The following is a 115,343-nucleotide window of genomic DNA, read 5'->3' on the forward strand; positions in this document are numbered from 1 at the left end:
GTACGACCGCTCGTCCGGCCGCCCGTACGGTCGTCGGTGTCGGTCTTGACCGGCAGGATCGCATGGACGCGGAAGCCGCCGCCGTAGCGGGGGCCGGTGGTGAGGGTGCCGCGCAGCGCGGTGACGCGCTCGCGCATGCCGAGCAGGCCGTGGCCGCCGCCGGCCTCGGGTGCGGTGTCCTCGCCGGAGCCGTTGTCGAGGACGGTGACCTCGATGTGCGGTCCGACGCGTACGACGCTCACCTCGGCCTTGGCGTCGGGTCCGGCGTGCTTCTGCACGTTGGTCAGGGCCTCCTGGATGATCCGGTAGGCGGCCAGGTCGACGGCGGCGGGCGGGGTGGTGCCCTGGTCCGCGCGGGCGACCTCGACCTGGAGGCCGGCGTTGCGGAAGGTGTCGGCGAGCTCTTCCAGGAGGTGCAGGCCGGGGGCGGGCTCGGTCGGCGCCTCGGGGTCGCCGGACTGGCGGAGCAGGCCGACGGTGGCGCGCAGTTCGTTCAGCGCGGAGCGGCTGGCCTCGCGGACGTGGGCGAGGGCCTCCTTGGCCTGGTCGGGCCGCTTGTCCATGACGTGCGCGGCGACCCCGGCCTGCACATTGACCAGGGCGATGTGGTGGGCGACGACGTCGTGCAGGTCGCGGGCGATGCGCAGCCGCTCCTCGGCGACCCGGCGGCGGGCCTCCTCCTCCCGGGTCCGCTCGGCGCGCTCGGCACGCTCGCGGATGGCCTGGACGACGGCCTTCCTGCTGCGGACGGCGTCCCCGGCGGTGGCGCCGATGCCGGTCCAGGCGAAGATCGCGAGGTTCTCCTGGGCGTACCAGGGCAGGGGTCCCGCGACCATCGCGGCGGTGGTCAGCACGGTCATGGTGAGCAGGCCGGCCCGCAGGGTGGTGCGGCGGTCGGTGGTGGCGGCGACGGTGAACAGGGCGATCACGGCCGCCATCGCGACGGGGGCGCGGGGGTCGCCGGTGACGCACTCCACGACGGAGGCGGCGCCGGTGAGGGCCAGGACGGTCTTCGGGGCCCGCCGGCGGAAGACCAGGGCCGCGGCGGCGAGCGTCATCAGGAGCAGGCTGAGGGGTTCCGGGGTGCGGATGCCCCAGGCGACGCCGTGCGTGCCGTGCGGGGCGGCGAAAGAGCTCACGACCATGCAGACGAGGGCGCCTGCGGCGATGACCGCGTCCACGGCGAGTGGATGGGCGCCGGCTCTGCAGCGGGCTCTCTCGAATGGGCTCACAAACTGAACAGTACGGCTGGTTCGTGCGGGCCGGAACTGGCGGTTCGGCCTGCTGCGGGCCTCGCCCGGCTTCCCACCCACCCACCCGACTCGGTCAGTCGAAGGGCGCAGGTCCGGGCGCCAGGCGAGTCGGCGGGACCACGTCAGCCCGGAATGAGACCGTCGTCCCTCAGCAGTGCCCTGACCTCCTCCAGGGTCGCGTCCGGGGACGGGAGGATCAGGTCGGAGGGTTCCAGGGCGTCGTCCGGGAGCGGGGCGCCCAGTTCCCGGACCTTGTCCAGGAGGGCGCCCAGGGTGTGGCGGAAGGCTGCCTCGTCGCCGGACTCCGTCTCCGCGAGGAGCTCGTCGTCCAGCTTGTTCAGTTCGGTGAGGTGGCTGTCCGCCAGCCTCACCTGGCCCTCCCCCATGATCCTCACGACCATGTCGGCCATGTCGCCCTCCAGGCGTCGGCTACTGCTTGTCGAAGCGCGGGGTGTCCTGCGGCTGCTGCGTCTGCTGGCCCTGGCCGGTGCCGCCCTCGATCGCCTGCTGGGGCGAACCTCCCCCAGAGCCAATGGCCTGGGAGGTGCCCCCAGCGAGCTCGGCCTTCATGCGCTGCAGCTCCAGCTCCACATCCGTACCACCGGAGAGGCGGTCCAGCTCGGCGGCGATGTCGTCCTTGGCCGTGCCGGTCGGGTCGTCGAGGGCGCCGGAGGCGAGCAGTTCGTCGATGGCGCCGGCGCGGGCCTGGAGCTGCTGTGTCTTGTCCTCGGCGCGCTGGATGGCGAGGCCGACGTCGCCCATCTCCTCGGAGATGCCGGTGAAGGCCTCGCCGATGCGGGTCTGGGCCTGGGCGGCGGTGTAGGTGGCCTTGATGGTCTCCTTCTTGGTGCGGAAGGCGTCCACCTTGGCCTGCAGGCGCTGGGCCGCGAGGGTGAGCTTCTCCTCCTCGCCCTGGAGGGTGGCGTGCTGTGTCTCCAGGTCGGTGACCTGCTGCTGGAGGGCGGCGCGGCGGGAGAGCGCCTCGCGGGCGAGGTCCTCGCGGCCGAGGGCGAGCGCCTTGCGGCCCTGGTCCTCCAGCTTGGTGGACTGCTGCTGGAGCTGGTTCAGCTGGAGTTCGAGGCGCTTGCGGGAGGTGGCGACGTCGGCCACCCCGCGGCGCACCTTCTGAAGCAGTTCGAGCTGCTTCTGGTACGAGTAGTCGAGGGTCTCGCGCGGGTCCTCGGCCCTGTCCAGGGCCTTGTTCGCCTTCGCGCGGAAGATCATCCCCATACGCTTCATGACACCGCTCATGGGCTTCGCGCGCCCCCTTCTGACGGACTCCAGCTCACAGATCCTGCGACAGAACCCACAGTACGGGCCCTGCCTCCATTACCGCACTGTTCGGGGACCGATGCGCTCATCCCCAAGGACGACTACGGACTGCTCCGCTCCGGCACAGGTAGGAGAGGGTCCCCCTGAGCGAACCGTCTGCAACGTCCCCTCTGTCCCCCATGGAGACGTCTGGCGTTGCGGGATCGTTCCCCGCCGGACTAGGGCCCACACCCCACCACCCCGTACCCTTGGGTTTTGTGTTCCGTAGCCGTGCCAAGGATGAGAAGGCCACCGCCGACAAGGCGGTCGTGACCGACTCCAAGCAGACCCGTGACCCGCAGGCCCCCAAGGGCAGGCCCACGCCCAAGCGCAGTGAGGCCCAGACCCAGCGCCGCAGCGTGGCCAACACGCCGACGAACCGCAAGGACGCCGCCAAGCGTCAGCGGGACGACCGGCGTGCCGCCATGGAGCGGCAGCGCCAGGCGCTGGCCACCGGCGACGAGCGATACCTGCCGGCCCGTGACAAGGGCCCGGTCCGCAGGTTCGCCCGCGACTGGATCGACTCGCGCATCAACGTGGCGGAGTACTTCCTGCCGCTGGCCGTGGTCATCCTGGTCATGAGTGTGGTCAACAACGCGGCGATCAAGAACATCGCGCTGCTGCTGTGGCTGGTCGTGATCGTGCTCATCGTGCTCGACGCGGCCGTCAGCGGCTTCCGGCTGCGCAAGCGCCTCGCCGAGCGCTTCCCGGACCAGAACCGCAAGGGCGCCGTCACCTACGGTCTGTTCCGCTCCCTCCAGATGCGCCGGCTCCGGCTGCCCAAGCCGCAGGTCAAGCGCGGAGAGCGGCCCTGAGCACAGAGCCTTTCTCCGGGGGTGCGGCGAAGGCCTGGCTGACCAAGCTGGGCGGGCTGCGTGATGTCGTACGACAGGAGCTGGTGGCCCGCCAGCTCGATGAGCAGATAGCCGGGCGGTTCCCGGTCGGGCAGCGGCTGCGCGTGCTCGACGTGGGCATGGGCCAGGGCACGCAGGCGCTGCGGCTGGCCCGGGCCGGCCATCAGGTGACCGGTGTCGAGCGGGAACCGACGATGATCGCGGCCGCGCGGGAGGCCCTGGCCGGTGAGCCGGAGGGCATCCGCGAACGGGTGCGGATCGTCGAGGGGGACGGGCGGGACACGGGTGTCCACTTCCTGCCGGGCAGTTTCGACGTGGTCCTCTGCCACGGGGTGCTGATGTACGTCCAGGAGCCGGACGCGCTGCTCGCCGGGCTGGCCCGGATGCTGGCCCCGGGCGGGCTGCTGTCGCTGCTGGTGCGCAACGCCGACGCGCTGGCCATGCGGCCGGGGCTGAGCGGCGACTGGGCGGGCGCCCTGGGTGCCTTCGACACCGTCTCCTATCGCAACCGGCTGGGCCTGGACGTCCGGGCCGACCGGCTGGCCGCCCTCACCGCCGCCCTCGCCGGGATCGGCGCCCCGCTGCAGTCCTGGTACGGCGTACGGGTGTTCACGGACACGGCCGCGGACGACGCCGGGGCACCGGCCGACCTGAGGACGCTGCTGACGGTGGAGGAGCGGGCCGGGCGGACGGATCCGTACCGGGCGGTCGCGGCGCTGCTGCACCTGTGCGGGGTGCGCGGCTGACCTTCGGCCGGTGCTGCTCCTCGTTCGGGCCAGCAGCGCGAGCCGGAGCGTCACCACCACGGCGAGACTCGGTGCATGGACGCTTCCCCTGCTCGCCGGACCCGTCGTACGGCCGCCGTGCTCGGCTGCTGCTGCCTCGCCCTCGTCTCCGGATGTTCCGCCTTCGGGAGCGACGCGGCCGGGGACGCCTCGGCCGCCCGGGCCGCCCAGGTGACGGCCGTTCCCATGGCGGCGACCGATCTGCAGAACCGGTACCAGAAGGTGATCAAGGACGTCCTGCCGTCGGTCGTGCAGATCCAGGCCAGCAGCGACCTGGGCTCGGGTGTGGTCTACGACGGCAACGGACACATCGTCACCAACGCGCACGTCGTGGGGAACGAGAAGAGGTTCAAGGTGACGACCGCCAACACGGAGGAACCGCTCACCGCGACGCTCGTGTACTCCTATCCCCAGCAGGACCTGGCGGTCATCAGGCTCGACAAGGTCCCGGACGGGCTGCGGGCGGCCGCCTTCGGGGACACCGACAAGGTCCAGGTCGGGCAGATCACGCTGGCCATGGGATCACCGCTCGGGCTGTCGTCCAGCGTGACCGAGGGAATCGTGTCGGCGACCGGACGGACCGTCAGCGAGAACACCGCGGGCGGCGGTACGGGCGCCACCATCCCCAACATGGTGCAGACCTCGGCGGCCATCAACCCCGGCAACAGCGGCGGCGCGCTGGTCAACCTGGACGGCCAGGTCGTCGGCATTCCGACGCTCGCCGCGAGCGACCCCAACCTGGGCGGCAGCGCGGCACCGGGGATCGGGTTCGCCATCCCGGCGTCGATGGTGACCACGGTCGCCGACCAGATCATCAAGCAGGGCAAGGTCACCGACTCGGGGCGGGCCGCGCTCGGCATCACCGGGCGCACCGTCGTCGACGTGAACTACCAGCCGGCCGGGGTGGCCGTGGTCACCGTGAAACCGGGCGACGCGGCCGACAAGGCGGGCATCCGGCCCGGGGACATCATCACCAAGGTGGGGAACGACGACATCACCACCATCACCTCACTGGCCGAGTCGCTCGCCTCGGACCGGCCGGGGCAGAAGACGACGGTGACGTACAGCCGGGAGGACATCAGCAGGACGGTGGACGTGACGCTGGGCGAGCAGTGACGGCGGTCCGGGGCGACCGCGGAGCCGCCCCGGACCGGCGCGTCTCAGGATGCTTCGGCGTGCAGGCTCATCGGACCGTAGATCTCGGTGGCGTCCTCGTAGAGCCGCACCTGGTCGGCGCCGCCGGCCAGCAGGGCCTTCCACTGCTCGCCGATCCAGGACTCGGCGTCGCCCTGGGTGGTGAACTCCTCGGGTTCCACCGCGGGCTGGACCTCCGTCCCGTCGGCCTTCTCGAACCGCCACGTCCATGCCGTCATGTGGGCCTCCTTTGATCCAACTGGTGCATCGTATAAGGGCGCCGACAAAAACTCCGCTGGTTGTGGGCTTGTGTGCGGGCCCGGTGGGGGCTCGCGCCGACGCGGCGGAGCCGCATATTGATACAGCCCCGCGCCCCTTTGGGGCGCGCTGTGCAGGGCGTCGACTGAAGCGAGAACCGTCAGGACGGGTGAGAATCGGGCCGTGGAAGTGACTTTGCTCGGTACCGGTGCTCCCGCGGGGCTGCCCAGCCCCGGATGTCCCTGTGCGGCTTGTTCGTGTGCCGTCGGGGAGGATGCGCGGGCCGCCACCGCGCTGCTCGTCGACGGGACGCTGCTGCTCGATCTGACGCCGGGCGCGGCGTTCGCGGCGGCCCGGGCCGGGCGGTCCCTCGGGGGCGTACGGCAGGTGCTGCTGTCGCATCCTCATGACGGGCCCGCAGTCGAGGTGCCGGCCGCACTGCCGCAGCCGGCACGGGTGCCGGACGGGCGGGAGCTGGCGCTGCTGACGGGGCATCGGGTGCGGGCGGTGTCGATGGACGCGGGCGGCACCGGGTACGCGGTGACCGGCCCCGACGGGCAACGGCTGCTGTATCTCCCGCCGGGCGGGGCGCCGGCCGGGCTGGAGAACGGGAGCGCGGACTCGTACGACCTGGTGCTCCTCGACGTCGTCGGCCGGCCGGACGCGCTGGCGCGGCTGCGGGCGGTCGGCTCGGCCGGGCCGGCCACGGATGTCGTCGCCGTCCATCTCGGCCATGACGTGCCGCCGGGCGCGGAGTTGCGGCGGCGGCTGGCGGCGGCCGGGGCGCGGGCGGTGCCGGACGGTACGACGCTGACGGTCGGGGTGTACGAGGACGTACCCGACGTGCCGCGCCGGACGCTGGTGCTGGGCGGTGCGCGGTCCGGGAAGTCCGTGGAGGCCGAACGGCGGCTGGAGTCCTTCCCCGACGTGCTGTACGTCGCCACGGGCGGTGCGCGCGGCGGGGACACCGAGTGGGCGGTGCGGGTGGCCGTCCACCGCGAGCGGCGGCCGGGGTCGTGGCGTACGACGGAGACGTGCGACCTGGTGCCGCTGCTGGCGCAGGACGGGCCGCCGTTGCTGATCGACTGTCTGTCGCTGTGGCTGACGGACGCGATGGACTCCGTCGGGGCGTGGGACGACACGGAGTGGGCTGCGGGCGGGGAGAAGACGCTGCGGGAGCGGGTGCGGGAGCTGACGGAGGCGGTACGGGCGACGCGGCGGACGGTGGTGGCCGTGTCGAACGAGGTGGGGTCGGGGATCGTGCCGGCGACCGCGTCGGGGCGGCGGTACCGGGATGAACTGGGCCGCCTCAACGCGGCGTTCGCGGGCGAGTGCGAGCAGGTGGTGCTGGTGGTGGCGGGGCAGGTGGTGGTGCTGAGGTAGTGGGGGCCGGGGGGGTTTCGCTTACCGGCGCTGGCCGGGTGCCGCCCGCGCCCACCCGTGCCGCCTGGGGGCACCTCCCAGGCCCTTAAGGCACTGGGGGAGGCACGACTGCCCGCAGCTATGTAGCCCCGTAAGGGGCGCGGGGAACTGCGCGACCAGCCCCCACCGGCCCGCGGTCGCGCAACCGGCCGTCACCGCCCCTTTCTCGCGACGATGCGGTACGCGTTCGAGAACGGCGTTCGGCGCAGCAGCGGAGCCAGGGCGTGGTCGGCAACGCTCGCCACGGCGACCAGCGGCGCCGCCACGCGCCGCCACCGCCTCGGCAGGAGCCGGCCGAGCGCCAGGCCGAGCGCCGCCGAGATGTCGTACGGCGCGTGGGGCGATTTCCGGTCGGTTCCGAGGATCTCGCAGCCCTGGGACTCCAGCTCCGCCCGGAGGTTGTCCAGCGGCATGAGGTGCAGGTGGCGGGGCTGGCCGTAGGGGATCCACCACCTGCCGAGGAGCCTGGCGAAGGCACTGCGCGGGTTCGGGACGTCGATCAGGACGTGGCCGCCGGGGCGCAGCGCCGTGAGGGCGGCGCGGAGTTCGGCGCGTGGGTCGGGGGTGTGTTCCAGGTGGTGGAACATGCTGACGACGTCGTAGCGGCCGCGCAGGCGGGCCAGGACCTCCGGGGCGGCCAGGTAGCCGCAGTGGGCCTCTTCGACGCGGCCCTCGGCCTGGGCCCGCGCCACGCGGAGGGTCGGGTCCAGGCCGTCGAAGGACGTGTAGGCGAAGAGTTCCTTCGCCTGGCGCGGGAAGTGGGCGTGGCCGGTGCCGACGTCCAGCCAGCTCTCCGGCTCCGGCAGCGCCAGCATCACGCGGGCGGCGGCGCGGTGCCGGCGGCGGCCGGCGCGGGTGGTGTGGAGGCGGTCGGTGTAGTCCTCCAGGCGGCCCTCGTAGAAGTCCCGGTGGTAGAGGGCGAGGCCCTCCGGGGACAGCCGGGGGTTCTGGAAGACATGGGCGCAGTCCCGGCACTCGTCGACGGTGAACGTGCCGGGCCGGTGGTGCAGGAGGTCGGGCGTGCGCAGGCGGGTGCGCAGGCGCCTGGAGCCGCACCAGGGGCAGTCCTCGCGGCGCGGCTCGTGGAACCGGTCGGGGCCCGGGGCGAGTTCGGGCGTGGGCGGCGGCATGGGCGGCTCCCTGTACTCCCTGTGCTCCCTGAACGCAATCCACTGCAAACCGGAAGGTATGGGATACCGATCTTGCGTGCCAAGACGCCGTGCGGGTGTGGTGGCGATCTGGCACCGAACCGTTCGTTCCGTGCCGGTACTGTTCGGCGAATGAGCTCGCTTAATCTCGACGACTTCACCGATCTGATCGAGCGCCCCGACGGCGGCGTACGCCGTGACGCCGAGGCGCGCCGGGAGCGGCTGATCGTGCCGCCCGGGTCGCTGGGCCGCCTCGACGACCTGGGTGAGTGGCTGGCCGCCGCGCAGGGTTCGGTACCGGTACGACCGGTCGAACGGCCGCGGGTCCTGCTCTTCGCCGGTGACCACGGCATCGCCGAACTCGGCGTCTCCGCACGGCCCGCGGGCAGCGCGGAGCTGCTGGTGCGGGCGATCCTGGAGGGGGCCAGCCCGGTGGCGGTGCTTGCCCGGCGGCTCGGGGTGCCGGTGCGGATCGTGGACATGGCGCTGGACTGCGACCCGGAGACGTTGCCCGAGGAGGTGGTACGGCACCGGGTGCGGCGGGGCAGCGGCCGTATCGACATCGAGGACGCGCTGACCCTGGAGGAGGCCGAGGCGGCCTTCCGGGCGGGCGTCGCGCTGGCCGACGAGGAGGCCGACTCGGGGACCGACCTGGTGGTGCTCGGCGACGTCAGCGTCGGCGGCACCACGGCGGCCTCCGTCCTTGTCGCCGCGCTGTGCGGGACGGACGCGTCCGTGGTGACCGGGCGTGGCGGGCTCGCCATCGACGACCTCGCGTGGATGCGGAAGTGTGCGGCGATCCGGGATGCGCTGCGGCGGGCGCGGCCGGTGCTCGGGGACCAGTTGCAGTTGCTGGCGACGGTCGGCGGGGCCGATCTCGCGGCGATGACCGGGTTCCTGCTGCAGGCGGCGGTGCGGAAGCTGCCGGTGGTGCTGGACGGGGTGGTGGTGGGCGCGTGTGCGCTGGTCGCGCAGCGGATCGCGTTCCGGGCGCCGGACTGGTGGCTGGCCGGGCACAACAGCGGGGAGCCGGGGCAGGCGAAGGCGCTGGACCGGATGGCCCTGGAGCCGCTCCTTGAGCAGGGCGTGACGGTGGGCGAGGGGGCGGGGGCGCTGCTGGCGCTGCCGCTGGTCCAGGCCGCGGCGGCACTGGCGGCGGAGCTGCCGGAGAAGCCGGAAGCCGAGGAGAAGCCGGAGGAGTAGCGGGCCCGCGGGCCACGGCCGGGACGGCACCGCCGAGATGCACCGTCCCGGCTGATCGCCGTCGCGGCGGCCAGAAGAGACCGGCAGAAGCGCGAGGCCGACAGCGAAGAGGGGCCGGCACACAAGAGGACCGGCCGAGGGCAAGGACCGGCGGAGGAGAAGGGCCGGCGAGGGCAAGGACCGGCCGAGGAGAAGGACCGGCGAGGGCAAGGACCGGCCGAGGGCAAGGAACGGCCGAGGAGAAGGGCCGGCGAGAGGAAGGACCGGCCGAGGAGAAGGACCGGCGAGGGCAAGGACCGGCCGAGGAGAAGGACCGGCCAGAGGAAGGACCGGCCGAGGAGAAGGACCGGCCAGAGGAAGGACCGGCCGAGGAGAAGGACCGGCCAGAGGAAGGACCGGCCGAGGAGAAGGACCGGCCAGAGGAAGGACCGGCCGAGGAGAAGGACCGGCCAGAGGAAGGACCGGCCGAGGAGAGGAACCGGCCGGCAGCGGTACCGGCCGAGGAGAGGGGGGACCGGCCGAGGGCAAGGACCGGCCGAGGAGAGGTACCGGTGCGAAGACGGACCGGTGAGTACACGGAACGGTGAGAAGACGGACCGGTGCGAAGGGGAGCTGGGAGTTGGTGAGGGGGCGGTGGCTGGGGTGGCCCGTCAGGGGTGCGGGGAACTGCGCGATCGGCCGTAGTGGCGCGGCACTCGGCGGGTGACCGGTACCCGCGACGGCGAGACCCGCGGTCCGCGTATGCACCCGGCGGAAAAGGGTGCGTGTGGCGGGGTTTGATGCGAGCGCGCCCATATGATCGCTCTCCATGGGAGATGTCCGAATTGCCGTGGAGCGGTGTGAGGGACGCGGGTCGGGGCGGCCGGGCGCCGGGGGAGTTTCCGAGCGGGCCGCCGCCTTTGCCGTCTGGTACTTGCGGGCCGTCGCCTTCGTCAATTTCCTCAGCGCGGTGTGGCTTTCGCTGGGGCAGGACGTGCGGCGGCACAACCAGGAGAACTTCTTCACGCCGTACCTGCTGACGGCCGGCTTCGCCTCCGGTGTGTTCACCGCGTTCCTCGCGATCACGATGCGGCGGCGGAAGCGGGCCGCGTGGATTCTCAACCTGGTGCTGAGCGGGCTCTTCCTCGCGCTGTTCGCGTTCGCCATGGCCTTTCCGGAGATCCGGCGGTACGCGCAGAACTGGATCTCGATCGTGCTGACCGCCGCGTTCGTGGGGGCGCTGCTCGTCGGGCGGCGGGAGTTCTACGCCAAGGGCGACCGGTCCAACCCCCGCCTCGCCGCCACCGTCGCCGTGGGCGGCGGCCTCGTCGCCTCGCTGCTCGCCGCCCTCCTGGTCACCGTCACCAACCAGGCTCCGCACGCGGGGCGTTCGACGTTCCTGGAGCGCTGGCACTATGGCGCCCTCCGCCTGGTGTCGGTCGCCGCCGACCCCACCCGGTTCCCGTACATCGCGCCGCCCAACTGGGTGAACGTCGTCGTCAACGTGCTCAGCACGCTGCTCGTGCTGGCCGTCTTCTACGCCGCCTTCCGTTCCCGCCGCGCCGTCGACCCGATCACCGAGGACGACGAGAAGCAGCTGCGGGTGCTGCTGGAGCGGCACGGCGAGCGGGACTCGCTCGGGTACTTCGCGTTGCGGCGGGAGAAGAGCGTGGTGTGGTCGCCGACCGGGAAGGCGGCGGTGGCCTATCGGGTGGTGGGCGGGGTGAGTCTGGCCTCCGCGGATCCGATCGGGGACCCGGAGGCGTGGCCGGGGGCCATCGTGCCGTGGCTCGCCGAGGCGCGGGCGCACGGGTGGATCCCCGCGGTGATGGGGGCGAGCGAGGAAGCCGGGACCGTGTACGCGCGGCACGGGCTTGACGCGCTGGAGCTCGGTGACGAGGCGATCGTCGAGGTCGCCGAGTTCACGCTGGAGGGGCGGGCGATGCGGACCGTCCGGCAGGCGTACAACCGGGTCGGGCGGGCGGGGTACGCGGTGCGGATCCGCCGCCACGAGGACATCCCGGCGGACGAGATGTCGTATCTGATCCGGCGCGCCGACGACTGGCGGGACGGGGCCACCGAGCGCGGGTTCAGCATGGCGCTGGGGCGGCTCGGGGACTCCCGGGACGGGCGGTGCGTGATGCTGGAGTGCACGGACGGGGAGGGGGAGCTGCGGGCCCTGCTCTCCTTCGTGCCGTGGGGGCCGGGCGGGCTCTCCCTCGATCTCATGCGGCGGGACCGGGACTCCGACAACGGCCTGATGGAGTTCATGGTCATCGAACTGCTGCGGCGTGCCGGAGAGATCGGGATCACGCAGGTTTCGCTCAACTTCGCGATGTTCCGTTCGGTCTTCGAACGTGGTGCGCGTCTCGGCGCGGGGCCGGTGCTGCGGCTGTGGAGATCCTTTCTGAGCTTCTTCTCCCGGTGGTGGCAGATCGAGTCCCTGTACCGGGCCAACGCCAAGTACCGACCCATCTGGGAACCCCGCTTCCTGCTCTTCGAGAAGAGCGCGGACCTGCCGCGCATCGGCCTGGCGTCGGCGCGCGCGGAGGGGTTTCTGGGGGCCGCGGCGCCGGGGCTGCCGAAGTGGCTGCACCGGCGGCAGCTGGACACGGAACGGGACACGCACGGATGAGGACCGCCGCATGACGCCGCTCGCCCGCTGGGCCCGGACCGAATGGGGGCTGTTGTACGCCACCGTGCGCGGACCGCTGGCGAAGCGCCGGCTGCGGGCGGTGCCCATGACGGCCGGGGCGGTGTGCCTGACCGCGCTGCTGCAGTTCGCGCAGAACCAGTCGTGGGGCTACCGCTTCGTGCAGGAGGCCGGGGCGGTGCGCGCCGCGGACCCGCTGTGGGCGGCTCTGCTGCGCACCCCCCTGTCGCTGTTCGTGCCGGCGCTGGATCTTCCGGTGTGGGGCGCACTGGCCCAGATCCTGGTGGTGTTCGGCATCGCCGAGGTGTGCCTGGGCTGGTGGCGGACCCTGGCCGTCGCGTATGTGGCGACCCTCGCCGGCACGCTGTACGCCCGGCTCGGCATCGCGCTGGGGCCGCACGGTCCGCTGGGTCTGCCGGCCTCCGACGCCCGGGTCGTGGACACCGGGCCGTCGGCCGCCGTCGTCGGGCTCGCGGTCTACCTGGGCTGGCGGTACGGCGCCTCCGTCACCGCCGGCGGGGTGGCGGCCGCGATGGCGGTCGAGGTGGCGCTGAAGGACAACCTCGCCGGCAAGGAGCACCTGGCGGCCATCGCGGGCGTGGCGGCGCTGTGTGCGGCGGTGCCGGTGGGGACGCGGCTGTGGCACCGGCGGCGTCAACGGCGGCCGGGACCGGGGCCAGGACCGGGGCGAGGACCGGGGCCGGGGAGCCGTACCGGTTCGGGGCGGTCGGGTTTGCCGCCGATCCAGTCCTGAAGGGGCCGGGTGAGCCGGGACCAGCGGCGGTCGTGGTGATAGGCGCGCAGTCCGGCCCTGGCCCGGGCGCGCGGCCGGTTGCCGTAGAAGCGGCGGGCCCAGGCCGAGCCGGGGCGGGCCAGCCGGGCCGCGCCGACGAGTCCGACCAGCGGGACGATCACCCCGAAGATCGCGATGCGGGCCTTGCCCTTGCTCAGGGCGACGAGGGAGAAGGCGAAGTTGGCCACGACGTTCGCGATGACGGTCCCCCGGTCCTGGAGTTCGCCCGCCGAGAGGTCGTTGACGCCGAACGGCGAGAACCCCGCGAGCAACAGCCCCACCAGAGCGGCCGTGATGACGACGACCTCGACGCTCTTGCGGCCCTCCTCGGTCCAGTAGACGTCGCCGAGGTGCAGGATCAGCGCGAACTCGTCGAGGACGAGCCCGGCGCCGATCCCGAAGACGATCGCGGCGAGGGCCGCGCCGAGGCCGTTGCGGGAACTGGCGACCGCGCCGAAGCCGCCGACGACGACGAGGACGACCCCGGGGACCACGTGGTGGATGTGCAGCCCGCCCGCCTTCACGTTGCCGAACGGGCCTTTGCCGGCGCGGATCAGCCGGGTGACGGCCCGTGTGATCACAAAGGTCAGGACGAAGGCGGTCAGGGCCAGCAGCAGCGGGAGTTTGCCCGGCTCGACGATGTTCCGCTCCAGCCAATGTCCCATGTGCGCACTTTATCCCCGGCCGGACTCCCGCCCGGCGGCCCGGCGTGAGTCCGGCCGGGGACGCGGTCCTTCCTGACCACCGGGTAACCTGCGCCGGTGGCTGCGACCTCTGCGACTCCCTGGCCGGACGGCCTCCGCTTCGCCTTCGGCACGCTCACCGTGTTCCCCGTGAAGGTCACCCGCTGGGACCGCGAGGCGGCCCGCGGCGGCATGCTGTCCGCTCCGCTGGCCGGCCTCGCGGTCGGCGTCTGCGCGGGGGCGGTCGGTGCGCTGCTGGTGGCGGTCGGGGCGAGTGCGCTGGTGGCCGCGGTCGCCGCCGTCGCCGTACCGGCCGTGCTCACCCGGGGGCTGCACCTGGACGGCCTCGCCGACACCGCCGACGGCCTGGGCAGCGGCAAGCCCGCCGAGGACGCCCTGCGGATCATGAAGCAGTCGGACATCGGGCCGTTCGGGGTGATCACGCTCGTCTTCGTCCTGCTCGGGCAGGTGGCCGCACTGGCCCAGGCCTACGGCGACGGGTGGGCGCGGGGCGCTCTGGCGGCGGTCGTCGCGGCGACGGTGGCCCGGCTGGCGCTGACGCTGGCCGCGGTGGAGGGGGTGCCCGCCGCCCGGCCGGAGGGGCTGGGGGCGGCGGTGGCCGGGGTGGTGCCCAAGGTGGGGGCGACCGTGGTCACGTTCGCGGTGATGCTGCTGGCGGCGGGCGCCGGGGCGCTGGTCGGGCCGGGCGACAGCCTGCGGGCGCTGCTCGCGGTGGTGGTGGCCGAGGCCGCGACGGACGGGCTGCTGCGGCACTGCAGGCGGCGGTTCGGCGGGGTGACCGGGGACGTGTTCGGGGCACTCGCCGAGACGGCGGCGACGGCGGCGCTCGTGGTGTTCTCGCTGGGCCACTGAAGGGCCGCCTCAGCCTCAGCAGGCCTTTCGCCACACCCCCAGCTCGTACTTCTTCTCCAGTGAGCTCAGTCGCAGCCTGCGTGACTGTGCGCAGAACCTGCTCGTCGGCAGTTCGTACTCCACGTGGAAGACCGCCTTGTCCGCCTTGACGAACGGCTTCAGGTCGTCGCACTCGCCGTACTGGGCGCACTGCTCGTTCACCGCGAAGTCGAAGTCCCCCACCAACTGCGGGATCTGGTCCAGGTCGTTCTTCAGGCCCACCGACATGCCCCGGTCGTGGGCGAGCCGGGCGATGAGCCTGTTGTAGCGGAGCTGGTCGGCCGCATCGAGGGCGAAGCCCGTGCGGTTCTTGTAGCCGTCCATGTTGTCGGGCTCCACCGCGTCGAAGCCCTTGTCCCTGCACATGTCGAAGCGGGCCGCCATCAACGGCTCCAGCACGTCCGTACGGCGGATGTCGAGCCAGCGCTCGCCCTTCCAGCCGTTGCCGCGGCCGAGCACCGACGCCGGGAACCTCTTCGCGTCGGGGCGCCAGTCCTCGTAGGCGCCGGTGGAGACGTAGCAGATGACCCTGCGGCCCTTGTCGTGCAGCGTGGCGACCGTCGCCCTGGACTGGTCGAAGCCGTCGATGTCGTAGACGGACGCCTTGACGGAGGTGTCGACACGGCCGCTCAGCTGCCACTGCCAGCTGATGCCCGGCCGGGGTTGCCAGCGTCCGGCGTCGTCCGGGGCCCGGGTGCAGCCGGCGAGCAGGGCCAGAAGGGCGAGCAGCGGGACGGCGCGGAGGTTCACCGGGCGGGCTCCAGGGTGTGCGGTCGGGTACCCGATGGATGATCTCCCGTCCCGGGCACGGCGCAGTACACCGGGGCCACGTGGATACAGCCCCGCGCCCCTGAAGGGGCGCTCCGCCTCCCGGCGCGGTGGAAAGTGGCTGCGACGCCACCCCCAGGTGAACACCCGCAGGAATGAGCGAACGCATACACACGCGTAGGCTCGTCCCGGGTGTTCGCCGACGGGGGTGAAGGCCCCGGTGGCAAAGCGCTCCGAGGGAACTCCCCAGGGTCGCTTCCCGGGCCCGGTCGACCCACCCGCTCGGCCACTGCAACTCAACATCGGAAGCGAGATTCCACCACCGTGACTGCTCTCACTCTCAGCACCTCAGCGGCGCCCGGCCTCCGGGCCGACGCGATCGTGATCGGTGTCGCCAAGGGCGCCAAGGGCCCGGTCGTCGCCCCGGGCGCCGAAGCCGTGGACACGGCCTACGACGGCAGGCTGGCCGCCGTCCTGGAGACCCTCGGTGCCTCGGGTGCCGAGGGCGAACTGACGAAGCTGCCCGCTCCGGACGGCTTCAAGGCCCCGCTGGTCATCGCGGTGGGCCTGGGCGCCGAGCCCGGCCGGGACGCGGACTACGAGGCCGAGGCGCTGCGCCGGGCGGCCGGTGTCGCCGCCCGCACGCTGGCCGGGGCCAAGAAGGCGGCCTTCGCGCTGCCGGTCGAGGACGCGGCCGCCGTGGGCGCGATCGGCGAGGGTGTGCTGCTCGGCGCGTACTCCTTCAACACGTACAAGGACAACGGTGCCGGCACCGGCACCGGCAAGAACGCGAAGGCGAAGAACGGCCGGACGCCGCTCGCCGAGGGCGTGCTGCTCGGCGGCAAGCCGCGGGACGCGGCCCACAAGGCGGCCCTGGCCCGCGCCACGGCCGTCTCCGAGGAGCTGAACCGGGCCCGCGACCTGGTCAACACCCCGCCGAACGACCTCACGCCGGCCGCGTTCGCCGCGATCGCCCAGGGCGCGGCCAAGGAGCACGGCCTGAAGATCCAGGTGCTCGACGACAAGGCGCTCGCCAAGGACGGGTACGGCGGCATCCTCGGCGTCGGCGGCGGCTCGGCCGCGACCCCGCGGCTGGTGAAGCTGTCGTACACGCACGCCGACGCGGACAAGCACCTCGCCTTCGTCGGCAAGGGCATCACCTACGACTCGGGCGGTATCTCGCTCAAGCCGGCCGGCCACAACGAGACGATGAAGTGCGACATGAGCGGCGCGGCGGCGGTGTTCGCGGCCGTCGTCACGGCGGCGCGGCTCGGCCTGCCGGTCAATGTGACCGGGTGGCTGGCGCTGGCCGAGAACATGCCGTCCGGTAGCGCCGTGCGCCCGGGTGACGTGCTGCGCATGTACAGCGGCAAGACCGTCGAGGTGCTCAACACGGACGCGGAGGGCCGGCTGGTGCTCGCCGACGCGCTGTGGGCGGCGTCGGCGGAGCAGCCGGACGCGATCGTGGACGTGGCGACGCTGACCGGCGCGATGATGCTGGCGCTGGGCAGCCGGACGTTCGGGATCATGGCCAACGACGACGCGTTCCGCTCCGCGGTGCACGAGGCCGCGGAGGAGGTGGGCGAGCCGGCGTGGCCGATGCCGCTGCCCGAGCACCTGCGCAAGGGGATGGACTCCCCCACCGCGGACATCGCGAACATGGGTGAGCGGATGGGCGGCGGGCTGGTCGCCGGGCTCTTCCTGCGCGAGTTCGTGGGTGAGGGGATCACCTGGGCGCACCTGGACATCGCGGGGCCGGCCTTCAACGAGGGGGGCGCCTTCGGCTACACGCCTAAGGGGGGCACGGGTTCGGCGGTGCGGACGCTGGTGCGGCTGGCGGAGCTGACGGCCGAGGGCGACCTCGGCTGACGTCGGGTTTTGTGGACGGGACCTCGCGCGCGGGTAGGGCGGGGTCCCGTCGCCTATTGGTTCGGGGCTTTCGGTTGTGTGGCGACTGCGGGTGATTCGTGGCTTGTCGCGCCCCGCGGCGGAGCCGCCAATGTCACGGCCCCGCGCCCCTTGCGGGGCGCTGCGTGTGGTGTCTCACACCCCAGCCCCGCGTCTCGTTCACCTCCGACAAGTGCGAAGATGGGGCTCGGCAGGACAGGGCCCCACCCACAGGGCCGAAAGAAGAGCGGCCGGACAACAGCCGACCGACCGGTCAACCACCCGTATGGGAAAAAGGTGCCCGGCGTACGGCGCACATGCATGGAGGACGTGACGTGGCGAACGACGCCAGCACCGTTTTCGACCTAGTGATCCTCGGCGGTGGTAGTGGCGGTTACGCCGCGGCCCTGCGCGGGGCGCAGCTGGGCCTGGACGTCGCCCTGATCGAGAAGGACAAGGTCGGCGGTACCTGCCTGCACCGGGGTTGCATCCCCACCAAGGCCCTGCTGCACGCGGGCGAGATCGCCGACCAGGCCCGCGAGAGCGAGCAGTTCGGTGTCAAGGCCACCTTCGAGGGCATCGACGTGCCGGCCGTCCACAAGTACAAGGACGGCGTCATCGCCGGTCTGTACAAGGGCCTGCAGGGTCTGATCGCCTCGCGGAAGGTGACGTACATCGAGGGCACGGGGCGTCTCTCCTCCCCGACCTCCGTGGACGTGAACGGCCAGCGCATCCAGGGCCGCCACGTCCTCCTGGCGACCGGCTCCGTGCCGAAGTCGCTGCCGGGCCTGGAGATCGACGGCAACCGCATCATCTCCTCCGACCACGCCCTCGTCCTGGACCGCGTGCCGAAGTCCGCGATCATCCTCGGCGGCGGTGTCATCGGCGTCGAGTTCGCCTCCGCGTGGAAGTCCTTCGGTGCCGACGTCACCGTCATCGAGGGCCTCAAGCACCTCGTCCCGGTCGAGGACGAGAACTCCTCCAAGCTTCTTGAGCGCGCGTTCCGCAAGCGCGGCATCAAGTTCAACCTGGGCACCTTCTTCTCGAAGGCCGAGTACACCGCCGACGGCGTCAAGGTCACCCTCGCCGACGGCAAGGAGTTCGAGGCCGAGGTCCTGCTCGTCGCCGTCGGCCGCGGCCCGGTCTCGACCGGTCTCGGTTACGAGGAGCAGGGTGTCGCCATGGACCGCGGCTACGTCCTGGTCGACGAGTACATGCGGACCAACGTCCCGACCATCTCCGCCGTCGGCGACCTGGTGCCGACCCTCCAGCTCGCGCACGTCGGCTTCGCCGAGGGCATCCTGGTGGCGGAGCGCCTGGCGGGTCTGAAGACCGTCCCGATCGACTACGACGGTGTCCCCCGCGTGACCTACTGCCACCCGGAGGTCGCCTCCGTCGGCATCACCGAGGCCAAGGCCAAGGAGATCTACGGTGCGGACAAGGTCGTCGCGCTGAAGTACAACCTGGCGGGCAACGGCAAGAGCAAGATCCTGAACACCGCGGGCGAGATCAAGCTCGTCCAGGTGAAGGACGGTGCCGTGGTCGGCGTCCACATGGTCGGCGACCGCATGGGCGAGCAGGTCGGCGAGGCCCAGCTGATCTACAACTGGGAGGCGCTGCCCGCCGAGGTCGCCCAGCTCATCCACGCCCACCCGACGCAGAACGAGGCGATGGGCGAGGCCCACCTGGCCCTGGCCGGCAAGCCCCTGCACTCGCACGACTGACCCTCGGTCGACACAAGCGACGACTCAGACTTCCGCAATTCGTAAGGAGCAACCGAAACCATGGCGGTTTCCGTAACCCTTCCGGCGCTCGGCGAGAGCGTCACCGAGGGCACCGTCACCCGCTGGCTGAAGGCCGAGGGTGAACGCGTCGAGGCCGACGAGCCGCTGCTCGAAGTCTCGACCGACAAGGTCGACACCGAGATCCCGGCCCCCGCCTCGGGCGTCCTGGCCTCCATCAAGGTCGCCGAGGACGAGACGGTCGAGGTCGGCGCCGAGCTGGCCATCATCGACGACGGCACCGGCGCCCCGGCTGCCGCTCCGGCCCCGGCCGCCGAGCCCGTCGCCGCTCCGGCTCCGGCCGCCCCGGCCCCCGCGCCGGTAGCCGAGGCCCCCGCCGCCCCCGCCCCGGCCCCCGCTGCCGCCGCCCCCGCCGCTGCGCCTTCTGTCCCCGGAGGGGTCGGCGCGTCCGGCACGGACGTGGTCCTGCCCGCGCTCGGTGAGTCCGTCACCGAGGGCACCGTCACCCGCTGGCTGAAGTCGGTCGGCGACTCCGTCGAGGCCGACGAGCCGCTGCTGGAGGTGTCCACCGACAAGGTCGACACCGAGATCCCGGCGCCCACCTCGGGTGTGCTGCTGGAGATCACGGTCGGCGAGGACGAGACCGCCGAGGTCGGCGCCAAGCTCGCCGTCATCGGCGCCCCGGGTGCCGCCCCGGCCGCCCCGGCTCCGGCGCCCGTCGCCGCTGCCCCGGCTCCGGCTCCGGCCGCTCCGGCCCCCGCGCCCGCCCCGGTCGCTCCGGCGCCCGCCCCGGTCGCCGCCGCTCCGGCTCCGGCCGCTCCGGCCCCGGCCCCCGCGCCGGTGGCCGCCGCCCCCGTCACCCCGGCTCCGTCCCCGGCCGCTCCGGTCGACGAGGGTGCCTACGTCACCCCGCTGGTCCGCAAGCTCGCCGCCGAGAACGGCGTCGACCTGGGCTCCGTCAAGGGCACCGGCGTCGGCGGCCGGATCCGCAAGCAGGACGTGCTCGCCGCCGCCGAGGCCGCGAAGGCCGCCGCCGCTGCTCCGGCCCCCGTGGCCGCCGCCGCTCCGACCGCCGCCGCTGCTGCCAAGAAGGCCCCGGCGCTGGAGGTCTCCCCGCTGCGCGGCCAGACCGTCAAGATGCCCCGCATCCGCAAGGTCATCGGCGACAACATGGTCAAGGCGCTGCACGAGCAGGCGCAGCTCTCCTCGGTCGTCGAGGTCGACGTGACCCGCCTGATGCGGCTGCGCGCCCAGGCCAAGGACTCCTTCGCCGCGCGCGAGGGCGTCAAGCTCTCCCCGATGCCGTTCTTCGTCAAGGCGGCGGCCCAGGCGCTGAAGGCCCACCCGGCCATCAACGCCCGGATCAACGTGGAAGAGGGCACGATCACCTACTTCGACACCGAGAGCGTCGGTATCGCGGTGGACTCCGAGAAGGGCCTGATGACCCCGGTCATCAAGCACGCGGGCGACCTCAACATCGCCGGTATCGCCAAGGCCACCGCCGAGCTCGCGGGCAAGGTCCGGGCGAACAAGATCACCCCGGACGAGCTGTCCGGCGCGACCTTCACCATCTCCAACACCGGCTCGCGCGGCGCGCTGTTCGACACGATCATCGTGCCGCCGAACCAGGTCGCGATCCTCGGCATCGGTGCCACGGTCAAGCGTCCGGCCGTCATCGAGACGGAGGAAGGCACGGTCATCGGCGTCCGCGACATGACGTACCTGACCCTGTCCTACGACCACCGCCTGGTGGACGGCGCCGACGCGGCCCGCTACCTGACGGCCGTCAAGGCGATCCTGGAGGCCGGCGAGTTCGAGGTCGAGCTCGGTCTCTGACCAGGTCGAGGATCTCAACGAGGTCTAGCTCGGCCTCTGACCCCCAGCGGGTTCCAGAGGGTTCCACGGTGCCCCGTCCGGAGTTCTTCCGGGCGGGGCACCGTCGTCCCACCCGGGCGTCAACCGGGCGTCGGACCAGGTGAGCGGCGTCGCCACCCGCACCTCGGCTCGCCGGTCCCGGGGCCGGCGCCGACGCGGAAGCGGCGTCCTTCAGCGGTACGGGGCTTACAGAACCCGTCGGCCCGGCAAGCGTGTAAGTCTCGTCTCACCTGCGCGAAAGCGCCCCCGCACGCCTCTCCCGAAGGGCGGTCCGGCCTTATTGTCTAAACGTCAAACGCCCTTAAGGAGCTCCCATGACCGCGCCCGTCGTCCACTCGCTGCGCGAACAGATCCGCGAGCACATCGTGGAGGGAATCGTCAGCGGGCGCTGGAAGCCGGGCGAGCGGATCGTGGAGCGTCGGATCGCGACGGAGCTGGAGGTCAGCCAGACGCCGGTCAGGGAGGCGCTGCGCGAGCTGGAGTCCCTCCGTCTCATCGAGTCGGCGCCGAACAAGGGCGTGCGGGTGCGGAACCTGACGGCGGCCGACCTGGAGGAGAGCTACCCGGTGCGGGCCGGCCTGGAGGCGATCGCGGCGGAGCTGGCGGCGGAGAAGCTGGCCGAGGACTGCTCAGCCCTTGAGCCGCATGTGGCGGCCCTCTACGACGCCGACCGGAACGCCGACGGCACGGCCCAGGTCCGGCACACGGTCGGCTTCCACCGCGAGCTGGTCCGGGCGGCCGGGAACTCGGTGCTGCTGCACACCTGGGAGGGCCTGGGCATCGAGGTCTTCACGGCGCTGTCCATCCGCTGGCTGGGCACGGTCCAGCAGTCGTACGCGGAGGAGCACGAGGAGCTGGTGGCGGCGTTCCAGCGCCGGGACCCGCGCATCGCGGACATCGTGAAGTCCCACGTCCTGGGCTGCGCCCCGAGACCGTGAGCCTTCGGGGTCACGGCAAGCCCGGCACCGCCGAAAAGCGCCGTCGCGGCTGATCGCCGTCGCGGTGGAGAAGACCTGGCGGGAAGCCCCTCCCACACACGAGCGCGCCCTCGCTCAAACACCGCCTCACCTGCGTAAACGCCGGTTGGATCACGTCACCCGGTGCCACTGCCGAAGGCACGCCGTGCCGACTTTCTCGGAATCGAGAGGTTTTGCCCCTCAACCCTTTGATCGATCATCGATCAGGGAGTTAGAGTCACCGACGGGCTCGCACCCGGGCCCTCTGCCCTGTCCTGCCAAAGACCAAGGGCACCCCCGAACCCCTTGCCGATGAGGGAACCCCCTTCGACTGAGGAAGGCGGCGACATGACCGACCCCCAGGCCATCCAGCCGAGCGCGCTCGACCAGCTCCCGGACCGGGACCCGGAGGAGACCGCCGAATGGCGGGCCTCCCTGGACGCCGTGGCCAGGGAGGCCGGGCCGCACCGCGCCGCATACCTGATGCGCCGCACGCTGGAGCGCGCCGAGGCGGACGGCATCGCGCTGCCGAGGCTGCTGGAGACGGACTACCTCAACACCATCCCCACCGCCGCCGAGACGGCCGTCCCCGGCGACGAGGAGCTGGAGCGGAAGATCACCGCGTGGAACCGCTGGAACGCGGCCGCGATGGTCACCAGGGGCAGCAAGTACGGCGTCGGCGGCCACATCGCCACCTTCGCCTCCGCCGCCTGGCTCTACGAGACCGGCTTCAACCACTTCTTCAAGGGCAAGGAATCCCCGGATTCGCCCGGCAGCGGCGACCAGCTCTACATCCAGGGCCACGCCTCCCCCGGCATCTACGCCCGCGCCTTCCTCGACGGCCGCCTGACCGAGGCGCACCTCGACCACTTCCGCCAGGAGGCCGGCGGCAACGGCCTCCCGTCGTACCCGCACCCGCGCCGCCTCCCCTGGCTGTGGGAGTTCCCGACGGTGAGCATGGGCCTCGGCCCGCTCTCGGCCATCTACCAGGCCCGCTTCAACCGCTATCTCACCAACCGCGGCATCAAGGACGTCTCCGCGTCCCACGTCTGGGCCTTCCTCGGCGATGGCGAGATGGACGAGCCGGAGTCGACCGCGGCCCTCGCGCTGGCCGCCCGTGAGGAGCTGGACAACCTCACCTTCGTCGTCAACTGCAACCTGCAGCGCCTCGACGGCCCGGTCCGCGCCAACTTCAAGATCGTGCAGGAGCTGGAGGCCCAGTTCCGCGGCGCCGGCTGGAACGTCGTCAAGACGCTCTGGGGCACGGCGTGGGACGAGCTGTTCGCGCTCGACACGACCGGGGCGCTGGTACGCCGGCTGCGGCAGGTACCGGACGCGCAGGTGCAGACGTACCAGACGCGCGACGCCGCCTACATCCGCCAGGACTTCTTCGGCGCCGACCCGGCGCTCGTCGAGATGGCGAAGCTGCTGAGCGACGACAAGATCCTGGAGTGCTTCCACCTCTCGCGCGGCGGTCACGAGGCGCGCAAGGTGTACGCCGCGTACAAGGCCGCCGTCGAGCACAAGGGCGCGCCGACCGTCATCCTCGCCCAGACCGTCAAGGGCCACACCCTCGGCAACGGCTTCGCGTCGAAGAACGCCAACCACCAGATGAAGAAGCTGACGGTGGACGAGTTCAAGGCGATGCGCGACCTGCTGGAGCTGCCGATCGCGGACAGCGCCTTCGTCGACGGTGTGGTGCCCTACGGCCACCCCGGCGCCGACTCCCCCGAGGTCCGGTACCTCCAGGAGCGCCGGGCGGCTCTCGGCGGCCCGGCCCCGGCCCGCCGCACGCATGCCCTGGCCCCGCTGCCCGCCCCCGCCGACAAGGCCTTCGCCTCCTTCGACAAGGGTTCCGGTTCGCAGAACGTGGCGACGACGATGGCCTTCGTCCGTCTGATCAAGGACCTGGTCCGCGACAAGGAGACCGGGAAGCGCTGGGTGCCGATCGTGCCCGACGAGGCGCGCACCTTCGGTATGGAGAGCCTCTTCCCCTCCCTCGGCATCTACTCGCCGAAGGGGCAGACGTACGAGCCGGTCGACCGTGACCAGCTGATGTACTACAAGGAGGCCAAGAACGGCCAGATCCTCAACGAGGGGATCACCGAGGCCGGTTCGATGGCCGACTTCATCGCCGCGTCCACCGCCTACGCGACGCACGGCGAGGCGATGATCCCGTTCTACATCTTCTACTCGATGTTCGGCTGGCAGCGGACCGCCGACCAGATGTGGCAGCTCGGCGACCAGCTCGGCCGCGGCTTCCTCGTCGGTGCGACCGCCGGCCGTACCACCCTGACCGGCGAGGGCCTGCAGCACGCCGACGGCCACTCCCCGGTGATCGCCGCGACCAACCCGGCCGCGCTGACCTACGACCCCGCCTTCGCCTACGAGATCGCGGCCATCGTCAAGGACGGTCTGCGCCGTATGTACGGCGAGCCGGCGCCGGGCGAGGACCCGAACGTCTTCTACTACCTGACCGTCTACAACGAGCCGCTCCCGCAGCCCGCCAAGCCGGCCGGGCTCGGCATCGACGAGGGCATCGTCAAGGGCCTCTACCGCTTCAACACGGCGGAGTCGGCCGGACTGACCGTGGTGGCGAACGCCCCGCGCATCCAGCTGCTCGGCTCCGGTACGGCGATCCACTGGGCGCTCAAGGCGCAGCGGCTGCTGGCCGAGGAGTGGGGCGTGGCCGCCGACGTCTGGTCCGCGACCTCCTGGTCCGAGCTGCGCCGGGACGCCATGGAGGCGGACGCGGCCCTGCTGCGCGGCGAGGAGCGGGTGCCGTACGTCCGCCAGGTGCTGCACGGCGCGGAGGGCCCGGTCCTCGCGGTCTCCGACTACATGCGCCAGGTTCCCGACCAGATCGCGCAGTGGGTCGAGCAGGACTGGTCCTCGCTGGGCGCGGACGGCTTCGGTCTCTCCGACACCCGTGACGCGGCCCGCCGCCACTTCGGCGTCGACGCCGAGTCGGTCGTCGTGGCGGCCCTGGCCCAGCTGGCCAGGCGCGGCGAGGTCAAGGCGACCGCGGTGAAGGAGGCACGGGAGCGCTACGGGCTCTGAGTGTCCTGAGCGACCTGGGTGACCTGGGTGACCGCCGACGGCGCGGTCCGGCAGCCACTGCCGGACCGCGCCGTCGTGTCAGCCGCCGGCGGTCGGGCGGCGGCGGTCGGGCGGCGGCGGTCGGGCGGCGGCGGATAACAATCCGCACCACTCCGCGTGCGCCCCCGCCGCCCAGGCACGATGCTGGACCCGTGATGGACGAGACGGAGTTCTGGGAGCTGGTCGACGCCACCCGCGAGGCCGCCGAGGGCGACCCGGAGGAGCAGGCCGACCTGCTGGTGGAGCGGCTGCTCCAGCTGGAGCCGGACCTGGTCCTGGACTTCGCCCGTCACTTCGAGGCCCGCTACAACCGCGCCTACCGCTGGGACCTGTGGGGTGCCGCCTGGGTTCTGCTGGACGGGGCCAGCGACGACGCGTTCGACTTCTTCCGGTGCTGGCTCATCGCCCAGGGCCGGGAGATCTTCGAGGGCGCCCTGCACGACCCGGACGCGCTGGCGGAGCTGCTGGACGACTTCGACGAGGAGATCGACGGCGACGGCGAGGAGCTGGGGTACGCGGCGGACGAGGCGTACGAGCAGCTCACCGGGACCGTGGCGCCGGACCTGGGCATCGCCCCCGCGCCCTCCGAACCCGAGGGCACCCCGGTCGACCTGGAGAACGAGCGGGTGCTCGCCGAGCGGTTCCCCAGACTCTGGGACCGCTTCAAGGAATAGCGGAATAGAGGAATAGCGGAATAGCGGAGCAGGCGTCAGGCGGCGGTACGGCGGCGGGTCGCGTCGGACGGGATGTACGCCTGCGTCTGCTCGGCCTTGACCGCATGGTGCATGGGCGCCGCGTTGGCCTGGTCGAGGGCGGACGCGGTGACCGCGGCCGGGCCGAGGACGACCGTCGCGACCGCGCAGACCACGGCCCAGGGGCCCCGGGACGCCCTGACCCGACCGGCCTTCTCCGTGGCCTCCGAACGGGCTTCGGTACGACTGCTGTTCATGATCCCCACCTCCAGTCAGTGCTGCTGTCCATGACTGTAGGACGCGGGGATCTGAACCGCCTGCGCGCCGCCTATGGCATTCCTGTGGACGCTGTCGCGGGCGCCGTGGACGCCTGCCCGGGCGTCGGTGTCGCCGGAGGTGGCGGTGTCCTCGACGGTGCCGGTGTCGCCGTGGGCGTTCGCGTCGGGATCCTGCCCTGCAGCCGGGCCGCGGTCTCCCTGATCTCCGGGAGGCGGGCGGCGAGGGCGGCGCCGGGGCAGTTGGTCCGGTAGCCGTCCTGGTGGCCGGCCACGGCGGGCAGGGCGACGACGGTGCCCTCCCGGTAACGGCTGAGGCCGTTGCTGGAGACCAGCCGGGCGCTGCCGCGCGGGTCGACGTCGGCCAGCCCGAGTTTCCAGGCGGCGACGGCGGCGATCGAGTCGGCCATGGCGCGCGGCACCGGCACCCCGGCGGTGAAGGTGCCGAGGGCGGCGATGCCGGCGGTGCGGTGGTTGAAGCCCTGGGTGTGGGCGCCGATGACGGCCCGGTCGGCGCCGCCCGCGCGGCCCTCGTAGATGGTGCCGCACCGGTCGACGAGGAAGTTGTAGCCGATGTCGTCCCAGGCGCGGTCGCCGGTCTGGCCGGTGTACAGGCGGCGGATGATCTCGGGGGCCTGGGCGCAGGAGTAGCCGTTGGGCGAGTCGGTGTGGTGCACGAAGACGGCGACGACCTTGTCGTCGTAGCGCGGCGGCGGCTGGGTGCGGCTGACGGTGGCGTCCAGCCAGGCCGAGCGCGGCACGATGTGCGGCCGGGGTGCCCGGTAGCGGGTGGCGGAGCTGGTGGGCGCGGGCGCGGCCAGGTGGATCGCGACGGGGCGGTCGCCGCCCCGGGCGTACAGCACCAGCACGAGGACGGCGGCGAGGCCGGGCAGGCAGCCGAGCAGCGTCAGGGCGGTGATCCTGGTGCGCCGCCCCGCTCTTGGGAAGACACGCATGGCAACCACTCTCGGATTGATCGACTCCGTCCGCGATGTGTGCTGTGCCACCTGGAGGAACCATCGTCCTGGTCCGGGGCGTTTCAGGGGGTACACGCACGCGTGGCCGGTTCACGGGGCCTCGCGCGCGTGAACTGATCACCGGGCCTGTCCCGACCGTATTAAGGGCACCGAGAGAAAGGCGGCTCCGTGGACCTGCTCGACCTGGTGCTCGTACTGGTGGTCCTCGTCTACGCGGCGTCCGGTTACCGGCGCGGCCTGGTGGCCGGCTGTGTCTCGCTGGCCGGGTTCGTGGGCGGTGCGGTGATCGGCGTGTGGGTGCTGCCGTGGGTGATGGAGCTGGTCACGCGCGGGACGGCGACGGCGACGGTGGTCGCGGTGCTGACGGTGCTGGTGCCGGCGGTGGTGGGGCACGAGCTGGCCGGGCGGCTGGCGCTGCGGCTGCGCCGGGAGCTGGACCAGGGGCCGCTCAGGGTGGCCGACGGGATAGGCGGGGCGGTCGCCAACTCGGTGGCGGTGCTGATCGTGGCCTGGGTGGCGGCGAGCGTGCTGGGCGCGTCCTCGTCGCCCGCCGTGACGACGGCGATCCGGGACTCGAAGCTGCTCGGCGCCGTGCAGAACACGATGCCGGACACCACGCCGGCCTGGTTCTCGCGGGCCACCTCGGCGCTGACCGAGGCGGGCTTCCCGCAGGTCTTCAACCCGTTCGAGAACGAGTCGACGGCCCAGGTCGCCAAGCCGTCGGGCGACAACGTCACGGCGGCCGCCACGAACGCGGCCAAGCGCAGCACGGTCAAGGTCGAGGGTTCCTCCGGCACCCAGGGCCGCGAGGGCAGCGGGTTCGTGTTCGCGCCGGAGCATGTGATGACCAACGCCCACGTGGTGGCCGGCATCGACAACCCCACCGTGCGGATCGGCGGGGTCGGGCCGTCGTACGACGCGGAGGTCGTCCTCTTCGACCCGGACCGGGACGTGGCGGTGCTGTACGTGCCGCAGCTGCGGGCGCCCGTGCTGCGGTTCGACACCACGGCGGCGCGCGGGAACTCCGCGGTGGTGGCCGGCTATCCGCAGGACGGCGACCTGAACCTGCAGGCGGCCACGGTGGCGAACAAGGTGCAGGCCACCGGCCAGAACATCTACAACGACGCCACCGTGACCCGGGAGATCTACTCGATCCGCTCCACGGTCCGCCCCGGCAACTCGGGCGGCCCGCTCCTCACCACCGGCGGCAAGGTGTACGGCGTGGTGTTCGCCCGCTCCACGTCGGACGACGAGACGGGGTACGTGCTGACCGCCGACGAGGTGACGTCGGACGCCGCGCGCGGGGCGAACGCCATGTCGCCGGTGGACACCGGCGAGCTGATCACGTCCTGAATCCTGATCACGTCCTGACCGTCACAGCGACCGGCCCATGACCACGTCGTCGACGTACTCGCCGTCCAGGAGGAACTCCCCGGGCAGCAGGCCCTCGACGGCGAAGCCCTCCGACTCGTAGAGCCGGCGCGCCGGGGTGTTGTGCCCGAGGACGCCGAGCCGGATCCGGCGGGCGCCGCGGCGGCGGGCCTCCTCCATCGCCGCCCGCAGCAGCGCCCGGGCCACGCCCCGGCCGCGGGCCTCCTCGGCGACCGCGAGGCCCTGGATCTGCCGGACGTGCGCGTTGGCGGCGACCTTGTAGGCGAGGCCGAGGCGGACGTAGCCGACGATGCGCCGGTCGAGCTCGGCCACCAGGGTGTCCTCGGGGGTGTGGCGCTCGCTGAAGAAGGGGTCGTACGGCGGCTGCGGCCTCGGCAGGACCGCGTGCAGATACGACCAGGTGGCGCGGTCGAGGGCGGAGAGCTCCTCGTCGTCGTCGGGCAGGGCGGCGCGTATGTACGGATCCGGCATGCGGTCACCCTAGGTCGTCCGACTTCGGGGCCCCACGGGTTTTCCCCCGTCCTTCCCGGCATGCTGGGACGCATGGAACGTTCTCGTATCGCGGTGGCCGGCGCGTCCGGCCTGATCGGCAGCGCCCTGGTGCGGTCCCTGCGGGCGGACGGGCACGAGGTGGTCCGCCTGGTGCGGCGCGCGGCCCACGGCACCGGAGAGGTCTGCTGGGACCCCGAGGGGCAGTACGTGGACACCGCCGGGCTGGCCGGCTGCGACGCGGTGGTGAACCTCGCCGGGGCGGGGATCGGCGACCGGCGCTGGACGGCCGCCTACAAGCGGGAGATCCGGGACAGCCGGGTGCTCGGCACGGCCGCGCTGGCCGAGGCCGTGGCGGCGCTGCGGGAGCCGCCGCGGGTGTTCGTGAGCGGCAGCGCGATGGGCTTCTACGGCGACACCGGCGACCGGGTCGTGGACGAGGACGCCCCGCCCGGGGACGGTTTCCTGCCGTCGCTGTGCGTGGAGTGGGAGGAGGCGGCGGCCCCGGCGCAAGAGGCGGGCGTACGGACGGTGTTCACGCGCACGGGCCTGGTGGTGGCCCGGGGCGGCGGGGCCTGGGGCCGGCTGTTCCCGCTCTTCAGGGCCGGGCTCGGCGGGCGGCTGGGCGACGGCCGGCAGTACTGGTCGTTCATCGCGCTGCACGACGAGGTGGCCGCGATCAGGTTCCTGATGGACACCGAGGGCCTGACCGGCCCCTTCAACCTCACCGCACCCCACCCTCTGACCAACGGTGAGATCACCGCGGCGATGGCCCGTGTGCTGCGCCGCCCGGCGCTCTTTCCGGTGCCCTCCCCCGTGCTCCGGGCGGCGCTCGGCGAGATGGCCGGGGACGTGCTCGGCAGCCAACGGGTGGTGCCGAAGCGGCTGCTGGAGTCGGGGTTCACCTTCGCGTTCCCGGGCATCGAGGACGCGATCCGCGCGGCCTGACGACCCCTGTGACCGTATGCGACCGGCGTGCGACCGTGCCCTGTTCATGCGCGACTGTCCTTGACCGATCACCGTCCTAACCTCGACCCGAACTCGGGTATCCCCGGAGCAGGTTGGGGGCATCACGTCTCCACCGGACGCGCAATCGAGGAGGGGCCTCGTGCATGAGCCCGCGTACCAGGCGGACGTCGTCATCGTGGGAGCCGGAATCGCCGGACTCTCCGCGGCTCATCGGCTGAACAGCGCAGGAGTAAGGACCGCGGTCCTGGAGGCCGCCCCTTACGTGGGCGGCCGTATGTCGACCGAGAAGGTCGACGGCTTCCGGCTCGACCGGATCGGCCAGCTTCTGTCCACGTCCTATCCGGAGCTACGCCTCGCCCCGGGACTGGACGCCCTGGTTCTACGCCGGTACGCGCCCGGCGTGCTGCTGCATCGCGACGGGCGCAGGCACCGGGCCGGCGCTCCGGCGGGCGGCGGGAGCGCGAGGGGCGCACTGTACGCCGTGCGCGCCCTGGCAAGCGCCCCCAGGGGCGGCTCGCCGGTGGCACCGGCACGGGCGACCGCCCCGATGGGCGGCGCGGTCGACCAGGCCCGCCTGGGCGCCGCGCTGGGCCGCCTCGCCGTCACTCCCGTCGAACGGATCCTGGCCCGCCCCGAACTCCCCGCCGCCCACGCCCTCGCGGAGCGCGGGGTGCCCGCCCGCACGGTCGACGGCTTCCTGCGCCCGCTGCTCGCGGCCCTGCTCTGCGACCCCGAGCTGACGACGTCCAGCCGCTGCGCGGACCTCGCCCTGCGCTCCTTCGCGAGCGGGCGGCTGTGCGTGCCGGAGGGCGGCGCCGAGGTCCTCCCCGACCTCCTCGCCCGGGCTCTTCCGCCCGGCACGGTGCACACCGGCGTACGGGTCACCTCGGTCTCCACCACATCGGTGACGACGGCCGACCACGGCGAGATCCGCTGCCGGGCGGTCCTCCTGGCGACCGATGCCCGGGCCGCCGCCGAACTCCTCCCCGGCCTGCGCGTCCCGGACTTCCACCGGGTGACGGTGGTCCACCACACGACGGACGAGCCGGCGGCCCTCACGACCGGAACGTCCCTCCTGCTGGACGCGGACCGGGGCGGCCCCGTCTCCCACACCTCCGTCGTCAGCAACATCGACCCGAGCCGGGCCCCGCAGGGCCGGGCCCTGATCTCCTCGACGGTCCTCGGCAAGCCCCCCGCGGACATCGACACAGCGGTCCGCATGCACCTCTCCCGCCTCTACGGCACGTCGACGCACCGCTGGGAGACCCTCGCGGTCCACCACACCCCCGAGGCCCTCCCCGCCATGCGCCCCCCGCACGACCTCCGCCGCCCCGTCCGCCTCCTCGCCGGCCTCTACGTCTGCGGCGACCACCGCGACACCAGCACGGTCCAGGGAGCGCTCCATTCGGCCCACCGGGCAACAGCAGCAATCCTGACCGACCTCGGCGCCTCGGGCTCCTTGAACCGGGCAGAACCTTTGCAACGCCGGGCCGCATAGCGCGCCCTCAGAACAAGGGGCGCGGGGCTGTGTCTGATTTGCGGCTCCGCCGCGTGAGCGCGACCAGCCACGACGGCAACCGCCGAACAGCGCCGCCGTGGCTGATCACCGCTGCGGCGGAAAAGAAAGGTGAGCCGCATAGCGCCCCTCAGGGGCGCGGGGCTGTGTCTGATTTGCGGCTCCGCCGCGTGAGCGCGATCAGCCACGACGACGCCGCACCAGGCAGACGACCGCAACCGGCAACGGCGCGTGGCAACGGCCGGCTCGGCACCGCCGAACCACACCGTCGTGGCTGATCACCGCTGCGGCGGAAAAGAAAGGTGAGCCGCAGCGGACCGTCAGTTCAGTGCGGCGACCTTCTCCCGGTAGCCCTTCACCGGTGCCGCGTCCTTGTAGGGCTCCAGGCGGCGTTCGAAGTCCTTGACGTATTCGATCGCGCGGACCGAGCGCATCTCCGCTGCCGCCCCGGCCGCCTCCACGCCGAGCGCGCACGCCTGGTCGAGTTCGCCGAGGCCCAGGCGGGCCGTGGCGAGGACGACGCGGCAGAAGAGGCGGCTGCGGGCGTAGGAGGGCGCACGGAGTTGCAGGGAGCGTTCGGCGTGCTGGGCGGAGGCCCGGAACTGCTGGAGGTCGCGGTGGCAGTGGCCGAACTCGTCGGCCAGCTGCGCCTCGTCGAAGAAGCGGGCCCAGTAGGGGACCTCGTCGCCGGGACGGGCCGTCTCCAGGGCGCGTTCGGCGCGGACGAGCGCGCCCGTGCAGGCGCGCACCTCGCCGAGGACCCCGTGGGCGCGCGCCTCGGCCGCGTGGAGCAGGGCCTGGACGACCGGCGGGGCGCTCGTGCCCACCCCCTGCTGGGCGACCCGCGCGAGCTGCACCGCCTCCCGGCCATGGCCGAGGTAGACCGCCTGGCGGCTCATGGTGACGAGGACGTAGGAGCCGTAGGCACGGTCACCCGCCGCCTGGGCGAGGCGGAGGGACTGGACGAAGTAGCGCTGGGCGAGGCCGTGCGCGGCGATGTCGTACGACGTCCAGCCCGCGAGCCGGGTCAGGTCGGCCGCGGCCCCGAACAGCTTGCGGCCGGTCTGCTCGCCGTACGTGCCGCGCAGCATCGGCTCGCACTCGTGCTCCAGGTAGCGGACGAGGGCCTGCCGGGCGTGGCCGCCGCCGTACTGGTCGTCGAGGGAGCGGAAGAGTTCGCCGACCGAGCGGAGCGCAGCGATGTCGCCGCCGGTCACCTTCTGGCCGGGCCCGCGCTCGGCCTGCCCGCGCGGCCGCACGGGGGCGAGCGGCACCGACTTGGGCGCCGCGGGCCGGGTCTGCGCCGGCACCCGGGCGATCGCCGGCGCCGCCGGCTCGCCGCGGGCCACCCTGTCGTCGGCGCGGCCGATCAGCCAGTCCCGGCTGGGCACCACCAGCCCGGCCGGGGTGAACGCGATCTTGCGGAGCTCGGCGTGGCTGCCGGAGTCCTTGCGCCACAGCCCGCTGACGATGTCGACGGCCTCCTCGGGGGTGGCGGCGAACTCCAGCCCGGCGTAGACCGGGGCGCAGGCGTCGAGGCCGAGGTCCTGGGCGGTGAGCCGGCGGCCGAGGCGCCGGGTGAAGACCTCGGCGATCAGGGCGGGGGTGGTGCCCCGGGGCTGCTGGCCGCGCAGCCACCGGGTGACCGATGTCTTGTCGTATCTGAGATCCAGCCCGTGTTCGAGACCGAGTTGGTCGACGCGACGGGCCAGACCCGCGTTGGAGAACCCCGCTTCTGCGATGAGCGCGGCGAGCTGGCGGTTGGGGGTGCGCTGCGCGGGTCGGTCCGTCATCTGCGGTGCGGTCTCCTGCCTTCGGACTCAGCTCGGTCGCTTGTGCCCGGATTGCCGGTGAGCAGCCCTTTTGGCACTCATGGACGGCGCGAATGTAGCGGAGAGTGAGCAGCCGATCGCACATCTCGACGTTCATTCATCCGATCGTGTGAGGATTGACCCCAGGGCTGACGCGCGGCGGGCGGACGTACAGTGGCTTGGGCGCGTTATGTGCCTGACGCACTTATCGCCAAGGGAGGCGCTTGCCGTGAGTGAGTTGCGGTTCGCCCGCATGGGGTTCGGCGCGGATGCCGTCGAGTACCAGGAGGCGTGGGACGAGCAGCGCCGGGTGCACACGGCGCGGTTCGCCGACGAGGTGCCCGACACGGTCCTGCTGCTCGAACACCCCCCGGTGTACACGGCGGGCCGCCGCACCGCGGACAACGAGCGGCCGCTCGACGGCACCCCGGTCATCGACGTGGACCGCGGCGGCAAGATCACCTGGCACGGCCCGGGCCAGCTGGTGGGCTACCCGATCCAGAAGCTCCCGCGCCCGGTGGACGTGGTCGCGCACGTGCGGCGCCTGGAGGAGGCGCTGATCCGCGTCTGCGCCGAGTTCGGCCTCAAGACCACCCGGGTCGAGGGGCGGAGCGGGGTGTGGGTGCTCGGCGACCCGGTCGAGCAGCGGCCGCAGGCCCTCGGTGGACTCTCCCTGGACTTCGACCCCCGGCTGACGGACGACGAGTTCGACCCGCGCCTCAACGGCCCGGAGTACGCGCCCTCCAACGCCGGCCAGCGCCGCGAGGACCGCAAGATCGCCGCGATCGGCATCCGGGTGGCCAAGGGCGTGACCATGCACGGTTTCGCGCTCAACGTAAACCCGGACAACAAGTGGTTCGACCGGATCATCCCGTGCGGCATCCGGGACGCCGGCGTCGCCTCCCTCGCCGGCGAACTGGGCCGGGACGTGACGATCGGCGAGGTGCTGCCGGTGGTGGAGCGGCACCTGAAGGCTGTACTGGAGAACGCGGAACTCAAGCCGAGGGTGATCGAGAAGACACCGGCAACCGTCAGCCCGTCTGGGGGCACCCCCTCTGGGGGAGTTTGAGGACGAGGCCGTTCAGGCCGAAGCAGGGGTCCGGGGGCGGCAGCCCCCGGCAAGGCCAGCAGCCCCGCCGGGCAACAAATCAACGGGCGTACCCTTGGGATCGCCGAAGAATCAATCGCTAGGGAGCCGGTCGTGTCCGCAGTCTCACCCGACGGACGCAAGATGCTGCGCCTGGAGGTCCGCAACGCCGAGACCCCCATCGAGCGCAAGCCCGAGTGGATCAAGACGCGGGCGAAAATGGGCCCCGAGTACACGAAGATGCAGAACCTCGTGAAGAGCGAGGGCCTGCACACGGTCTGCCAGGAAGCCGGCTGCCCCAACATCTACGAGTGCTGGGAGGACCGCGAGGCGACCTTCCTCATCGGCGGCGACCAGTGCACCCGGCGCTGCGACTTCTGCCAGATCGACACCGGCAAGCCCGAGGCACTGGACCGCGACGAGCCGCGCCGCGTGGGCGAGTCCGTGGTCACCATGGACCTGAACTACGCGACCATCACCGGCGTCGCCCGCGACGACCTGGCGGACGGCGGCGCCTGGCTGTACGCGGAGACGGTGCGCCAGATCCACGCGCAGACGGCGGAGCGCGAGGCCGGCCGCACCAAGGTCGAGCTGCTCGCCCCCGACTTCAACGCGGTGCCCGAGCAGCTCGCCGAGGTCTTCTCGTCCCGCCCCGAGGTCTTCGCGCACAACGTCGAGACCGTGCCCCGGATCTTCAAGCGGATCCGCCCCGGCTTCCGCTACGACCGCTCGCTCAAGGTCATCACGGCCGCCCGCGACTTCGGCCTGGTCACCAAGTCCAACCTCATCCTCGGCATGGGCGAGACCCGCGAGGAGGTCGGCGAGGCGCTGCGCCAGCTGCACGAGGCCGGCTGCGAACTGGTCACCATCACGCAGTACCTGCGCCCGAGCGTCCGGCACCACCCCGTGGAGCGCTGGGTCAAGCCGCAGGAGTTCGTGGAGCTGAAGGAGGAGGCCGAGCAGATCGGCTTCTCCGGTGTCATGTCCGGCCCGCTCGTGCGGTCCTCGTACCGCGCCGGCCGCCTGTACCAGATGGCCGTCGAGAAGCGTGGCGCGTTCGTCGCCGCACAGGCGGTCTGACGGTCCGGCCCGTCGCCCGGCCGCCGAGCGTGTGAATTCACGCACAAACTATTACCGGTCAGTAGTGACCGAACGGACGCGGTCCTGACCGTCCTCGCTGATGAGGGCGTACGTCAGGGCCGCGTCAGCGTTCCGGGCCCGCGTATCAAGGTTTCATTGGCGTTTGACCGGTCGGTCACGCCCTGGTAACACCGAACAGTGACCCTGGTATCACAGCACGTACACCCACTTCGAGGGGGGACCTCCACCATGCAGGCCGCGCCCGTTCGCGCCACCGCGATCCCGTCCTTCACCGACGCGCTGCGCGCCGTCGAGTCACTCCTCATGAGCGGCGGCCAGCGCACCGCCCGCCAGAACGCCTGGACCTCCGTGCTGGAGGACCGCCGTCGCGCCAAGGACCGGGTCGAGGCCCAGCACTTCCTGGAGCAGGCCGCCGGCCGCTCCTGACGCCCCCTTCCGCCACCCTTGTCGGGACACTGCCGTCGTAGGCACTCCCGGGGCCACGTAGACTTCGGGGCATGGCGAGGAAGGAACCCGCAGCGGACGCTGCGAATGCCGGACGACTGAAGCAGATCGTCCTGACGTACAAGATGACGCGCAAGGCCGACAAGACGATCGGTCTGGTGCTTGCCGGTGTCGGTCTCGGCACCCTTGCGGTCTTCCTCGTGATCGGCTTTTTGATCGGACACCCGGTCTATCTGGGCATCCTGGGCCTGCTGCTCGCCTTCCTGGCGACGGCGATCGTCTTCGGCCGGCGGGCCGAGCGGGCGGCCTTCGGCCAGATGGAGGGCCAGCCGGGCGCAGCGGCCGCCGTCCTGGACAACATCGGGCGGGGCTGGACGACGACGCCGGCGGTGGCGATGAACCGCAGCCAGGACGTGGTGCACCGGGCGGTCGGCAAGGCCGGCATCGTCCTGGTCGCCGAGGGCAACCCGAACCGGGTGAAGACCCTGCTGGCCGCCGAGAAGAAGAAGATGGCCCGGATCGTGGCCGACGTGCCGGTGCACGACGTGATCGTGGGCACGGGTGAGGGCCAGGTCTCGCTGAAGAAGCTGCGGACCACGATGCTCAAGTTCCCGCGCGTGCTGACCGGCCCCCAGGTGACGACCACCAACGACCGACTGCGGGCGATGGGCGACCTGATGAGCAACATGCCGCTGCCAAAGGGTCCGATGCCCGGACGTGGCGGTGGCGGTCGCTCCCCCCGGATGCCGCGAGGATGACGCCCGGCCTCACCTCCCCGCTCATCTCCATGGGCGGCAAGGGGTGAGGCTCAGCGGGAGGCATGCCCTCGCAGGTCTCCAGAGCTCCCATGAGTTCTTCCCAGAGACCGGACGCAGTCCAGCGCCGCCAGTGCCCGCGCAGCCCCGTCGAGCCGTATTTCGTATCGAGCTCAGGCCAACGGGCACCGGTACGCGCCTTCTCCAAGAACGCTTCCAGCACGACGCGCGGAGCGAGCCCGCCTTTCTGGCGAGCGGTGAGACTACCGCCCGGGAAGCGAGCTGATTGCACGGCCCGATCCCAAGCTTCGTCCGTGAGCGTCGGGACCGGGCGCCCGTGCTTCCGGAACCACTCCGCCACCGAACAGAGAAGCCCCTTGCGCATCGGCGGATGAGGGCCGGTTACCTTGATGCGGATGTTGAGGAGTTCCATGAACTCCTGCTGCTGTTCGTCGGAGAGCTCTTCCAGACGACGGTGTGCCATCTCCGCGAGAGCCTGAAGGTTCTTCGCGCGCTCCTCCCCCATGGCTACCTCCGCCTGCCACGCGGCGACCTCTTCACGCGTCTTCTCCAGTTGAGCCAGCTCCTCCAGCAAGGGCTTGACGGCCCGCTCGACGGCAGCCTCGGCCTCCTTCGGAGAGCGCCCCTTCCGTAGTTCTCGCTTGGTCACCACGACGGTAGTGACGTCGATCGTGTCGTTCTGCTCCGCGATGTGCTGATCGAGTTCGGCAAGCCTCGACGACAGGTCGACGTTCTGTCCGACCGTGGTTCCCACCCACTCCTCAGCCATGGCCCGAAGACGTTCGGCGTCACCGAGTAGCTTGCAGACCTCCGTCCATGCCCACTTCTGCACGCCGCCGGCGTCGATCTGAGAACAGGAACAGGTGGGCGCGCCGGGGTAAGCCTCGGCTTTGCCCGTGCAGCGGTAGTGACGGGTCGTTGCGTCAGCGCGAGTGGCCCCGACATAGTGCTTGCCGCACGGGCTCATGATCCGGCCCGAGAGCGAGTACACGCGTCCGGGACCCGCAGTTGCACGAGCAGGCTTGACGGTCGCTCGACGCAGCTCGGCGACCTCGTCCGGGGTGAACATCGGGTCCAGCTCCATGACGATGCTCTCACCCCACACCGGACGACCGTCCGGCCCCAGTTCGGCATTCTTGACGTTCCTGAAGATGAATCGGCCGTTCAGCAGATCCTCGTTCATCAGCCGCGCACGGATATTGGCGTGACTCCAGGGCTTACCGGACCGGTTCAGCAGTCCCTCAGCATTGAGACTCAGTGCCACTTTTCGCCAGTTTCCTCGGAACTTGACCGCGAACACCCGAGCCCTACGAAGCACCACACCTTCATGGAGGGTCGTACAGGGAGACATTCGCGAGCAGTTCTCCTCACCATCGCATTCATCGATGACGAGCTTCTGCTCACCCTTCTTTCCCTGGTTGGCGATCCGGTATCCGTATCGAGCCTGCCCGCCAGGAAAACCGCCGTCTTCCGCCTTCTCCTGAATTCCCCCTTGCGTACGACTGCGGATATTCTCGCGCTCTTCCTCCGCATAGTCGGCACCCTTTCGCATCTTCGAGCGTCCGGAGGCCGTTGAATTGTCGTAGTCATCCTTGACGACAGCAACGAAGATCCCGAGTTCTTCGAGATCCCAGACCCAGCGCCAGAACGCCCGGCCGGTACGACCGATAGCCCGGCCTTCGTTCACCACCACCATGTCGAAGGGGCGAGGCTCGCGGTGAGCATCTTCCATGAGCCGCTTCAGGTCGCCCCGCTCGTGAGCCTCCAGGCTGCCGCTCACACCTTCGTCGGTGTAGGTGCCAACATGGTTCCAACCCTTGCGCTCGATGTAGCGCGCGGTCTTCTTGGACGTGTAGGCGACGCCGTAGCCCTTGGCCTGATCTTCGGTCGAAACCCTCAGGTAGTCGACCGCCCGGAGCGCGTTCGCCCCTGCCACATCGATTGAGGATGTGAGAGTCTTGCCCATGTCAGTCCCTCCAGACTGGCCAGACCCCGGAGCGCGCCAACGCTGCCGGGGTCACCCATGTGCTGAATCGACTATACGTGATGATCGCCTCACCCGGGCCCGAACAGAATTTCCAGTATTCGACGATGCGCCGCTTACGAGCCAGGCCTCTCCGTCGCATGCCAAATTACCTTTCGACCAGGAGCCGTTTCACCGGGATCCCGCGGCCCATCCAACCGAATTCCGGTACTCGACCGATTTTCTCCGTACTTCCGACTCATCTCCCAGCCCCCCATTCGTCGGCCAACGCTTCGCGGGCGAGCTCGCGACTGGTGGCGATGTCTTCCGCGATACCGGCAGCAAACAGAGCTGCACCGGGGGTTTAGCCGGAGCCGACATAGCGCCAGTTCGACTCCATGACAAGGGCTGGGGGTTCGCCTGGCTCCGTGTCCCTACGTTGATATTCGGCTCATTCCTCACGCAGTGCGCCGTAGGTGGTGGAGTAGCGGCGGGATTTGGTGAGGATGTGGCCTCGGTAGCCGAACGTGTGCGTCCAGGGGCGCAGGTTCAGCGGCTTGTACTCGATGAGACCGCCGAGGCAAGGTCCTGACCGGGTGGTCGAGGCCGGCGACGCGCCAGGGCCGACATCCACGAAGCGTTCCTCAAACTCGCCTGCTATCTCATCACCCATCGACAACTCGGCTCATTGTGTTAGCCGTTGTAAAGGGCGGCGCCGGGCATCGCGACTGTTGAAGGGGGTGCGGGAGTGGAGTGGCAACGGCACTCTGCCGGGTCGGCCGTGGTCGTCACACGCGGGCTCAGACCGCCGGATCGCTCCGCTCCCCAGCGGTGGCGTCGTCGATGGCGGCGCGGATCCGGTGGTCGACGTGGAGGTTTGTGGTGAGGTGCTGGAAGTGCGCGGCACAGGCTGGGTGTCGGCGCAGCATGGCGGCGACGGAGCTTGCCGCGTCCTGTGTGAGTGTGGGGAGCCAGCGGGCTATGTGTTCTTGGGGTGCCCACTGGTCCCGGTCAGCGTCCCATTCGAAGGCGCCGTTGCAGCATTCTTCCAGGAGGTCGAGTTCGCCGATGTCGGCTGCCCTCTGGGCAATGGTGACTAGCCACATGATCGTGTCGTTGACCTCGCCACGTTCGGGTGGGCGGTGGGCGCCCAGGAGCGCGGCCATCGCCCGGACGACTTCGACGGCCTGCTCGGGCATGGCCAGGAGAGCGGGCATAAGGCTGTCGGCTGAGACGGTGACCACCGCGTCGCGGTAGAGCGCCGCGTCGTCGGTGTGTGCAGCGGCGAGAGTGATCAGATCGCGTGCCGCTGTGGGTGACCCAGCCTTGAGGGCTTGTTGGAGCGTCTCGCTGCGGAGAATGGCTGGCTGTGGCGGGTCTTCTGTTTCCTGCGTGATGAGTCGCTGGAACTCTTCGATGGAGGCGGGGCGTTCGGTGGGCTCCCATTGGGTTGCTGTACGAACGACCGTGCGCCAAGGGCCTTTCTTGGGAATCAGTGGGATGTTGATCTGGGGCATGGTGCCGGTGATGGCCCAGCCGATGAGCTGGCCCAGGCTGTAGATGTCGGCGGCCTGGGTGGCGGCGTGGGCGTCTTGGGAGAGTTCGGGGGCGGCGAAGCCGTCGGAGCCGAAGCGGGCACCGACGCGGGTGCGCTGGGCGTCGTTGGTCTGGCCGCGGGGCCGGCGTACGACGCCCCAGTCCGCCAGCACCTACCGGCCGTCGAGGCGGAGGATGTTGGCGGGCTTGATGTCCCGGTGCACCCAGCCGGCCTGGTGGGCTTTGGCCAGCACCGAGCAGAGGGCGTCCAGCAGGTTCTTGAGGGCTGCAGGTTCGGAGAGTTCCTGTCGGCAGTGCTCCGCTGTGGTCTGAGCATAGGGCATGACGAACCATCGGTGGTTCGGGTCGGCGTCGAGGACGGGCATCGCGTGGGGGTGCCCGTCAAGAAGGCGGCCGAGGGTGATTTCGCTCGCCATGCGGGAAGTCTTCCGCGGCGCCGGGTACTTGTCGCGCAGTTGCTTGAGAGCGACGATCGCCCCGGTCGGTTTGTGAGTGGCGCGGAAGACGTCGGCTTGTCCTCCGTGCGGGATGGGAAGGCGGTCGCAGGCGTAGTCCTTGCGCTCTCCGCGGGCGTGTTGGCGTACCAGGGGAGTGGCGTCGGCCGGCTCAGCCTTCGTCTGCGTCGGCTCGTCGGGCCGAGCCGCCGGCCGGGGATGGTCCGCTGGTTGTGGGGGTGTCCGGCGATGCTGCCGGGGGTCTGGCGGGAAGGAATTGCGTCGGCGTCCCCGGTAGACGGGGTAGCCGCTGATGGTGTCGACTTGTACCAGGGCGTAACCGTCGCGGGCGAGAGCCTCGTTGAAGACCGCGAGCAGCTGCTGCACCTCGTCGGCGGCCGTGCGCACGGCCGGGTGGAGCATCTCGGCCAGGAACCGCAGCAGGGTGTCGTCCGGACCCTGCAGAAGGGCGAACCGAGCATCGTCGTAGACCCAGTCGTCCTCCCAGTCGTGGTTGTTGTAGCGGTGCTGGATGATGTCTCGCTCGGCGGTGGTGAAGCGTGTGTCGTTGCTAGGCATCGCCTGGAGGTCGTACATACGGGAAAGGAAGGCGATCTCGTCGAGACCGCCGGGCCAGGCCGTGTGCTGCCAGCGCAGCAGGTCGAAGATGCGGCGGCGGGTGACCTCCGTGATGCGCGGCACTTGAGGCGGGCCGCCTGTCCTTGCAGCGTTCCGTGGTTGAGGAACTGGCAGGCCGGTGATGCGACCCTGACCGTCAACAGCCAGTCCGTCTTGATCAAGCCGCTGCGAGATGTCCTGCAGCCACCCTCCGTGCCAGCCTTCTCGCAGGCCAATGCGGATGATGTCCTCGAACACGCGTAGCGCCCGGGTGACGTGCCCGAAGTCGGTCCAGTCGACGGTGGCCGCATAGGACTCGAAGGACCTGCGGCGCACGCTGGTGTCGGTGTACCGCAACTCGTCCTCCGGGACGGGCGCGAAATTCTCGTTCTGCCAAGACTCTGCAACCTGACGCATCGTCATATTGGTGGCGAGGGCGCGGAACCTCGTGCGAGTGGCACGGCAGACCAGGTCTGCGCTGCCGGGCTCCCTCTGAGCCGCCGCAGTCTTCATCGGCATGCCGCTATGCCTTGGCAGACGCGGCCCGCCCGACGGGCCGACCTGTGCTGCAGGCTCACGCGCAGGTCGCTCGGCCAGGGCCTCGGCGGCCGTCGACCACGGCGGTATGACCTGCCGTGCGGATGGCGGGGGTGCCGTGTCGTGGCGTGACAGCAACTCTCCGCCCGCGTAGGCCGCCAGACGGAAGAACCGCCACCTGTCGTCGTCGCGCAGGCCCTCGTACGTGGTGAAGCGCAGCGCCGTTGCCTGGACGGACAAAAGCAGCTGTTCCATCCACGGCTCCCGCCAGCTGTCCGGGACGACGTCGGCGCAGACGGCGTGCATACCGTCCAGAAGCTCTTTCACGAAGATAGGGAGATGTGCGCCCTGGGCGTCCTGAGGATTCACCAGGTAGGGCAGCAGTATGTGTTCCTGGTCCGAGGTGAGGAGGTGCATGGGTACCTGCTCGGCGAGGACCGACAGCATCAGCGTCGCTATGTCCCGCGTGAGCGGGGCCGCCTCGGCGAAGTCGGCCAGGTCGATGAGCTGATAGGCATCAGAGCGCAGACTGCCTTCCTGAAAGGGCACTATGACGTTCTGAAGATGCAGGTTGGAATGGGCCAGACCGTGCACCACCTGGAACCGCGGGTCGGGCAACTGAGGGTTCGCCAAGGCCATGACCAGCGGGTTCGGTACGACCACGCCGTCGACCTCGATCCACGCCGCCCGTGGCGCATCCAGCAGGAATGCGTCGACTCCCGCGGCGTACGCCCGTACCTCGCCGTCCTTCTCAAGTAATTCGCCGAGTTCACCGCGCAAGAACCGGGAAACTGAGAGGTCCTCGACGCGCTGGTTTTCGATTCCCCTGTTCCAGTCCGTCACCAACCCCGTGACCACAGTGCGGAAGGTGGCGATCACCTCCCTCCAGTCCAGACGGGCCATCACCTTCACATCCCTCAGGCTGCCGCCTGCGGTGCTATGGAATGTCAACAGCCGCCCGTCACCCACAGGGCAGGGCTCGAAGACTTGCTTGGCCAGATGGCGCTGGGCGAAAGCCGGGGCGGTATGCCATGCACGCTCCTGGGAGGTATATCCCTCGCGCGGAATTGCCGGGCACACCTTCACCACGACGATTCCCGGCCCCGGGTTGACTATCACGGCCGCGAGCGCCGCGCCCGTGTAGTCCCTGCCCGACGACTTCCAGCGAGGAATGACAGGCCTGACACTCACGCCCAGGAGGTTCGCCCACCGGACCAGAGCCCGTGCCACCTCCTCATCCCCCAGGCCCGTGGCCAGGTCGGCAAGGCCGCTCATCGTCTCTCTCCCCCCGTGCGCAGGCGTCGGCAGACCAGACATGGCTCGCCAAGAGTCGGTTGGAGCCATTCTGGCACTGGCGAGGGCAGAGTCTGGTTAGTTGAGGCACACCACCAACAACCCAGCTCACGCCTCTGATCACCCTCCCGGAGCCACTCCATCCAACCCCTCAGCAAACCAGCAACAGACCAGGTCAGCGACCACACCGCACACCGACAAGCCTCCCTTCGAGCGTCAGCCGTGACCGGCGAGAAGATCGCCAGGGACCGTGACCCCGCTCCTGAGAACAGCACCCCCGACGCAGCCGCCGACCTGTCCTGCAACGGGCTTGGGCCGATCACCGGAAGCCGCGTACGCATCGCCGGGCTCTTCGGCGGCGGTCTGCACACCACCAACGAAGACGGCTGGACCCTGGAAGTCGTCACCCCGGCCTGGCCGAACGAACGGGTCCTGCCGTCCCGCGACGGCGGGCTCCCCCACGCAGGTCCGCACGGAGAGGAGTGGTGGCACATCTTCCACTCGAACTACTCAACATTCCGTGCAGCCGGCTTCTCCCCCTCCGGCCGAACGATCGCCGTGGCGACGAGCAGCGACCTCTCTCTGTGGACCCGTAGACCGAACACCAGGACCAGCCGCTTCAGTAGTAACGAGACCTGACCGCAAGGGCGGCAGCGGGAAGGGTATGCGGATGCCGAAGGGCGGCGGGAAGGCCCGCTGAGCCCACGTACCCGGCTGCCACGACGATGGGGGCGCTCGGATCACTCCGGGCGCCCCCATCGTCGTTCGTAGGGCTACCGCTTCCCTGCCGCCCTGTCCGGCCGGCCGGCGATCTGCGGCGCCCTCCCAGCGGAATCGCCTGCGTGGTGGCAGGGCGAGCTGCCGCAGTGTCCGGTTCGCACGCCGGCACGCGGCAACCAGCAGCAGACGGTCGCCCAACGGCAGGCTCCATGGCCGGCCCCTGCGAACAGGGCCTGCGCTCTCGCCTCGTAACGCGGTGACCAGCTTGCCGAACCGCCGTGGCCTCGGTTCACTCAATGATGTTGCCGCCCGGCCCGGGGGAAGCACGCCTGCGAGCTCGGGACGCGGTGGTTGCGCTCACGGCTGCCGCACCGTCGTAGTTTCTCGCGCCCACGCGGCGGAGACGCATATTGATAACGCCCCGCGCCCCTGGATGACACGCCGCCGAACGGAGCATCCAGCCGTTTATCAGGTCATCTGCTCCTAACCTGCCAGATGTGACAAAACGCCATATCGCATACCTCGCGTGCAGCGCCGCCCTGTGCGGCTCTCTCATCGGCGCCGCTCCGGCGACCGCCACGCACCGCGTTCTCCAGGTGCACCCCGGTGAGTCCATCCAGAAGGCGGTCGACGCCGCCGCGCCCGGCGACACGGTCCTCCTCGCGGCCGGCACCTACCGCGAGAGCGTCAAGGTGACCACGCCCGGCCTCACGCTGCGCGGCGTGGGCCCGGACACCGTGCTCAAGCCGGGCAAGAAGGTGAAGAGCACCGCGAAGAAGGCCGCCCAGAAGTCCTGCGCCGAGATGGGCAACGGCATCTGCGTGGTCGGCGCCAAGAAGAAGCCCGTCGAGGACGTGACGATCGCCCGCATGACCGTGACCGGGTTCTCCCGGATCGGCGTCATGGCCGTGGGCGCGGCCAACCTGCAGGTGCACGGCGTGGAAGCCGTGAAGAACGGGCAGTGGGGCCTCGCCGAGGAGCGCTCGGTACACAGCTCGTACCGGTACAACGTCGCCCGCAACAACGGCGACGCGGGCATCTTCCTCGCCAACTCCGTCACCACGGAGAAGGGTGCCGTCGACACCGGCGGCACGATCGTCGAGCACAACCGTCTGGAGGGCAACCGGATCGGCGTCACCGTCCGCCGGCTGCGCAACCTCACCGTCTCGGACAACACGGTGACCGGCAACTGCGCCGGCGTGTTCGTCGTCGGCGACGAGAACAAGCCGAAGGCCGGTCATCTGACCGTCGCCGACAACAAGGTCGTGAAGAACAACAAGTACTGCAAGAAGACCGCGCGGCTGGCCTTCCTGAAGGGCTCCGGCATCGTCCTGACCGGCACCGAGAAGACCCTGGTCACCGGGAACACGGTCACCGGGAACTCCGGCAAGTCCCCGCTGTCGGGCGGTGTCGTGGTCTTCAAGAGCTTCGTGGGTGTCACCAGCGACAAGAACCAGATCACCCACAACAAGCTGTCGGGCAACGCCCCCGCCGACCTGGTCAACCAGGAAGCCACCAAGCACGGCAACGCCTTCAAGCAGAACACCTGCAAGAAGTCCAAGCCCGCGGGTCTGTGCTGACCTGACGGCCGTACGACACCCCACAAGGAAGGAAGGCGGCACATGACCGCACCAGCACGCGACCTCCGGACGCCGGCCAAGGGGCCGGAGGAGGACGCTCCGCCGCCGTCGATGCGGCTGCGCGAGCTCGTGTTCGGGGCGGCCTGTGCCGCCGCCGTCCGCGCGGCCGCCCGGCTGCGCGTCGCCGACGCGCTCGGCGACGCCCCGATGACCGTGGAGACCCTGGCCTCCGCGGTGCGGACCGACCCGAAGCCGCTGCGCCGGCTGCTGCGCGCCCTGTCCTGCTACGGCGTCTTCGCCGAGCGGCCGGACGGGACGTTCGCCCACACCGAGACCTCCCGGCTGCTGCGCGAGGACGACCCGCACAGCCTGCGCTACATCGCCCTGTGGTGCACCGAGCCGTGGACCTGGGACGCCTGGCCGATGCTCGACGAGGCCGTACGCAGCGGCCGCAACGTCGTCGAGGACCTCTACGGCAAGGAGTTCTTCGTCTACCTGAACGAGGACGCGCCGGAGTCGGCCGACGTCTTCAACCGGGCGATGACCACCTCCAGCGAGCAGTCGGCCCGGGAGGTCGCCGCGCTGCTGGACCTGTCCGGCAGCCGGTCGGTCGCTGACCTCGGCGGCGGCCAGGGGCACGTGGTGGCCAGCCTGCTGGACAAGTACCCGGCGATGAAGGGCTATCTGCTGGATCTGCCCAAGGTGGTGGAGAAGTGCCTGCCCCGGCTGCGCGAGGGCGGGGACCTCGCGGACCGGGCGCGGGTGGTGCCCGGTGACATCCGGGAGGCCGTGCCGGTCGACGCGGACGTCTACATCATCAAGAACATCCTGGAGTGGGACGACGACTCCACCGCGCGGCTGCTCGCCAACGTGGTCGCGGCGGGCGGTCCCGGGGCCCGGGTCGTGGTGATCGAGAACCTGGTCGACGACACCCCGTCGATGCGGTTCAGCACCGCGATGGACCTGCTGCTCCTGCTGAACGTCGGCGGGGCCAAGCACACCACCGACAGCATGGTGCGCCGGCTGACGGAGGCGGGTCTGAGCGTCGAGGACATCCGGCCGGTCAACCCGTACCTGCACGCCTTCGAGTGCACGGTGCCCGCCTGAGACGCGGGCCCGGCATGCGCCGGTGCCGGGCCCGCGTCGTGCGCGGGTCCGGCACCGTTGGCGTACGGCGGTACGCGGGGTCACGCGCCGCCGTCGCGCTCCCAGAGGTAGAAGCGCTGGGCCATCGCGTCCTTCGGGGAGCGCCAGGTCTCCGGGTCGTACGCGCTGACGTACGCCTGGAGACGGTCGCTGACGTCCCTGAACTCGGGGTGCGAGGTGACCTTGGCGATGGCCGGTCCCGGCTCGCGCTCGGACTCGATGAGGTGCATGTACACATCACCGAACTGGAAGAGGCTGCGCCGGGTGACCCCGACGAGGTGCGGCAGTTCTCCCCGGTCGGAGTCCGCGAACACCTTCGCGATGTCGGGGGCGGAGCCCGGTGCCATACGGGCGACGATCAGGGCCTGGTGCACGTGTCTCTCCGTTCCTGTCTTCCTGACGGCCGGCTCAGTCGGCCAGGGCCGGGTCGGGGCGCCGGCCGGTGGCGGCCTTCTCGATCTTGTCGCGGATCAGGGCCATCTGGACCTTGGAGTTCTTGTTGATGTTGTCGGTCATCCAGTCGTCGTCGACGGGGGCCTCCGGCTTCATCGCGAAGTCCTGGGTCCAGACCATCCGGGTACCGGCGGGCACCTCCTCGTACTGCCAGAGGATGTCCATGTGCGCGAACGGGCCGGTCTCGACCCGGCGGGCCTTGACGCGGAGGTTGCGGCGGTCCGCCGAGCGCTCGGAGACCCAGCTCCACACCTTGCCGTTCTCGTCGGGGTGCATGGTCAGCCGGAAGGTGACCTTGCCGCGCTCGTCGGAGAGGATCTCGGCGCTGGCGTACTCGCTGAACAGCTGGGGCCAGTTGGCCACGTCGTTGGTCATGTCCCAGACCAGGTCGACGGGCGCGGCGATGGTGATCTCGTTCTGGGTGTGTCCGGTCATGTCAGGCTCCTGCGGGCATGGCGCTGTTGACGAGGTCGAGGAACTGGCGGGGCGTCTTGCACCGCTCGGCGTCCACCGGCATGGGCACGCCGTGCCGGTTCTCCAGCTCGCCGACGATGCCGAGCAGGCCGAGCGAGTCGACGCCGAGGACGTCGAATCCGCTGTCGGCCCGGTCCTGCAGGTCGGCCGGGGAGACGGTGACGCCGGCGGCCTTCTTCATGAGTTCGGACAGTTCGTCCACGGTGATGCTCATAGGAACTCCTTCTGCTTAGCTGCTGGGCAGCTGGTGTGTTCGACTCACTCGGCCGCGCCGTGGCGCAGCACGAGCGCCGAGTTCGACCCCATGAGGCCCCGGCTGAGCACCAGTGCCGTGCGTGGCCGCGCGGCACGGGCGCTGCCGGTCACGAGGTCGAGGTCGTGGCAGATGTCGAAGACGCCCGGGGTCGGCGGGATCAGCCCGTGTTCCATCGCCAGCACCGCGGCGGCGGTGTCGAGGACGGGGGCCGCGCAGTAGCCGCGTCCGATCCCGGTCTTGGGCGCGGTGACCGGCACCCGCCTGCCGTGCGCGCCCAGCACGTCGGTGATGGCCAGCGCCTCCGCCCGGTCGGCCTCCGGCACGCCGAGGGCGTCGGCGAACACCACGTCGACCTCCTCGGGGGCACAGCCGGCCTCGGCCAGCGCCCCGCGGATGGCCTGGGCGAGCCCGGCCCTGGACTCGGCCCAGCGGGAGGCCCCGGTGAAGGTCGACGCATGGCCGTCGAGGGTGGCCCGCACCGGCAGTCCGCGTCTGCGGGCCGAGCCGGTGTCCTCCACGACGAGCATGGCGCCGCCCTCGGCCGGCACGAACCCGCAGGCCTGCTCGGTGAACGGGCGGTAGGCGCGGGCCGGGTCGGTCTCCCGGCTGAGCTCCTCGTAGCCGAGCTGGCAGACCACCGAGTAGGGAGCTATCGGTGCCTCGGTGGAGCCGGCCACGATGACGTCCGTACCGCGGCGGACCGCGCGGGCGGCGTGGGCGAGGGCGTCCAGGCCGCCGGCCTCGTCGGCGGCGACCACCGAGCAGGGGCCCTTGAAGCCGCGCCGGATGGAGATCTGGCCGGTGCTGGCCGCGTAGAACCAGGCGATGGACTGGTAGGGGCCGACGAACCGGCTGCCCTTGCCCCACAGTTGCTGGAGCTCGCGCTGGCCGAACTCGCCGCCGCCGGAGCCGGCCGCGGTGACCACGCCGATGTCGAACGGCGAGCCGTCGGTGTCGGCGCGGCCGAGCCGGGCGTCTTCGAGCGCCAGGTCGGCCGCGGCCATCGCGAAGTGCGTGAAGCGGTCGGTCTGGACGATGAGGCGTTCCTCGACGGCGGCCGCCGGGTCGAAGTCGCGGACTTCGCCGGCCACCTTCATGGGCAGGTGCTCGCAGCCCTCGCGGGTCACCTTGTCGAGGACGTTGCGTCCCTCCTGGACGGATTTCCAGAAGGTCTCGGTGCTGGTTCCGTTGGGCGCGACGACACCGATGCCGGTGACGGCCGCCCGTCGAGACCGGGGTTCGCTCATCGTGTCCGTCCTCTCTGCCGGGTCATGACCACCGCGGACTGGAAGCCGCCGAACCCGCTGCCCACGGACAGGACGCCGCCGAGGCGCCGTTCGCGGGCGACCTTCGGCACGTAGTCGAGGTCGCACTCGGGGTCGGGGGTCTCGTAGTTCGCGGTGGGCGGGACGACCTGGTGGGCCAGGGCGAGCACACAGGCGACGACCTCGATCGCGCCGATGGCGCCGAGCGAGTGGCCCACCATGGACTTGATGGAGCTCATGGGCGTGCCGTACGCGTGCTGTCCGAGCGCCTTCTTCACGGCGGCGGTCTCGTGGCGGTCGTTCTGGCGGGTGCCGGAGCCGTGCGCGTTGACGTAGTCGATGGCGGTGGGGTCGAGGCGGGCGTGGTCCAGGGCGGTCTCGATGGCGCGGGCCATCTCCAGGCCCTCGCTGGTCAGACCGGTCATGTGGTAGGCGTTGCCGAAGGTGGCGTAGCCGTCGAGCTGGCAGTAGATGTGCGCGCCGCGGGCCTTGGCGTGCTCCAGCTCCTCCAGGACGAGTACCGCGCCGCCCTCGCCCATGACGAACCCGTCGCGGCGGTTGTCGAAGGGCCGGGAGGCGTGCTCGGGGTCGTCGTTGTTCGGGGAGGTGGCCTTGATCGCGTCGAAGCAGGCCATGGTGATCGGTGAGATCGGGGAGTCCGAGGCGCCGGCGATGCAGATGTCGGCGCGGCCCTCCTGGACGGTGTGGAAGGCGTATCCGACGGCGTCCAGGCCCGAGGTGCAGCCGGTGGAGACGGTCTGCACCGGACCCTGGGCGCCGAATCGTTCCGCCACCGCGGAGGCCAGGGTGCTCGGGGAGAACGCCCGGTGCAGCTGGGGCTGCGCCTGCCGGTGGTCCACGTCCCAGCGCTGACCCGCGCCGCTCACCAGGACGTAGTCGTGCTCCAGGCGGGTGGTGCCACCCACGGCCGTCCCCAGGGAGACCCCGATCCGCCAGGGGTCCTCCCGGCCGAAGTCGAGCCCGGAGTCCCGGACCGCCTCGTCACCGGCGACCAGGGCGAACTGTATGTAACGGTCCGCCCGTTCGATCTCCTCGGCGTCCAGGCCGTGCGCCGCCGGGTCGAAGTCGCACTCGGCGGCGATCCGCGACCTGAGGCCCGAGGGGTCGAAGAAGGTGATGCCGCGCGTCGCGGTCCGGCCCGAGGCGAGCAGATCCCAGAACGCCGGTACGCCCACACCCCCCGGAGCCACGATGCCTATGCCCGTAACCGCCACGCGCCGGGTCACGACCGGACCTGCCCCACGGCGACGGCTTCCGTCTCCTCGGTGTCGACGTGGCCCTGGCTCGGGCGCGGGGCCAGCGGGCCGAGGTGGAAGACGATCCGGGCCTCGACGTTGCCCACGTTGCGGAAGCGGTGCTTCATGTTGATGGGGATCATCAGTCCCTGCTCGGGCCGCAGCGGGTGCGGTTCGCCGTCCAGGTCGACCTCCATGTCGCCGCAGACGACGTACACGAACTCCTCGGAGTACGGGTGGTAGTGCTCGGCGATGCGGTCGCCCGGCTGCACGATGGCCACACCCATGAAACCGCTGGTGGAACCCACCGTGGCCGGGGTGAGCATGGCGCGCAGATCGCCGCCGCGCCTGGTGTTGGGCTCGATCTCGCTGAGGTCGACGATCTTCGGAATGGGCTGCATGTCTGCGTTCCTCCGTGGGGGTGATGCGCCGGTGAGGCGTCAGGCGTCCGGCGAGCGGCGGTCGGTGATGAGCTGCATCCGCACCGCGTCGTCGTCCAGCAGGGCGGTCAGCGCGTGGGCCGGGGTGACGTCCAGGGGGGTGCCGGGCCGCTGCTCGACCAGGCGTACGACGACGTCGTCGCGCTGGAAGACCGTGCTGTGCAGCACCGGGCTCGCCGGGGCCTCGGCCGCGGCCTCGTCCTGCTGGGCGAGCAGCTCCGCGAGCCGCATCCCGCAGCCCGGGCGGGCCGGGTAATACTGCGCGTACCGCTCGCCCTCGGCCGGCTCCTCGGCGCCGACGTGGTGCACGGCCGGCAGCGCCGCCCGGGTGAAGAACACCCGTGCGGACTCCTGGTCGTTGAGGTCGCGCTCCTGCTCCAGGTAGGGGTTGATGGCCTCCTCGACGGCCCGCACCTCGGGCTGCCGGGCGACGTGGCGCAGGGCGGCCATCAGGTCGCCGCGCACCTCGATGGCCCGCACGACCCGGTTGCCGTGCATGAACAGGGAGGTACGGCAGAGCCGGGTGGAGTCGTCGACCTTCGCCTCGGGCGAGGCGTAGTCCGCGAGGATCTTCGCGACCTTGGCCTCACTGCCCGGCGTGACCGTGAAGGTGAGCGCGTGGCGGATCACGCCGTCGCCCATCCTCGGCTGGGCCTGCAGGACGCGTACGGCGTCCGCCGACGGGCCGCCGGTCTCCCGTACGACGTGGAAGCGGAGCGAGCGGGTGTCGCGGACGCAGTTGTGCAGCGGCTTCACCATCTCCACGTGCTCCTCGCTGTTCACCCAGGCGAGGAACGGCGGGGCGCTCTCCCACTCGCTGGTGATCAGCCACTGCGAGGGGTTCTCGATCGACTGGCAGAGCTGGTCACTGACGTGGCCGGGCACCTGGGCGACCTGGCTGCACAGCTGCTCGTAGGCCTCCAGGAACTGCTGCTGCGCGCCGTCGTAGACGTCCACCAGCAGGACGACCCGGAGCCGGGAGCCGTCGAAGACGGACTGGGAGACCCGTGTCGAGACCCGGCGGGTCTTTCGGGTCGGCTTTTCCGAAACCTTTTCCGAGATCGTCGTCATGCTTCGCACATCTCCTTCGCGGGGGCAGCGGCCTGCGCCTCGGCCGATGACGCGGCGTCAGCGCTTCTTGATCCTGTGCCGGTCCTCCGAAGCGCGCGACTCGCGTGAACCAGGTGGGTGATTGAGCCCGCGGAACCCCTCCCGAAGGGGCCGGGCAGGGCATGGAAGTCCCGACCGCACCTGACGCACCAACACCCGCCTCTGGAGTGCCCGATGCAGCAGAGAACCGATCACCAGGTCCCCGTCCTCGTGGTGGGCGGCTCCCTCGTGGGGCTGTCCATGTCCCTCTTCCTGGGCCGTCTGGGCGTACGCCACATGCTCGTCGAGAGACACTCCGGGACCTCGATCCACCCACGCGGCCGGGGCAACAACGTGCGGACGATGGAGCTGTTCCGGAGGGCGGGCATCGAGCCGGACATCAAGGCCACGGCCTGCCTCCTCGCCGACAACCACGGCATCCTGCAGACCCCGACGCTGGTCGGCGACGCCGGCGAATGGCTGTTCAAGGAGATCGACCCGGGCGGCGGACTCGTGAAGTTCAGCCCTACGGGTTGGTGCCTGTGCAGCCAGAACGACCTCGAACCCGTGCTCCGCCAGGCGGCCGAGTCACTCACCGGCGAGCTGCGCTACTTCCACGAGATGGAGTCCTTCGAACAGGACCCCGAAGGAGTGACGGCGTACGTCCGCGACCGTGACTCCGACCGGATGTACACCGTCCGCGCGGACTACCTGGTCGCGGCCGACGGCCCGCGCTCCCCGGTCCGCGGCCGGCTCGGCATCGGCCAGACGGGCCCCGGCGACCTGTTCGCGAACGTCAGCATCACCTTCCGTTCCAAGCTGCTCCAGAACACGGTCGGGGACCGCCGCTTCATCTGCTGCTACCTCACCGACCCGGAGGCCGACGGCGCCCTCCTCCCCGTCGACAACAAGGAGCGCTGGGTCTTCCACGCCCCCTGGCACCCCGAACGCGGCGAAACCCTCGACGAGTTCACCGAGGAGCGGCTCACCCGGCACATCCGCCGGGCCGTCGGCGTCCCCGACCTCGACGTCGAGATCACCGGCAGGGCCTCCTGGCGGGCGGCCGAACGGGTCGCCGAACGGTACTCGTCCGGGCGGGTCTTCCTGGCCGGCGACTCCGCGCACGAGATGTCCCCGACCGGGGCCTTCGGCTCCAACACCGGCATCCAGGACGCCCACAACCTGGCCTGGAAGCTGGCGGCGGTCCTCGACGGCTGGGCCGGCCCCGGGCTCCTCGACTCCTACGACGCCGAGCGCCGCCCGGTCGCCCTCGCCACCAGCGCCCGCGCCTCCGCCCGCTCCGTCGAGCACAGCCACCCCGGCTTCGCGCCCGCCCCCGGCATCGGTGCCGGCAAGCGCGGCGGCATCCTCAACATCGTCCTCGGCTACCGGTACCCGAAGGGCGCGGTCCTCGGGGCCGACCCCGGGCAGCCGGTCGTACCCGACGGGATGGACCTGACCGGTCAGCCGGGCAGCCGGGCCCCGCACCTGTGGCTGCGCCGCGCGGGCGAACGGATCTCGTCGCTCGACCTGTACGAGCGGTCGCTGGTCCTGCTGAGCGACGCGGAGTCGGCCGGGGGCGCGGCGTGGCACGCGGCCGCCCGGCGGATCGCGGACACGGAGCGGCTGCGGCTGGACACGTACCGGATCGGGGCGGCGGGGTCGGAGGCCGATCTCGTGTACGACGCGGAAGACGCCGACTGGGCTGTGGCGCACGGGACGACGGCGGACGGGGCGGTACTGGTCCGTCCGGACGGGTTCGTGGCGTGGCGCTCGGAGGGCGCGGTGTCCGACCCGGAGGGAGAGCTGCGGGAGCTGCTGGGGCGGGTGCTGCGGAGGAGGTGAGCCGCGGGTGGGGCTGGGGCCGGGTGGTGGGGTCGCTTACCGGCGCTTGGAGGGTGCCTCCCCCAGAGGGGGGACCCCCAGCGCCCACCCGTGCCGCCCTGCGGCACGCCTGCCCGCAGCTGGGTAGCTGAAAAGGGGCGGCTGGGCAGCGCCCCGTAAGGGGCGCGGGGCTGTATCTGATTTGCGGCTCCGCCGCGTGGGCGCGAGCAACCCCCACCGGCCCGCAGCCGGACGTCTACCTCAGATCCGGACCTCTACGGTCTTCGCCAGCCGGTCGTGCAGCCCCCTGCCGTCCCGGTCCCACACCAGTGCCGGGATCGCGAGGCACAGCAGCACCGTGCGGGCCAGGGCGCGCAGCGGCTGCACCCGGCCCGTGTCAACGCCGACCACCCGCAGCCGGAACAGCCGCTTACCCGGCGTGAAGCCGAGCGTACCGACCGTCAAAACACCCAGGGCGAAGAAGACAAGGAGGGCCCAGTTGCTGGTCGCCGGGGTGTAGCCGTCGGTGATCAGGCCGTATGCGATCAAGACGCACAGCGCCCAGTCCACGAGCAGCGCACCGAGCCGCCGTCCAGGGCGGGCGATGGAGCCCGGCCCGTCCTCCGGCAGACCGAGCTGCTCGCCCCGGTACCCGAACTCCGCACCGGCCTCTTCCATGGCCGCACGGGGTCCGGAGAGCCACGATCCGATTGCTTGCCTGTTGTCCACCCGTCAACGGTACTGCCCCGGTATCCGCCCGGGGTCCGGCGGGGTGTCCCGGGGCTACGGTGGAGCCAAGGTCGGTTAACTTCAGCGAAACAAATGGGTCACGCCCGAGAAATCACCCGTCCCTAGGGTCGTGGACAACGTGTGCCACCGCACTGGCCGCACGAACGAACTACCACCCCGGCACGGGAACGGCCGGGAGTAGGAGGAGCTGGATGTTCCAGAACGCCGACGAGGCCAAGAAGTTCATCGCGGACGAGGACGTCAAGTTCGTCGACGTCCGGTTCTGCGACCTGCCGGGCGTCATGCAGCACTTCACGCTGCCCGTCGAGGCGTTCGACCCGGACGACGAGCTCGCCTTCGACGGATCCTCGATCCGCGGCTTCCAGGCGATCCACGAGTCCGACATGGCGCTGCGCGCCGACCTGTCGACGGCCCGGGTGGACCCCTTCCGCCGCGACAAGACGCTCAACATCAACTTCTTCATCCACGACCCGATCACAGGTGAGCAGTACTCCCGTGACCCGCGCAACGTGGCGAAGAAGGCGGAGGCGTACCTCGCGTCGACGGGCATCGCCGACACGGCCTACTTCGGCCCCGAGGCCGAGTTCTACGTCTTCGACAGCGTCCGTTTCGCCACCTCGGCGAACGAGTCCTTCTACCACATCGACTCCGAGGCGGGTGCCTGGAACACCGGTGCCCTTGAGGACAACCGTGGTTACAAGGTCCGCTACAAGGGCGGCTACTTCCCGGTCCCGCCGGTCGACCACTTCGCCGACCTGCGTGCCGAGATCTCCCTGGAGCTGGCCAAGTCCGGCCTCCAGGTCGAGCGCCAGCACCACGAGGTGGGCACCGCCGGCCAGGCGGAGATCAACTACAAGTTCAACACGCTGCTCGCCGCGGCCGACGACCTCCAGCTCTTCAAGTACATCGTGAAGAACGTGGCCTGGCGCAACGGCAAGACCGCGACCTTCATGCCGAAGCCGATCTTCGGCGACAACGGCTCGGGCATGCACGTCCACCAGTCGCTGTGGACGGGCGGCTCCCCGCTCTTCTACGACGAGGCCGGCTACGCGGGCCTGTCGGACATCGCCCGCTACTACATCGGCGGCATCCTGAAGCACGCCCCGTCGCTGCTGGCCTTCACCAACCCGACGGTGAACTCGTACCACCGCCTGGTCCCGGGCTTCGAGGCGCCGATCAACCTGGTGTACTCGCAGCGCAACCGCTCCGCCGCGATGCGTATCCCGATCACGGGTTCGAACCCGAAGGCCAAGCGCGTCGAGTTCCGCGCGCCCGACTCCTCCGGCAACCCGTACCTGGCCTTCTCGGCCCTGCTCCTCGCGGGTCTGGACGGCATCAAGAACAAGATCGAGCCGGCCGAGCCGATCGACAAGGACCTCTACGAGCTGGCTCCCGAGGAGCACGCGAACGTCGCCCAGGTCCCGACCTCCCTCCCGGCCGTCCTGGACTCCCTGGAGCGCGACCACGAGTTCCTGCTCGCCGGTGACGTCTTCACGCCCGACCTGATCGAGACGTGGATCGACTTCAAGCGCACCAACGAGATCGCCCCGCTGCAGCTGCGCCCGCACCCGCACGAGTTCGAGCTGTACTTCGACGTGTGACAGGCGCCGTTCCGGCCGTCGACGCCCCCGTTCCTGTTTCTCAGGGCGGGGGCGTCGTCGTATCGTGCGTCGGTACTGATGTTCGAGACGGGGGAGCCGGGATGTCCCAACAAGACGACGAGAAACACGAGTTCGACCTCAGGTGGGCCGCCGAGGCGGAGCACAAGGAGCCGTCCGCACGGGCCCGGATGCTGGCCGCCCGCTGGAAGGAGAACCCCCCGGACCCGGCGCCGTTCCGGGCGGATCCGGGGCCGGTGGCGCCGCGACGGTCGTCGTGGGTGTCGACGGCGGTGGTGCTGGGGTGTGTCGCGGCGGTGATCCTGCTGCTGGGGTACATACAGACGCGGTCGCCGTACTAGGAACCCGACGCACCGGCCCGTCGTGCACCCCGCGCAATCGGCGCGACCCGTGTCCGCGCGGTCGTGGGGCCGGCCGAGGGCGGAGTGCGGGCGGGTGCGGTGGCCGGGCTGCGGATCCTCGACGTCACGGACGTACGACGGTTCCGGGAGCTGCTCGGCGACCCGGCTCGCGGCCGGCCGGGCGCGGCATGCGCGGGTCGCCGCGTTCCGGCTGCTGGACGCGCGGGGCGGACTCGTACGGCTGCGGGCCGCGGTCGCTCTGCTCGACGACCCGGACGTGAAACTGCGGGGCTGGGCCGAGCGGTCCGTCCGGCAGTGGCACCCGACGCCGGACGTTCCGCTCGGGTCCGAGGAGGCGGCGGCGCTGCCGGCACGGGCCGGACTGAGCCTTTGCCGCTACTAGGCGCTTTCGGAGCCTTCTCATTGCTCTCGGCAGGTGCACACTGGACAGCGGGACGAGTGCCTGACTGCGGGGTGGTGCAAGATGCAGAGTCGCTTCCGGAGCGACCGGCGGCTGACCGTGCGGATGACGGTCACGCTGTTCCTGCTCGGGTTGTTGTACGTCGGCTTCGTTGCCGCGCTGATCGTGTTGCTGAAGTCGTGGCTGCTGGTCGTCGTGCTGGTGGGCGCGATGTTCGTGGCGCAGTTCTGGTTCTCCGACCGGATCGCGATGTTCGCCATGCGCGGGCGGGTCGTGGAGCGGGAGGAGTATCCCGAGCTCCATGCCGTGGTGGACCGGCTGTGTGCCATCGCGGACATGCCGAAGCCCGTCGTCGCCGTCTCCGAGATGGACATGCCGAACGCGTTCGCCACCGGCCGCAATCCCGATCACGCGGTGGTGTGCGTGACGACGGGGCTGCTGCGGCGGCTGGAGCCCGCCGAGCTGGAGGGCGTGCTGGCACACGAGCTGTCGCACGTGGCCCACAAGGACGTCGCCGTGATCACGGTCGCGTCCTTCCTCGGGGTCATCGCCGGGCTCATCGTGCGGTTCGCGTTCTACTCCCAGATCTTCGGGGGCGGCCGGCGGGACCAGAACACCGCCGCCGTGTTCGCCGCGATCATCGGGGTCTCCGCGGCCGTGTACGCGATCAGCTTCCTGCTGATCAGGGCGCTGTCCCGGTACCGGGAGCTGGCCGCCGACCGGGCCGCCGCGCACCTCACCGGCCGGCCCTCCGCGCTGGCGTCGGCGCTCACCAAGGTCTCCGGTGAGATCGCCCGGATCCCGACCAAGGACCTGCGCACCGCCCAGGCCTTCAACGCGTTCTACTTCACCCCGGCGACCGGCAAGGAACCCGGCATCGAGCGCTTCTTCTCCACCCACCCGTCCCTGGAGCAGCGGCTTGAGCAGCTGGGGCGGATCTCGGCGGAGCTGGGTGAGGCGACGACGCCCGGAAAGGCCGGGTGAGCATGGGGTTCCTGGACATCCTGCTGGGCCGTACGAAGCCGGTCGCGCCCGATCTCGACCAGTTGTTCGCGCTGCCGTCGGCGGCGGTGACGCTGGAGGCCGCGGCCGGGTTCACGCCCACCGGCGGGGGCGCGGTGTGCTTCGCCACCGTGGAGGGCGCGGCCTTCGAGCAGACCCACCGGGAGGTCCAGGCGCTCCTCGACGCGGACACGGACCGCGCCGGCGTTCCGGTGGAGCTGCGACAGGACGACTACGGCTACTCCTGGCTGGTCTCGCAGCGCCCCTCCGACCAGCTTCCGCAGCTGGTCAACGACCTGCACGCGGTGAACAGCTCGATGGAGGTCAACGGCTTCGGCCCGCAGCTGCTCTGCTCCCTGGCCGCCTTCGAGGACGAGCGCGGGCGCAGGCTCGCGCTCGTGTACCTCTACAAGCGGGGGACGTTCTACCCCTTCGCGCCGCTGCCCGGATCCGGTGAACGGCGGGACAGCGCGCTGGAGTTGCAGGTGAAGGCGGTGCTCGCGAACGACCTGCGGATCGAGCAGGACCTCAGCCGCTGGTTCCCGGTCTGGGGCGCCCCGGGCCTCTGACCGCCGGGACACCCGCTGCCTGCTCCCCCCGCTTACTACTTCCTCTGCTTCCCCTACTTCCCCTTCTCGTTCTGCTGGCGCCGGGACTCCAGGGGGCGCTCGCGGCGATAGCGGCGCTCCCACTTGGCCTGCTGGTCACGGCGGTCGCGGTACGTCTTGTAGTCGCTGGCCATGCCCCCTCCCCCGCCGGACGAACCGCCCGACGAGGAGGCCGACGACGAACCCCGCCCGTACTGGACGTACAGGAAGAGCAGGGCGACGGCGGCGAGCCACCAGTTGTGGTTGCCGAATCCGAGGATGACCAGGACGACGGTTCCGGATAGGACGATGGTGCCCATGACGGGTCTCCATGGCGTGGGTGTGTGAGCGGTCGACGGATCCGACGGCACGCGGGGGACGGGCGGCCGTCCGTCGGTGCGCGGCAGTGTAGCCCCGAGTCCCGGGGGCGCGGCCCGCCCTTCGGAAAGCGGTGGTGGACCACTCCGCAACGCTTCTCCAGCGTAGGGAGCCGGTCACTCGGCGTGCATCCCGTTTTCGCGCATCCCGCACCTGGGCCGCGGGCGGCCCGTACGGTACGCGCGGAGTTGAGCCTGCGCCGCCGCTTCGAACAGGCCGCGGCGGTGATCGACGCCCAGGTGGAGCCGGACAGCCCGCTGATCCTGGTGGGGTTCGGCATGAGCGGCCGGACGGTCGCGGATCTCGTACGGCACCACGGCGACCGAGCCTCGGCGATCGGCCTGTGCTCCCCCGCGGTCTACACCCCCAAGGCCTGGGACGTCCCCTTCGGCGACGGCACCGGCCGCTTCACCGAGCCGGCTCAGACCCCCGGCACCGCCGTCAGGACACCCGCCGTCACGGCCGCGCCGAGGGTGGCGTGGTCGGTGACGGTCTGGTCGGCGTAGGCGAGGGCGAAGTCGGTGACCGCGTGGTCGAAGGTGTCGGTGCCGCCCAGGTAGGCGGCGATGGCGATGCGGTCACCGGACCGGGCGTGGGCGCGCGCCAGGGTCGTACCGCACAGCGTGGCATAGCCGCGCAGGCCCTCCGGGTCCATGGCGGCGACCTCGGCGGAGCCCTTCATGTCGCGCAGCTGGCGCCAGTAGAAGGCGCGGCCCTGGGGGCCGGTCATCCAGCCGAGGAAGACGTCCCCGGCGGCCTGGAGCAGCCGCTGCCCGGCGACGACCCGGTGGCCGTGGTGGGAGTAGGGCCCGGTCGGCAGATGCTGCTCCAGCACGGATGTCCGGGCCTCCTTGATCTGGAGGAACAGCGGGTCGTCGACGTCCCGGCCGGCCAGCAGGACGATGAAGCAGCGGGTACCGACGCTGCCGACACCGACGACCTTGCGGGCCGCGTCGACGAAGCGGTAGCGGTCGAGGAGGAGGCGCCGCTCCCCGGCGAGGGTGGAGCGGTAGTCGCTGAAGGTCTTGCGCAGGGAGGCCATGTCGGAGGCGCCGGCGGGTTCCAGGAGCGGCGGGTCCTTGATGATGCGGCGCTGCCCGCCGGTCGTCTCGGTGAGCCGGCCGAGCGCGTGCAGGCTGGTGCGGCGCCGGGCCCGGGTGAGGGTGTCCTCGATCCGGCGCCGGCGGCGCACGGAGCGGGCCAGGGCCGTCAGGCCGTCGGTGTCGACCCGTTCGTACCAGACGGCGAGTTCCCCGAGCCCGGCCAGCCGCCGCATGGCGGTCCGGTACGCGGCCACGGCGGCCCGGGCGGCGGCACGGGCCGCGGGATCGCCGTGCCCGTTCTCGCGGGCGGCGACGGCGACGGACGCGGCGAGCCGTTTGACATCCCACTCGAAGGGCCCGGGGAACGTCTCGTCGAAGTCGTTCAGGTCGAAGAGCAGGGACCGCTCCGGGGAGGCGTAGAGCCCGAAGTTCAGCAGATGCGCGTCCCCGCAGAGCTGCACGGTGAGCCCGGTGTGCGGCTGGGCGGCGAGGTCGGCGGCCATCACGGCGGCCGCGCCGCGCAGGAAGGCGAAGGGCGAGGCGGCCATCCGCCCGTACCGGATGGGCAGCAGTTCGGGCAGCCGGTCGCGGCCCTGCCGCTCCAGTACGGCGACGGGATCGGGGCGGTCGACGGCGGGCAGCCAGAAGGCGTGGGCCGAGCGGGGGGCCCGCTTGCGGGCGGCCTTGCCGCGGGCGGCACGGTCGGCGGGTGTGGTCATACGGCGCTCCCCTCTGTCGACTGGCCCCCTCCGGCGACTTGTCCCCTCCGTCACCTGCTGATCGCAGTGAAAGGGAGATACCGGGGCGGCCGCATGCCGAGCCCGGCGAACAGGTGATTGTCAGTGGCGTCGGGCAGGATGCGGTCAGGAGTCCATGGGGAGGTCGGCATGAGCGGCGGGCGGCGGCACATCGGGGTGGCGGAGCGGCGCGCCCGGCTGGCGGTGCGCCACCGGCTGGCGGGCCCCGCGCGGGCGACGGCGCCGACGGAGGTCGCCGAGGCGCTGGTGGCGCTGCACGGCTCGGATCCGGCCACGGTGTACCTGGCGGTGGGGGCGCGGCTGGCCGAGGCGGCGAAGACCGTGCCGGAGACGGAACAGGCCCTGTACGAGGACCGCACCCTGGTGCGGATGCACGGCATGCGGCACACGGTGTTCGTCTTCCCCGCGGAGCTCACGGCGGTCGTCCACGCGTCGACGGGCCTGACGGTCGCCGCCCGCGAACGCGCCCACCTGCTGAAGGACATGGCACAGGCCGGCGCCCCGGACGCGGCCTGGCTCGCGGAGGTCGAGTCCGCGGCGCTGGCCGCGCTGGCCCGGCTCGGCCAGGCGACGGCGGCGGAACTGTCGGCCACCGAACCACGCCTGCGCGAGCAGTTCACGTACGCCGCGGGCAAGAGCTACGAGGGCGTCCACACCGTCTCCACGCGCCTGCTGAGGGTCCTGGGCGTGGAGGGCAAGGTGGTGCGGGGCCGCCCGCTGGGCTCCTGGACGTCCAGCCAGTTCCGCTGGGCACCGGCGCCGGACCATGCGGAGCTGGACCCGGCAGCGGCCCAGGCGGTCCTGCTGGACCGCTGGTTGCACGCCTGCGGCCCGGCCACGGAAGCGGACCTCAAGTGGTGGACGGGGTGGCGGGTGACGGAGGTCCGCCGCGCGCTGACCGCGATCGGAGCGCAGCCGGTGACGCTGGACGAGGGCGACACGGGGTACGTGACAGCCGGGGATCTGCCGCCGGTCACCGAACCGTCCCGCCCCTGGGCGGCCCTCCTCCCCGCCCTCGACCCGACGGCCATGGCATGGCAGCAGCGGGACTGGTACCTGCCGCCGGAGCTCCGGCCGCTGCTCTTCGACAGAAGCGGCAACGTGGGGCCGACGGTGTGGTGGAACGGGCTGGTGGTGGGCGGCTGGGCGCAGCGCCGGGACGGCGAGATCGTCTGGCGGATCCTCGATCCCGGCATCGGGAGAGAGGCCGAGCAGGCGATCGCGGCGGAGGCGGAGCGGCTGCGCGGATGGGTGGGCACGGCGAAGGTCACGCCGCGGTTCCGTACGCCGGTTGAACGGGAGCTGAGCGGGTGAGCGGGCCCGGGGGGCCGGGGGTGGGGACGCTTACCGGCGCTTGCAGGGTGCCGCTGCGCCCACCCGTGCCGCCCCAGCGGCACGACTGCCCGCAGGTGAGTTCTTTTAGGGGCGCGGGGAACTGCGCGAGCAACCCCCACCGGCCCGCAGCCGGACCACAAGGGCGCACCCCCGACGCGGGGGCCTGGGGGCGGCAGCCCCCAGCCGGCCAAGCGCCGGGCGCCGCCGCGAACACACGGCACCCGGCACCACCGGCTCACCGCGAATAGCGCATCAGGGCCCGCACCATGTGGCACGTCGTGTCCGACGGCGGATGGATGCCGATGCTCTCCGCCGTGCTCCGTATCGTCTCGTTGCGCGCCTGGTTGGGCAGGTAGACGCCGGAGTCGAGCAGGGCGATGGCGAGGCGCATGGCCTTCAGGCGGCGGTTGTGTGTGACATACCACTCTCGTGGCCGCCCGGCCGGCAGCGGGCGCTTCTCCGCCGGCGCGTACGGCGAGTCGAGCAGGACCGCACGCTTCGCGGTGGACTGGGTCGGCAGGGACTTCGGCTTCGGCTTCAGTGCGGCAGCGGGCACAGGCATCCTCCTGTCGCGGTCAGAGGGCCTCCGGACATCCCGGCGACTCTCTCGAACACTGCTTCCAGTGTACCGGCCGGGACTGACAACGAGACAGCCCGTAAAGGCACCGAACAGCCAGGTGGAGAAGGGTTTTTCAGGTGGGGCGCGATGTGCGTGAGGGGTTCCCACGACACTCCCCGAAATTCGAACAGAGCACTCCTCGACGGCGGCCCGCGTACCGTTCCCCGCATGGAGATCTGGATCAATCCCGCCTGCTCGAAGTGCCGCACCGCGATCGGTCTGCTCGATGCCGAGGGGGCCGAGTACACCGTCCGCCGCTACCTGGAGGACGTACCGACCGAGGACGAGATCAGGGCCGTACTGGAACGACTCGGGCTCGAACCGTGGGACGTCACCCGCACCCAGGAGGCGGTCGCCAAGGAACTGGGACTGAAGGAGTGGGCGCGGGACGCGAGCGCGCGCGACCGGTGGATCACAGCCCTCGCCGAGCACCCCAGGCTCATCCAGCGGCCGATCATCACCGCCGACGACGGCACGGCGGTCGTCGCCCGCACCGACGAGGCCGTACAGGAAGCGCTGGCCAGGAGCAAGAGCTGAACAGCGCTCAACTCAAGTGTGACGCAGGTTACTTCAGTGACTCCTGTAACCGCTGAGTAACGACGTTCGGCATCTCGTACCTACCGACGTACGCTCCCCCACCCCCCTTTGAGGAGGCGCGCATGTCGCGTAGGAGAACTCTCGGCGCCAAGAAGTCGATCGCACTGCTGGTCGGCGCCGCAGCCGTGGCCGGCGGCGGGGCCTTCGTCCTGGCGTCCACCTCGAACGCCTCGCAGACCTCGCCGAACGCGAAGACACTGTCGTCCGCCGCGGACTCGACCGTCTGCTCGGGGCTGGCCACGGCCCTCGGCAACAACCAGAAGTTCATCGCCGACCAGAAGGCGAACCCGGACGCCCAGTCGTCGGCCCGGATCGCCAACCGCGAGGCGGTCATCGCGCAGATCAAGGTGCAGCAGAAGGCGTCCGGCTGCGTCGTTGGGGAGTCGGCTCAGGGCTCCCAGGCGGCGAGCGGAACGCAGACGGGCCAGACCGGCCAGACCGCCACGGCAACACCCTCGAAGAGTGCGGCCACCGGCAACACCGGTAACACCGGGGGCACCGCCGCCTCCGGGCAGCAGGTCTGCAAGGGCTCGACCGTCACGCTCTCCGGCGAGGCCGGCACGCCGGCCGCCTCCAGCAACCAGTTCCCGGCGGGAACCACGCTGAAGGTCACCAACCTGGACAACAACAAGTCCACGACGGTGAAGGTCACGTCGGTCTCCGGCAGTTGCGTGCTGCTCAACAACGCGGCCTTCGAACAGGTCCGGGAACCCGGCAAGTTCCTGATCCGCCGTGCGCTGATCGAGAAGGTCGGCTGACCGACACCACGGGCCAAGGCACGGCCGCCGGCTTTCACGGAGGGAAAGCCGGCGGCCGCCGCGCAGGGGCAGGCACGGCGTCCGAATTGGGCTCCGTACCCCGCCCGCCCGGCTCTCACAACGTGAGTCGCGACACAGAACCACCAGGTAACACCGGGTTCACATTCGAGCAATGATCGGGAAATCGCCTGTTGACAGGCTGCCGGGCAACACCGAGGCGCCCCAGTGCCGTAGCGCCACTGCACCCGCAAGTGCGCCCGACCCACCCCGAAGGATGTGGCCCGTGACCTTCAAGGCTGAGTACATCTGGATCGACGGCACCGAGCCGACGGCCAAGCTGCGTTCGAAGACGAAGATCATAGCGGGCGCGCCCGCCGGTCTGGACGCGCTGCCGATCTGGGGCTTCGACGGGTCCTCCACGAACCAGGCCGAGGGGCACTCCTCGGACCGTGTGCTGAAGCCGGTCTTCACCTGTCCGGACCCGATCCGCGGCGGCGACGACGTCCTCGTCCTGTGCGAGGTCCTTGAAATCGACTTCACCCCGCACTCCTCCAACACGCGTGCCGCGCTGACCGAGGTCGCGGAGAAGTTCGCCGCGCAGGAGCCGATCTTCGGCATCGAGCAGGAGTACACCTTCTTCGACGGCTCCCGCCCGCTGGGCTTCCCCGAGGGCGGCTTCCCGGCCCCCCAGGGCGGCTACTACTGCGGTGTCGGCGCCGACGAGATCTTCGGCCGCGAGATCGTCGAGGCGCACCTGGACAACTGCCTGAAGGCGGGTCTGGCGATCTCCGGCATCAACGCCGAGGTCATGCCCGGCCAGTGGGAGTTCCAGGTCGGCCCGGTCTCCCCGCTGGAGGTCTCCGACCACCTGTGGGTGGCCCGCTGGCTGCTCTACCGCACCGCCGAGGACTTCGGCGTCTCCGCCACCCTCGACCCCAAGCCGGTCAAGGGCGACTGGAACGGCGCCGGCGCGCACACCAACTTCTCCACCAAGGCGATGCGCGAGGGCTACGACGCGATCATCACCGCCTGCGAGTCGCTCGGCGAGGGCTCCAAGCCGCTCGACCACGTCAAGAACTACGGCGCCGGCATCGACGACCGCCTGACCGGTCTGCACGAGACCGCCCCGTGGAACGAGTACTCCTACGGCGTCTCCAACCGCGGTGCCTCGGTCCGTATCCCGTGGCAGGTCGAGAAGGACGGCAAGGGCTACATCGAGGACCGCCGCCCGAACGCCAACGTCGACCCGTACGTCGTGACGCGGCTGATCGTCGACACCTGCTGCTCCGCGCTGGAGAAGGCCGACCAGGTCTGATCCGGCCACCCGGTTCCCGGAAGGGGCGTCCACCGATCACGGTGGACGCCCCTTCGGCGTTGTCAGTGGCGGATGCCATGGTGGGGGCATGGAGATCGACGAGGTGCTCGCCGTCAACGCCTGGACGGAGAGCGGGCAGACGTACGTGTGGAGTTCCCCGCAGGAGCTGCGGGAGGCGGTGCGCGGGCTCGGCGCCGCCGGGAACCGCTTCCTGGTCGCGCGGCGCATCCCGGACCTGCCCAGCGTGTTCGCGCAGATATGGCACCCGGAGGGCGGCGACTACCGCCTCGAACACCGGCGCGGCGCGGACGAGTTCTCGGGTACGGCCCTCATGGACCCGGAGCGGGCGGCGGACCTGCTCGTCGGCTGGGCGCGGGAGGAGGACGGCTGGGACGCGGGGGTCGCCTGGGAGCCGGTCGCCCTGCCGCCGCGCGGGGACGTGCCCGCGCTCGCGCCCGAGGTGGCGGCCCGCGCCGAGGAACAGGTGCGCGCGCTGCTCAGGGACGGATACCTGGGCATCGACCGGCTGGTCCAGGAGACCGTGTACCTGATGGAGGGCGGCGGCCAGGACGGCCCGCCGCCGGTCTCCTCCGCCCAGGCGCGGGAGATCGTGGAGCGGCTCTGGACGGAGCGGGTGGCGGAGCAGCGGGCGTGGACCGGGCTCACCGACCCGGACCGGCTGACGCGGGCGTTCGCGGCCCTGGAGCGCGCGGGCGTCGTCGCGCGCGAGGACTTCACCTGCTGCCGCTCCTGCGGAATGACCGAGATAGGCGCCGAGGCCGAGGACGCGGGCGGGGCGCGGGGGTTCGTCTTCTTCCACCACCAGGGCACCCGCGGCGCCGCCGAGGGCCACGGCCTCAGCCTCTACTACGGCGGTTTCGACGCCTCCGCCGGCACCACCACGGCCGTCGGCCGCGAGGTGGCCGCCGCGCTCGCCGCCGCGGGGCTGTCCGCGGTGTGGGACGGCAATCCGGACAAGGCGATCGAGCTGACTCCGCTGACCTGGCACAAACGCCTGGTGGGGTGAGGCGGGCAACGTCAACGTCATGCCAAGGAAGCGTCCAAGCAGTGAGAGGAGGGTCCTGTTTCCCGGCTGTGTCTGCTTCAATGGGCGCATGGCCAGCTTCCAGAAGTGCAGCGCGACGGGTCGCCAGGACCTTGAGCCGTTCTGGCCTTCCCGTCAGCACCATGACTTCGACCGGGTGTGTTGCCGCGCGATGAACGCGCGGGCCCTCTAAAGCCGTACACCCCGGCCTTCGGCCAGCGCGGAAAGCAGTACGTCCCCGCGGCGCGCCCGACCACGAATCGCGGCCGTCGCCTTCGACCGACTGACTCCTCGCGCGAAAGAGCTGACGTCTCATGGCGACCACTCGTTCTCTCTCCCCCGCCTCCGCCCTCGCCTCCTCCTCGCCCGGCCGGCACCGGCTGCGTGCCGTCGACCGGGACGAGGTCGTGGACATGGCCGACCTGCTGCCGCCGGGCGCCACCTGGCTGCCCGCCCCGCAGCACACCCTGCCCACCCTGCCGGGCCAGCCGCCGATGATCGGCTACCTGGTGCTGGTCCCGGCGGACCAGCAGCCGCCCTTCCTGCCGGTCGCGGTGCCGGACCCGCAGGAGCCGGCCCAGGAACCGGCCGCGACCGGCGCCCGGCCGCTCGTCACCGTCGACACCGTGGAGCGCACCGCCCAGGTCGACGGGCGTGAACTCGACCTCACCTACCTGGAGTTCGAGCTGCTCGCCCATCTGGTGGCGCATCCGGGCCGGGTGCACACCCGCGACCAGCTGGTCACCACGGTCTGGGGCTACGGCCATGTCGGCGACGGCCGCACGGTCGACGTCCATGTCGCCCGGCTGCGCCGCAAGCTCGGCGCGGAGCACCGCCGGGCGATCCAGACGGTCCGCCGGGTGGGATACAAGTACACCCCGCCGACGGGCCGCTGAGGGACCGTTGAGGGACCGCCGGCGGGCCGCCGACGGGCAGCTCCGCCCTCGGCTGAACCCCGTTGTGTCCGCCGTCCGCCGTGGGCACGATCAGCGGCATGAGGCTTCTGGTGCTGGGTGGTACGGAGTTCGTGGGGCGGGCCGTCGTCGAGGCGGCGCTGGGGCGCGGCTGGGAGGTGACCGTCTTCCACCGGGGCAGCCGCCGGCCCCCGTCCGGGGTGCGGTCGCTGCACGGCGACCGCACCGCGCCCGACGGCCTCACCGCGCTGGCGGACGGCACCGAGTGGGACGCGGTCGTCGACACGTGGTCGGCCGCGCCCCGGGCGGTGCGGGAGACGGCACGGCTGCTACGGGGCCGTGCCGGACGGTATACGTACGTGTCGAGCTGCTCGGTGTACGCGTGGCCGCGCCCGGCCGGGTACACCGAGGAGGCGCCGCTGGTGGAGGGAGCCTCGGCCGGCGCGGAGGCGACCGAGTACGCGCAGGACAAGCTGGGCGGTGAGCTGGCCGCCGAGGAGTCCTTCGGGGCGGACGGTTCGGTGCTGGTGCGGGCCGGGCTGATCCTCGGGCCGTACGAGAACGTCGGCCGGCTGCCCTGGTGGCTGGACCGGATCGCGCGGGGCGGGCCGGTGCTGGCGCCGGGCCCGTACGACCTGCCCGTGCAGTTCGTGGACGCCCGCGACCTCGCGGAGTGGACCCTGGGGGCGGTGGAGCGGGGCCTGTCGGGGCCGTACAACCTGGTCGGGCCGCCGGGGCACACCACGATGGGCGCGCTGCTCGAAGCCTGCCGGCGGAGCACCGGCTCGGACGCGGAGCTCCGGTGGACCGATGCGGAGGTGATCCTCGGCGCCGGGATCGAGCCGTGGGTGCAGTTGCCGGTGTGGGTGCCGGCGGACAGCGAGTTGCACGACGGGGTCCATGGCCTGGACGTGTCGCGGGCGGTGGCGACGGGGCTGCGGTGCCGGGCGGTGGAGGAGACGGTGGCCGACACGTGGCGGTGGCTGCGGGGCCTCGACGGGGCGGCGCCGGTGCGGGCGGGGATGGGGCTCGACCCCGATGTCGAGGCGCGGGTGCTTGGAGTGGGGCGGATCGGGTCGTGAGCAGGGTGCGGGCCGGTGGGGGCTTGTCGCGCAGTTCCCCGCGCCCCTGAAGGGGCGCTACAGCCCCCGGGTGTATCCAGCACCACCCCCTGACATGGGGCTTCGGGCCAGTGACCCGGTCCTGGGAGGTTCGGGAGACTGGTCGCATGACGACGAACACAGACAGCGGGGGCTTTCGTGCCAGGGTGCGGGAGACCGTGCTCGCCGCCGTGCGGGGGCTGGTGCTGGCGTTGGTGATTCTGCCGGTCTCGGTGCTCTGCTTCGTGCTGGTCGCGGTCTCGGTGGCGCTGATCCCGATCGGGGTCGGGCTCGTCACCACGCCGTGGCTCCTGGGCGGGGTGCGGGACGTGGCGGACGTGCGGCGGCGGCTGGCGTTCGAGTGGTGCGGGGTGCGGATCCGGTCGGCGTACCGGGCGGTCCCGGCGGACGCCAACCCGTGGGCCAGGACCTTCGGGATGCTGCGCGACCCGCAGGTCGGGCGGGACGTGCTGTGGCTGTGCGTCGACATGACGGCAGGGTTCGTGACCGCGCTGCTGCCGGCGGTGCTGCTGTTCTATCCGTTCGAGGGGTTCGCTTTGCCCACCGGGCTGTGGCGGGTGCTGGGCGAGGGTGAGACCTACTGGTACGGCTTCGTGCCGGTCAGCGGTCAGGCCACCGCATTCGGCGCCGCCGCGCTCGGCGCCGTCATCCTGGTCGCCGCCTTCCGCTGCACCCCCGCCCTGCTGACCGCCCACTTCCGGCTCACCCGTGCCGTCCTCGACCCCGGACAGGGCGAACTCGTCGAGCGGGTGCGGGTGTTGACGGAGACCCGGAAGGACGCGGTGGACACCTCGGCGGCCGAGCTGCGCCGGATCGAGCGGGATCTGCACGACGGGGCGCAGGCCCGGCTGGTGGCCATGGGGATGGACCTCGGGACGATCGAGATGCTTCTGGACAAGGATCCGGAGAAGGCCAGGCAGCTGCTCGCGCAGACCCGGCAGGCGTCCGTGGAGGCGCTGGGCGAGCTGCGGGACCTGGTCCGGGGCATCCATCCGCCGGTGCTGGCCGAGCGCGGGCTCGGGGACGCCGTACGGGCGCTGGCGCTGCGGCTGCCGGTGCCGACGGAGGTGTCGGTGGAGCTGCCGGGGCGGGCGGACGCGCCGGTGGAGTCGGCGGCGTACTTCGCGGTGAGCGAGGTGCTGACCAACGCGGTCAAACACTCCGGAGCCGACCGGATCCGGGTGGACCTGCATCACGTGGCGGAGGGCGGCGGCATGCTGCGGATCTCGGTCACCGACCACGGCAGGGGCGGCGCGGTGGTCGGCGCCGGTTCGGGGCTCGCCGGGGTGGAGCGGCGGCTCGGTACATTCGACGGCGTCCTGGCCGTCAGCAGCCCCGCGGGCGGTCCCACCATGGTCACCATGGAGATTCCGTGCGCGTTGTCCTAGCCGAAGACCTGTTCCTGCTGCGCGACGGACTGGTCCGGCTGCTGGAGGCCCATGACTTCGAGATCGCGGCCGCCGTCGAGTCCGGCCCCGAACTCGCCCGCGCGCTGGCCGAGTCGGAGCCGGACGTGGCCGTGGTCGACGTACGGCTGCCGCCCACGCACACCGACGAGGGGCTGCAGTGCGCGCTCACGGCGCGGCGGGACCGGCCGGGGCTGCCGGTGCTGGTGCTCTCCCAGCACGTGGAGCAGCTGTACGCGCGGGAGCTGCTGGCGGACGGCAGCGGCGGGGTGGGCTATCTGCTGAAGGACCGGGTGTTCGACGCGGAGCAGTTCGTGGACGCCGTACGGCGGGTCGCGGCGGGCGGTACGGCCATGGACCCGCAGGTGATCCAGCAACTGCTGTCCCGGCGGGCCGACGACCGGCCGCTGGGGGGCTTGACACCGCGGGAACTGGAGGTCCTGGAGCTGATGGCACAGGGCCGGTCGAACGCGGCGATCGCCGGGCAGCTCGTCGTCACGGAACGGGCCATCGCCAAGCACACCTCCAACATCTTCACCAAACTGGGACTTGAGGTGTCGGACGATGACAATCGGCGCGTCCTCGCGGTGCTCGCCTACCTTGACCGCGACCGCTAATTTTCCAGAAATTGCCCTGCTCAAACGGCAGTTGTGCCCCAAGTGCGTAACAAATCTCTGATGAATTTGTGAGGCGGCTGAACACGTCTGAGGCGACCTGCGTATGAGAGGACGCCGCTTCACTCCTGTCGGGCGCCTCGATGCCGCCCCGCAAGGAAGGTCTGAGGAGTTCCATGGGACGCAACATACGCAAACGCCGTTCGCCGCTGACCGTCAAGGTCATAGCCGCATCGGCGGCCGTAGCACTCGGCGGGGGCGGGCTGCTCTATGCGCAGATGAACGCTTCGGCTCACGAGTCGAACAACTCGGCGCAGAACTACACCAAAGCCGCCGCCGCCTCCGCGGTCGCGACGATCTCCTGCCCGGACGTCGGCCAGAAGCTGACGAACGTGCCCGCCAAGGCCAAGCAGGGGGTGGCGACGGAGCTGGCGAACCTCGACAAGCAGATCACCGAGGCCTACGCCCGGCTCGCCTCCACCCGTCAGGCGCAGGCGAACGACGCCAACTTCGTGCAGAACGCGATCGTGGGCCCCCTGAAGGAGAAGCGGGCGGCCACGATCAACCGGATCAGGCTCGACATCACGCGGGTCGGTGGCACCTTCGACAACTCGCTGTCGCAGCTCGCCGCCTGCACCACGCAGTCCGCCAACCAGACCACCGCCGGACAGGGCAACAACAACGGTGGTCAGAACAACAACGGGAACACCGGCCAGGCCAGCGCCGCCCCGAGCGCCAGCGCCAGTGCCCCGGCCAACATCGGCGGGCAGGCCGGCAACGGCCCGGTCGCGGCCGACTTCGTGGACATCACGAAGGTCGCGCCGAACGTCCTGTCCAAGCCGGCGAAGACCGGTCAGGCCTCGACCGGCACCTTCACCACCCGTTGTGGTACGAACCAGAACAAGAACCACAACACCGACAACGTCATCGTGGCGCCCGGCGTGACCAACGGCGCGCACCACCTGCACGACTACGTCGGCAACCAGAAGGTCAACGCGTTCGCCACCAACGACTCGATGCTGGCGGCGCCGAGCTCCTGCCAGAACCAGAGCGACCTGTCGTCGTACTACTGGCCGGTCGTGCGTGTCCAGGACGGCTCGCAGGACTTCGACCAGAACGCGGACGGCGGTGGCAAGGAAGGCAACGTCGGCAAGATCCTGACGCCGGTCCAGGCGCAGATCAAGTACGTCGGCAGCCCGGCCAGCAAGGTCGTCGCGATGCCCCAGTTCCTGCGCATCATCACCGGTGACGCCAAGACCACCACCAACGGTCTGGCCAACGCCAACGCGCACTGGAGCTGCACCGGCTTCGAGAACAAGGTCCAGCTGACGACGCAGTACCCGATCTGCCCGCAGGGCAGCAACGTGGTCCGGACGTTCGCCTTCCAGAGCTGCTGGGACGGCGTCAACATCGACAGCGCCAACCACCGTACGCACGTGGCCTTCGCGGACCCGGCGAGCGGCGTCTGCGGGAACGGCTTCAAGGCGATCCCGCAGCTGACGATGCGTCTGGTCTACAAGATCACGCCCCCCACCCTCCAGGCGGACGGCACGGTGAAGAACGCCTTCGCGGTGGACGGCTTCCCGGAGCAGCTGCACAAGCCGTCGACCGACCACGACGACTTCATCAGCGTCACCAAGAACAACCTGGCGGCGACGATCGCCAACTGCATCAACACCGGCAAGAGGTGCCAGTGAGCAGTAGCTAGCCGGTAACACGGAGCGGGCGGTGGGAATCTCCCACCGCCCGCTTTCGTATGTGCCGCGGACCTCAGCCGGTGTGCTTGCTGTGGTCGGTGCCGATCTCCTCCTCGCCGCCCAGCGTGGTCTGCAGCGCCTTGACGACCTTGTCGGTGCCGACGGCGACCCACTTGCGGCCGACGAGGTAGAAACCGCCGTAGTCCTTGGCGTCGTTGATCCACTCGCGCTGGCCGCGGTCGGTGGCGAAGGTGGCGAAGACGAACTTGCCGGCGGAGACCTTGCAGATCGCCTGGCGGACCTCGTCGGAGTCGATCTGCATGTCGGGGGTGCACTTCACCTTGGCGGCCAGGCTCTCCAGGCTGCCGGTCGCGGTGACCGGGATCTTCGCCTCCGCCTTGCCGTCTCCGGATCCACAGCCCGCCAGCGCCAGGGCGGCCACGGCGCCCGCCGCGGCGAGCATCGGTCGGGTCAACCTCATCTGTTCCTCCGGTCGCGTTGCCGGCCCCGGTGCCTTCAGGGGCCCGTCCCCTTCGATACGGCTGCGGGGCGCGAAGCACTCACATCGGCTCACATCGTGCGGACACCGCAGTGTCACCCTTGTGGCGGTGACCAACCAACGGGTCGCTCGTTCTTCAGGACGTGCAGTCACAGGATGTAGCCCAGCGTCACGCAGCCGCCTCCGCCGGAGCCCCGCATCCGGCCGTCGATGTCGAGCAGGCCGAGGCCGCGCTCGTCGAGCACTATCCCCGGCTGGTCCGGCTCGCCTACCTGGTGCTGCCGCCGGGGCTCGCGCGCGGCCGCCGCGTCCTGACCGCGCACTCCCTGGTCCAGCGGGCCCTGCCCCGCGGCCGCAGGCAGGTCCCGGTGATCCCGGCCCAGGCGAACGGGCGGCAGACCGACCCCGGGTACTCGCTGGTCCGGCTCGAAGTGGTGCGTACGGCGCTGGAGGCGGGCCGGCCGCTCCGGCTGACCGCGTGGCCCAAGCGCGCCCAGCTGCCGCCGCTGCTCCCCCAGGTGTGGGGCCTCAGGCTCTTCCCGCGTTCCGGGGGCGCCGACGAACTCGCCCTGGACCAGCGGCTCGCCGGCCTCTCCGGCCCGGCCCGCGCCGCCTACGCGCTGCGCGGCCTGGAACAGCTCCCCGACGGCGACGTCCGCAGGATCCTGCGGGCGGTCGGCGTCGAGCACCCCGAGGGCGCGCTCGCCGAGGCGAACGGCGTCCCGGCCGAGTATCCGCTGCTCGACTCCCCCGAGTTCGACCCCTGTTCGCTGCAGGCCCGGCCCACCGACCTGATGCGCCGCCGCCAGCACACCAAGGCCGCGCTCGCCGCCGCTGCCGCCCTCGCGGTGTGCGGGGCGCTGGTCGCGCTGCCGGGCGGCGGCTGGGGCGCCGACGGCGCGGCCGCCCCGGTGTACGCGCAGAACCCGGCCGCCCAGGCCGCCCTGGACCCGGCCCGGCTGGCGAAGGTCCCGGCCACCGCCTGGCAGACCGCCGCGCGCACCGACTTCTCCGTCTGGCCGGCCCGCGGGGCCCTCACCGGCGACACCGCGCTGCTGCGCCGCGCCCTCGCCGTCTGGGCCCGCCCCGGCGACACCGTCCGCGTCTCGGCGACCCCCGGTACCCAGACCGGCGGCCCGGCAGGACCGCCCCAGCTGCTGTACGCGGGCGTGGTCGACAGCGCCCGGGTGGTGGTCTTCTACGACGGTCTGCGCATCGCCCGCTACGCCGAACCGAAGGACGGCACCGAGGGCGCCGCCCTGGACTTCGCCCGTGTCGACGGCGCGACCGGGGCGGAGGCGAGCGCCCTGGTCCTCGGCCGCGCCGACGGCAACGTCCGCTATCTGACGGCGCCCTGGGTGACCAAGGCGGCCGAGCGGGACCTGATGAAGCCGACCGCGGGGGCGATGGACCTCGGGCTGGCCGACGGGGTGACCGGGCCGCAGGCGAGCTCCGCGCTGCAGCAGGGGGCGTGCACGTCCTGGAACGTGCTCCAGCTGACCGACGCGCAGGGTGTGCACCTCGCGACCGACCTGGGCGAGCTGGTGCCGGCCCGGCTCACCGCCGGGCGGCCCGGCGAGACCGGCGAGGCCTCGGGGGCGGCGGCGCTGCGCGACTGGGCGCCGTTCGCCTGCTCGCTGGCCGCGGAGCGGTCGGCCGGGGTGCGCAGTGTCAACGCGTGGGCGTTCGCCGAGCAGCAGCTGCCGGACGCCGGCGGCACCGGGTCGTGGGTGTGCACGCGTGCCGAGACCTGGCGGGGCGACGGGACCGTGGCGCTGGCCCAGTTCCGGACGCCGGGCAGCCGGTACGGGGCGGTCGCGGCCAAGGGGACCGATGTGACGGCCTGCGGTCCGCGCGATCCGCAGGTGCTGGCCGGGGTGTTGTGGAAGTCTGAGGGCGGCCAGTGGTACCTGCTGGCCGCGGGCGGCCGCGACACCGCGTCGATCCGGGCGACCGGCGGGGTCACGGCGTCGGCGCAGGGGACGCAGTTGGTGGCCAAGGCGAAGCAGGGGGCGCAGGCCGAGCTGGAGGGGACGCTGGTGGATGGCGGCGAGGTCAGCGGGTTGCGGTGAGTCCGGCACCGCCGGTGCGCGCCGTCGTGGTTGATCGCCGTTGCGGCGGAGAGAACTTCTTGTCGGAGGCGGGAGGGACAGTCTCTTGCTGACGCTCGCGTAAATAAGGTCCGCCCGAGGTCTTCTCAGGCCACCTACCCGTCAGTACATTGACGCCATGTCCAACAAGCAGCCGCAGCCGGTGCAGTCCGAGCACATCGCGCTCAAGGCCCGCAACGTGTCCTTCGCCTGGAAGGACACCCCCCTGCACTGGGTGCCCGGCGATCCCTTCGCCACGCACACCATCAACGTGCTGCACATGCTGCTGCCCGCCGGCGAGCGGTGGTTCGTGCACGTCTACAAGCAGGTGCTGCCCCTCATCCGCGACGAGCGGCTGCGCGAGGACGTCATCGGGTTCATCGGGCAGGAGGCGATGCACTCCCAGGCCCATGACGAGGTGCTGCCCCACCTCAGGGAACAGGGGCTCGACCCGACGCCGTACACCGCGCAGGTCGACTGGTTCTTCGAGAAGCTGCTCGGCGACCGGACCCTGCCGCCCGGGAAGGCCAGGCGCTGGTGGCTCCTCGAACGGGTCGCGCTGATCGCGGCCATCGAGCACTACACCGCCTTCCTCGGCGACTGGGTGCTCAACGCCGAGGAGCTGGACCGGCGCGGCGCCGATCCGATGATGCTGGACCTGCTGCGCTGGCACGGCGCCGAGGAGATCGAGCACCGGTCGGTCGCCTTCGACCTGTTCCTGCACGTCGACGGCAGCTACCGGCGCCGGGTGCGGACCTGGGCGACGGCGTTCACGGCGATCGTGTTCCTGTGGCAGCGCGGCGCCCGCTTCTTCATGGCGAACGACCCGACGCTCGCCGAGGGCCGGGCCCGGCTCCGGGACTTCCATCTCGCCGGCCGGCGCGGCACGCTCCCCACCACCGGCGACATGCTGAGGTCGATCCCGACGTACCTGAGCCGCGGCTACCACCCCTCCCAGGAGGGCTCCACCGCCCAGGCGGTCGCCTATCTGGCCTCCTCCCCCGCCGCGCTGGCCGCCGAGAAGGAGGGTGCGTGATGCCCAGGCTGCGGACCGTCGTCGCCGTCGCGGGCGCCGCGCTGCTCGTGAAGCGGGCCCTGCGCCGCCGTATCGAGGCCTCTCCGCTGTGGCCGATGCCGGCCCTGGATCCGCCGACCTCCGGGCAGCCGCGCGCACGGACGTTGCGGCTGCTTGTCGCCTCGCGCCGGACGATCGCCGACGGGGTCGTCCAACTGCGTCTGGAGGGCGGGCGGTTGCCGGGCTGGGAACCGGGTGCCCATCTCGACGTGGTCCTGCCGTCCGGGCTGGTCCGGCAGTACTCGCTCTGCGGGGATCCGGCCGACACCTCGTCGTACACGATCGCCGCCCGGCTGGTCGCGGACGGGCGGGGCGGTTCGCGGGAGGTCCACGAGCAGATCGCGGAGGGCATGGAGCTGGAGGTGCGCGGGCCGCGCAACCGTTTCCCGCTCGTCGAGGCCGGGTCCTATGTGTTCGTGGCCGGAGGCATCGGGATCACGCCGGTCCTGTCGATGGTGCGGGCCGTGCCGGAGGGGGTGGCGTGGCGGCTGCTGTACTGCGGGCGGAGCCGCGGGTCCATGCCGTTCCTGGCGGAGTTCGCCGGGGACGACCGGGTCACGGTCGTCGCGGAGGACGAGGACGGGCGCCCCGACCTCGACGCGCTGACCGTCCCGGAGGGCGCGGCGGTGTACTGCTGTGGTCCGGAGGGGCTGATGGCGGCGGTGGCGGAGCGGTTCCCGGCGGTCCGGCTCGAACGTTTCGCGCCGCGCGCCGAGACCGGCGGCAACCACGCCTTCGAGCTGGAACTCCGGCGCAGCGGACGGACGCTGACGGTCCCGGCCGACTCGTCGGTGCTGGCCGCGGTACGGGCGGAGCTGCCCGACACGGCGTACTCCTGTGCGCAGGGTTTCTGCGGGACCTGTCAACAGCGTGTGCTGGAAGGGGAAGTGGAACACCGCGACGAGCTGCTGACGGACACGGAGCGTGCCGGATCGATGCTCATCTGTGTATCGCGGGCGCGAAGTGGGAGACTTGTGCTGGATCTGTGAACACCTGTGAAGGGTCGGGTCCGTGGGAGGCCGGATCCGATCGGTAAGGTGTTCGCATGACAACCGGGGTACGCCGCAGGATGGGAGTCGAGGAGCGGCGGCAGCAGTTGATCGGCGTCGCCCTCGAACTGTTCAGCCGTCGCTCGCCCGACGAGGTCTCCATCGACGAGATAGCCTCGGCCGCGGGCATCTCGCGGCCGCTCGTCTATCACTACTTCCCCGGCAAACTCAGCCTGTACGAGGCCGCGTTGAAGCGTGCCTCGGAGGATCTCGCGGGCCGCTTCGCGGAGCCGCACGAGGGCCCGCTCGGGGCCCGGCTGCTGCGCGTGATGCGCCGCTTCTTCGACTTCGTCGACGAACACGGGCCCGGCTTCGCCGCGTTGATGCGCGGCGGCCCCGCGGTCGGCTCCTCGGCGACCAACGCGCTCATCGACTCCGTACGGCAGGTCGCCTACGAGCAGATCCTCTCCCACCTCGACATCACCGAGGCCCCGGCCCGCCTCGAACTGGTCATCCGTTCCTGGATCTCGCTCGCCGAGTCGACGGCACTGATCTGGCTGGACGGGCGGCGCATTCCGCGCGGCGAGCTGGAGGTGCAGCTCGTCCATGACTTCGCGGCGCTGACGGCGGTGAGTGCGGCGTACGACGAGGAGATGACGGCGCTGGTGAAGCGGATGGTCCAGGACGAGCCGACCGACGGCCCGTTCGCAGACCTCGCCGCCCGACTGATCGCGTTGGCGGGCTAGCCCCCCGGTACGGGCCGTTGGACGGCTGCGGCGCCGTGGGGGCTGGTCGCGCAGTTCCCCGCGCCCCTTACGGGGCCTCAGGCAGCGCCCCCGAAGGGGCGCGGGGAACTGCGCGACCAGCCACGACGGCGCGCCAGCCGAACAACCGGCAGAAGCAGAGCTAGCCCTCGTACTTCCGGTACGACGGGTCCAGGTCCCGTACCTCTGCCGACGCGTGCAGGACGAACCCGTCCGGCTTCAGGTACTCCCGCAGCAGCTCCAGGGTCGTCTCGGTCAGCTTCGCCTTGGTCTCGTCGGTGCGGCCGGCGAGCAGGCCGAAGGTGACGTGCACGATGACGTGCGCCCCCTCGGTGTCATAGCCGAAGGCGGTCGCGTCGGCGGCGCGGAAGAGCGTCTTGCAGGCCTCGGGCTTGGCCGCCGCGATCTCGACGACGGCGCTGTGCAGGGCCCTGGCGAAGCCCTCCCGGTCGAAGGCGGGGCCCGCCGTGGCGGTGTAGTCGACGGTGATCTGCGGCATCAGCGCTCCTGTTCTACGGCTGCTGAGGGCCAGCCTAGTTCGCCAGGCTCAGCGCCAGCAGGGCGACGTCGTCCTCGCGGTCCCGGCCGAAGCAGGTGAGGAGGGTGTCGCACAGGGCCTCCAGGCCGGGCAGGGCACCGCCGGCGGCGGCCCGGAGGTGTTCCATCGAGACCGCGAGGTCGGTGCCGCGGGTCTCGATCAGGCCGTCGGTGACCATGAGGAGCCGGTCGGTGGGTTCGAGGACCAGCTCGGTGGGCGGCGGGTGCGGCAGGCCCACCCCGAGCAGCGGACCGGACGCCTTGACGTACTCGGCGCTGCCGTCGTCACCCAGTATCAGCGGCGGGATGTGGCCCGCGTTGGCGATGCGGGTGCGCCCGGTCCCGGGATCGATCAGGGCCAGGCAGACGGTGGCCGTGACATCGGCGTGGTAGTGCCGCAGCAGCTGGTCGAGCCGTTCGGCGAGCGCGGCCGGGTCGCTCTCGGTGAGGCAGTAGGCGCGCAGCGCGTGCCGGAGTTCGACCATGACGGTGGCCGCGTCCAGCGAGTGACCCACGACGTCTCCCACCGCGGTGAGCACCCCGTCGCCGACCCGGAGCGCGGCATAGAAGTCGCCGCCGATCTCCGTCTCGTGCGAGGCGGGTTCGTAGCGCACCGCTATGTCGACGCCCGGCAGCTCCGGCAGCTGGTGCGGACGGGGCAGGAAGCTGTGCTGGAGGGTGAGCGCGACATGCCGCTCCACCTGGTACATGAGCAGGGGCTCGGCGGCGAGCGCGGTGGCCTGGGCCAGCCGGGCGAGCAGCGCCTCGCCCTCGGGGCTGACCCGGCGCAGCCCGCGGGTGGGCGTGGCCAGGCAGACCGGTGCCTTGCCGTCCTGGGTGAGGACGAGCGCCAGCCGGGCGTCGTGCTGCACTCCGGGCCGGAAGAACCCGGCGGGCCACAGCGGCGCCGGCACGGTGGTGATCCGCACCCCGGACTGACCTTTGGTGAGCCGCCGCAGCAGGGCGCGCACGGTCCGGTGTGCGTCCTCGTCGGGCAGCACGAGCGAGGTGCGCTCCCGGTACAGGCCCCGGTACAGCTCGTCGTCCTGGTCGAGGACGAAGACGGCGGCGGGGCAGCCGAGGAGCCGGGCGGCGCCGTCGGCCGCGGCGTCGGCGAGTTCGTGCAGCGAGCGGGCCGCCTGGATGGTGACGATGGTCTCCGACAGCAGCCGCAGCCGCCGTACCAGCGCCTGGTCGTCGGCGCGCAGCCGGGCGGCGCGCACCGCGGCCCGGACCGCGGCCTCGATGTCCTCCGGCTCGGCGGGCACCGTCAGATAGGCCTCGGCCCCCGAGTCCAGCCCCGGGCAGCGGTCCGCGGGTACGACGGAGAGCGCGGAGAAGTGCACGACGGGCAGACCGGCCATGTGCGGCCGCGCCTTGAGCCGGCGGCACAGCTCGAAGCCGCTCATGTCCGGCAGGTGCACGTCGATGAGGGCCACGTCGGGCAGATTGCCCTTGCGCCGCCGTACGTCGAGTTCGCCGAGCGCCTCGCGGCCGCCGGTCACCGCGACGACCTCGTGACCGGCCCGGCGCAGCACGCTGCCGATCGCGTAGCGGCTCGCGGCCGTGGCGTCCACGACCAGCACGGTCGTGTCTGTCAGCTTGCCGTTGACGTCCATCTTCCCAGCCCCTGGACAACACCGGTGGGGCGGGCCCGGTGCCGGGCCCGCCCCACCAAGGTAAGGCCACTGTCACGTGGTCCGGGAGAACACCGCCACCGTGCGCCCCGGAACGGTGAACGTACCCGTTTCCCGCTCGTACGAAGCGGACTTGACGACGGAGTCCGCGCCCGAGGCCTGCACCGGGTGCAGCCGGTAACCGGTTCCGGCCAGGGTGCCCACCCGCTGCTCCTGCCGCTCCGGGCTCGCGTTGAACACGACGACCAGGTCACCCAGTTCCATGGTGATCACCCCGGGCGTCTCGTCCTTGCCGGAGAGCGGGAAGGAGAGCTCCGACTGCACCTGCGCGGCCGTGCCGAGCGAGAACGCCTTGTCGGTCGTCCGGATCCGCAGCAGGTCCTGGTAGGCGGCGGAGGTACCGTCGATCTGCGGGCACCCGACCTTCACCGAGGTCAGCAGCGGCTTCGCGTAGGACCACTTGGACTGGTTGTCGGCGGCCGTCGGCAGCCCGCGGCCGAAGCCGTTGCCGTCGGCGCAGTTCCAGTGGATGGCGTTGAACCAGTCGCCGCTGTCGAAGGAGTTGCGGTCAAGGGACTTGGAGCGCAGCAGGTCGGTGCCGGCCTGGGAGAGCGAAGGCCCCTGTGAGAGGGCGGCCGTGGCCATCGCCAGGACCTGCATCCGGGCCCGGTCGGACGCGGAGGTGCCGGCCGGCAGTTTGTACGTCAGCGCGTCGAACAGTGACTCGTTGTCGTGGGCGTCGACATAGGCGAGGGCGTCGCCGGGCGCGTCGGCGTATCCGGCGGGCGAGCCGTTGTAGTCGATCTCGGCGCCGGTGACCTCCTTGCCGTCGGTGTCGGTGAACCGGTACTTGGCGAGGTTGCCGGTCAGCCCGACCTTGATCAGGTCCTGGTAGTGCAGGAGTCGGGCCTTCTGCTCGGCCTCGGTGCCGTTGGCCGTCGAGGAGTTGGGGTCGGTGTAGAGGCCGGACGCGAAGCCCTGGATGCCGGGGTCGTCGTCGAAGGGGCTGCCGCCGCGCACCGCGTCCCGGGCGCGGTCGGAGAAGGTGGCGATGCCGGTACCGGCCATGTTCTGCTGAGTGGCCTGGACGAACCGGGCGTCATTGGCGACCTCGCCGAAGTTCCACCCCTCGCCGTACAGGATGATCTTCTTGCCGTCGACGCCGTGCTTCTTCAACGTCAGCGCGTCGAGCGCCTTCCGGACGGCCAGGATGTTGGCCTTCGGGTGGTGGCCCATCAGGTCGAAGCGGAAGCCGTCGACCTTGTACTCCTTCGCCCAGGTGACGATCGAGTCCACCACCAGCTTGCCCATCATGGCGTTCTCGGGCGCGGTGTTGGCGCAGCAGGTGCTGTTGGCGACGCTGCCGTCGGCGAGCAGCCGCTGGTAGTAGCCGGGCACGATCTGGTCGAGGACGGAGGTGTCCGCCTCGCCGCTGGCCGCCGTGTGGTTGTAGACGACGTCCATGACGACCCGCAGCCCGTCGTCATTGAGCGACTTGACCATCTTCCGGAACTGCACGGTACGCGCGGTGCCGTCCGGGTCGGTGGCGTACGACCCCTCGGGGACCGTGAAGTGGTACGGGTCGTAACCCCAGTTGTAGGCGTCCTTCGCGGCGACCGCCGAGACGCACTCCTGCTGCTTCTCCGAGTCGGCGGGGTAGGAGGCGAGGTCGCAGTCGGGGCTCGCCTGGTCGGACTTCTTCTCGGGCACGGTGGCGAAGTCGAAGACCGGGAGGAGATGGACGTAGGAAGTCCCGGACTTGGCAAGGGCCTTGAGGTGCTTCGAGCCGTCGCTGCCCTTGTCGGTGAAGGCGAGGTAGGTGCCCCGGTCCGCGGCCGGGACCGTGGAGTCCGCCACCGAGAAGTCCCGGACGTGCAGCTCCTGGATCTGGGCGTCCTTCATCGGTACGGCCTTGGGCTTGGTGTAGGTCGACCAGCCGCCCGGGGTGAGGGACTTGTCGTTCAGGTCGACGACGAGGCTGCGCTCCGAGTCGGCGGTGAGGGCGACCGAGTAGGGGTCGGTGACCTTGTTGGTGACGACCTTCCGGACAGTGGGCGCCCACACCTTCACGACGTACCGGTAGGGCTTGTTCTTCCAGGACGCGGGGCCGGTGACGGACCAGACGCCGGTGGCGGAGTCGCGGTGCATCGTCTTCAGCGAGCCGTCGAGTTCGAGGGCGACGCTCTGCGCGGTCGGCGCCCACACGGAGAGGGTCGGTTTTCCGTGGTGGAAGACCGGGCCGAGGGCGGCCTTGGCGGCCGTCGCGTACACGTCGTCGAGCACCCCGGCGATCTGCACGCCGGTCGCGGCCAGCACGGCCCCGTTCGAGGCTCGTTGGGAGGCGACGAGCTGTCCGCCGAGCGCCTGGCGCACCCGGTCCCGGTCGCGCGGGTCGACCGACCAGGCCGTGTAGTCCTTCAGGTAAGGGAACTCGGCCTTCTGGGCGTCGGTGAGGGTGGTCTTCGTCAGCCGCAGCCACCGCTCGTCGTCGCTGGTCAGCGTCCCGTCCTTGACGGCGACCGAACCGTCGCGGGAGTAGACCAGCTGGGTGGAGACCGCGCCGTCGACGCCGTCCCAGGCGACCGTGTTCCGGTCGATCCAGACCGCCTTGGAGGTGGACAGGTCGAGCGCGGCCGCGCTGCCGGCGGGCTGCGGGAGCAGGTGCTTGTCCTGGCCGTTCAACAGCCACACCTCGTAGCCGTCGGACTTGAGGTCGAGGGACTGGTCGGCGGCGAGGTCCTTCTCGTCGCCCTTGTGGATGATGTAGCTGAGGCTGGTGGCGCCCTCGGTGAGCGGTACCTCGAAGACCGCGCCATAGGCGTCGGTCCGCACCGGCTTCAGGGGGTTCGACCAGTCGGTGGGGTTCGCGGCGCCCGTCCAGACGTGCAGGCCCCAGCCGTCGTAGTCCCCGTCGGCGCGGTGGTAGTGGATGACCGCCTTGGTGGTGTCCTGGGCGGGGTAGTCGGGCCTTGTCGTGCGTACGTCCGCCTTCCCCTGCTCGATCCAGACCTCGCCCGTCTTGGTGACGTCGATGGAGCGGTCGGCGGAGACGTCCTTGTTGCCGTCCTTGTCGACGACGAGGAAGCCGACGTTCGTGGCGCCGGGCTTCAGCTTGACGTAGGCGAAGGCGCCGTACGCGTCGCGGCCGACGAAGGGGTGGCCGGCGGGCCAGGTGGTCGCCTCGCCGTCGGCGAGGTCGCCCCAGGCGTACAGGCCCCAGTTGTCGTAGTCGCCGTCGGTGCGCTTGTAGTGGACGACCGCGTAGTCCCGGGAGGAGGCGGTGGGCGTCTCGGCGACGGGCGGGGTGCCGCTGGTGCTCTCGGCCAGGGCACTGGAGATGCGCCCGGCGGAGTCGACGACGACCGCCTTGTAGCGCAGGGCGGTGCCGGCCGGGAGATCCTTGGCGAGGGTCTGGGTGACCTTGTAGGGGGCGTGGTCGGCGGAGCCGAGGGTGGTCCACCTGCCGTTGCCGGTCTGGGCGGCGAAGACGACGCGGTCGAGCTGGCCGCCGGTGACGTTCGCGGTGAGGTCGACGGTGCCGGTGGCGCCGGCGGCCGGGGCCTGGAGGGTGATCGTCGGGGCGGTGGCGGGCTTGTCGAGGGGGCCGGCCGCCTTGTAGACGACGGCGGACTCGGCGGGGACGGTGACGGTCACGCGGTTGTCCGTACCGGAGGCGACGGTGCCGTCGGTGCCGTAGAGCGCCCGGTAGCGCATGCCGGCGGAACCGGTGGCGAAGGTCGCGGTCTGCGCCGTACCGGCGTTGTTGAGGGCGACGACGTACTCCTGGCCGGTCCCCGCGTCCGTCCGGGTGAAGGCGTAGACGCCGGCGCCGTCGGCCGCGTAGCGCTCGGTCTGGACGCCGTCGGCGAGGGCCGGGTTGGCCTTGCGGAGCTTGGAGAGAGCACTGATCTGCTCGTAGAGCGGCGCACTCGTGTCGTAGGAGTCGCTCGCGGCGGTGCGGTCGGTGCCGATCTCGTCGTCGTCCAGGTAGTCGGCGACCTTCGACGCGAACATCGTCTGCCGGGCGTCCTTGTCCCCGCCGGACCCGGTGAAGCCCTGCTCGTCGCCGTAGTAGACGACCGGGTTGCCCCGGCTGAGGAACATCACCTCGTTGGCGAGCCTGTCCTTGGCCAGCAGCTGCGCGTCCGTGGCCTTCGGGTTGTCCTGCTCCAGGAAGTACCCGATCCGGCCCATGTCGTGGTTGCCGAGGAAGGTGACCTGCTCGTAGGCGTTCGCCTTGTCGGTCGTGTACTTGTAGTCGTCGCCGAAGACGCTCGACAGCTTCTGTGCGCTGCCGCCCTGGGAGGCGTAGGAGCGGGCCGCGTCCTGGAAGGGGAAGTCGAGGGTGGCGTCGAGGCGGCCCTGGGTGACGTACGGCGAGGTGACGGACGTGTCGGCGGAGTAGGTCTCGCCGAACATGAAGAAGTTCCTACGGCCGTGCTGCGCCGCGTACTTGTCGAGCGCGGTCGCCCACTGGGTCCAGAACTCCATGTCGACGTTCTTGACGGTGTCGATCCGGAAGCCGTCGATGGCGAAGTCCTTCACCCACCGCTCGTAGATCTTCTCCATGCCGCTGACGACCTCGGGCCGCTCCGTCCACAGGTCGTCCAGGCCGGAGAAGTCGCCGTAGGTCGCGGACTCGCCGGCGAACGTCGAGTCACCGCGGTTGTGGTACATCGTCGGGTCGTTGAGCCACGACGGCACCTTGCTGTCGCTCGTCACGGTCGGCGTGCGCGGGAAGGAGGCGGTGGAGACGGCCGGGAACCTCTTCTTCCCGTCCGCGTAGTCGGCGTCGTCGAAGGGCTGCCCGTCCTTGGTCAGGTAGGGGAAGGCGCCCTTGGAGAGGTAGTCGTAGGACTTCTCTTCGTAGTCGACGACGTCGGCGGTGTGGTTGGTGATGACGTCGAAGAAGACCTTCATGCCCTTGGCGTGCGCCTTGGAGATGAGGGTCCGAAGGTCCTTGTTGGTCCCGAAGTGCGGGTCGACCTGGGTGAAGTCGGTGATCCAGTAACCGTGGTAGCCGGCGGAGGCGTTGCTCCCCGTTCCCTGCACGGGCCTGTTCTTGAAGATCGGCGCCATCCAGATGGCGGTGGTGCCGAGCCCCTTGATGTAGTCGAGCCGGTTGGTCAGCCCCTTGAGGTCGCCGCCCTGGTAGAAGCCCTTGTCGGTGGGGTCGTAACCGGTGGAGAGACGGGAGCCGGTGAGGCCGCCCTTGTCGTTGCCGGTGTCGCCGTTGGCGAAACGGTCCGGCATGACGAAGTAGAACTGCTCCCGGGTGTCGTCGTGCCGGGCGGGCGCGGCGGCGAGCTTCGCGTCGGAGGGCGGGGCGGGCGGGGCGGCGGCGTGTGCGGCGACGGGCTGCACGAGCGCGGCGGCGAGGGCGGCGACGGCGACGGCCGCGACCCGTCTGACATGTATCACCGGTGTGAACTCCTAGCGATAGCGGCTCTCTTGGGTCCGACCCGGCGCGACCGTACCGCTAACGAAAGGTTTACAGCAAGAGGCTTGAAACTCACAGCAAGAACTTTCACGGGGCGTATTGACGCGATGTCTCAACTGGCCCACGCTCCAGGGTTGTTGAAGCCTGTCCCTCTTGTTTCGGAGCCGCACATGACCGGACACCGCCCTCCGGGTGTCTTCAGACGCACGGCCGTCGCGATCGCCGCGGGCGCCCTGGCACTCGCGGGCGTCGTCGCCCTGCCGGCCACCGCCGCGCAGGCGGACACCACCACCAAGGGCGATGTGATCGCCAACCTCTGGGAATGGAACTGGAACTCGATCGCGTCCGAGTGCACGAACGTGCTCGGCCCGGCCGGGTACGGCGCGGTGCAGGTCGCCCCGCCGTCCGAGTCCCTCAAGCAGTCCAGCTACTACTGGTGGGACGTCTACCAGCCGTACTCGTACACCCTGAACAGCCGTTTCGGGACGGCGACGCAGTTCGCCGCGATGGTCACCGCCTGCCACAGCGCGGGCGTGAAGGTCTACACCGACGCGGTCATCAACCACACGGCCGCGCAGACCGGCACCGGCTACGACGGCACCACCATCACCAACAAGTACGACACCCCGGACTGGGACCCGAGCGACTACCACACCTCCGCCGACTGCCCCACCTCCGACCTGACCATCCAGGACTACTCGAACCTCACCCAGGTCCAGAACTGCGAACTGCTGGGCCTGCCCGACCTCAAGACCAGCGCCGACAACGTCCGTTCGGGTCTCGCGGCCTTCCTCAACAAGCAGATCGCGCTCGGCGTCGACGGTTTCCGGGTGGACTCGGCCAAGCACATCCCGGCCACCGACCTGGCGGCCATCGTCGCCAAGCTGAACACCACCACGTCCGGCGCGGCGCCGTACGTCTTCGACGAGATCTACCCGGGCTCGACCCCGCAGCCCAGTGACTACTACGGCTCCGGTGACGTCCTGGACTTCACGTACGCGAGCAAGATGAAGTCGGCCTTCCAGGGCAATGTCTCGGACCTGGCGTCGCTGTCCTCGTCCGGCATCCTGCCCGCCGCCAACTCCGTGTCCTTCGTGACCAACCACGACACCGAGCGCAACGGCCTCGACATGAGCTACAAGGACGGCGACAGCTACCGGCTCGCCAACCTCTTCCAGCTCGCCTACAAGTGGTCGACGCCGACCGTCTACTCCAGCTGGCAGTGGACCCAGAGCGACCAGGCACCGCCGAACTCCGCCGGCTTCGTCACCGACACCGACTGCTCCAGCGGCTGGAACTGCCTCGACCGCGACACCGCCGTCGTCGGCATGGTCGCCTGGCACAACGCGACCGGCAGCGCCGCCGTCTCCGACTGGTCGACCAAGTCGTCCTCCGTCATCGGCTTCGGCCGCAGCGGCGCCGGCTTCTTCGCCGTCAACAACGGCTCGTCCTCGGCCACCTACACCTTCGCGACGGGCATGGCCGACGGCACCTACTCCGACGTCATCGACGGCGGCGCCACCAAGGTCACCGTTTCCGGCGGCACCGCGAGCATCACGATCCCCGCGAAGGACGCCGTCGCCTTCTACAACTCCTCCTACACCTGCACGGTCGGCTGCGACGACGGCGGCAGCGGCGGCGGCTCCACCTCCACGGTGACCGCGACCTTCAACGAGTACGCGTCCACCACGACCGGCACCAACGTCTACGTCGTCGGCTCCATCGACGCCCTGGGCTCCTGGGACACCTCGAAGGCGATCCAGCTGTCGTCCTCCGGGTACCCGATCTGGTCGGGCGCGGTGAACGTGCCGATCAACACGTCCTTCCAGTTCAAATACATCAAGAAGGACAGCTCGGGGAACGTCACCTGGGAGTCCAACGCCAACAGGTCTGCCACGAGCGCGACTTCGGCGCTCTCCCTCGACAACTCCTGGAACGTGGCGAACACCGACGCCACGGACGTCACCTTCAACGAGTACGCCACCACCACCTACGGCACCAACGTCTACGTCGTCGGCTCCATCGCCTCCCTCGGCTCCTGGAACACGAGCGACGCGATCCCGCTGTCCTCGGCGTCGTACCCGACGTGGAGCAAGCTCGCGATCGTTCCGAAGAGCACCACATTTGAGTACAAGTTCATCAAAAAAGACAGCTCCGGAACCGTGACGTGGGAGTCGGGCACGAACCGCTCCTACACGACGGGGACCTCCTCCGGCTACACGACAAGCGACACCTGGAAGTAGGCCCGGAAAGATTCCGCGGCCCGGCGCGAACAAATCCGCGGTGTCGTGCATCGAACCTCGTGTACAGCACCAGAGGACGGCACGGGGCGCAGACCACGCCCCGTGCCTCACGACACGAGTGGAGCGTCGTCGCCGTGAACGAAGACCTGAACACCTACAGCACCGACACCGCCGGGTCCGCGGGCAGGCACCGTGCCCGCCGCGGGTTCAGCCGCGCCAAGCTGGCCGGAGGCGCGGCCGCCCTCGCCGGTCTGGGCCTTGTCTGGGCGGGTACCGCCAATGCCGCGACCCCGGCCGCCGCCAAGGCCACGCCGACCTGCTCCGCCGCCGCGCTCAAGGCCACCTTCGGCCAGCAGCTCGCCGGCGGCATGAACCACCAGGGTGTCGTCATCACGCTGCGCAACCTCAGCGGAAAGACCTGTGCGCTGCGCGGCTACCCCGGCCTGGGCCTGGAGAACTCCGCGCACAAGGCGATCACGACCCACACGCACTGGGGCAACACCTGGTACGCCAAGGACCCGGGCAAGAAGACCCTCGTCCTCAAGGACGGCCAGAGCGCCGAGGCCGTCGTCGCCTGGACCCACGCCAACACCGGCACCTCGGGTGCGGTGCACGCCTCCTACCTGGAGATCACGCCGCCCGCCTCGACCAAGCACAAGACGCTGGCGTTCCACGAGTGGGTCGACCACGCCGACCTCTCCGTCACCGCGCTGGCCAGGCACATCAACGTCACTCCCTGAGTCAGGCCCCTGCGCCGCCGTCCACGCGCAGAACCGTGCCCGTCACGTAGGAGGCACGGTCGCTGAGCAGCCAGGCGGCGGCCTCGGCGATCTCCTCGGGGGCGGCCGTGCGGCCCAGCGGGGTCGTGGACCTCATCCGGTCGATGACGCCCGGGGTGGCCGCCTCCCATTCGCGGACCATCTCGGTGAGCGTGCCGCCGGGGGCGATCGCGTTGACGCGGATGCCCTCGGGGCCGTAGGTGACGGCCGCCGACTCGGTGAGGCTGTTGACCGCGCGTTTCAGGGCGCCGTAGACCGGCAGGACCGGGTTGGCGCGCAGGCTGCCGACGGAGGAGTTGTTGACGATGGCGCCGCCGGAGGCGGTGGCGCGGATGGCCCTGACCTCCTCGGCCATGGCGAGCCAGACGCCCTTGAGGTTCACCGCGGTGATCCGGTCGAAGTCCGCCTCGGGGAGTCCGTCCACGGGGCCGGGCTGCTGGATGGTCGCGCCGTTGTTGAAGGCCAGGTCGAGGCGGCCGTAGACCTCCACGGTGCGGTCGACGGCGGCCCGGACGCTCGCCGCGTCGGCCAGGTCGCAGACCGCGTAGTCCGCGCTGCCGCCCGCCGCCCTGATCTCCTCGGTCACCGTCTTGAGCTGGTCCTCCGTGCGGGCCGCCAGCAGGACCCGGGCGCCCTCGCGGGCGAAGAGCCGGGCGGCCGCCGCGCCGATGCCGCGCCCGGCTCCGCTGATGAAGGCGACCTTGCCGGCCAGAAGGCCTGTGTTCACCGTGTTGTCCATGGCTTCGAGCCTGCGACCGGGCGCGGGGCCCATCCAGGCACCGGCGGTACCTGGATGCGGCCGGGCGCCCGGCGCACACTGGTGGCGTGGACAGGCAAGAACTCGCGGCTTTCCTGCGCAGCCGACGTGAGCGGATCTCCCCCGCCGAGGTGGGGCTGCCGCGCGGTCCGCGCCGCCGCACGCCCGGGCTGCGGCGCGAGGAGGTGGCGCAGCTGGCGTTCATCTCGACGGAGTACTACACACGCCTTGAGCAGGCCCGGGGGCCGCGGCCGTCGCGTGAGGTGCTGGGCGGGCTGGCGCGGGCGCTGCGGCTGTCGGACGCCGAGCGCGGGCATCTCCACCATCTCGCCGGAGCGCCGCCGGGACCGCCGCCCGGGCCCTCGCGCGAGGTCCGGCAGAGCCTGCTCGACCTGCTGCACCGGCTTCCGCAGGCCGCCGCCTTCGTGACCTCCGCGACCTTCGAGGTGCTGGCCTGGAACGAGCTGGCGGCCGCCCTCATGGAGGACTTCTCCGCGCTGCCCCCGCGCGATCGCAACCTCATGCGCCGCGCCTTCCTCACCCCGCGCCCGGCGGGCAGCAGGCTGTACGGGGTGTCGGACGTGGACACCTTCGCCCGGCTCTCGGCGCAGCGCCTGCGGGCCGCGGCGGGCCGGTACCCCGACTCGCCCGAGGTGACCGGCCTGGTGGCCGAACTCCTCGCCGGGAGCGAGGAGTTCAGGCGGCTCTGGGAGTCGCACGACGTGTCCGCCGAGCCCACCCTGGTCAAGACCTTCCGGCACCCGGTGGTGGGTCCCGTCACCGTCAACTGCGACGCCCTCGACATCACCGACCGGGACCAGCAGGTCGTGATCTACACCGCGACCCCGGGTTCACGGTCCGAGGAGGCGCTGCGGCTGCTGTCGGTGATCGGCACCCAACGGATGGACCCTCAGCAGGCGGACTTCCCGGCGTAGATCGCGAGGGCGGTGTTCGAGGCCAGGGTGGCGGTGAACTGGCCGCTCGAATTGACCGTCACCGACGTGTTCGCCTGCACGTTGCAGTACGTCCCGGCCGGCAGTGACGTCTGGTACGTCCGGGTGAGCGAGCCCGACTCGTGGTTGATGGCGACGTAACCCTTCGCGCCCCGTCCGAAGGCGATCGCGTCGGCGCCGTCGTCCCACCAGTTCGTCATCGACTCGCCGCGCACCGCGTTGCGGAAGGCGACCATGCGGATGATCTCCGGCCAGGCGTGCTGGCACTTCCAGCCGTCCTGCCAGCAGGCGTTGACGACACCGTTGTTGGGCGGCCCGGCGTCGGCGTCGGACCACTCGTAGCCGGAGTTGATGTCCGGGGCGCCGTACGGGTAGGCGAGCATGAAGACGTTGGCCAGGGTGTAGTTGGCGCCGTCCTTGTAGTTCAGCGTGGAGCCGTTGCGCTCGGTGTCGTGGTTGTCGACGAAGACCCCGGCGACCGAGCTGCTCATGTACCCCCAGCCCTCGCCGTAGTTCTTCAGGTAGGCGAGGTTCTCGTCGTTGAAGACGCGCTTGAGGTCGTAGGCGTACCGGAACTCCTGGACGTCCCCGTTGCCGGTGTACTCGGTCGGCTGGACGGCCTCGCCGGCGCCGTAGATGACCTCCTGCTTCCAGTACACGGACGGGTTGGTCAGCCGGGTCTTGATGTTGGCGAGGTCCTCGGCCGGGATGTGCTTGGCCGCGTCGATCCGGAAGCCGTCGACGCCGAGGCCGAGCAGGTCGTTCATGTAACCGGCGATCGCCGACCGGACGTACTCCTCACCCGTGTCCAGGTCGGCCAGGCCGACGAGTTCGCAGTGCTGGACGTTCCAGCGGTCGGCGTAGTTGGAGACGAGCGAGGTGCAGTCGTCGAAGTCGTAGGAGGAGTACAGGCCGGGGTAGTTGTACTTCGTGTACGACGAGCCGCCGGTGCCGGTGCCGCTGCCCGCCGACATGTGGTTGATCACCGTGTCGACGACCACCTTCACACCGGCCGTGTGGCAGGTGTTCACCATGTTCTGGAAGGAGGTGCGGTCACCGAGTCTGCCCGCGATCTTGTACGACACCGGCTGGTACGACGTCCACCACTGCGAGCCCTGTATGTGCTCGGCGGGCGGGGAGACCTGGACGTACCCGTAGCCTGCCGGGCCCAGGGTGTTGGTGCACTCCTTGGCGACCGAGCCGTAGTTCCACTCGAAGAGGACGGCGGTGACGTCCTTGGTGCCGGGCGGGGAGGCCGACGCGACGGACGGGGTCATGACAAGGGCGGCCACCGTGAAAGCGACGGCCCCGGAGAGGGCTCTGCGTGCCATGTGGGGTTCCTTCACCGTTGAAGGCGCTTGCTGAAATATTGCAGCAAACTTGCGGTGACGCAGATGTTAAAGGCCCGCTGCCTGAAATGGCAGCGGGCCGTGTGAAGTTGATGCAAGAACTTTCAGCCGGGGCGTCAGGCCGTCGTGAACCACACGGTCGTGTCCGCCGGAACCTTGGCCTCGCCGTCCGCCTCGGTCACCTCACCGCTGGTGAGCAGCACCCGGCCGTACGCCGGAGTGGTCACGGACTCCCCACTCGTGTTCGCGACACACACGAACTCCCCGCGCCGGAAGGCGAGGACGCCCTCCGGGGCGCGCAGCCACTCCACCGCCTCGCCCGCGCCGAGGTCGGTCTGCGTGCGGCGCACGCTCAGCGCGGAGCGGTACAGCTCCAGGGTGGAACCGGCCGTCCCGGTCTGCGCCTCGATGCTCAGCTCGCCCCAGCTCGCGGGCTGCGGCAGCCAGCTGCCCCCGGCCCCGAAGCCGTACGACGAGCCCTCCCGTGTCCACGGGATCGGCACCCGGCAGCCGTCGCGGAAGCCGTCCTGGCCGGCGCCGCGGAAGTACGCGGGGTCCTGGCGGACCTCGTCGGGCAGGTCCACGACGTCCGGGAGGCCCAGCTCCTCGCCCTGGTAGATGTACGCCGATCCGGGCAGCGCGAGCATGAGAAGGGTGGCCGCCCTGGCCCGGCGCAGGCCGAGGTCCCGGTCCCCCGCCGTGCGGATCTGGGTCCCCAGTCCCGGCGGGTTGGCGAAGCGGGTGGCGTGCCGGGTGACGTCATGGTTGGAGAGCACCCAGGTGGCGGGGGCGCCGACCGGGCGCATGGCCTCCAGGGTGCGGTCGATCACGGCCCGCAGTTCCTTCGCGTCCCAGTCGGTGCTCAGGTACTGGAAGTTGAACGCCTGGTGGAGCTCGTCCGGACGGACGTAGTGGGCGGTGCGCTCGACCGTCGGGGTCCAGGCCTCGGCGACGAAGATGCGCCCACCCGTCGCCCGCCACCGCCCTTCTGCGGAAGGCCCTTCGGGCCCCAATTCATTTTCGGCGTACTCGTCGAGGACGTGCCGCCACTGGCGGTAGACCTCGTGCACGCCGTCCTGGTCGAAGAACGGCATGACATCGTTGCCCAGCAGCTTCAGCTGGTCGGCGTCGCCGATGTCCGGAAGGCCGTCCGCCTTCACCAGTCCGTGGGCGACGTCGATACGGAAGCCGTCCACGCCCATGTCCAGCCAGAACCGCAGGATCGAGCGGAACTCGTCGCCGACGGCGGGGTGTTCCCAGTTGAAGTCGGGCTGCTCGGGGGCGAAGAGGTGGAGGTACCACTCGCCGTCGGCCACCCGGGTCCAGGCCGGCCCGCCGAAGATGGACTCCCAGTCGTTGGGCGGGAGTTCGCCGTTCTCGCCCTTGCCCGGGCGGAAGTGGTAGCGGTCCCGCGACGGCGAGCCCGGGCCCTCGGCCAGCGCCCGCTTGAACCACTCGTGCTGGTCGGAGGAGTGGTTGGGCACGAGGTCGACGATGATCCGCAGCCCCAGCCCGTGCGCGTCCCGGATCAGCGCGTCGGCGTCCAGCAGGTTGCCGAACATGGGGTCCACGGCCCGGTAGTCGGCGACGTCGTAGCCGGCGTCGGCCTGCGGGGAGGCGTAGAACGGGCTGAGCCACACGGCGTCGACACCGAGGTCGCGCAGGTACGGGAGTCTGGAGCGCACGCCCTCCAGATCCCCCATCCCGTCGCCGTTGCTGTCGGCGAAGCTGCGCGGATAGACCTGGTAGATCACCGCGTCCCGCCACCAGTCGCGGCGACGGGCGACGGTGACGTCGGCGGGGGCCGGTGCGGCGGATTGCTGCTGGCTCATGGCGTCCTTGATGCGTCGTAACAGGGTCATCGGGTCAGAGACGGATAAGGCGGTGGGGTGGTGACGAGGCGGCCGCGGTCACAGCGGGGTCGGATGGAGACCGCGGCCGCCACCCCGCGCGCCCCGTCAGGGGCGCGGGGAACTGCGCGACCAGCCACGACGAAGCCGCAGACGAACGACGGCCGAGGCGGCTTTTCGGCAACCGGCGTCAGCCCTTGGTTCCGCCGGCGGTGAGGCCGGTCACCAGGTTCTTCTGCACGAGGTAGAAGAACACGGCCACCGGTATCGCGATCAGCACCGCCGTCGCGGTCATCAGGTTGCGCTGCGCATCGTGCTCGCTGATGAAGCTCTGCAGGCCGACGGCGAACGTGTACTTGTCGTCGCTGAGCATGAACGTGGAGGCGAAGGCGACCTCGCCGAAGGCGGTGAGGAAGTTGTAGAACGCGGCGACCGCGAGGCCGGGCTTCGCAAGGGGCAGGATCAGCCGGGCGAACGTGCCGAAGGGCGAGAGCCCGTCGACGCGGCCGGCCTCGTCGATCTCGAAGGGGATCGTGTCGAAGTAGCCCTTGAGCAGCCACGCCGTGTACGGCACGACGGTGGTGCAGTAGACGAGGATCAGCCCGAGGTAGCTGTCGATGAGGCCGAGCCGCGACAGGATCTGGTACATCGGCACGATCAGCACGGCGATCGGGAACATCTGGGTGAGCAGCAGCAGCCACATGAACTTCCGGTAGCCGGGGAAGCGCATGCGGGAGACCGCGTAGCCGGTGGTGGAGGCGAGGATCAGGCCGATGACCGTGGTGCCGCCGACGACGATCATCGTCGTCTTGAACCAGTCCCAGAACCCGGTGTGCTGGAGGACGAACGAGTAGTTGTCCAGCGTCATCTTGTGCCAGATGCCGCTCGGGTGCAGGTAGTCGTCCTTGTCCGGGCCGAGGGACAGGAAGATCAGCCAGCCGACCGGGAAGAACGCGATCAGGCTCGCGACGGCGAGGACGCCGTGGACGACGGCGCTGCCCAGCGGGCCGCGCTCGCCCCTGCGGCGGACACGGCGGGTGGTCGTCACGGGGGCCTCCTCGGCGACCTGGGCGGAGGTCCGGACAGTGGTCGTACTCATGGGAACTCCTGTCTCAGATCGCGAGCTGCTGGTCGTTGCGGTTGAGCCAGCGGCGGTAGAAGGAGGTGAAGACGATCAGGATGGCCAGCAGCAGCATGCCGTAGGCGGCGGACTGGGCGAAGTCACGCGGCTGCTGCCCGAAGCCGAGGTAGTACGCCCAGGTCACGAGGATCTGCGCGTCGGGGGCGGTGTCGCCGAAGAGCAGGAAGATGACGGCGAACTGGTTGAACGTCCAGATGATGCCGAGGAGTACGACGGTGGAGCTGACGGACCTGAGCCCCGGCAGGGTGACGAAGCGGAAGCGCTGCCAGGCGCTCGCGCCGTCCATCTCGGCGGCCTCGTACAGCGTGCCGTCGATGGCCTGGAGGCCGCCGAGCAGCGAGAGCATCATGAACGGCACACCGCACCAGGTGTTGACGAGGATCGCGGCGGCCCGCTGCCAGAAGGTGTCCTCCAGCCAGGCGGGTTGCGGCAGATGGAGGAAGTGCAGGGCACTGTTGATGATGCCGCCGTCGGCGAGCATGAACCGCCAGCCGAAGACGGTGACGAAGGTCGGCACCGCCCAGGGCAGGACCAGGACCATGCGGTAGAAGGTGCGGCCGCGGAGCTTCTCGTTGAGCAGCAGGGCGAGGCCGAGACCGATCGTGTAGTGCAGGGTGACGCAGAGCGCGGTCCAGACGATCGTCCAGAGGAAGTGGGACCAGAAGCGGTCGTAGGACGTCGGTCCGAACAGGATGTCCTTGTAGTTGTCCAGGCCGATGAACTTGTAGGTGGCGTCGATGTGGTTGACGCCGATGGTGCGGGCGGTGTTGAGGCTGTTGGCGTCCGTCAGCGTCAGGTAGAAGCCGTACACCAGGGGGTAGACGACGAGCGCGCCGAGGACGACGGCCACGGGCGCGATCATCGCGTAGGCGTACCAGTACTTCTGGTAGTTGTTCTTCAGCCGCTGGCCCAGCCCGGGGCGGGGCGCGCGGTCACCGTGGCGTTTGCCGGTCGCGCGGTCGATGGCGACTGTCATGGTTCGACACCTTCTGGTCTTCCGGGATCGGGCTGGGCACAGGCCGGTGGCCGCCGGAGCACTCCCCCCTGAACGGGGCGCTCCGGCGGCCGGCCGGCGCTTACTTGCTGAAGTCGGGGACGAGCTTCTCGATCCCGAGTTCGGCGGTGCTCAGGCCCTTGTCCAGGGACTCCTTGCCGCCGGCGATCTTGGTCAGCTCGGTGCCGACCGGACCCCACAGGGAGGAGTACTCGGCGAGCGCCGGGCGCGGCTGGGCGGAGGAGAGGACGGCCTGGTAGCCGGCGATGCCCGGGTCGGCCTTGACCTCGGCGGTGTACGCGTCGGAGCGGGTCGGCAGGGTGGAGTTCTTCAGGGCGATCTCCGTCTGGGTCTTCGCGGAGGTCATGAAGGCGACGAACTTCTCGGCCGCGGCCTGGTGGGCCTTGTCGATGCCGGCGTAGATCGAGAGGTTGTGGCCGCCGGTCGGGGCGCCCGCCTTGCCGGTGGAGCCGGCCGGGACGACGGCGATGCCGAGGTTGGACTTGTCGGTGAACGCGGAGCCCTTGTAGAAGTTGGTGATCTCCCAGGGGCCCTCGATGGTCATGGCGACCTTGCCGTTGACGAAGGCGTCCTGGCGGTGGGCGTAGGCGTCGGCGGTGACGTCCGCCTTGTGCAGGCCCTTGCCGGAGTAGAGGTCCAGCCAGGTCTGGTAGCCCTTCTTGGCCGCCGCCGAGGTGATGGTGATCTTCTTGGCGGAGGCGTCGACCATGTCGGTGCCCTCGCCGTAGAGGAAGGGCTGCGTGTAGTACGCGGCCTCGGGACCCCAGTAGCCGGCGGTCTTGGCCTTGTCCTGGATCTTGGCGGCGTCGGCCTTGACCTCGTCCCAGGTGGTGGGAGCGGCGGTGATGCCGGCCTTCTTGAAGAGCGCCTTGTTGTATACGAGGGCGAGGGTGTCGGTGACCAGCGGGACGCCGTAGGTCTTGCCCTCGTACTGGGCCTGGGTGATCAGGCTGGACTGGAACTTGTCCTTGTCGGCGAGGGCGGCGGTGCCGTCCAGCGGCACGAAGTAGCCGGCCTTGGCGAAGGCGGGGGTCCAGCCGACCTCGGAGCGCAGCACGTCGGGGGCGCCCTTGCCGGACTGGGCGGCCGTGTCGAACTTGTTCTGCGCCTGGTCGAACTGGACGTCGACGTAGTTGACCTTGATGCCCTTGTTCGCGGCCTCGAACTCCTTGACCAGGGCCTTGTACGTCGGCGACTCGTTGGTGGCGTTGGAGGTGTCCCACCAGGTGATGGTGACCGGCCCGTCCGACTTGCTGTCGCTTCCGCTCCCGCCGCACGCCGTCGCCGTGAGGGCGAGGGACGCCACCAGCGCGGAGGCCGCTATGCCACGCCGCATGAGTTCTCCTTGAGGGTTAAGCCCGAGTGATGCGGGGGCGGTCCCGTCCGCCGTCCCGCTGTCGTGCCGACTGCGCCGTTGCTGCGGCGGCCGGGCGTCAGGGAACGTAACAGCGATGTAAGCCTTGCGAAAGACCTTGCAGCAAAAAAGTGCAAGAGATCTCCGAAGTTATCCGGGCGTGACCTCTCGGCGACCGCCGTGAGACGCTTGTTTACAGCGGTAGAGCGCTACGGCGGCCACTTGTGCAAGACTCTGCAAGCTCTTGCCATCATGTTTCAGTAGGGAGTGCGATGACGCAGCAGCCCACAGCGGGCCGCCCCCCAGGCCGCATCAGGCGCCCGATCGGTGTGCAAGGGGACATACGGCCGGTACAGTCCGGTGCCGTGACCACACGGCTTGCCGACATCGCAGCGCAGGCGGGGGTGAGCGAGGCGACGGTGAGCCGGGTTCTGAACGGGAAGCCGGGCGTCGCCGCCACCACCCGCCAGTCCGTGCTCGCCGCCCTGGACGTCCTCGGCTACGAGCGCCCGGTACGGCTGCGGCAGCGCAGCGAGGGCCTGGTGGGCCTGATCACGCCCGAGCTGGAGAACCCGATATTCCCGGCCCTGGCGCAGGTCATCGGGCAGGCGCTGACCCGGCAGGGCTACACCCCCGTGCTCGCCACCCAGACCCCCGGCGGGTCCACGGAGGACGAACTGACCGAGATGCTGGTGGACCGCGGGGTCGCCGGGATCATCTACGTCTCCGGGCTGCACGCGGACACGACCGCCGACATGCAGCGCTACGAGCGGCTGCGGGCGCAGGGCGTGCCGTACGTCCTCGTGGACGGCTTCTCCCCGAAGGTGCAGGCGCCGTTCATCTCCCCCGACGACCGGGCCGCGATGACGCTGGCCGTCACCCACCTCGTCTCCCTGGGCCACACCCGGATCGGGCTCGCCCTCGGCCCCAAGCGCTTCGTCCCCGTGCAGCGCAAGATCGAGGGGTTCGTGCGGGCGATGCAGGACCAGTTGGGCCTCGGCGCGGAGACGGTCGAGACGCAGCTCGTGCAGCACTCCCTCTACACCCTGGAGGGCGGCCAGGCGGCCACCACGGCGCTGATCGACCGCGACTGCACGGCGGTGGTGTGCGCCAGCGACATGATGGCCCTCGGCGCGATACGGGCCGTACGCCAGCGCGGCCTGGACGTCCCCCGGGACGTCTCGGTGGTCGGCTTCGACGACTCGCCCCTCATCGCCTTCACCGACCCGCCGCTCACCACCATCCGCAAGCCGGTCCCGGCGATGGGCCAGGCCGCGGTGCGCACCCTGCTGGAGGAGATCGGCGGCACCCCGGCCCCGCACAGCGAGTTCGTTTTCATGCCGGAGTTGGTGGTACGCGGTTCCACGGCGGCAGTACCTGGGAAGTAGTCGCCCCGCCGTAGAACATGCACGGTGAACCCGACCTTGGGATGATCTGCCGTAGACGTCTTTTCTGGCAGACTCTGTGCCTATGAGTGACTCGACCGTGACAGAGCCGGAAGGTCGCGCACAACAGACCCTTCCGCGGACCGTCACGGGCGAGGGCGACCAGCGGGCCCTGCACCGGCTGCGCACGCCGCGCCGGCCCCGGCTCTGGTTCGAGATCCTGCTGATCGCGGTGAGTTACTGGACCTACTCGCTGATCCGCAACGCGGTCCCGGAGCAGAAGGCGCAGGCGCTGCGCAACGCCGACTGGATCTGGAAGGCCGAGCACCATCTGGGGATCGCCGTCGAGGAGTCGGTCAACCACGCCGTGAACTCGGTGACTTGGCTGATCGTCGGCATGAACTACTACTACGCGACGCTGCACTTCGTGGTGACGCTGGGTGTGCTGGTGTGGCTCTACCGCAGCCACCCCGGCCGCTACGCGGCGGCCCGCCTCGCCCTCTTCGCGACCACGGGGGTGGCCCTCGTCGGCTACTACCTGTTCCCGCTCGCCCCGCCCCGCCTGATGAACGGAAGCGGCTTCGTGGACACGGTGACGGTCCACCACACCTGGGGCTCGATGGCCTCCGGCGACCTCAAGCACATGTCCAACCAGTACGCCGCGATGCCGTCCATGCACATCGGCTGGTCCCTGTGGTGCGGCCTGACGATCTTCGCCCTGGCCTCGGTCCCCTGGGTCCGGCTCCTCGGCCTCCTCTACCCCACGGCCACCCTCCTCGTCATCGTCGCCACGGCCAACCACTTCTGGCTGGACGCGGTGGGCGGCGCCCTCTGCCTGGCCATCGGCTTCGCGGTGGCCCGCCTGTGGTACGGGGCCCTGCCGTACGCCCTGCCCCGGCAGCCGACGGGGGCGACTCTGCTGCGGAGCCCTGCGACCGGCTGAGACGGGGGCCTGCGACCGGCTGAGGCGGGGCCCTGCGACCGGCTGAGACGGGCTTCGGTCCGGAACGACGGCCGGTTCGGCACCGCCGACCACCGCCGCGGGGCCGAGCGCCGTCGCGGGGCCGAGCGCCGTCGCGGCGGGGAAAGGAGGGGCCGACGGCTGGTCTGAACCGCCGGTTCAAGAACGACCGCGGCTCACCACATCTGTCGGCCGAGATCGTCTGTCCGCCGAGATCGTCTGTCGGCCCAGATCATCTGCCGGCCCCCTTCAACCGCCGCCACGGCGCTCAGCCACGACGGCGGGACCCGGCGGTGCCGAACCGGCCCCAGCCCTCCGACGGCTCACTCTCCCCGGTGCACCACGTACCCCCCGGTCACCGTCAGCCGTACCGGTGCCTCCGTCAGTTCGTCCGCCGGAGCCCGCACCGGGTCCAGGGCGAACGCCGTCAGATCGGCGCGGTGGCCCACCGCGATGCGGCCTGCGACGGCCGCCTCGCCCGCCGCCCGCGCCGCATGGCTCGTGCAGCCCTCCAGCGCCTCCAGGCCGGTCAGGCCCGGGCCCGCCGACGCGGCGCCCCGCGGTGCGCGGGCCGTCGCGAGGACGGACCGTACGTCGTAGTGGGCGATCGGCCAGTCCGAGCCGAGCGCGACCGTCGCGCCCGCGTCGCGGAGGTCGCGCAGCCGCCAGGCGTGTCCGGCGCGGTCGACGCCCAGGCGGCGCGACCACTCGTCCGTGCCGTCGGCCCGCGTGTACCCCGTGTGCGGCGGCTGCATCGACGCGGCCACCCCCAGCTCCGCGAACCGCGGCAGCAGCGCGTCCGGCGCCGTCTCGATGTGCTCGACCCGGTGCCGGCCGGCCGCGCCGGGCCCCAGCCCCGCCACCACGTCGAGGACGTGCCGTACCGCGGCGTCCCCGATCGCGTGGGTGGCCGTGCGCACCCCGGCCGCGTGCAGCTGCCGTACGGCGACCGCGTACGCCTCGGGGTCCGGCCAGAACGCCTCTGTGCTCTGCCCGTGGCAGTCCGCGTGCTCCAGCCAGGCGGTGCCGCCCTCCACGGTCCCATCCATGAAGAACTTGACCCCGTCGACCACCCAGTGCCGCCCGCCCCGCCCCTGCGCCGCGACCAGTTCCCGCAGACCGGCCCCGGTCACGCCCGGCATGCACCAGGGCGCGAAGCGCAGCCGCAGCGGCAGCACGGTCTCCTCGGCCACCGCCCCGACCAGCTCCGCGTCCCCCGCGTCCATGACGTGCGCCCCGGTGAGCCCGGTGGCCGCCATCGCGGCGAGCAGCTCGACCAGCCGTGCCCGGCGGGCCGCGTACGACGGGCGGGGCATCGCCCGCTCGACCAGTTGCATCGCCGCGTGCTCCACGAGGTGCCCGGTGGGGCGCCCCTCGGCATCGCAGACGACCTGCGCCCGCTGGGAGAACTCCCGCGGCCCGGTGACTCCGGCCGCGGCCAGCGCCGCGCCGCCGGCGAGGGCGGAGTGGCCGTCGTAGAGCCGGAGGAAGGCGGGCGCGCCGTCGAGGACGTCCTCGACGAGCGCGCGGTCGACGGGCCGGCCCTCGAACGCGTTGTGGTCGAGGCCGAAGCCGATCACCCAGCCCTCGGTCCGGTCGGCCCCGGCCAGCGCGGCCCGCAGGCCCGCCAGGTCACCGACGCCCGACAGGTCGGTCCCGGTCGCCATGTCCAGGCCCCACACCGGGTGGCTGTGCGCGTCCACCAGGCCGGGCACCAGGTGCGCGCCGTCCAGCGCCACGACCTCGGTACCGGACCCCCGCCAGTCGCGTACGTCCCGCTCGTCGCCGACGGCGGCGATCACTCCGTCGCGCACGGCGACGGCGGTGGCGTACGGCCGGGCGGGGTCGAGGGTGCGAACCTCGGCGCCGGTCAGGATCAGGTCGGGGCTGGCGGTCATGGTGCGGTGAACTCCCTTGTTCGGTACGGCTGTTCGCCTACTCGACTATTCGACTATTCGGCTACTCGGTCGGCTCGGACGCGAAGTCCGCGTACACCGCGGGCCGTTCGCGGCGCAGCCACCACGCGAGGCCCAGGCCCGCGACGAAGACGGCCGGGGCGATGACGATCAGCAGGGTGTTCACCGTGCTGGACGCCCCGGTGAACAGGTCGATGTGGGTGATGACGAGCCCTATCGCGGTGGCGAGCAGGACGGCGGCGACGGTCGGGGCGACCACGGTGCGCAGGGTGCCCTCCTCGTGCCGTACCCGCCGGAAGTAGCAGGGCACGGCGATCGCGGCGAGCAGCTGGAGCGCGAACAGGCCGATCATTCCCGGGGTGTTGACCCACAGCAGCAGCTGGTTGTACGGGTCCGCGCCCGCGGCCCAGAAGGCGAGCACGACCGCCAGGCCGAGGACGGTCTGGGCGGCACCGGCCAGGTACGGGGAGCGGTGGCGCGGGTGGATCGTGCCCAGCGACCTGGGCAGGACGCCTTCTTCGGCGAGGGCGAGGGCGTAGCGGTTGATCGCGTTGTGGAAGGCGAGGAGCGAGGCGATGATGCTGGTCACGATGAAGATGTGCATCAGGTCGGCCGCCCAGCCGCCCACGTAGGTGGTGATGGCGGTGAAGAAGAGCCCGCCGGGGTCCTTGGCGGCGGCCGCGATGACGTCCTGGTTGCCGAAGGCCTGGATGATGATCCACACCATGAAGGCGTAGAAGAGCCCGAGGAACGCGACGGCCACGTAGGTGGCGCGCGGAACCGTGCGGTCGGGGTCGCGGGCCTCGCGGCGGTAGATGACGGTCGACTCGAAGCCGGTGAAGGCGGCGAACGCGAAGGCCAGGACGACGGCCGTGCCGGAGACGAACACGTGGTGCGGGGCGAAGGACGCGCCGGACAGGCCGTGCGCGCCGCCCTTCACCAGCACTCCGCCCGCGAGCAGCACGAGGATCCCGGTCTCGGCGACCAGCAGCACGCCGAGCAGCTTGGCGCCGAACTCGATGGAGCGGTAGCCGCCGTAGCCGATGAGGACGAGACCGGCGAGGGCGATCGGCAGCCAGGGGACGTCGACGCCGAAGAGGGCCTGGGCGGTGTCCCGCCCGGCGCTGCCGAGCAGGCCGTAGACGCCGATCTCCATGCCGTTGTAGCCGATGAGGGCGAGCAGCGCGGCGCCGATGCCGACGGGGCGGCCGAGGCCGCGGGTGATGTACGCGTAGAAGGCGCCGCCGCTTTTGACGTGCCGGCTCATGGTGGTGAAGCCGACGGCGAAGACGGCGAGGGTGATGCCGGCGATGAGGTAGCCGGCGGGGGCGCCGATGCCGCCGAGCAGGACGGCAAGGGGGGCGACGCCGGCCATCACGGTGAGCGGGGCGGCGGCGGAGATGACGAAGAAGGCGATGTCGGCAGTGCCGAGCGAGCCGGAGCGGAGCGTGGCCACGGCGGGTGGCGTGCTCTCCTCGCGAGCGGTGACGGACATGGGGAGGGAGCCCTTCGAGCGCGACGGACGGGAGGGTTCCGGGCGTGCGGGATGACCGGCGCTACCAGGGCAGGAGCTACCCCGGACCCGTAAATCTAAAGCCTTTCGGTTTGGGCAATGTAGCCTCCTCCTGGACATGCGGGAAGACCCGTTTCACACCTCCGGGGGAGAACACACGCATGGGACGGCCGCGCACCCCGCTCCTCGACCGGGAGCGGATCACCACGACCGCGCTGCAACTCGTGGACGAGCAGGGCGACTTCAGCGTCCCGCAGATCGCGAAGCGGCTCGGCACCCAGGCCGGTTCGCTGTATCACCATGTGGACGGCCGGGACGGCATCGTCGAGCTGCTGCGCGAACGGGTCGCGGCCGCGATCGACCCCGCGACCCTGGACCTGGCCCCCTGGGACACCGCCGTGGAGTCCTGGGCCCGCTCCTACCGGGCCGCGTTCGCCGCCCACCCGAGGGCGATCCCGCTCCTGATGACCTCTCCGGTGCGGGCGCCGCGGGTCCTGGAGCAGTACGAGCGGGCGGTCACGGTGCTGCTGACGGCGGGCTTCGCCCCGGCGGACGTGATGCCCCTGCTGATCGCCCTGGAGAACCTGGTGCTCGGCTCGGCGCTGGACCTGGCGGCCCCGGAGACGATGTGGGAACTGACGGACCGGACCCCGACCCCGCACCTGGCACAGGCCCTGGCGGCGGTGGGGGACGGCAGGGCGGACCGCGCGTTCGAGGTGGGCCTCGCGGGCCTCATGAACCACGCCCGGACCCTGCTCCTGCACTGACCCCTGCTCCAGCGGATGCTCTGGCAGACCCCGTATCGCGGGCGTATCGAAAACCGCATACGCCGCCGCAACCGCCCGCCGTCTTCCATGGAGGCGTGAACCGAAACGCATCCTTCCTCGGCCTGGCGGTCATCGGCGTGGCGAGCGTCGCGTTCTTCGTACGGCGGCCGCTCATGATGTCCGCCCCGAGGTGCATGGCCGGGCAGTGGCACGGCTGCTTCGACACGTTCAACGGCGTGGTGCTCATGACGCTGGTGACGCTGCCCCTGGCCGCGCTGGTGGCGTGGGCGCTGGCGCACCGCCGGCGTGCCGCCGGTGTCCCGTGGGCGTGGCGGACGTCGCTGGCCGAGGTGGGCATGGTGCACGGGACGGTGCCGTTCGTGTGGCTGACCATGATGCCGGGCGAGGCAGCCGGCACCGCCCCCGCCCGGGTGAGCCTCGTGCCGCTGCGGGACCTGGTCACGATGGGGGCGCTCGGGATCGTCGGCAACCTTTTGGTCTTCGCGTCACTGGGGTTCTTCGCCCCGATGCGGTTCGCGGCCCTGGCGTCCGCGCCGCGGATCCTGGCGCTCGGGGCGGGCTGCTCGGTCCTGGTCGAGACCGCACAGTACGTCCTGCGCCTGGACCGGGTGTCCTCCGTGGACGACGTCCTGGTCAACGCCGTCGGCGCCCTGCTGGCCGGGCTGGCGTCGCGCCCCTGGTGGCGTACGACGGCACAGGCGCCGTCGGACCGGCCGCGCCGCGCGCTCACGCCGACGGGCTGAGTCACGTGCCGGTGCGCACACGGCCCTGCACACGCCGGCGGTATCTCGTGCTGCCTACGCTGGGGGCACCGTGAACAGACGCCCGAACCTCAGCGCCCGACTGAAGCTCACCCTCAGCTACGCCGGATTCCTCCTGGTCGCCGGCGTTCTCCTGCTGGCCGTGATGTGGGTGTTCGTGCTGCGCTGGGTGCCGAACGACGACGCCAGATCCATCCAGAAGAGGTTCGGCGCCGTGATCATCATCGGGCCCCGGCGCTCCGACCTCCTGAACGGCTTCGCCCCCGCCGCGGCCACGGCACTGGCGTTCCTCCTCGTCTTCGGCCTGCTGGGCGGCTGGATCCTCGCCGGCCGGATGCTCGCACCCCTCACCCGGATCGCGTCCGCGGCCCGGATCGCCTCGAACGGATCGCTCTCCCACCGGATCCGCATGGCGGGCCCCACAGACGAGTTCCGTGAACTCGCCGACGCGTTCGACACCATGCTCGAACGACTCGAATCCCACGTCGCCGAACAGCAGCGGTTCGCCGCGAACGCCTCCCACGAGCTGCGCACCCCGCTGGCCGTCTCCCGGACGCTCCTCGACGTCGCCCGCAGCGACCCCTCGCGAGACCAGGGCGAACTCATCGAACGCCTGCGCACCGTCAACACGCGGGCGATCGACCTCACCGAGGCCCTTCTGCTGCTCAGCCGCGCCGACGGCAGGAGCTTCACCCGCGAGCCCGTCGACCTCTCCCTCGTCGCCGAGGAAGCCGCCGAGACGCTGCTTCCCCTCGCCGAGAAGCGCCGGATCACACTCGACGTCACCGGCGGCACAGCACATGCCGTCGGCTCCGCCGCGCTGATCCTGCGGATGGTGACGAACCTCGTCCAGAACGCCGTCGTCCACAACCTCCCCGCCGACGGCACCGTGACGGTGCACACCGAACGGCTGCACGACGCGAGCGTGCTGCGGGTGGAGAACACGGGCCGTCCGCTCCCGCCGGAACTGGTGCCGACCCTCACCGAACCCTTCCGGCGCGGAACGGAACGCGTCCGCACCGACGAGCACGCCGGCGTCGGCCTCGGGCTGGCCATCGTGCACAGCGTCGTCCGGGCGCACGACGGCACCCTCGACCTCGCGCCCCGCACCGGCGGCGGTCTTCTCGTCACCGTTCGGCTGCCCGCCCCCTGCGGGGCGGCCTCCGAGCCCCCTCGGGCCCCGTACTCCAAGCCCCGTCAGGCCCCGTAGAAGAGCTCCTCCACGACCGCCCGGGCCCGCCGCGCGGTCCGCCGGTACGCGTCCAGCATGTCCCCGGCATGTCCGTCGCCGTACCCCAGGTACCGCCCGACCGCGGCCAGCTCCCGGCTCTCGGAGGGAAACGTGTCGCCGGCCCGTCCGCGCACCAGCATCACGGCGTTGCGCACCCGCGTGGCCAGCACCCATGCCTCGTCCAGTATCGCGGCCTCCTCGGTCCCCAGCAGCCCGGCCGCCTGGGCCGCGGCCAGCGCCTCCCGGGTCCGGGTGGTGCGCAGCCCCGGCTCGGCCCAGCCGTGCCGCAGTTGCAGCAGCTGCACGGTCCACTCCACGTCGGACAGCCCGCCCGGCCCGAGCTTGGTGTGCAGCTTCGGGTCGGCGCCGCGCGGCAGCCGCTCGGACTCCATCCGGGCCTTCAGCCGCCGGATCTCCCGTACCGCGTCCTCGCCCAGCCCCTCCGCCGGATACCGCAGCGGGTCGACCAGCTCGATGAACCGGCGCCCCAGCTCCTCGTCCCCGGCGACCGGTTCGGCCCTCAGCAGGGCCTGCGACTCCCACACCAGCGACCACCGGCGGTAGTACGCCGCGTAGGAGTTGAGCGTGCGCACCAGCGGCCCGGACTTGCCCTCGGGGCGCAGGTCCGCGTCGATGAGCAGCGGCGGGTCGGCGCTGGGGATCTGGAGCAGCCGGCGCATCTCGGCGACGACCTTGTTGGCCGCGTCGGCGGCCTCCCGTTCGGCCACGCCCTCCCGCGCCTCGTGCACGAACAGGACGTCGGCGTCGGAGCCGTAGCCCAGCTCGTGCCCCCCGAAGCGGCCCATGCCGATCACGGCGAACCGGGTGGGCAGGGTGTCCCCCCACCCGTCCCGGACCACCGCCCGCAAGGTCCCCGCCAGCGTCGCCGCCGTCAGGTCGGAGACCGCGCCGCCGACCCGGTCGACCAGGGCGCCCTGGTCGGCCTCGGCGGGCTTGGTCTCGGTGCCGTAGGAGTCCACGATGTCGGCGGCGGCCGTACGGAACAGCTCGCGGCGGCGCACGCCGCGGGCCGCCCGCACCCCGTCCTCGGCGTTGTCGGCGCGGCCGACGGCGGCGAGGATCTCCTGCTCCAGCTGGGCGCGGCCGCGCGGCTCCAGGCCTCCCCCGTCGCCGTCGCCGAGCAGGGCCACGGCCTCCGGGGCGCGCATCAGCAGGTCGGGGGCGAGGCGGCCGGCGGACAGCACGCGTGCGAGGTTCTCGGCGGCGGCGCCCTCGTCGCGCAACAGCCGTAGATACCAGGGGGTCTTGCCCAGCGCGTCGGAGACCTTGCGGAAGTTCAGCAGGCCCGCGTCCGGGTCGGCGGAGTCGGCGAACCAGCCCAGCAGGACGGGCAGCAGGGTGCGCTGGATCGCGGCCTTGCGGGTGACGCCGGAGGCGAGGGCCTCCAGGTGGCGCAGGGCGGCGGCGGGGTCGGCGTACCCGAGGGCCACCAGGCGTTCCCGGGCCGCCTCGGCGCTCAGCCTTGCTTCGCCGGGGGCGAGTTGGGCGAAGGCGTCGAGCAGCGGGCGGTAGAAGAGCTTCTCGTGCAGGCGCCGTACGACGCCGGTGTGCTGCTTCCACTCGCGGATCAGCTCGGTCACCGGGTCCGCGCGCAGGCCCAGCGAGCGGCCGAGGCGGCGCAGGTCGGCCTCGCCCTCGGGGACCAGGTGGGTGCGGCGCAGCCGGTAGAGCTGGATGCGGTGCTCCATGGAGCGCAGGAACCGGTAGGCGTCGTCGAGCTGGACGGCGTCGGCGCGGCCCACGTAGCCGCCGGCGGCGAGGGCCTGGAGTGCGTCCAGGGTGGTGCCGGAGCGCAGGGTGGGGTCGGTGCGGGCGTGCACCAGCTGGAGGAGCTGCACGGCGAACTCGACGTCCCTGAGGCCGCCGGGGCCGAGTTTCAGCTCGCGGTCGATCTCGGCGGCCGGGATGTTCTCCACCACGCGCCGGCGCATCTTCTGCACGTCGGCGACGAAGTTCTCGCGCTCGGCGGCCTTCCACACCAGGGGTTCGAGCGCGGCGACGTACTCCTGTCCGAGGTCGAGGTCGCCGGCGACCGGGCGGGCCTTGAGCAGGGCCTGGAACTCCCAGGTCTTGGCCCAGCGCTGGTAGTAGGCGAGATGGCTGCTGAGGGTGCGCACGAGGGGGCCGTTGCGGCCCTCGGGACGGAGGTTGGCGTCGACGGGCCAGATCGACCCCTCCACCGTGGTCTCGGAGCAGATCCGCATCATGTGCGAGGCGAGCTTGGTGGCGGACCGCAGCGCCTTGCCCTCGTCGGCCCCTCCCCCAGTGCCTGAAGGGCCTGGGGGTGCCCCCAGGGCCTCGCCGACGAAGATCACGTCGACGTCGGAGACGTAGTTCAGCTCGTGGCCGCCGCACTTGCCCATGGCGATCACCGCGAGCCGGCAGGCGGCGGCGTCCTCGGGCGCGGCGGCCTCGGCGAGGTCGAGGGCGGCGCGCAGGGTGGCGGTGGCCAGGTCGGCGAGTTCGGCGGCGGTCTGGGCGACGTCCGTCGTCCCGCACACGTCACGCGCGGCGATGGACAGCAGGCAGCGCCGGTAGGCGACGCGGAGGGCGACCGGGTCGCCGGCCCCGGCGAGGCCGCGTTCGAACTCCGCGACGCCCGGGTGCAGGTCGCGGGGCTCGTAGGTGACCAGGGCCTCCCAGTCACGCGGGTGCCGGGCGAGGTGGTCGGCGAGGGCGGCGGAGGCGCCGAGGACGCCCAGCAGGCGGTCCCGCAGCGGCTTGGCCGCTATCAGGGTGTCGAGCAGCTCCCGGCGGGCGGTGGGGCCGGGCTGGGCCTCCAGGAGCCGTACCAGGCCGTGCAGGGCGAGGTCGGGGTCGGCGGTGGCGCCCAGGGCTTCGAGGAGCACCGGATCATCGCGTACGGCGGCCAGCTCGGCGCTGTCCAGCAGCCGCTCGGCCGCGGAGGCGTCGGTGAAGCCGTGCCGCAGCAGTCGCGTGAAGGTACTGCTCCTGCGCCCCGGCGTCATCCGCGGCCTCCCTCCGGATCAAGGTCGTCTCCGCCCGAGCCTAACCGCAGACCCCGTCACGAGCGCCGATGAGTTCCGGGCGGGATCGTGGTCTGTACGGGCAGGGAACCCAGGGAGGCATCATGCGCGAGCCCGAGGGCGTGCTGGACGCCCGCTACAGCAGCGAGGGCACCTCGGCCCACGACTGGTCCGAGGCGGAGAAGGTCCTGACGGAGTCCGAGCTGTTCTGGATCTCGACGGTACGCCCGGACGGGCGCCCGCATTCCCCCATAGCCTTAAGGGCATGGGTGGACCCCCATCCCCGCTGCTGGCGGTGTGGCACGGCGGCGCCCTGCACTTCGGCACCGGCCCCGGCGAGCGGAAGGCGGCGAACCTCGCCGGGAACCCGCACGTCGTGCTGACGACCGGCACCGACAGCTGGACCGAGGGGTACGACGTGACGGTCGAGGGCGAGGCGGTACGCGTCACCGACGACGGCCGGCTGCGCGAGCTGGCGGCGGCCTGGGAGGCGAAGTACGGCCCGTTCTGGCACTACGAGGTGGACGACGGCTGCTTCCGTCACGGGCCGGGACGTGCCCTGGTCTTCGCGGTGCGGCCGCGCAAGGTCCTCGGCTTCGGCAAGGGGGAGCCGTTCAGCCAGACGAAGTGGGAGTAGTTCATCCGGTCCCGTGGTTCGCCGGGTCCAGTAGTTCATCCGGTCTTCACCTGTCTGGCCGAACGCGGTGGGAGCGGGGATTATTGGCGTGTGCATGCTCAGTCCGCACCGCCACCGAACCCTCCTTTCCCCCACCACCGGAGGTTGATGTGTCCGGCAGTTCCGCACGTTCCGCGCTGCTGCGCCGTGCCCGTACGACGGTGGCGTCCGCCACTGCCTTCACCGCGGCCGCGGTCGGCCTGTGGACCGGGCTCGGCGGCACGTCCGCGCACGCCGCGAGTGCCGTACCGACCCCGGACCACGTGATCGTCGTGGTCTTCGAGAACCACGCCTACAGCCAGGTCATCGGCTCCTCCAGCGCCCCGTACATCAACTCGCTGGCGTCCGGCGGCGCCAACCTGACCCAGATGTACGCCGAGACGCACCCGAGCCAGCCCAACTACTTCGCCCTGTTCTCCGGCTCCACCCAGGGCATCACCGACGACAGCTGCTACACCGCGGGCTTCTCCTCGGCGGCGAACCTGGCCTCCGAGCAGCTCGCGGCCGGCCGCACCTGGGCCAGCTACAACGAGACCCTGCCCAGCCAGGGCTCGACCACGTGCAGCAGCGGCAACTACGCGCGCAAGCACAACCCGTGGTTCGGCTTCAGCAACGTGCCGACCTCGACCGCAAAAACGTTCGCCCAGTTCCCGACCGACTACACCACCCTCCCCCAGCTGTCCTTCGTGACCCCCAACCTGTGCAGCGACATGCACGACTGCTCGGTGTCCACCGGTGACACCTGGCTGAAGAACAACCTGGGCGCGTACGCCACCTGGGCCAAGACCCACAACAGCCTCCTCGTCGTCACCATGGACGAGGACAACCGCCTGGCCGGCAACCGCATCCCGACGGTCCTGTACGGCCAGCCGGTCACGGCCGGCTCGACCTCGGCCACCACGTACGACCACTACGACCTGTTGCGCACCCTGGAGGACGGCCAGGGTCTGAGCGCGCACGCCGGCAACGCGGCGTCCGCCTCCGACATCACCGGGATCTGGGCGTCCTGACGTGTACGTAGCGGACAGCCGCGCGAGCACTCCGGCGACGGCGTCCGTGGAAGGTACCGCCCGGCCCGCGACGGCCGGGCGGTACCGCTCCACGATCGCGCCCACCGTCCTCGCCCTCGGCACGGTCAGCCTGGTCACGGACGTGTCCTCCGAGATGGTGACGGCGGTCCTCCCGCTGTACCTGGTGGCGGGCCTGGGCCTGTCCCCGCTGGGCTTCGGCCTCCTCGACGGCGTCTACAACGGCTTCTCGGCGGTCGTACGCCTGGTCGGCGGCCACCTGGCCGACCGCGGCGGCGGCCGCCACAAGTGGGTGGCCGGCGCGGGCTACGCCCTGTCGGCACTCTGCAAACCCCTCCTGCTGGTGGCGCATTCGCTGACGCCCATCGGCCTGATCCTGGCGGCCGACCGCACCGGCAAGGGCCTGCGCACGGCTCCCCGGGACGCCCTGATCTCGCTCGCCAGCACCCCGGAGAACCGGGGCCGTGCCTTCGGTGTGCACCGCGCCATGGACACGGCGGGCGCCCTGCTCGGCCCCCTGGCCGCGTTTCTCATCCTCCGGGCGACGGTGGACGGCTACGACGCGGTGTTCACGGTGAGCTTCTGCGTGGCGGTGCTGGGCGTGCTGATCCTGGTCCTGTTCGTACCGGGTGGCGGCGGCCGTGCCGAGACGGCTGCTTCGTCCACCGCGCGCCCCACACTGCGCGCGGCACTCGCCCTCCTCGCCGACCGCGACCTGCGCCGCCTCACCGTCTGCGCCCTGCTCCTGGGCCTCGCGACGGTGAGCGACTCCTTCGTCTACCTGCTGCTGCAACACCGGCTCGGCGTCCCGGACCGCTGGTTCGCCCTCCTCCCCCTCGGCACGGCGGCCGCGTTCCTCCTCCTGGCCGTCCCCCTGGGCCGCCTGGCGGACCGCTGGGGCCGCTGGCGCGTCTTCCTGACCGGCCACGCGGCCCTGTTGCTCGCCTACGCACTGCTGCTCACGTCCTGGCACGGCACCGCCCTCCCGTACGCGGTGCTGGCCCTGCACGGCACGTTCTACGCGGCGACCGACGGTGTCCTGATGGCGGCCGCGTCGGACAGCGTCCCCGAGGCGCTGCGCTCGTCGGGTCTGGCGCTGGTGCAGACGGGCCAGGCGGCGGCGCGTTTCGCCTGCTCGCTGGGGTTCGGGGCGGCGTGGACGCTGTGGGGCGACCGTACGGCGCTGAGCGTGTCGGCGGTGGCCCTTGCGGTGTGCGCGGTGTACGCCCTCACCCTCCGTCCCTCCCGGAAGGCCGCCGTATGACCCTGCGTTCCCGCATCCTGGTCCTCCTCTCGGCGCTGGCGGTCCTGGCGGCCGTCGCCCTGGCCTCCGTCCTGCACGCCTCGGCCCGGGCGGAGCGCCGCGACCACACCCAGGCGGGCGGCCCGAAGGTCACGCCGGGAACGGTGACCCTGACGGCCCCCGGTCACATGGTCTTCCGCAACATGGCCTGGGGCCCGCACCGCGACGAGCTGACCACGGTCCCGGTCTCCGCCCCCGCCGGCCCCCGCACCGCCTCCGGCGTGAAATGCCTGCGCTTCTACGCCGCCGCGGGTACGGGCGTCTGCCTCCAGGCCGTCCACGGCCCGGTCTCGGACACCTACCGCGCGCTGATCCTGGACGCGAACCTGCACACGAAGGCCCGCTACGACGTCCCGGGCATCCCGTCCCGCGCCCGGGTCTCCCCCACCGGTCACTATGCGGCCTGGACGGAGTTCGTGGGCGGTGACTCGTACGCGGGCACGAACTTCTCGACCCGCACGGCGATAGCCGACACCCGCGCCGGCACCCTGATCCCGTCCCTGGAGACGTTCCGGATCATCAGGGACGGCCGTCCCTACCAGGCCGCGGACGTCAACTTCTGGGGCGTGACGTTCGCCCCGGACGACCGCACGTTCTACGCGACGCTGGCGACGAAGGGCTCGACGTACCTGGTCCGAGGCGACCTGCACACCCGCACCGTCACCACACTCCACAGCAACGTCGAATGCCCGTCCCTCTCCCCCGACGGCACCCGCATCGCCTACAAGAAACGGGTGAAGGGCCTCCCGAAGGACGCCCCTTGGCGCCTCTACGTCCTCGACCTCCGGACCATGCACGAGACACCGCTGGCCGAGACCCGCAGCGTGGACGACCAGGCGGTGTGGAAGAACCCGCACACGGTCGTCTACGCCCTGCCGGGCGACTACGGGGCGGACCTGTACGAGGTGCCCGCGAATGGGACGGGGCGTGCTCGGCTGGTCAGCGTGTCTGCCGTGTCGGAGGTGTTCGTTCCGTGAGGGGGGTGGGGCGACGCTCGGAGCGGGGACGGGGGAGGAAGGCCAAGCCGCGCTTGCTCGGTCGCAGTTGTCGCGGGAGTTCGCGGTCCAGGGTGCGGGAAGCTTCGAGCAGGTTCGCGGAGAAGTGCCGCAGCCAGAGGGTGCCGGGCAGCGACCACATCCGCAGGATCTCGTACAAGAACGGCTCCTGAGATCCCGTCCGGTCCGGCTTGGGCAAGCGGCGCGGCCGGGTGTCGAGGTTGATCAAAGTCGTGTAGATCTCACGCCTCATTCCCGGAACCGAGCCGAGTTGGGAAGCCGTGTGGTACGAGCCCGTGAGCCAGAGGGCCGCCCCCGCTGAGACCACCGTGAACGGCCCAAGGCCGATCACCCAAGGCGCCCAGCCCACCGCGAAGGAGACCGTCATGGAGATCAAGGCGAGAGACCACAGGCGCAGGAGAAACCGGAACCCGGAAACGAGCCCGCCCGGAGCCGGCACATCCGAAATCGCCAGTACTCCCGGAAATTCCGAGGTATGAAGAACCTCGCCTTTCCTGGCCAGTTCAGCCGCATGGCTCAGGCAGAACGTGTACAGGGACGGCTGAAAGACCTGCCACCCGAAGTCCCACCTGCACCAGACCTGACGCCCGTCCAGGGCCGTCACCTTGTCGGCAAGCCACTCGGGCGCCGTCTCCCCGACGCACTCCAAGGCCACCGACCGATGGCGCAGCCCTGCCTCGGCCACCAGCAGAACCAGGTCGTCCGAGGGGTTCGTCGCCGCCTCGACCGTCTCCAGGACCATGGCCCGGAACGGCGGATACGACATGCTCTCCACCATCAGACCAGGCTGCTCGGCCACCAGGTCGACCCCCGTGGCAGTCGCAAGCCGCATCGCGGCCGGCGCGTCGACGGCGGCGTAGCTGCCGAAGAGCTGGCCGAGCCGCTCGCGGTCGTCCTGGACGAGGTTGCGGAAAAGGTCCTCCAGGGTGGTCTGGGGTCTCCTGCCGTACGCGGTCAGCCATTCCTCCGCGTCCTTGAGGACGACATTGAACAGATGCAGCCGCCGCAGCCACGCGTCGTCCCAGGAGCTGGACGGGGTCCGGGTCAGGAACTCCGACTCGACCGCCGCATACTCCGCCCACGACGAGTGGTCGTACAACTGCGTCTCCAGGAAACAGCGGCCGACGACCAGGCTGCCGCCGTCCAGCTCCCGCAGGGCGTCGGCGCGGCGAGCCCGGGGCAGCAGGGCGAGGGCGAACGGGATGACCTCCTCAAGGCGGGAGGCTGTGTACGCATCCGGGTTCGCCTTCAAGGCGTGGTGCGCGGCCATCAGCTCCGACCACCCCTCCTCACGCCCTTCGGCGGCCTCCTTGGCTGCGAAGAACTCGCAGAACGTGAGGTGGATGAAGCGGTAGCTCTCCTCGCTGCGCTCCTCAGAGACCAGGCCGGTCTCCTTGGCGAGCTCGCGGAAGCGCTGCACGGCCTCGCCCCTGTCGCACTGGTAGATCCCGGCCACGACATCGATTGCACGCGTCCAGGACAGGGAGTTCGCCGCCTGCTCCGGGTCGCGCATGTGCTCGAAGGCCAGGCGCCCGAAGATGGTCTCCCGCTGCTCGCGCAGCAGACTCTTCGCGGGTTTCTCCAACTGTCTGCCGCGCCGGGCGACCAGGAGTTCCTCGACGACCTTGGAGTAGAACGCCGTGCGGGTGTCGACCGACACGCCCTTGGCGCCGTGCTGGTCGTGGCTGACGTACATGGCGAGGACGAGCGGGTTGCCGCACATCTCCCGGAGGGTGGGGCGATCCGTGAGGTCGTTGTAGAGCCTGAGGATCTCGGCACGCTTGTCCCTGTCCTCGGCGTAGTTCGGCCATTGCGTGAGGAAGACGTAGATGTCCTCCGGCGAGAACGGCTGGACATGGAAGACCGGCGGGAAGTCGGTCTCCAGATGGCCGCTGACCTGGCTGTGGAACTGTGAGCGCATGGTGAGGACAACGGAGTTGTGCGGGCTGTCGGCGGCGAGCCGGTCGCTGAGCGCACGCAGGGTGGCTGCGACCCGCAGGTAGTCACTGCCCGCGACCTCGTCGAGCCCGTCGAGGATGAGAAAAAGGCCGCCGCCCCTGACATACGAGTCGAACAGTTCGCCCATCTCGAAGCCCTGCACCCTGGCGACGTGCTCACGCAGGAAGGTCACAGCCCATTTGGCCCTGGTCTTGTCGGTGGTGACGTTCTTCGGTGGGGTGAAGCGCTTCAGCTCGATGAGGATCGGCAGCCGGTGTCCGGGGCGCAGCGCCATCGCCTCCCGGCAGGCGTCCCGGAACATCTTCTTGGCCAGCGACGACTTGCCCGAACCCGGGTCTCCGATCACCCGCACCCGGGACATGTCCTGGATCTCGGCGACATCGCCGGAGTACACGAAGGAGGCGGCGCCGTTCTGGAGCTTGAGGGAGACGAACGCGCTGTCCACCTCCAGCGCTTCCGACTCATCCTGGTTGGGTATCAGGAGGTACCGTGCGTGGCCGGCGCCGAGGCCGTAGCGACAGTACCCCCTGAGACTCACCCGCTTGGCCAGCGAGCTGCGCGACCATTTACCGAGCCGGAAGAGCGCGGCCTCCAGCCACATCCGGATGTTCTCCCGCAAGAACGCGCCGACGCGCCGGGCCACCATGTAGATCAACGGGGTCGCTATGAGCGTGACGGCCGCGGTGACGAGGACCGTCTTCAGGTCCGCTCCAAAAACGATCTTGTTTGGATTCAGCGCGTACATCTTCAGTCCCCCCGGGCCGCCGATCCCCCATTGGATAGCAGACCGTGACCCCGCGAAGGCCCAGGGTGACCGAATCGTGACGACATGCCCCCGGAGGGTTACAGCACCGGCAGGTTCTTCCGCAGCTCGAAGGCCGTGACCTCGCTGCGGTACTCCTCCCACTCCTGGCGCTTGTTGCGCAGGAAGAAGTCGAAGACGTGTTCGCCGAGGGTGTCGGCGACCAGGTCGCTGTTCTCCATGAGGGTCAGGGCCTCGCCGAGGTTCTGCGGGAGGGGTTCGATGCCCATGGCGCGGCGCTCGGCGTTGGAGAGGGCCCAGACGTCGTCCTCGGCGCCCGGCGGGAGCTCGTAGCCCTCCTCGATGCCCTTGAGGCCGGCGGCCAGCAGGACGGCGTAGGCCAGGTACGGGTTGGCGCCGGAGTCGATGGAGCGGACCTCGACGCGGGCCGAGCCGGTCTTGCCGGGCTTGTACATCGGGACGCGGACCAGCGCGCTGCGGTTGTTGTGGCCCCAGCAGATGTAGGACGGGGCCTCGCCGCCGGCGCCCGCCGTGCGCTCGGAGCCGCCCCAGATGCGCTTGTAGGAGTTCACCCACTGGTTGGTGACCGCCGCGATCTCGGCGGCGTGCTTCAGCAGGCCCGCGATGAAGGAGCGGCCGACCTTGGAGAGCTGGAACTCGGCGCCCGACTCGTAGAAGGCGTTGCGGTCGCCCTCGAAGAGGGAGAGGTGGGTGTGCATGCCGGAGCCGGGGTGCTCGGAGAACGGCTTCGGCATGAAGGTCGCCTGCACCCCCTGCTCCAGCGCGACCTGCTTCATGACAAGGCGGAACGTCATGATGTTGTCGGCCGTGGAGAGCGCGTCGGCGTAGCGCAGGTCGATCTCCTGCTGGCCGGGGGCGCCCTCGTGGTGGGAGAACTCGACCGAGATGCCCATCGACTCCAGCATGGTGATCGCCTGGCGGCGGAAGTCCATGCCGACGTTGGTGGGGGTGTGGTCGAAGTAGCCGGAGTTGTCGGCCGGGGTGGGGCGGGAGCCGTCCAGCGGGCGGTCCTTCAGGAGGAAGAACTCGATCTCGGGGTGGGTGTAGAAGGTGAAGCCGAGGTCGGAGGTGCG

The 115,343-nt window shown here is 71.1% G+C and carries 95 protein-coding genes and 4 pseudogenes (2 of these 99 running past the window's edge); 57 read left to right on the plus strand and 42 right to left on the minus strand.

Annotated features, from left to right (window positions below):
• The 3 genes from SSP29_RS15215 to SSP29_RS15225 all read right to left on the minus strand — a co-directional run.
• Positions 1-1,232, minus strand: partial view of a sensor histidine kinase gene (locus tag SSP29_RS15215; protein WP_089101163.1) — the 5' portion only. The gene continues 37 nt to the left of window position 1, outside the view; the window shows 1,232 of its 1,269 coding nt (coding positions 1-1,232); its start codon is at positions 1,230-1,232; the stop codon falls past the left edge of the window.
• A gap of 143 nt (positions 1,233-1,375) precedes the next feature.
• A complete protein-coding gene (pspAA, locus tag SSP29_RS15220; RefSeq protein WP_089101626.1) occupies positions 1,376-1,654 on the minus strand; it encodes a PspA-associated protein PspAA in 279 nt (92 codons plus the stop codon).
• Positions 1,655-1,682: 28 nt separating this feature from the next.
• Positions 1,683-2,504, minus strand: a complete 822-nt coding sequence (locus SSP29_RS15225) for a PspA/IM30 family protein (protein WP_089101164.1) — start codon at positions 2,502-2,504, stop codon at positions 1,683-1,685.
• Positions 2,505-2,704: 200 nt separating this feature from the next.
• Here SSP29_RS15225 and SSP29_RS15230 point away from each other — a divergent pair, with 200 nt between their 5' ends.
• From SSP29_RS15230 to SSP29_RS15240, 3 genes are all read left to right on the plus strand, one after another.
• Positions 2,705-3,379 carry a DUF3043 domain-containing protein gene (locus SSP29_RS15230; RefSeq protein WP_089101165.1) on the plus strand — a complete coding sequence of 225 codons (675 nt, stop codon included), beginning with the start codon at positions 2,705-2,707 and terminating at the stop codon, positions 3,377-3,379.
• Between the two features lie 83 nt (positions 3,380-3,462).
• On the plus strand, positions 3,463-4,164 hold the full coding sequence (locus SSP29_RS15235; protein WP_089101166.1) for a class I SAM-dependent methyltransferase: 702 nt from the start codon (positions 3,463-3,465) through the stop codon (positions 4,162-4,164).
• Between the two features lie 75 nt (positions 4,165-4,239).
• Entirely contained in the window at positions 4,240-5,319 is a 1,080-nt protein-coding gene (locus SSP29_RS15240) for a S1C family serine protease (protein WP_089101167.1), read from the plus strand.
• A gap of 44 nt (positions 5,320-5,363) precedes the next feature.
• On the opposite strand, the gene SSP29_RS15245 is transcribed toward SSP29_RS15240, so the two are convergent.
• Positions 5,364-5,576: a hypothetical protein gene (locus SSP29_RS15245; protein ID WP_089101168.1), complete on the minus strand. Its 213-nt coding sequence runs from the start codon at positions 5,574-5,576 to the stop codon at positions 5,364-5,366.
• A 202-nt stretch (positions 5,577-5,778) separates the two neighbouring features.
• Here SSP29_RS15245 and SSP29_RS15250 point away from each other — a divergent pair, with 202 nt between their 5' ends.
• On the plus strand, positions 5,779-6,978 hold the full coding sequence (locus SSP29_RS15250; RefSeq protein ID WP_089101169.1) for a bifunctional adenosylcobinamide kinase/adenosylcobinamide-phosphate guanylyltransferase: 1,200 nt from the start codon (positions 5,779-5,781) through the stop codon (positions 6,976-6,978).
• Positions 6,979-7,169: 191 nt separating this feature from the next.
• On the opposite strand, the gene SSP29_RS15255 is transcribed toward SSP29_RS15250, so the two are convergent.
• The gene (locus tag SSP29_RS15255; RefSeq protein WP_089101170.1) at positions 7,170-8,147 is read right to left on the minus strand and encodes a class I SAM-dependent methyltransferase; all 978 of its coding nucleotides are present in this window, start codon (positions 8,145-8,147) and stop codon (positions 7,170-7,172) included.
• 150 nt (positions 8,148-8,297) lie between these two features.
• Here SSP29_RS15255 and cobT point away from each other — a divergent pair, with 150 nt between their 5' ends.
• From cobT to SSP29_RS59080, 3 genes are all read left to right on the plus strand, one after another.
• Positions 8,298-9,368, plus strand: coding sequence for a nicotinate-nucleotide--dimethylbenzimidazole phosphoribosyltransferase (cobT, locus tag SSP29_RS15260; RefSeq protein WP_089101171.1), 1,071 nt, complete (start codon positions 8,298-8,300; stop codon positions 9,366-9,368).
• Positions 9,369-10,176: 808 nt separating this feature from the next.
• Positions 10,177-11,982 carry a phosphatidylglycerol lysyltransferase domain-containing protein gene (locus tag SSP29_RS15265; RefSeq protein WP_089101172.1) on the plus strand — a complete coding sequence of 602 codons (1,806 nt, stop codon included), beginning with the start codon at positions 10,177-10,179 and terminating at the stop codon, positions 11,980-11,982.
• Between the two features lie 10 nt (positions 11,983-11,992).
• Positions 11,993-12,754 (plus strand): hypothetical protein, encoded by a 762-nt coding sequence (locus SSP29_RS59080; RefSeq protein WP_150134215.1) that lies wholly within the window; start codon positions 11,993-11,995, stop codon positions 12,752-12,754.
• Here SSP29_RS59080 and SSP29_RS15275 read toward each other — a convergent pair.
• A complete protein-coding gene (locus tag SSP29_RS15275) occupies positions 12,655-13,458 on the minus strand; it encodes a hypothetical protein (RefSeq protein WP_089101173.1) in 804 nt (267 codons plus the stop codon). The genes SSP29_RS59080 and SSP29_RS15275 overlap by 100 nt on opposite strands.
• 96 nt (positions 13,459-13,554) lie before the next feature.
• Between SSP29_RS15275 and SSP29_RS15280 the strand changes: the two genes are divergently transcribed.
• Positions 13,555-14,349 carry an adenosylcobinamide-GDP ribazoletransferase gene (locus tag SSP29_RS15280; RefSeq protein WP_089101174.1) on the plus strand — a complete coding sequence of 265 codons (795 nt, stop codon included), beginning with the start codon at positions 13,555-13,557 and terminating at the stop codon, positions 14,347-14,349.
• Between the two features lie 15 nt (positions 14,350-14,364).
• On the opposite strand, the gene SSP29_RS15285 is transcribed toward SSP29_RS15280, so the two are convergent.
• Complete coding sequence (locus SSP29_RS15285; RefSeq protein ID WP_089101175.1) at positions 14,365-15,138, minus strand: endo alpha-1,4 polygalactosaminidase; 774 nt, start codon at positions 15,136-15,138, stop codon at positions 14,365-14,367.
• A gap of 342 nt (positions 15,139-15,480) precedes the next feature.
• On the opposite strand from SSP29_RS15285, the gene SSP29_RS15290 reads away from it, so the two are divergent.
• The 6 genes from SSP29_RS15290 to SSP29_RS15315 all read left to right on the plus strand — a co-directional run bounded on the left by SSP29_RS15290 (position 15,481) and on the right by SSP29_RS15315 (position 25,389).
• Positions 15,481-17,025: a leucyl aminopeptidase gene (locus tag SSP29_RS15290; RefSeq protein ID WP_089101176.1), complete on the plus strand. Its 1,545-nt coding sequence runs from the start codon at positions 15,481-15,483 to the stop codon at positions 17,023-17,025.
• A 353-nt stretch (positions 17,026-17,378) separates the two neighbouring features.
• Positions 17,379-18,767: a dihydrolipoyl dehydrogenase gene (gene lpdA, locus SSP29_RS15295; protein WP_089101177.1), complete on the plus strand. Its 1,389-nt coding sequence runs from the start codon at positions 17,379-17,381 to the stop codon at positions 18,765-18,767.
• Between the two features lie 60 nt (positions 18,768-18,827).
• Positions 18,828-20,621 carry a 2-oxoglutarate dehydrogenase, E2 component, dihydrolipoamide succinyltransferase gene (sucB, locus tag SSP29_RS15300; RefSeq protein ID WP_089101178.1) on the plus strand — a complete coding sequence of 598 codons (1,794 nt, stop codon included), beginning with the start codon at positions 18,828-18,830 and terminating at the stop codon, positions 20,619-20,621.
• A 353-nt stretch (positions 20,622-20,974) separates the two neighbouring features.
• A complete protein-coding gene (locus SSP29_RS15305) occupies positions 20,975-21,598 on the plus strand; it encodes a GntR family transcriptional regulator (protein WP_089101179.1) in 624 nt (207 codons plus the stop codon).
• Positions 21,599-21,964: 366 nt separating this feature from the next.
• Positions 21,965-24,676, plus strand: a complete 2,712-nt coding sequence (gene aceE / locus SSP29_RS15310; protein ID WP_089101180.1) for a pyruvate dehydrogenase (acetyl-transferring), homodimeric type — start codon at positions 21,965-21,967, stop codon at positions 24,674-24,676.
• Positions 24,677-24,870: 194 nt separating this feature from the next.
• Positions 24,871-25,389 carry a DUF4240 domain-containing protein gene (locus SSP29_RS15315; RefSeq protein WP_089101181.1) on the plus strand — a complete coding sequence of 173 codons (519 nt, stop codon included), beginning with the start codon at positions 24,871-24,873 and terminating at the stop codon, positions 25,387-25,389.
• Positions 25,390-25,424: 35 nt separating this feature from the next.
• Here the strand turns inward: SSP29_RS15315 and SSP29_RS15320 are convergent, their stop codons facing one another.
• Both SSP29_RS15320 and SSP29_RS15325 read right to left on the minus strand, forming a co-directional pair.
• Positions 25,425-25,664 (minus strand): hypothetical protein, encoded by a 240-nt coding sequence (locus SSP29_RS15320; RefSeq protein ID WP_089101182.1) that lies wholly within the window; start codon positions 25,662-25,664, stop codon positions 25,425-25,427.
• Positions 25,665-25,735: 71 nt separating this feature from the next.
• Positions 25,736-26,638: a peptidoglycan recognition protein family protein gene (locus SSP29_RS15325; protein WP_089101183.1), complete on the minus strand. Its 903-nt coding sequence runs from the start codon at positions 26,636-26,638 to the stop codon at positions 25,736-25,738.
• Between the two features lie 189 nt (positions 26,639-26,827).
• Here SSP29_RS15325 and SSP29_RS15330 point away from each other — a divergent pair, with 189 nt between their 5' ends.
• Positions 26,828-28,012 (plus strand): MarP family serine protease, encoded by a 1,185-nt coding sequence (locus tag SSP29_RS15330; protein ID WP_089101184.1) that lies wholly within the window; start codon positions 26,828-26,830, stop codon positions 28,010-28,012.
• Between the two features lie 21 nt (positions 28,013-28,033).
• Here the strand turns inward: SSP29_RS15330 and SSP29_RS15335 are convergent, their stop codons facing one another.
• Positions 28,034-28,522, minus strand: a complete 489-nt coding sequence (locus SSP29_RS15335; RefSeq protein WP_089101185.1) for a GNAT family N-acetyltransferase — start codon at positions 28,520-28,522, stop codon at positions 28,034-28,036.
• 72 nt (positions 28,523-28,594) lie between these two features.
• On the opposite strand from SSP29_RS15335, the gene SSP29_RS15340 reads away from it, so the two are divergent.
• The gene (locus SSP29_RS15340) at positions 28,595-29,488 is read left to right on the plus strand and encodes a TIGR01777 family oxidoreductase (RefSeq protein ID WP_089101186.1); all 894 of its coding nucleotides are present in this window, start codon (positions 28,595-28,597) and stop codon (positions 29,486-29,488) included.
• A gap of 160 nt (positions 29,489-29,648) precedes the next feature.
• Positions 29,649-31,007 (plus strand): NAD(P)/FAD-dependent oxidoreductase, encoded by a 1,359-nt coding sequence (locus tag SSP29_RS15345; protein ID WP_089101187.1) that lies wholly within the window; start codon positions 29,649-29,651, stop codon positions 31,005-31,007.
• Between the two features lie 338 nt (positions 31,008-31,345).
• Here the strand turns inward: SSP29_RS15345 and SSP29_RS15350 are convergent, their stop codons facing one another.
• Entirely contained in the window at positions 31,346-32,818 is a 1,473-nt protein-coding gene (locus SSP29_RS15350) for an NsdA family TPR-like regulatory protein (RefSeq protein ID WP_089101188.1), read from the minus strand.
• 247 nt (positions 32,819-33,065) lie between these two features.
• On the opposite strand from SSP29_RS15350, the gene lipB reads away from it, so the two are divergent.
• The 4 genes from lipB to SSP29_RS15370 all read left to right on the plus strand — a co-directional run bounded on the left by lipB (position 33,066) and on the right by SSP29_RS15370 (position 36,226).
• Positions 33,066-33,905 carry a lipoyl(octanoyl) transferase LipB gene (lipB, locus tag SSP29_RS15355; RefSeq protein ID WP_089101189.1) on the plus strand — a complete coding sequence of 280 codons (840 nt, stop codon included), beginning with the start codon at positions 33,066-33,068 and terminating at the stop codon, positions 33,903-33,905.
• Between the two features lie 132 nt (positions 33,906-34,037).
• Positions 34,038-35,003 carry a lipoyl synthase gene (gene lipA / locus SSP29_RS15360; RefSeq protein ID WP_089101190.1) on the plus strand — a complete coding sequence of 322 codons (966 nt, stop codon included), beginning with the start codon at positions 34,038-34,040 and terminating at the stop codon, positions 35,001-35,003.
• Between the two features lie 249 nt (positions 35,004-35,252).
• A complete protein-coding gene (locus tag SSP29_RS15365) occupies positions 35,253-35,450 on the plus strand; it encodes an SCO2195 family GlnR-regulated protein (RefSeq protein WP_089101191.1) in 198 nt (65 codons plus the stop codon).
• Positions 35,451-35,521: 71 nt separating this feature from the next.
• A complete protein-coding gene (locus SSP29_RS15370) occupies positions 35,522-36,226 on the plus strand; it encodes a DUF4191 domain-containing protein (protein WP_089101192.1) in 705 nt (234 codons plus the stop codon).
• 1,492 nt (positions 36,227-37,718) lie between these two features.
• Here SSP29_RS15370 and SSP29_RS59715 read toward each other — a convergent pair.
• The 4 genes and pseudogenes from SSP29_RS59715 to SSP29_RS15390 all read right to left on the minus strand — a co-directional run.
• Positions 37,719-38,210 (minus strand): annotated as a pseudogene (locus tag SSP29_RS59715) (recombinase family protein); the annotation flags it as partial.
• Between the two features lie 448 nt (positions 38,211-38,658).
• Entirely contained in the window at positions 38,659-38,841 is a 183-nt protein-coding gene (locus SSP29_RS61205; RefSeq protein WP_089101194.1) for a replication initiator, read from the minus strand.
• A 166-nt stretch (positions 38,842-39,007) separates the two neighbouring features.
• Positions 39,008-39,916, minus strand: coding sequence for a protein kinase family protein (locus SSP29_RS15385; RefSeq protein WP_089101195.1), 909 nt, complete (start codon positions 39,914-39,916; stop codon positions 39,008-39,010).
• A complete protein-coding gene (locus tag SSP29_RS15390) occupies positions 39,917-42,628 on the minus strand; it encodes an AbiJ-related protein (RefSeq protein WP_089101196.1) in 2,712 nt (903 codons plus the stop codon).
• A gap of 237 nt (positions 42,629-42,865) precedes the next feature.
• Here SSP29_RS15390 and SSP29_RS15395 point away from each other — a divergent pair.
• A pseudogene (locus SSP29_RS15395) lies at positions 42,866-43,285 on the plus strand (hypothetical protein); the annotation flags it as partial.
• A 213-nt stretch (positions 43,286-43,498) separates the two neighbouring features.
• On the opposite strand, the pseudogene SSP29_RS55640 reads toward SSP29_RS15395, so the two are convergent.
• A pseudogene (locus tag SSP29_RS55640) lies at positions 43,499-43,693 on the minus strand (hypothetical protein); the annotation flags it as partial.
• 170 nt (positions 43,694-43,863) lie between these two features.
• Between SSP29_RS55640 and SSP29_RS15405 the strand changes: the two are divergent.
• Positions 43,864-44,946, plus strand: coding sequence for a right-handed parallel beta-helix repeat-containing protein (locus SSP29_RS15405; protein WP_089101197.1), 1,083 nt, complete (start codon positions 43,864-43,866; stop codon positions 44,944-44,946).
• 42 nt (positions 44,947-44,988) lie between these two features.
• A complete protein-coding gene (locus SSP29_RS15410; RefSeq protein ID WP_150134226.1) occupies positions 44,989-46,053 on the plus strand; it encodes a methyltransferase in 1,065 nt (354 codons plus the stop codon).
• An 80-nt stretch (positions 46,054-46,133) separates the two neighbouring features.
• Here the strand turns inward: SSP29_RS15410 and SSP29_RS15415 are convergent, their stop codons facing one another.
• Genes SSP29_RS15415 through SSP29_RS15445 form a run of 7 tightly spaced genes read right to left on the minus strand, consistent with a single transcriptional unit; the run spans position 46,134 to position 51,307 of the window.
• A complete protein-coding gene (locus tag SSP29_RS15415; RefSeq protein WP_089101198.1) occupies positions 46,134-46,466 on the minus strand; it encodes a TcmI family type II polyketide cyclase in 333 nt (110 codons plus the stop codon).
• Positions 46,467-46,500: 34 nt separating this feature from the next.
• Positions 46,501-46,980 carry an SRPBCC family protein gene (locus SSP29_RS15420; RefSeq protein ID WP_089101199.1) on the minus strand — a complete coding sequence of 160 codons (480 nt, stop codon included), beginning with the start codon at positions 46,978-46,980 and terminating at the stop codon, positions 46,501-46,503.
• A 1-nt stretch (position 46,981) separates the two neighbouring features.
• Positions 46,982-47,233, minus strand: a complete 252-nt coding sequence (locus tag SSP29_RS15425) for an acyl carrier protein (RefSeq protein WP_089101200.1) — start codon at positions 47,231-47,233, stop codon at positions 46,982-46,984.
• Between the two features lie 44 nt (positions 47,234-47,277).
• Positions 47,278-48,522 carry a ketosynthase chain-length factor gene (locus tag SSP29_RS15430; protein WP_089101201.1) on the minus strand — a complete coding sequence of 415 codons (1,245 nt, stop codon included), beginning with the start codon at positions 48,520-48,522 and terminating at the stop codon, positions 47,278-47,280.
• Positions 48,519-49,787, minus strand: a complete 1,269-nt coding sequence (locus SSP29_RS15435) for a beta-ketoacyl-[acyl-carrier-protein] synthase family protein (protein WP_150134227.1) — start codon at positions 49,785-49,787, stop codon at positions 48,519-48,521. Before SSP29_RS15435 ends, SSP29_RS15430 begins: the two co-directional genes overlap by 4 nt.
• Positions 49,784-50,197 carry a cupin domain-containing protein gene (locus tag SSP29_RS15440; protein ID WP_089101202.1) on the minus strand — a complete coding sequence of 138 codons (414 nt, stop codon included), beginning with the start codon at positions 50,195-50,197 and terminating at the stop codon, positions 49,784-49,786. Before SSP29_RS15440 ends, SSP29_RS15435 begins: the two co-directional genes overlap by 4 nt.
• 39 nt (positions 50,198-50,236) lie before the next feature.
• Entirely contained in the window at positions 50,237-51,307 is a 1,071-nt protein-coding gene (locus SSP29_RS15445; protein ID WP_089101203.1) for a SchA/CurD-like domain-containing protein, read from the minus strand.
• 213 nt (positions 51,308-51,520) lie between these two features.
• On the opposite strand from SSP29_RS15445, the gene SSP29_RS15450 reads away from it, so the two are divergent.
• Positions 51,521-53,170, plus strand: a complete 1,650-nt coding sequence (locus tag SSP29_RS15450) for an FAD-dependent oxidoreductase (RefSeq protein WP_089101204.1) — start codon at positions 51,521-51,523, stop codon at positions 53,168-53,170.
• 240 nt (positions 53,171-53,410) lie between these two features.
• Here the strand turns inward: SSP29_RS15450 and SSP29_RS15455 are convergent, their stop codons facing one another.
• Positions 53,411-53,878, minus strand: a complete 468-nt coding sequence (locus tag SSP29_RS15455) for an RDD family protein (protein WP_089101205.1) — start codon at positions 53,876-53,878, stop codon at positions 53,411-53,413.
• Between the two features lie 212 nt (positions 53,879-54,090).
• Between SSP29_RS15455 and glnA the strand changes: the two genes are divergently transcribed.
• From glnA to pspAB, 5 genes are all read left to right on the plus strand, one after another.
• Complete coding sequence (glnA, locus tag SSP29_RS15460; RefSeq protein ID WP_089101206.1) at positions 54,091-55,500, plus strand: type I glutamate--ammonia ligase; 1,410 nt, start codon at positions 54,091-54,093, stop codon at positions 55,498-55,500.
• A gap of 101 nt (positions 55,501-55,601) precedes the next feature.
• A complete protein-coding gene (locus SSP29_RS15465; protein WP_089101207.1) occupies positions 55,602-55,859 on the plus strand; it encodes an SCO2583/SCO2584 N-terminal domain-containing protein in 258 nt (85 codons plus the stop codon).
• A gap of 94 nt (positions 55,860-55,953) precedes the next feature.
• Positions 55,954-56,262: a hypothetical protein gene (locus SSP29_RS15470; RefSeq protein ID WP_150134230.1), complete on the plus strand. Its 309-nt coding sequence runs from the start codon at positions 55,954-55,956 to the stop codon at positions 56,260-56,262.
• An 81-nt stretch (positions 56,263-56,343) separates the two neighbouring features.
• Complete coding sequence (htpX, locus tag SSP29_RS15475; RefSeq protein WP_089101208.1) at positions 56,344-57,264, plus strand: zinc metalloprotease HtpX; 921 nt, start codon at positions 56,344-56,346, stop codon at positions 57,262-57,264.
• Positions 57,265-57,266: 2 nt separating this feature from the next.
• On the plus strand, positions 57,267-57,851 hold the full coding sequence (gene pspAB, locus SSP29_RS15480) for a PspA-associated protein PspAB (protein WP_089101209.1): 585 nt from the start codon (positions 57,267-57,269) through the stop codon (positions 57,849-57,851).
• Between the two features lie 53 nt (positions 57,852-57,904).
• On the opposite strand, the gene SSP29_RS15485 is transcribed toward pspAB, so the two are convergent.
• A complete protein-coding gene (locus tag SSP29_RS15485; protein ID WP_089101210.1) occupies positions 57,905-58,189 on the minus strand; it encodes a hypothetical protein in 285 nt (94 codons plus the stop codon).
• Between the two features lie 183 nt (positions 58,190-58,372).
• Here SSP29_RS15485 and SSP29_RS59085 point away from each other — a divergent pair, with 183 nt between their 5' ends.
• Positions 58,373-58,753, plus strand: a complete 381-nt coding sequence (locus SSP29_RS59085) for an alpha/beta fold hydrolase (RefSeq protein ID WP_150134232.1) — start codon at positions 58,373-58,375, stop codon at positions 58,751-58,753.
• Here the strand turns inward: SSP29_RS59085 and SSP29_RS15495 are convergent.
• On the minus strand, positions 58,669-60,009 hold the full coding sequence (locus tag SSP29_RS15495; RefSeq protein ID WP_089101211.1) for a DUF2252 domain-containing protein: 1,341 nt from the start codon (positions 60,007-60,009) through the stop codon (positions 58,669-58,671). The two genes, SSP29_RS59085 and SSP29_RS15495, sit on opposite strands and share 85 nt — an antisense overlap.
• Positions 60,010-60,177: 168 nt before the next feature.
• Between SSP29_RS15495 and SSP29_RS15500 the strand changes: the two genes are divergently transcribed.
• Positions 60,178-61,362 carry a winged helix DNA-binding domain-containing protein gene (locus SSP29_RS15500; RefSeq protein ID WP_089101212.1) on the plus strand — a complete coding sequence of 395 codons (1,185 nt, stop codon included), beginning with the start codon at positions 60,178-60,180 and terminating at the stop codon, positions 61,360-61,362.
• A gap of 256 nt (positions 61,363-61,618) precedes the next feature.
• On the opposite strand, the gene SSP29_RS55650 is transcribed toward SSP29_RS15500, so the two are convergent.
• On the minus strand, positions 61,619-61,939 hold the full coding sequence (locus SSP29_RS55650; RefSeq protein WP_089101213.1) for a hypothetical protein: 321 nt from the start codon (positions 61,937-61,939) through the stop codon (positions 61,619-61,621).
• 231 nt (positions 61,940-62,170) lie between these two features.
• Here SSP29_RS55650 and SSP29_RS55655 point away from each other — a divergent pair, with 231 nt between their 5' ends.
• The 9 genes from SSP29_RS55655 (at position 62,171) to SSP29_RS15555 (ending at position 71,469) form a co-directional block, all read left to right on the plus strand.
• Complete coding sequence (locus SSP29_RS55655; protein ID WP_089101214.1) at positions 62,171-62,539, plus strand: arsenate reductase family protein; 369 nt, start codon at positions 62,171-62,173, stop codon at positions 62,537-62,539.
• Between the two features lie 122 nt (positions 62,540-62,661).
• A complete protein-coding gene (locus SSP29_RS15515; protein WP_089101215.1) occupies positions 62,662-63,357 on the plus strand; it encodes an SCO2207 family protein in 696 nt (231 codons plus the stop codon).
• Between the two features lie 283 nt (positions 63,358-63,640).
• A complete protein-coding gene (glnII, locus tag SSP29_RS15520) occupies positions 63,641-64,672 on the plus strand; it encodes a glutamine synthetase (protein ID WP_089101216.1) in 1,032 nt (343 codons plus the stop codon).
• An 88-nt stretch (positions 64,673-64,760) separates the two neighbouring features.
• A complete protein-coding gene (locus SSP29_RS15525; protein WP_089101217.1) occupies positions 64,761-65,699 on the plus strand; it encodes a DUF6891 domain-containing protein in 939 nt (312 codons plus the stop codon).
• A gap of 332 nt (positions 65,700-66,031) precedes the next feature.
• Positions 66,032-66,613, plus strand: coding sequence for a winged helix-turn-helix domain-containing protein (locus tag SSP29_RS15535; RefSeq protein WP_089101219.1), 582 nt, complete (start codon positions 66,032-66,034; stop codon positions 66,611-66,613).
• A gap of 98 nt (positions 66,614-66,711) precedes the next feature.
• The gene (locus SSP29_RS15540; protein ID WP_150134236.1) at positions 66,712-67,713 is read left to right on the plus strand and encodes an SDR family oxidoreductase; all 1,002 of its coding nucleotides are present in this window, start codon (positions 66,712-66,714) and stop codon (positions 67,711-67,713) included.
• Positions 67,714-67,859: 146 nt separating this feature from the next.
• Positions 67,860-69,140 (plus strand): sensor histidine kinase, encoded by a 1,281-nt coding sequence (locus tag SSP29_RS15545; RefSeq protein WP_089101220.1) that lies wholly within the window; start codon positions 67,860-67,862, stop codon positions 69,138-69,140.
• Positions 69,125-69,775: a response regulator transcription factor gene (locus SSP29_RS15550; protein WP_089101221.1), complete on the plus strand. Its 651-nt coding sequence runs from the start codon at positions 69,125-69,127 to the stop codon at positions 69,773-69,775. The genes SSP29_RS15545 and SSP29_RS15550 overlap by 16 nt, the downstream gene beginning before the upstream one ends.
• A gap of 173 nt (positions 69,776-69,948) precedes the next feature.
• Positions 69,949-71,469, plus strand: coding sequence for a DUF1996 domain-containing protein (locus SSP29_RS15555; RefSeq protein WP_089101222.1), 1,521 nt, complete (start codon positions 69,949-69,951; stop codon positions 71,467-71,469).
• A 73-nt stretch (positions 71,470-71,542) separates the two neighbouring features.
• Here SSP29_RS15555 and SSP29_RS15560 read toward each other — a convergent pair whose 3' ends face one another.
• Positions 71,543-71,950 carry a hypothetical protein gene (locus SSP29_RS15560; RefSeq protein ID WP_089101223.1) on the minus strand — a complete coding sequence of 136 codons (408 nt, stop codon included), beginning with the start codon at positions 71,948-71,950 and terminating at the stop codon, positions 71,543-71,545.
• A gap of 161 nt (positions 71,951-72,111) precedes the next feature.
• On the opposite strand from SSP29_RS15560, the gene SSP29_RS15565 reads away from it, so the two are divergent.
• The 4 genes from SSP29_RS15565 (at position 72,112) to SSP29_RS15580 (ending at position 76,868) form a co-directional block, all read left to right on the plus strand.
• Positions 72,112-74,040 carry a hypothetical protein gene (locus SSP29_RS15565; protein WP_089101224.1) on the plus strand — a complete coding sequence of 643 codons (1,929 nt, stop codon included), beginning with the start codon at positions 72,112-72,114 and terminating at the stop codon, positions 74,038-74,040.
• Positions 74,041-74,197: 157 nt separating this feature from the next.
• Positions 74,198-75,094, plus strand: a complete 897-nt coding sequence (locus tag SSP29_RS15570; protein WP_089101225.1) for a metal-dependent hydrolase — start codon at positions 74,198-74,200, stop codon at positions 75,092-75,094.
• Positions 75,094-76,122, plus strand: a complete 1,029-nt coding sequence (locus SSP29_RS15575) for a PDR/VanB family oxidoreductase (protein WP_089101226.1) — start codon at positions 75,094-75,096, stop codon at positions 76,120-76,122. Before SSP29_RS15570 ends, SSP29_RS15575 begins: the two co-directional genes overlap by 1 nt.
• 56 nt (positions 76,123-76,178) lie before the next feature.
• The gene (locus SSP29_RS15580) at positions 76,179-76,868 is read left to right on the plus strand and encodes a TetR/AcrR family transcriptional regulator (protein WP_089101227.1); all 690 of its coding nucleotides are present in this window, start codon (positions 76,179-76,181) and stop codon (positions 76,866-76,868) included.
• Positions 76,869-77,028: 160 nt separating this feature from the next.
• Here the strand turns inward: SSP29_RS15580 and SSP29_RS15585 are convergent, their stop codons facing one another.
• From SSP29_RS15585 to pulA, 3 genes are all read right to left on the minus strand, one after another.
• Complete coding sequence (locus tag SSP29_RS15585; protein ID WP_089101228.1) at positions 77,029-77,385, minus strand: 5-carboxymethyl-2-hydroxymuconate Delta-isomerase; 357 nt, start codon at positions 77,383-77,385, stop codon at positions 77,029-77,031.
• Between the two features lie 34 nt (positions 77,386-77,419).
• Positions 77,420-79,042, minus strand: a complete 1,623-nt coding sequence (locus SSP29_RS15590; protein WP_089101229.1) for a fused response regulator/phosphatase — start codon at positions 79,040-79,042, stop codon at positions 77,420-77,422.
• 72 nt (positions 79,043-79,114) lie between these two features.
• On the minus strand, positions 79,115-84,481 hold the full coding sequence (gene pulA, locus SSP29_RS15595; protein WP_089101230.1) for a pullulanase-type alpha-1,6-glucosidase: 5,367 nt from the start codon (positions 84,479-84,481) through the stop codon (positions 79,115-79,117).
• A gap of 189 nt (positions 84,482-84,670) precedes the next feature.
• Here pulA and SSP29_RS15600 point away from each other — a divergent pair, with 189 nt between their 5' ends.
• Together SSP29_RS15600 and SSP29_RS15605 are read left to right on the plus strand one after the other, a co-directional pair.
• Positions 84,671-86,743, plus strand: a complete 2,073-nt coding sequence (locus tag SSP29_RS15600; RefSeq protein WP_089101231.1) for a carbohydrate-binding module family 20 domain-containing protein — start codon at positions 84,671-84,673, stop codon at positions 86,741-86,743.
• Positions 86,744-86,877: 134 nt separating this feature from the next.
• Positions 86,878-87,483: a DUF4232 domain-containing protein gene (locus SSP29_RS15605; RefSeq protein ID WP_089101232.1), complete on the plus strand. Its 606-nt coding sequence runs from the start codon at positions 86,878-86,880 to the stop codon at positions 87,481-87,483.
• A gap of 1 nt (position 87,484) precedes the next feature.
• Here SSP29_RS15605 and SSP29_RS15610 read toward each other — a convergent pair whose 3' ends face one another.
• Positions 87,485-88,261 carry an SDR family NAD(P)-dependent oxidoreductase gene (locus SSP29_RS15610; protein WP_089101233.1) on the minus strand — a complete coding sequence of 259 codons (777 nt, stop codon included), beginning with the start codon at positions 88,259-88,261 and terminating at the stop codon, positions 87,485-87,487.
• 86 nt (positions 88,262-88,347) lie between these two features.
• Here SSP29_RS15610 and SSP29_RS15615 point away from each other — a divergent pair, with 86 nt between their 5' ends.
• Entirely contained in the window at positions 88,348-89,214 is an 867-nt protein-coding gene (locus SSP29_RS15615; protein ID WP_089101234.1) for a helix-turn-helix transcriptional regulator, read from the plus strand.
• Here the strand turns inward: SSP29_RS15615 and SSP29_RS15620 are convergent.
• The 5 genes from SSP29_RS15620 to SSP29_RS15640 form a co-directional block, all read right to left on the minus strand.
• The gene (locus SSP29_RS15620) at positions 89,190-90,563 is read right to left on the minus strand and encodes an alpha-amylase (protein ID WP_089101235.1); all 1,374 of its coding nucleotides are present in this window, start codon (positions 90,561-90,563) and stop codon (positions 89,190-89,192) included. The two genes, SSP29_RS15615 and SSP29_RS15620, sit on opposite strands and share 25 nt — an antisense overlap.
• 134 nt (positions 90,564-90,697) lie before the next feature.
• Positions 90,698-92,413, minus strand: a complete 1,716-nt coding sequence (locus tag SSP29_RS15625) for a glycoside hydrolase family 13 protein (RefSeq protein ID WP_089101236.1) — start codon at positions 92,411-92,413, stop codon at positions 90,698-90,700.
• 208 nt (positions 92,414-92,621) lie between these two features.
• Positions 92,622-93,530, minus strand: coding sequence for a sugar ABC transporter permease (locus SSP29_RS15630; protein WP_089101237.1), 909 nt, complete (start codon positions 93,528-93,530; stop codon positions 92,622-92,624).
• Positions 93,531-93,543: 13 nt separating this feature from the next.
• The gene (locus SSP29_RS15635) at positions 93,544-94,548 is read right to left on the minus strand and encodes a carbohydrate ABC transporter permease (RefSeq protein ID WP_089101238.1); all 1,005 of its coding nucleotides are present in this window, start codon (positions 94,546-94,548) and stop codon (positions 93,544-93,546) included.
• A 100-nt stretch (positions 94,549-94,648) separates the two neighbouring features.
• The gene (locus tag SSP29_RS15640; protein ID WP_089101239.1) at positions 94,649-95,923 is read right to left on the minus strand and encodes an extracellular solute-binding protein; all 1,275 of its coding nucleotides are present in this window, start codon (positions 95,921-95,923) and stop codon (positions 94,649-94,651) included.
• A 383-nt stretch (positions 95,924-96,306) separates the two neighbouring features.
• Here SSP29_RS15640 and SSP29_RS15645 point away from each other — a divergent pair, with 383 nt between their 5' ends.
• Both SSP29_RS15645 and SSP29_RS15650 read left to right on the plus strand, forming a co-directional pair.
• Positions 96,307-97,329, plus strand: a complete 1,023-nt coding sequence (locus SSP29_RS15645; protein WP_089101240.1) for a LacI family DNA-binding transcriptional regulator — start codon at positions 96,307-96,309, stop codon at positions 97,327-97,329.
• Between the two features lie 82 nt (positions 97,330-97,411).
• On the plus strand, positions 97,412-98,269 hold the full coding sequence (locus tag SSP29_RS15650; RefSeq protein WP_089101241.1) for a phosphatase PAP2 family protein: 858 nt from the start codon (positions 97,412-97,414) through the stop codon (positions 98,267-98,269).
• Positions 98,270-98,610: 341 nt separating this feature from the next.
• On the opposite strand, the gene SSP29_RS15655 is transcribed toward SSP29_RS15650, so the two are convergent.
• The gene (locus SSP29_RS15655) at positions 98,611-100,185 is read right to left on the minus strand and encodes an amidohydrolase (protein WP_089101242.1); all 1,575 of its coding nucleotides are present in this window, start codon (positions 100,183-100,185) and stop codon (positions 98,611-98,613) included.
• Positions 100,186-100,246: 61 nt separating this feature from the next.
• On the minus strand, positions 100,247-101,698 hold the full coding sequence (locus SSP29_RS15660) for an APC family permease (RefSeq protein ID WP_089101243.1): 1,452 nt from the start codon (positions 101,696-101,698) through the stop codon (positions 100,247-100,249).
• A 179-nt stretch (positions 101,699-101,877) separates the two neighbouring features.
• Between SSP29_RS15660 and SSP29_RS15665 the strand changes: the two genes are divergently transcribed.
• The 3 genes from SSP29_RS15665 to SSP29_RS15675 all read left to right on the plus strand — a co-directional run bounded on the left by SSP29_RS15665 (position 101,878) and on the right by SSP29_RS15675 (position 104,475).
• Entirely contained in the window at positions 101,878-102,483 is a 606-nt protein-coding gene (locus tag SSP29_RS15665; protein ID WP_089101244.1) for a TetR/AcrR family transcriptional regulator, read from the plus strand.
• Positions 102,484-102,578: 95 nt separating this feature from the next.
• Positions 102,579-103,247 carry a VanZ family protein gene (locus SSP29_RS15670; protein WP_150134245.1) on the plus strand — a complete coding sequence of 223 codons (669 nt, stop codon included), beginning with the start codon at positions 102,579-102,581 and terminating at the stop codon, positions 103,245-103,247.
• A gap of 70 nt (positions 103,248-103,317) precedes the next feature.
• Entirely contained in the window at positions 103,318-104,475 is a 1,158-nt protein-coding gene (locus SSP29_RS15675; RefSeq protein ID WP_150134246.1) for a sensor histidine kinase, read from the plus strand.
• On the opposite strand, the gene SSP29_RS15680 is transcribed toward SSP29_RS15675, so the two are convergent.
• Positions 104,463-107,486, minus strand: a complete 3,024-nt coding sequence (locus SSP29_RS15680) for a bifunctional [glutamine synthetase] adenylyltransferase/[glutamine synthetase]-adenylyl-L-tyrosine phosphorylase (RefSeq protein WP_089101246.1) — start codon at positions 107,484-107,486, stop codon at positions 104,463-104,465. The two genes, SSP29_RS15675 and SSP29_RS15680, sit on opposite strands and share 13 nt — an antisense overlap.
• Before the next feature lie 122 nt (positions 107,487-107,608).
• On the opposite strand from SSP29_RS15680, the pseudogene SSP29_RS55665 reads away from it, so the two are divergent.
• The 4 genes and pseudogenes from SSP29_RS55665 to SSP29_RS15700 all read left to right on the plus strand — a co-directional run bounded on the left by SSP29_RS55665 (position 107,609) and on the right by SSP29_RS15700 (position 111,488).
• Positions 107,609-108,141: pseudogene (locus SSP29_RS55665) on the plus strand (pyridoxamine 5'-phosphate oxidase family protein).
• A gap of 176 nt (positions 108,142-108,317) precedes the next feature.
• Positions 108,318-109,190 (plus strand): alkaline phosphatase family protein, encoded by an 873-nt coding sequence (locus tag SSP29_RS55670; RefSeq protein ID WP_174855971.1) that lies wholly within the window; start codon positions 108,318-108,320, stop codon positions 109,188-109,190.
• Position 109,191: 1 nt separating this feature from the next.
• Positions 109,192-110,472 carry an MFS transporter gene (locus tag SSP29_RS15695; protein WP_089101248.1) on the plus strand — a complete coding sequence of 427 codons (1,281 nt, stop codon included), beginning with the start codon at positions 109,192-109,194 and terminating at the stop codon, positions 110,470-110,472.
• Positions 110,469-111,488 (plus strand): TolB family protein, encoded by a 1,020-nt coding sequence (locus tag SSP29_RS15700; protein ID WP_089101249.1) that lies wholly within the window; start codon positions 110,469-110,471, stop codon positions 111,486-111,488. The genes SSP29_RS15695 and SSP29_RS15700 overlap by 4 nt, the downstream gene beginning before the upstream one ends.
• On the opposite strand, the gene SSP29_RS15705 is transcribed toward SSP29_RS15700, so the two are convergent.
• Together SSP29_RS15705 and glnA2 are read right to left on the minus strand one after the other, a co-directional pair.
• Complete coding sequence (locus SSP29_RS15705; protein ID WP_089101250.1) at positions 111,451-114,231, minus strand: NACHT domain-containing protein; 2,781 nt, start codon at positions 114,229-114,231, stop codon at positions 111,451-111,453. The two genes, SSP29_RS15700 and SSP29_RS15705, sit on opposite strands and share 38 nt — an antisense overlap.
• 98 nt (positions 114,232-114,329) lie before the next feature.
• Positions 114,330-115,343 carry the 3' portion of a gamma-glutamylpolyamine synthetase GlnA2 gene (gene glnA2, locus SSP29_RS15710; RefSeq protein WP_089101251.1) on the minus strand. The gene runs 348 nt beyond the window's last position, so 1,014 of the gene's 1,362 nt are visible here — the last part of the coding sequence; the start codon falls outside the window, past its right edge — the gene reads right to left on this strand; the stop codon is at positions 114,330-114,332.

The organism is Streptomyces hyaluromycini (genome assembly GCF_002217755.1).
In the GTDB taxonomy this organism is placed as follows: Bacteria; Actinomycetota; Actinomycetes; order Streptomycetales; family Streptomycetaceae; genus Streptomyces; species Streptomyces hyaluromycini.

Bases quoted from the DNA above. Each gene is read 5' to 3' on its own strand.
- pspAA (WP_089101626.1), bottom strand. From the start codon at position 1,654: ATGGTCGTGAGGATCATGGGGGAGGGCCAGGTGAGGCTGGCGGACAGC.
- SSP29_RS15225 (WP_089101164.1), bottom strand. From the start codon at position 2,504: ATGAGCGGTGTCATGAAGCGTATGGGGATGATCTTCCGCGCGAAGGCG.
- SSP29_RS15230 (WP_089101165.1), top strand. From the start codon at position 2,705: ATGGAGACGTCTGGCGTTGCGGGATCGTTCCCCGCCGGACTAGGGCCC.
- SSP29_RS15240 (WP_089101167.1), top strand. From the start codon at position 4,240: ATGGACGCTTCCCCTGCTCGCCGGACCCGTCGTACGGCCGCCGTGCTC.
- SSP29_RS15245 (WP_089101168.1), bottom strand. From the start codon at position 5,576: ATGACGGCATGGACGTGGCGGTTCGAGAAGGCCGACGGGACGGAGGTC.
- SSP29_RS15255 (WP_089101170.1), bottom strand. From the start codon at position 8,147: ATGCCGCCGCCCACGCCCGAACTCGCCCCGGGCCCCGACCGGTTCCAC.
- cobT (WP_089101171.1), top strand. From the start codon at position 8,298: ATGAGCTCGCTTAATCTCGACGACTTCACCGATCTGATCGAGCGCCCC.
- SSP29_RS15265 (WP_089101172.1), top strand. From the start codon at position 10,177: ATGGGAGATGTCCGAATTGCCGTGGAGCGGTGTGAGGGACGCGGGTCG.
- SSP29_RS59080 (WP_150134215.1), top strand. From the start codon at position 11,993: ATGACGCCGCTCGCCCGCTGGGCCCGGACCGAATGGGGGCTGTTGTAC.
- SSP29_RS15275 (WP_089101173.1), bottom strand. From the start codon at position 13,458: ATGGGACATTGGCTGGAGCGGAACATCGTCGAGCCGGGCAAACTCCCG.
- sucB (WP_089101178.1), top strand. From the start codon at position 18,828: ATGGCGGTTTCCGTAACCCTTCCGGCGCTCGGCGAGAGCGTCACCGAG.
- SSP29_RS15305 (WP_089101179.1), top strand. From the start codon at position 20,975: ATGACCGCGCCCGTCGTCCACTCGCTGCGCGAACAGATCCGCGAGCAC.
- aceE (WP_089101180.1), top strand. From the start codon at position 21,965: ATGACCGACCCCCAGGCCATCCAGCCGAGCGCGCTCGACCAGCTCCCG.
- SSP29_RS15315 (WP_089101181.1), top strand. From the start codon at position 24,871: ATGGACGAGACGGAGTTCTGGGAGCTGGTCGACGCCACCCGCGAGGCC.
- SSP29_RS15320 (WP_089101182.1), bottom strand. From the start codon at position 25,664: ATGAACAGCAGTCGTACCGAAGCCCGTTCGGAGGCCACGGAGAAGGCC.
- SSP29_RS15325 (WP_089101183.1), bottom strand. From the start codon at position 26,638: ATGCGTGTCTTCCCAAGAGCGGGGCGGCGCACCAGGATCACCGCCCTG.
- SSP29_RS15335 (WP_089101185.1), bottom strand. From the start codon at position 28,522: ATGCCGGATCCGTACATACGCGCCGCCCTGCCCGACGACGACGAGGAG.
- SSP29_RS15340 (WP_089101186.1), top strand. From the start codon at position 28,595: ATGGAACGTTCTCGTATCGCGGTGGCCGGCGCGTCCGGCCTGATCGGC.
- SSP29_RS15350 (WP_089101188.1), bottom strand. From the start codon at position 32,818: ATGACGGACCGACCCGCGCAGCGCACCCCCAACCGCCAGCTCGCCGCG.
- SSP29_RS15365 (WP_089101191.1), top strand. From the start codon at position 35,253: ATGCAGGCCGCGCCCGTTCGCGCCACCGCGATCCCGTCCTTCACCGAC.
- SSP29_RS15370 (WP_089101192.1), top strand. From the start codon at position 35,522: ATGGCGAGGAAGGAACCCGCAGCGGACGCTGCGAATGCCGGACGACTG.
- SSP29_RS15390 (WP_089101196.1), bottom strand. From the start codon at position 42,628: ATGAGCGGCCTTGCCGACCTGGCCACGGGCCTGGGGGATGAGGAGGTG.
- SSP29_RS15410 (WP_150134226.1), top strand. From the start codon at position 44,989: ATGACCGCACCAGCACGCGACCTCCGGACGCCGGCCAAGGGGCCGGAG.
- SSP29_RS15420 (WP_089101199.1), bottom strand. From the start codon at position 46,980: ATGACCGGACACACCCAGAACGAGATCACCATCGCCGCGCCCGTCGAC.
- SSP29_RS15425 (WP_089101200.1), bottom strand. From the start codon at position 47,233: ATGAGCATCACCGTGGACGAACTGTCCGAACTCATGAAGAAGGCCGCC.
- SSP29_RS15430 (WP_089101201.1), bottom strand. From the start codon at position 48,522: ATGAGCGAACCCCGGTCTCGACGGGCGGCCGTCACCGGCATCGGTGTC.
- SSP29_RS15440 (WP_089101202.1), bottom strand. From the start codon at position 50,197: ATGCAGCCCATTCCGAAGATCGTCGACCTCAGCGAGATCGAGCCCAAC.
- SSP29_RS15445 (WP_089101203.1), bottom strand. From the start codon at position 51,307: ATGACGACGATCTCGGAAAAGGTTTCGGAAAAGCCGACCCGAAAGACC.
- SSP29_RS15450 (WP_089101204.1), top strand. From the start codon at position 51,521: ATGCAGCAGAGAACCGATCACCAGGTCCCCGTCCTCGTGGTGGGCGGC.
- glnA (WP_089101206.1), top strand. From the start codon at position 54,091: ATGTTCCAGAACGCCGACGAGGCCAAGAAGTTCATCGCGGACGAGGAC.
- SSP29_RS15465 (WP_089101207.1), top strand. From the start codon at position 55,602: ATGTCCCAACAAGACGACGAGAAACACGAGTTCGACCTCAGGTGGGCC.
- htpX (WP_089101208.1), top strand. From the start codon at position 56,344: ATGCAGAGTCGCTTCCGGAGCGACCGGCGGCTGACCGTGCGGATGACG.
- pspAB (WP_089101209.1), top strand. From the start codon at position 57,267: ATGGGGTTCCTGGACATCCTGCTGGGCCGTACGAAGCCGGTCGCGCCC.
- SSP29_RS15485 (WP_089101210.1), bottom strand. From the start codon at position 58,189: ATGGGCACCATCGTCCTATCCGGAACCGTCGTCCTGGTCATCCTCGGA.
- SSP29_RS15495 (WP_089101211.1), bottom strand. From the start codon at position 60,009: ATGACCACACCCGCCGACCGTGCCGCCCGCGGCAAGGCCGCCCGCAAG.
- SSP29_RS15500 (WP_089101212.1), top strand. From the start codon at position 60,178: ATGAGCGGCGGGCGGCGGCACATCGGGGTGGCGGAGCGGCGCGCCCGG.
- SSP29_RS55655 (WP_089101214.1), top strand. From the start codon at position 62,171: ATGGAGATCTGGATCAATCCCGCCTGCTCGAAGTGCCGCACCGCGATC.
- SSP29_RS15515 (WP_089101215.1), top strand. From the start codon at position 62,662: ATGTCGCGTAGGAGAACTCTCGGCGCCAAGAAGTCGATCGCACTGCTG.
- SSP29_RS15525 (WP_089101217.1), top strand. From the start codon at position 64,761: ATGGAGATCGACGAGGTGCTCGCCGTCAACGCCTGGACGGAGAGCGGG.
- SSP29_RS15535 (WP_089101219.1), top strand. From the start codon at position 66,032: ATGGCGACCACTCGTTCTCTCTCCCCCGCCTCCGCCCTCGCCTCCTCC.
- SSP29_RS15540 (WP_150134236.1), top strand. From the start codon at position 66,712: ATGAGGCTTCTGGTGCTGGGTGGTACGGAGTTCGTGGGGCGGGCCGTC.
- SSP29_RS15545 (WP_089101220.1), top strand. From the start codon at position 67,860: ATGACGACGAACACAGACAGCGGGGGCTTTCGTGCCAGGGTGCGGGAG.
- SSP29_RS15555 (WP_089101222.1), top strand. From the start codon at position 69,949: ATGGGACGCAACATACGCAAACGCCGTTCGCCGCTGACCGTCAAGGTC.
- SSP29_RS15560 (WP_089101223.1), bottom strand. From the start codon at position 71,950: ATGAGGTTGACCCGACCGATGCTCGCCGCGGCGGGCGCCGTGGCCGCC.
- SSP29_RS15570 (WP_089101225.1), top strand. From the start codon at position 74,198: ATGTCCAACAAGCAGCCGCAGCCGGTGCAGTCCGAGCACATCGCGCTC.
- SSP29_RS15575 (WP_089101226.1), top strand. From the start codon at position 75,094: ATGCCCAGGCTGCGGACCGTCGTCGCCGTCGCGGGCGCCGCGCTGCTC.
- SSP29_RS15580 (WP_089101227.1), top strand. From the start codon at position 76,179: ATGACAACCGGGGTACGCCGCAGGATGGGAGTCGAGGAGCGGCGGCAG.
- SSP29_RS15585 (WP_089101228.1), bottom strand. From the start codon at position 77,385: ATGCCGCAGATCACCGTCGACTACACCGCCACGGCGGGCCCCGCCTTC.
- SSP29_RS15590 (WP_089101229.1), bottom strand. From the start codon at position 79,042: ATGGACGTCAACGGCAAGCTGACAGACACGACCGTGCTGGTCGTGGAC.
- SSP29_RS15600 (WP_089101231.1), top strand. From the start codon at position 84,671: ATGACCGGACACCGCCCTCCGGGTGTCTTCAGACGCACGGCCGTCGCG.
- SSP29_RS15610 (WP_089101233.1), bottom strand. From the start codon at position 88,261: ATGGACAACACGGTGAACACAGGCCTTCTGGCCGGCAAGGTCGCCTTC.
- SSP29_RS15620 (WP_089101235.1), bottom strand. From the start codon at position 90,563: ATGGCACGCAGAGCCCTCTCCGGGGCCGTCGCTTTCACGGTGGCCGCC.
- SSP29_RS15625 (WP_089101236.1), bottom strand. From the start codon at position 92,413: ATGAGCCAGCAGCAATCCGCCGCACCGGCCCCCGCCGACGTCACCGTC.
- SSP29_RS15630 (WP_089101237.1), bottom strand. From the start codon at position 93,530: ATGAGTACGACCACTGTCCGGACCTCCGCCCAGGTCGCCGAGGAGGCC.
- SSP29_RS15635 (WP_089101238.1), bottom strand. From the start codon at position 94,548: ATGACAGTCGCCATCGACCGCGCGACCGGCAAACGCCACGGTGACCGC.
- SSP29_RS15640 (WP_089101239.1), bottom strand. From the start codon at position 95,923: ATGCGGCGTGGCATAGCGGCCTCCGCGCTGGTGGCGTCCCTCGCCCTC.
- SSP29_RS15650 (WP_089101241.1), top strand. From the start codon at position 97,412: ATGAGTGACTCGACCGTGACAGAGCCGGAAGGTCGCGCACAACAGACC.
- SSP29_RS15655 (WP_089101242.1), bottom strand. From the start codon at position 100,185: ATGACCGCCAGCCCCGACCTGATCCTGACCGGCGCCGAGGTTCGCACC.
- SSP29_RS15660 (WP_089101243.1), bottom strand. From the start codon at position 101,698: ATGTCCGTCACCGCTCGCGAGGAGAGCACGCCACCCGCCGTGGCCACG.
- SSP29_RS15665 (WP_089101244.1), top strand. From the start codon at position 101,878: ATGGGACGGCCGCGCACCCCGCTCCTCGACCGGGAGCGGATCACCACG.
- SSP29_RS15680 (WP_089101246.1), bottom strand. From the start codon at position 107,486: ATGACGCCGGGGCGCAGGAGCAGTACCTTCACGCGACTGCTGCGGCAC.
- SSP29_RS15700 (WP_089101249.1), top strand. From the start codon at position 110,469: ATGACCCTGCGTTCCCGCATCCTGGTCCTCCTCTCGGCGCTGGCGGTC.
- SSP29_RS15705 (WP_089101250.1), bottom strand. From the start codon at position 114,231: ATGTACGCGCTGAATCCAAACAAGATCGTTTTTGGAGCGGACCTGAAG.